The organism is Pseudomonas sp. GW822-FHT04C11, assembly GCF_058800905.1.
In genome coordinates this window covers 447,783-562,513 of sequence record NZ_JBXAMS010000002.1, presented here as the reverse complement: position 1 = coordinate 562,513, position 114,731 = coordinate 447,783, and the positions used below count along the sequence as shown (strand labels likewise).

Below are 114,731 nucleotides of genomic sequence, written 5' to 3'. Positions count from 1 at the left end.
AATGGATGAATGTGTTCGGAACTGGCGTTTTTGCTGCCCGAAGCCTGAGCGCGCTGGCGGACGTCGTTACCGTCGGGCTGGGCATCTGGCTGGTTCGTCTGGTCAGTACGCGACGGGCGGCGATGCTCGCCGGAACCATGTTGGCGTTACTGCCCATAGCGGTACGCTACAGTCAGGAAATTCGCATGTATGCGTTGCTTGCGCTGTTAATGGTTAGCGCAACGATTGCTTTCGTCTACTGGGTAAAAGGCTCAGGCAGTCATTGGCCGCTTGCCATCTATACGTTACTGATGGTCGCAGGATTTTATACTCACTATTTTGCCGCTGTGTGTATGGCGGCACACTGGGCCTGGCTTTTGGTATTGAGGTTTCAACGCGTAGCACAACAAAGACAGTTGCTAGCGCCTGCATGGTGGCTGGCCAATGGGGCGGTCGTTTTACTGTTCATGCCCTGGGTGCCGAGCCTGATGAACCAGTTAAAGTTTTCCGGCTTTAACTGGATAGCGCCGCTGGATGTTCCTACGGTGGTTTCAGCGTTCTGGCAGTTTGTGAGTTATAGCGATGGGCCAAAAGAATCAATCTGGCTGTTCTACAGTGTGCCGTTATTGATGCTGCTGGTGTCGGCGGTCATTGTCATGCGGGACACGAGTGAGAAAAGATTCAGCACGCTGCTCGTTATCTATACCTGGTTCCCGTTGGTATTGATTGCAGGGGTCTCACTGGTTCGGCCACTGTTTATATATCGTTATTTTGTGTTTGCTGCGTTGGGCTTTCCGATGATCCTGGCGATGTCACTGGATGCTCTGTGGGAGCGCGCAAAAACGTTATTTTTTGTCCTGTTGCTACTGATAGTGTCGATGGAAAGTGTCGGGTTATATAACGTTCATCAACGGGGCCATATTGTGTATGCCGAAGTCAACAAGGTCGATGCGTTGGCAGACTACATTAATGCCTTTGCTCGTCCCGATGACGGTGTCGTTGTAGTCAACAGGTTTCTTTACTATCCCTTTGCGTACTACAACAAGACTGGCGTGACACCGATGCTCTATACGCCCCTTCAAAAGGACGGTACTTCCGGACGTCCCGATGGCTATCAAACCTCGACACTGACTCAACAAAACGCAGATAAGGTCTATCTCGATAACCTTGAAACCCTGACACCGGGCTCAGGTCGGGTGTGGGTGCTGGACGGCCGTGGTGACGGGGCGCAGCAGGTCGTTATCCCTGAAAACTGGCGACTGCTCGATACCTTTATCCAAGGGGATGGGGACGTCCGATTATTTTCAGTAAGTCCCTGAATTCCGTGAGGAATCAAAAAAAACCAATCCGGGGCAGCTCCTTTGGCTAGCCTTTACCGATGACTGCAGGCCGTTTTATCGAGAGTGTTTAGCGTAAACACGGATTCACGATGAGGGTAGTCGTCCGTGGACAGGCACCTGTTTCTATCAGGTTTACGTTGTCGGGGAGAAAATATGCGCTTTAAGCGTCGTGACGATACGGGGTTTCTATCCCTGCACTCATCGGTAGAAAGCGGTGGGTGGGTGCTGGTCATGATGCTCGCGATCATTGTTCGGTTTTACTGTATCAACCTTCCTTATTTCTGGACCGATGAAGCGTTCTCGGCATTGGTGGGGGTTCAGTCGCCGGGGCGTATCTGGTTTCACCTGGGGCATGACGTTCATCCGCCGCTGTATTTTCTGGTGCTGCATGCCTGGATGGCGATTTTTGGTGAAGGGGTGTTTGCGATTCGGGCCCTGAGTGCGCTGGCGGGGGTTGCGACAGTCGCGTTGGGCATGTGGCTGATGCGATTGATCAGCACACCGAGGGTGGCCTTGTTGGCTGGGCTGTTTCTGGCCTTGTTACCGATATCCGTTCGCTATAGCCAGGAAGCCCGGATGTATACGCTGGAGGGGGTATGGCTGCTGGGCGCAACGATCGCCTTGGTCTATTGGCTTAAAAGCGCTCGCAACCGATACCTGATGAGCTATCTCGTGCTCATGACGGCCGCGTTATACACCCATTACCTGGCTGTTTTATGTTTGCTGTCTCACTGGCTATACCTCGTTGTCTTGCGTCTTCAGCGAGATAAAACGCTTCATTACCTTTCGCGGCCAACGTGGTGGGGCACGAATGTGGCCATTGTTGTTCTTTATATTCCCTGGTTGATCAGCCTGGGCAATGAACTGTTTTTAAATACGGAGAAGCTGGAGACCGGAGGGGATATTTTCTGGATCCCTGAATTGACGATCTATACGTTACCTTCAGCGGTCTGGAAGTTTTTAACGGTGAAGAGTGGACTGGAGTTTGCCAGCCCGATTTATGTACTGCTTCCGGCGCTGGTATTGGCGTCCGTGGTGTGGGTCGGGTTCAAGGAAAGAAGCCGGTTGAAACTTGAGCTGTTGCTGGTTATCTACGTGCTGTTGCCGGTGTTGATTGTTTTTCTGGTGTCATTCGGTTTTCCCATTTTTGTTGAACGGTACATGGCCTTTGCGGCACTGGGCTTGCCGATGATTGTGGCGTTGGCAATCAGCCGGATAGCACATCGCACGCGTGCCCTGGCGTGGGTGTCGGCCTTGTTGATGATCGGCGTTCAACTCATGGGGTTGAATACAATCTATCAACAACAAGATGATCTGGATGATCCACGCAATGAATCCCAGTATCCGCTCGACGATATTGTGTCGCGTATCAATGAAAATGCGATCGCAGGCGATAACATCATTGTGGATGGCGCGTACTGGTATTACAGCGTTGCTTACTACAATCGCTCCGACATTCAACCAAGGCTGTATCAGGCGCCCTGGGATAGCAGCACGGCTCACCGACCCAACGGTTATGGCGCGTCCACGTTGATTTATCAGGATCGGGATAAGGTCTTTCTCGACAACCTTGTCAGCGTATCGCCCGACATCAAGCGAGTGTGGTGGGTGACATCGACTCGCCTGGCGGATGAAGAAAACCACTTTCCAGGCAATTGGCAGTGCCTGTTCGCGCAAGGCTTGGGGGACATGGAGCTTCGACTCTATGTGACCCGCGCCTGGGCAGAGCAAATCACCACCGCCACCACCACCACCGGCGGTGGCTGTGCTACCCAGCCACCTGATAATCGCGAGTACGCCTTACACGACATTGGCCTCAAAGCTGTCAGCTCGAGCCATTTGCCACATCCGTGAATAGAACTCGCCATTCACTTCCCCGGTCAGCAACTCGCCGGGTTTGAGGAACACGTGCAATTGGGAGAACAGTTTGATCTCCGTCGCTGACATGCGCCGTACCAGGTGTTTGGCCGACAGCTGCGAGGGGTGTTCGAGGCCTGCCGCGGCGAGCATTTCGGCCAAGGCCTTGAGGGTGCTGCGATGGAAGTTGAACACGCGCTGGGCCTTGTCCGGTACCACCAATGCGCGTTGGCGCAGGGTGTCCTGAGTGGCGACGCCGGTCGGGCACTTGTTGGTGTGGCAGCTTTGCGACTGGATGCAGCCGATGGCGAACATGAAACCACGGGCCGAGTTGGCCCAGTCGGCGCCAATCGCCAGGACGCTGGCGATGTCGAAGGCGCTGACGATTTTGCCGCTGGCACCGAGTTTGATCTTGTCCCGCAGGTTCAGGCCCACCAGGGTGTTATGCACGAACAGCAGACCTTCACGCATCGGCACGCCGATGTGGTCGGTGAACTCCACTGGCGCAGCGCCAGTGCCGCCTTCCTTGCCGTCGACCACAATGAAGTCCGGCAGGATGCCGGTTTCCAGCATGGCCTTGGCAATGCCCATGAATTCCCATGGGTGGCCGAGGCAGAACTTGAAGCCCACCGGTTTGCCGCCCGACAGCTCACGCAGTTGCTTGATGAAGTGCATCATTTCGATTGGCGTGGAGAACGCGCTGTGGCGCGATGGCGACACACAGTCCTGGCCCATTCGAACGCCACGCGTGTCGGCAATTTCCTGGGTCACTTTATGCTTGGGCAGAATGCCGCCGTGGCCGGGTTTGGCGCCCTGGCTCATTTTGATTTCGATCATCCGTACCTGCGGGTCCTGAGCCTGGGCGGCAAAGCGTTCCGGGTCGAAGTGTCCGTCGGCGGTGCGGCAGCCAAAGTAGCCGCTGCCCAGTTCCCAGGTCAGGTCGCCACCGTGTTCGCGGTGGTAGGGGCTGATGCTGCCTTCGCCGGTGTCGTGTGCGAAGTTGCCGAGTTTGGCGCCCTGGTTGAGGGCGCGGATCGCGTTGGCGCTCAGCGAGCCGAAGCTCATGGCCGAGATGTTGAAGACTGAGGCCGAGTACGGTTTTGTACATTGCGGGCCACCAACGGTCACCCGGAAACTGCTCGGGTCACTCACGGGGGCCGGGCGCATCGAATGGCCGATAAACTCGAAACCCGACTGGTACACGTCGATCAGCGTGCCAAAGGGTTTGTCGGCACTTTCGTTCTTGGCCCGCGAATAGACCAACGAACGCTGGGCCCGGGAGAAGGGCAGGGCGTCGCTGTCGGATTCGAGCAGGTATTGGCGGATTTCCGGGCGAATGCCTTCGACCAGATAACGGATATTGCCCAGGATCGGGTAGTTGCGGCGTACCGCGTGAGGGCTTTGCAGCAGGTCGAAAATACCCAGCAGGCTCAGCAGCCCAGTGACGATGGAGATTGGCCAGAGCCAGTCGTATTCAAGAAACGGCAGACTGGCGAGGGTGAAGATCACACAGACGGCAAAGAAGGCGTAGCGGCTCAGGAGTGACAGGCTCATACGGTTTCCTTGGGTTCGGACTCAATCAGTTATTGGATCTACTTCGTAGCAGCTGCCGAGCCTGCGAGGCGGCGTCAGAGGCGGACCGCGTTCGGGCGAAGTCCTCGCAAATCTGCGTACGCGGTTTGCCTGAGACAATGCGTTGCATGATTTTACGACCGCTTTGCGGCCGGACGCCGCCTCGCAGGCTCGACAGCTGCTACGGGGGCGGCTCGGCACCTGTGTCAATCGCTGGCCAGCCAGCGACTACGTGTTTTGTGCCCGGAGAAATATCGAAAGCAACTCGGACCGGGATTTGATCCCCAGCTTGCTGTAAATATGTTGCTTATGGACTTTCACGGTTTCGGCAGAGATTCCCAGCTTACGGGCGATTTCCTTGCTGGGGCAACCACTGAGCACCGATCGACCGACGTCCAGCTCTCGGGCCGGTTACGCAGGCGCCAGTGTTTTATTGATCTCGAACCATGAGGTAGTCCCGAAATAGTTGGTCCGGGCTGCCGAAGGCTGCGATCTTTTCTGCGGATTCAGGCTGTGGTTTTTGACTGTCGGATCGGTAGCTCGATCCTAAAGGTGCTGCCCACCCCGACTTCGCTGCGCACGGTAATGTCGCCACGATGCTTTTTCACAATGCCATAGGACAATGACAGGCCTAATCCGGTCCCCTGGCCCACCGGTTTGGTGGTGAAGAAGGGATCAAAGATTTTCTGCAGGCATTCGGGCGCGATGCCCGATCCGGTGTCCGCCACTTCGATCCAGACTTTTTCCCCGGCAACTCCATTACTCAGGGTAATGGTCCCGCGTTCGGGGCCCATGGCCTGGGCGGCGTTGACGATCAGGTTCATGATCACCTGATTGATCTGCGAGGGCAGGCACTCGATCTCGGGAAGCGTCTGGTAGTGCTTGATCACGTCGGCCTTGTACTTGAGTTCGTTGGCGACAATGTTCAGCGTCGAATCAATACCCGTTTGCAGATTGACCGACTGCCACTCCTGGCTGGCGTCTACGCGTGAGAAATCCTTCAGGTCCCTGACGATTTGCCCGACCCGGTTGATGCCGTCCTTGGACTCCTTGATCAGCAGCGGAATATCTTCACGCAGGAAGTCCAGTTCCACGTCTTTACGCAACGTTTGGAGCCGTTCGAGAAGCTCAACGGAGCCAATGGCTTCTTCGGCCCCCTGATAGGCGTCGAGCATGCTCTGCAACTGCTTGAAGTAACCGTCCAGGGCGCCGAGGTTGGAAGAAATGAAGCCGATGGGGTTGTTGATTTCATGGGCCACACCCGCCGCCAATTGCCCCAGGGACGCGAGTTTTTCCGACTGTATCAACTGGCTTTCGAGCTGCTTGCGCTCGTCGATCTCCTGTTGCAGTTCGACGCTCGCTTGCTGGAACTGCCGGGTCCGCCGTTCTACCAGGTGCCCCAACTGATCCAGTTGCACGCTGGCGCGCTCGGTCATGTCCCATTTGCTGGTCAAGGTATTGGCCATTTGCTGGACTTCGATGTTGTCGAAGGGTTTTTTCAGGATCAGCAGCCGGTCGTGGGCCTGCAAGCGATTGAGCAGGTCATCCCAGGAGTAGTCGGAATACGCCGTACAGACCACCACCTGCAAACGCGGATCGGCTTGCCATAAATGCTCGATGGTTTCGGCGCCGTCCCAGCCCTGGGGCATGCGCATGTCGACGAACGCCAGTGCATAGGGGCGATTGTCGTGTTGGGCCTGGACCAGTTTGCTCAAGCCTTCCTGGCCAGCGTAGGCCGAATCCAGTTCGAAGCGGGTGCTCGCCGCTTTGATTTGCGTGCCGAACAGCGCCGACTCCATCTCGTCCAGTTCGCCGTGTTGTGGTAGCTCAGGTGTCAGGATCTTGCGAAAGTCGTCATGGATCGACGGTGTATCGTCGATCAGCAGGATGCGTCGATTCGATGACTGCTTCATGTTTCACCTTCGGCGATTTTCAAGGGGATTTTCAAGGTGAACAGCGCACCTTTTCCCGGACCGTCGCTGTGGGCTGTCAGGTGGCCATTCATCTCGATGGCGGCGAGGGCGCAACTGTGCAGACCAAAACCGTGACCTTCCTTGCGCGTGGTGAAGCCGTGGGCAAAGATCCGGGTCATGTTTTCGGCCGAGATGCCTTCGCCTTCGTCCTTGACGCTGACCTGCAGCGTGGCGTCGTCGACCACCTTGACCCCCAGGGTCATTTCCCGGGGGCGGTCGCTGAGGTCCGACATGGCGTATTTGGCGTTGCTGATCAGGTTGATCAGAATCAGCAACATCCGGTGTTTATCGCCCATGACCTTGGGCACTTCGGCGTAGTCCTTGACCACGGTGACGTGGTGGCGGGTCAGGGCACCCGAGTTCATGCGCAGGGCGTCTTCGAGCAGTTCGCTGACTTGCAGCGGCTCCATCAGGCTGTTGGCCCCGGCGTAGGACTGCTGGGTGGCAACGATGTCCTTGATGTGGTCAACGCTTTTGCTCAATTGCGCCAGTTCGTCGGTAATGCCCTGCTGCTCGAGGGCAATGGCTTCCACCAGTTGATTCAGGTAACCGGGCAGCAATTTGCCTTTTTCGTCTTCGGTGATGAAGTGCCCGAGATCACCCTGATGCTCGTTGATCAGCTGCATCGCCTTGCCCAGCCCCAGCGCCTTGCTGGTGCGCAGTTTGCGGGTGACCAGGTCGGCAGAGATATTCACGCTGTTGAGCACATTGCCGACGTTGTGCAGCACGTTGGTCGCGATCTCGGCCATCCCGGCCTGGCGTGCGGTGTCCAGCAGTTCGCTTTGGGTGTCCTTGAGTTCGCGGGTGCGTTCTTCGACTCGCTGTTCCAGGCTTTCATTAGCCGCTTGCAGGTCCTTGTTGACGCGGTTGATTTCCGCAAAGCTGCGCAGCAGACCATTGGCCAGAAACAGTAGCAACAGCACCAGCAGCGCCGAAAAAACCGCCATGTAGAAGTGGTAGCGTTGATCGACTGCATCGACCAGTTGTTGATCGTTGTCCAGCAGGCTGGTGATGTTGTCCAGGCGCTCGGACACGGGGACTGCCTCGATCCGTTCCAGCAGGCTGTTGACCAGGGGTTGTTCACGCAGGATCAGCGCGATGTGGTTGCTGAGAATCTCCACCGGTGTGTGGAACTCGGCAGGCAGTCGGTCTTTGTTCACCGCCAGTTTATTCAGGCCGAGCAGGATGTCGGCGGCTTTGTCGTCGGACGTGACCTGGGCGAACTCCAGGCCGCTGAGTAGCAGGTCGTAGGTGTCGGTGGCGGTGTTCTGCATTTGCAGTTTGTTGTCGTCCTCAAGGCGTGCGAACTGGTTCTGAATGTCGTCTTCGGCGGCGGGCAGGAACGCCAGTGAATTGCGCAGCACCGCATTGTGTGACTTGAACTGTTCGACCAGCCGGGTCTTTTCCTTGATCGCGTTCAGGTAAGCGTCATGGCTGGTTTGCCACTGTGTCGAGTCGTTGCGACCGTGTCTGGACTCTATCGAGTCGAACCGTTCCCACAGACGGCTCATTTCGCTCAGCGGCGAAACCAGTGGATCGTAGTTGTGGATGAGGGCGATCCGGGCCTTGAGGATCTCGGTTTCCCATTGCGCGTCCAGTTGTTTTATCTGACGGATCAGATCCCGCGATTCGGTATAGGTCGAGGTTTGATCCGAACTGGACTTCAGATACAGGAACAGCAGGATCGAGGCCAGCAAGACGGTCATGCCGGTAAGCAACAGCAAACTGAGTCGACGGGACACTTTCATAATGGTTTGCCTCCCCACTCGCCGGTCAGGGTCTTGAGGAATTTGATGATCAGGGCCTTGTCCTCATCCGAGGGAACGCGTCCCAACTGGAACTTGAACATCACATCAACGGCTTCTTCGAGGGTTTTTGCCGCGCCGTCATGAAAGTACGGCGCATTCACTGCGACGTTGCGCAGGCTGGGGACCTTGAACACGTTGCGGTCTTCTTCATCCTTGGTCACCAGATAACGCCCAAGGTCCGATTCGGTCGGGTTACCCCGCGCCTGGAAGTAGTCGCCCATGACCCCGAGCTTCTGGTACATGTTGCCGCCGATGTTTACCCCTTGGTGGCAGGCAATGCAGCCGTAGTCCTTGAAGCGTTGGTAACCGTATTTTTCGTCGAGGCTGAGAATGTCGGTGTTGCCCTGCAGGTACTGGTCGAAACGCGAATTGGTGCTGAGTAATGTGCGCTCGTAGGTGGCCAGGGCATTTTCCACATTGGCCACCGTAACCCCATTGGGGTAAGCGTTGGCAAACGCCGAGCGATAGGTCGGGTCAGTGGACAGCATTTGCACCACGTGTTCCCAGTTACTGCCCATTTCAGTGGGACTTTCCACCACTGCGTGAATCTGGTCTTCCAGGGTAGCGGCGCGACCGTTCCAGAACTCCCTGAAGTTCAGGCTGGCATTCAGCACGCTGGGGGTGTTGACGACCAGCGGCTTGCCGTCGAAACCGATGGAAAATTGCTTGTTATCGGCACCGCCCTTTTCCAGGTGATGGCAGCTGGCACAGGACAGGCTGTTGTTGACCGACAAGCGCGTTTCATTGAACAGCTGACGACCCAGCTCGACACGCTGAGGGTCTTGCACAGGCACCGGTGGCAGCGGTTTGAGGGGTTCGTCCAAAGGCTCGGCACTCGCCGTCAGGCAGAATCCGAGCATCAACGTGGTGAGCAGCGTGAGTCCATAGGGCGACATCTGATGATTCCTTTGCCGGGTGCCTGCATGTCGGGGCGTCAGTCTACGTGCGCGGTGGTGTCTGTTCGCTGTCGGTGAGCAACTGTACGAACTCCTGGGGGAGCACGGCTTTGCTGAAGAAGTAACCCTGGCCTTCCTCACACTGAAGGGCCTTGAGAAAGTCCAGCTGTTCCAGGGTTTCCACGCCTTCGGCGATGATATTGAGGTTGAGGCTCTTGCCCAGGCTGATGATGGCGCTGACCAGCGCAGCGTCGTTGTTTTTGGTGCTCAGCCCGCGTATGAATGACTGGTCGATTTTCAGTACATCGACCGGGAACCGTTGCAGGTAGCTCAGGCTGGAATAACCGGTGCCGAAATCATCGATTGCCAGGCGCACGCCCAATGCCTTGATGGCGTGCAGGGTCTGCACGGTGGCCTCGACGTTCTGCATCAGCACGCTTTCGGTGATTTCGAGCTCCAGTAGCGTTGGGTCGAGGCCGGTCAGTTCGAGGATCCGCACGATACCGTCGACAAAGTCGTGCTGACGGAAGTCGATGGCGGAGACGTTGACGGACATGCTGATCGCCGGCAATCCGGCCAGTTGCCAGGCGCGGGCCTGTTGGCAGGCCTGGGTCAATACCCATTTGCTCAGGGGAATGATCAGCCCACTGTCTTCGGCCACTCCAATGAAATCCATTGGGTACACCCAACCGTGACCGGGTTTGAGCCAGCGGATCAAGGCTTCCGCACCGACCACTTTACCCGTGCGCAGATCCAGTTTGGGTTGGTAATGCAGGACGAACTCATCGCGTTCCAGTGCCAGGCGAAGGCCGGATTCGATGCTTTGCTGTTCACGGGCGCGCTGATTCATCTCGTCAATGAAAAAGCTGAAGTCGTTAAGGCCTCTCTCCTTGACGTTATGCATCGCGGTTTCGGCTTTCTTGATCAACGGTACGGCATCGAAGCCGTCGTCCGGGTAGATGCTGATGCCCAGGCTGGCGGTCACGCTCAGGTCATGGCCGGCAATGTGCTGCTGGGTGTTGACGGCTTTCAGCAGCTTTTCGGCAATGCCTTGGGTTTGCTGGGGATGGTGGATGTCCGCGAGGATCACCACGAACTCGTCGGAACCGTAGCGAAATACCGAATCGGATTCACGCACCGTGGACGCGAGGCTCCGGCCGACCCGTTTGAGCATTTCGTCGCCCACCGGATGGCCCAGTGCGTTGTTGATGCGCTTGAAGCGGTCGAGCCCCAGAAATATCACCGCCAGTTGTTTGTCGTGTCGCCGTGAAAGGGCCAGGGACTGAGTCAGTCGATCACCGAGCAAAGTGCTGTTGGGCAGGCCGGTCAGTACATCGTATTGCAGCAGATGGGAGACTTTGAGCAGTTCCTGAACGCGGTCTTCGATGGTTCGCTCCAGGCTGAGCATTTTTATCGCGGCGTCCTGGGCCATCTGCCATTTCCAGGTCAGGGCACTGGCCATCTGACGGATTTCCAGGCTGTCGAAAGGCTTTTTCAGCACCAGCAACTGGTCGCCGAACGCCAGGCGTTCGGCCATCGCTTCCCAGGTGTAGTCAGAGAAGGCGGTGCACAAAGCTATTTGCAGGTGCGGGTCGACTTTCCAGAGTCGCTCGATGGTTTCCAGGCCGTCCCAACCCGGTGGCATGCGCATATCGGTAAACGCCAGGGCATAGGGCCTGCCTTCGGCCTGGGCACGTTTTACCAGCTCCAGTGCTTCTTCTCCCTGATAGGCCGAGTCGAGGAGAAACGTCGGGCGAACGCGTTGTTCTGTGCCGAATAACAGTTCCTCGGTGCCGGCCAGCGACTGCTCGTCCGGCAGATCGGGGCTGAGAATCTTGCGAAAGTCCTGATGGATCGAAGGCATGTCATCGATGATCAGGATGCGCCGGTTGGTGGGGGCGAGCGATGGTTTCATCCTCGGTCCTCCGGTGGATAGCACGAGTCTTCGAGCAGCGGGTTCGTTGCGCCGGGGAAGGTCGGCGGCACGATGCTGCCGGCCATCAGCAACGCCGCTGCCTGCTGGCTGCTGACGGCTTTGCTGAAGTAATAGCCCTGAGCGTTCATTGGCGAGCCGGTGGAGATCAGCGAGCTGCGCTGTTCCTGGGTCTCGACACCCTCGGCAATGATGCCGATCCCCACTTCGCGGGCGAAATTGATGATCGCGCGCAAGGTCGTGGCGCTGGCGGGATCACGGGTCGCGGTGTCGATGAAGGCCTGGGCGAGTTTGAGGTGATTGACCCGATAGGTCTTGAGGTAGTCGAACGAGGAGTACTCGGTGCCGAAGTCGTCGATGGCTATTTTCACCCCCAGCTCACGCAAGCGCGGCAGCACATCGTTGTGGGTCCATTTGGTTTGCGCCAGTGTCGCTTCGGTGACGTCGAAGCGCAGGTCCCAGGGGCAGAGGTTCCACAGGGCCGTGGTGCGCAGCACGTCGTAGATCAGGTCCGGACCGCTCTTGAGCTGGGCCAGCGAAAGCTTGATTGCAATCACCGGGGGCGCCATGCCTTCGTCGCGCCACTCACGCATTTGCCGACAGGCCCGATCCAGCAACCAGTGCCCGAGCGCGATGATTGCACCGGTTTTTTCCGCCGCGGGAAGAAACATATCGGGTTCCAGTATTCCTCGCTCTGGATGACTCCAGCGGACCTGGGCTTCCATGCCGAGGATCTTCCCGGTACTCAGGTCGACTTCGGGCAGGTAATGCAGTTCAAGCTGGTTTTGCTCGATGGCTTGTTTCAAATCGTTGGCAATCGACACCCGGTCGAGTACTTCCTGATTGATCTCCTCGGAGTGGAAGTGGTACTGGTTGCGACCTTTTTCCTTGGAGCGATACAGCGCCATGTCGGCTTGAGCCAACAGGCTTTCAGCACTCAGGCTGGTACTGGAGTAAGTGCTGATGCCGATGCTGACCGAAACCCGCACATTGTTGCCATCGAGGGTGTAAGGCAGCACCAGTTCATCGCGGACCTTGCCTGCCAGGGCCGCCGACTGCGTCGGATCGCCAGCGTCGAGCTGCACGATTGCAAATTCGTCACCACCAAGACGTGCCACGATGTCGTTTTCGCGGACGCAGGCCTTGATGCGCCGGGCGACTTCCTGCAACAGCAAATCCCCGATGGGATGGCCCAGGGTGTCGTTGATGCGTTTGAAATGATCGAGGTCCAGGTAGAACACCGCGAAGGGTGCGCCGCCCCGACGGGCGGCAGCGAATGCCTGGTGCAGACGTTCGAGGAGCGTTGTTCGATTGGCCAGCCCGGTCAGCCCGTCGGTACGTGCCAGCAGGGCGATCTTCTCTTCGGCCAGCTTGCGTTCAGTGATATCGATGATGATGCCTTCGACTTCCAGCAAGCGTCCGTCCTGGTTACGCACCGGTACGTAGCGGTTTTCGACCCAGCGCCAGTCGCCGGTGCCGGTGCGCAGACGAAACTCGATGGACGCCCCGACAGCGTCCCGGTCGAGTATCCGTGCCATGGCATTGTCGACTTTGCCTTGGTCCTCGGGATGAATCAGCTCCTGAGCCCAGTTTGCCGACGCCACCAATTGCGCGGCCACGTGACCGAACTTGGTAATGTTGTGGGAGATGTACATCAACGGGAACGAGGGTTCGCCGCGCAGCCGGTACAAAATGGTCGGGCTGTTCTGCACGATGATATTGGCGTCGGACAGCTCGCGGGTGCGCTCCTCGACCGCCTGCTCCAGCAGGTTCATCTTTAATTCGGCTTCTTCGGTCATTTGCCATTTGACGGTCAGGGTGCTGGCCATCTGCCGGATTTCGATGGCATCGAAGGGCTTCTTCAGGATCAGCAAGCGATCGCCGAGCTCCAGCCGTTCTGCGATATCGTCCCAGGAGTAGTCGGAATACGCGGTACACAGCGCGACTTGCAGTTTTGGATCGACCTGCCAGAGCCGTTCGATGGTTTCCAGTCCGTCCCAGCCGGGCGGCATACGCATGTCGATAAAGGCCATCGCATACGGAAGGTCCTTGGCCAGGGCGGCTTCGACCTTGCGCAGGGCTTCCAGGCCCTGAAAGGCGCTGTCGAGCACAAACCCCAGGTCCGCAGCCACTGCTTGCGTGCCGAACAGGGCTTCTTCGGCGCTGCTCAGCGCATCATCGTCGAGCACGTGGGGGCTGAGGATCTTGGCAAAGTCCTGATGGATAGAGGCGGTGTCGTCGACGATCAGGATCCGCCGGTTTTTTCGCGCAAACGGTGTCTTCATTGCAATGCACCGTTGCAAATAAGCCCTCGCAGCGTCGTGTTCATATGGCGTCCCTTCCTGATCGCAGTGTGCTACGGGTGCAGATCTTGGATCCTGGTACCCAGAGCATAGTCTGCGACTCTCAAGTTCGCCGCCTGCCGTGTGGCAAATCTATTGCGAACTGTGCTGAAAAACCGTCTAGCCTGTAGTTCAGGCCCAAGGAGGAGGGGGAGTTCCCTTGGGTGCTCACAAACGACTGGTCTGTTTCAGCTGAGGTAATGCCATGGATGAGCCGCTTAAACCCCGAGTGTTACTGGTTGATGACGAAGAATCGATCCTCAATAGCCTGCGTCGGCTGTTGCGCGGCCAACCCTATGAAGTGCTGCTGGCCACAAGCGGCACCCAGGCGTTGCAGATCATGGAGCAGCAACCGGTCGATCTGGTGATGACCGATGCCCGCATGCCCAACATGGACGGTGCGACCCTGTTGGCGCACATCCACGAACACTATCCCGACACCGTACGCATCCTGCTGACCGGCTATGCCGATCTCTCGATGATCATCAAGGCGATCAACGAGGGGCAGATTCACCGTTACATCAGCAAGCCCTGGAATGACGAGGAAATGCTGCTGACGTTGCGTCAGTCGCTGGCGTATCAGCTCTCCGAGCGCGAGCGGCTGCGTCTGGTGCAGTTGACGTGGGATCAGAACGAGCAGTTGAAGCTGCTCAACGTGTCCCTGGAAAAACGTGTCGCAGCGCGCACCGCGGAGTTGCAGCAGACCGCCGACATGCTCGATCTGGCCTATGAAGAGCTCAAGCACAGCTACGTCACCGGCACCGAAGTGTTTTCGCTGCTGGCCAACTTGCGTCTGCCACCGGCCAAGCAAACCAATCGGCAAATCATCGATCTGGTGCGTATCTACTGCCAGACCCATGGGCTGGATGAGGCCAGCAGCCGAGACCTGACCATGGCTGCGGCGCTTTACAACATCGGCAAGCTGAGCTGGACCGACGGCATGATGACGACGCCTTCGGACCTGCTGCATCACCCCGAACGGGAGCTGTATCGCGGTTATCCGAAACAGAGCGAATCGCTGTTGATGACCCTTGAGCCGATGAAGGATGCCGCACGCCTGATCCTGCACCATCAGGAGCGCTGGGACGGCAGCGGGTTTCCCGATCGCCTCAAGGGGGAGGCAATCCCTTTGGGTTCGCGCCTGCTGAAGCTGGCCGTGGACTTCATCGAATTGCAGTGCGGGCTGATTCTTGAGCGAAACATGAACAGTGATGAAGCGCTGCTGTTCATCCGCAAATACACCGGGCGTTTCTACGACCCGGAGCTGGTGGAAGACTTCGTTCAGGTTTGCGCTACCTACCAGCGTGATATCACCCTCGGCGATCCGACGGTCAAGGTGCTGAGCACCCGCGATCTGGCGGCCGGGATGGTGCTGGCGCGCAACCTCAATGCCGACAACGGCATGCTGCTGCTCAATGCCGGCAAGGTGCTCAATGGCCCGCTGGTGGAAAAACTCATCGCCTTCGAAGCGATGGAAGGCGCCAGGTACAGCGTATTTGTCCACGTGCCCGAGGAGCTGGAAGCGGTGATTTCTGCGTAGATACCGTTGTGAACTTCACCGGGCATCCGTAGGCGCACGGCTTGCCGGCGATGGCGATTCCACAGACGTCATCGCTGGCAAGCCATGCTCATACGGGGCCTGCGTGGCGGTGTTTTTTCGAGGTGACGCAGCACCTGCACTCATGTGATCCTTGGCTCTTTTGTCCAAGGCCATCGTTGATCCATGACGCTTTCATCCTCTGTTTCACCGTGCATTATCCGCATTGCCGCTGCCCTGCTGATCGGCCCGGACGGTCGAACCCTGCTGGTGCGCAAGCGCGGGACCCAGGCCTTCATGCAACCGGGTGGCAAGATCGAGGCCTCTGAGCAACCGATCGATGCGCTGGCCCGCGAGCTGGAAGAAGAACTGGGTTTGGTCATCGACACCGCTCAAGCGAGCTACCTGGGCAAGTTTTCCGCCCCGGCAGCCAATGAGCCGGGATTTGTGGTCGAGGCCGAGATTTTTCAGCTGGATATCCAGCAACACGTCACCCCGGCGGCAGAGATCGAAGAAGTGCTGTGGGTTGATCCGCACAATGTCGGTGATTTCATCCTGGCGCCATTGACACAGGACCTGATCCTGCCGTTTTATCGAGCCTCCCTGACGGCTCTGGCCTGACCCCCCCCACACAATGACAAGGACTGCGTCATGATTCCAACACATGATCTGTTGATTTTTGCGGCGGCCTCGCTGCTACTGGTGCTGACCCCGGGCCCGAACATGATCTATCTGATTTCCCGTTCGATCTGCCAGGGACGCAAGGCGGGCGTGACCTCGTTGCTTGGGGTTGTCGCAGGTTTTTTCGTGCATCTGTTCGCCGCGGCGGCCGGTTTGACTGCAGTGTTCATGGCGGTGCCGATGGCTTACGAGGCGCTCAAATGGGCCGGCGCCCTGTACCTGCTGTGGATGGCCTGGCAGGCAGTCAAACCGGGTGCGCGCTCGCCCTTTGAGGCGCAGCAACTACCGCCGGATTCTTCTCGAAAACTGATGCTGATGGGCTTTTTCACCAGCGCATTGAACCCGAAAATCGCGGTGTTCTATCTCTCGGTGTTCCCGCAGTTCATCAGTCCGGAACACGGTTCGGTGTTTACCCAAAGTATCGCCCTGGGGCTGACCCAGATCAGCGTGAGTTTCACGGTTAACCTGTTTATCGCACTGTTTGCTGCCGGGATTGCCTCGTGGTTCGTCAACAATCCGAGCTGGCTGGCGGTTCAGCGCTATTTCATGGGCTTCGTACTGGCCGGGCTGGCAGTGCGACTGATGTCTGAACAGCGGCGCATGGCCTGAAGCACATGGCAATCCAACGACTCGATGCCAGCCATGCACTCGCTTACCGGGCGCTGATGCTTGAGGCCTATGACCGTCACCCGCAGGCGTTCACGTCGAGTGTCCGCGAGCGCGCGGTAATGCCGTTGAGCTGGTGGGAGTCACGCTTGACCAGCCCGCTGGACGTGCTGTTCGGCGCATTTGAAGGCGAGGAACTGGTGGGCATTGTCGGCCTGGCCTTCGAGGCACGGGAAAAAGCCCGGCACAAGGCAACGCTGTTTGGCATGTATGTGTCAGACAAGGCCAGACAGCGGGGGCTCGGTTATCAGCTGGTTCAGGTGCTTTTCGACGAGGCACGGCGTCGGTCGGGCTTGAAGCTGATTCAACTGACCGTCACCGCTGGCAATGATGCCGCATTGGCGTTGTACCAGCGTTGCGGTTTCGTGCAGTTCGGGCTCGAACCGCTGGCGGTGCGGGTTGGCGAAGAGTACTTCGACAAGATCCATATGTGGCGCGAAGTCCCGGCCTGACGCCGAGTGCTTTTGTGGCGAGGGAGCTTGCCCCCGCTGGGCTGCAAAGCAGCCCCAATACCGGCCAACGCGTTCTTTCAGATACTCCGCGTTCGCTGACATTACGATGGCTTCGCCATCGAACGGGGGCAAGCCCCCTCGCCACAGGTGTGATACCTGTCAGAGAATGTCAGCGCACCGCGCTAACCCCATCCAGGGTCGAGAACGAGGTGTCTTTGGCCGTCAGCAGGAAGTCGCGCATGTACGGCGCGTCGAGCATGTCGGCGCGGATCCCGGCGTATAGCGTGGCAAACAAACCTTTCTCACCGAGCCGCTTGGCCTTTACATAACCCCGTGAGCTGTATTCATGCAGCGCCCAATGCGGCATGCCGCAGACGCCACGGCCGCTGGCCACCAACTGCATCATCATCACCGTCAGTTCCGAAGTACGGACCTGCGCCGGTTCGATATCGGCCGGCTCCAGGAAGCGGGTGAAGATGTCCAGCCGATCACGTTCCACCGGGTAGGTGATCAGGGTTTCGCTGAGCAAATCTTCAGGGACGATGTACGGCTTGTTCGCCAACCGATGCTGATTGGCCACCGCGAGCATCGCTTCGTAGGTGAACAACGGCACGTAGGTGATTCCGGCCAGCTCCAGCGGGTCGGACGTTACCACCAGGTCCAGGTCGCCACGGGCCAGGGCCGGCAGCGGGGCGAAGGAAAAGCCTGACGCCAGGTCCAGCTCGACTTCCGGCCAGGCATCGCGGAACTGGTCGATGGTCGGCATCAGCCACTGAAAGCAACTGTGGCATTCGATTGCCATGTGCAGCCGTCCGGCGGTGCCTCCGGCCAGGCGTGCGATGTCGCGCTCGGCGCCGCGCAGCAGCGGCAGGGTGGCATCGGCCAGTTGCAGCAGGCGCAGGCCGGCGCTGGTGAAACGCACCGGTTTGGTTTTGCGCACGAACAGCGGCATGCCCATGCGTTCTTCCAGCTCTTTGAACTGGTGGGACAGGGCGGACTGGGTCAGGTGCAGACGGTCGGCGGCGTCGACCAGGCTGTCGGCCTCGCGCAAGGCGTGCAGGGTCTTCAGGTGACGGATTTCGAGCACTGGGGGCTCCATGAGCAAACTTTGTGATCAACACGAAAAGGTTGAGTTTGTCTCATGTTGGGTTGGCTGTCGACAATAGGGCCATCTTTTACTTCGGAGAAACACGCCATGGCCTTGGCCCACACACTCGGTTTTCCACGCATCGGTGCCGACCGCGAGCTGAAAAAAGCCCTCGAATCCTACTGGAAGGGCGACCTCGATCAGGCCGGGTTGCAAAGCGTCGGTCGTGAACTGCGAGCCAGACACTGGCAAGTGCAGAAAGACGCCGGTATCGACCTGCTGCCGGTGGGCGACTTCGCCTGGTACGACCAGGTGCTGACGCACTCGCTGACCTTTGGCGTGATCCCCGAACGCTTCGACAGCGCCAAGGATACACAGGGCCTGCCGACCCTCGACACCTTGTTCGCAATGGCCCGTGGCGCCAGCGCAAAGTGCTGCGATGGTGAGTCGGCCAAGACGCACCATGCGCAGGAACTGACCAAGTGGTTCGACACCAACTACCACTACCTGGTCCCGGAATTCAGCGCTGACCAGCCGTTCAAATTGAGCTGGGAGCAGCTGTTCGACGAAGTCGACGAAGCCCACGCCCTCGGTCACCGCGTCAAGCCGGTGATCATCGGCCCTTTGACTTACCTCTGGCTGGGTAAAACCAAAGGCAACGACTTCGACAAGCTTGACCTGCTCGAACGCCTGCTGCCGCTGTACGGCGAAATCCTCAATCGCCTCAAGGCCCAAGGTGTGGAATGGGTGCAGATTGACGAACCGATCCTGACCCTCGACCTGCCGCAAGCCTGGAAAAACGCCTTCGAGCGCGCCTACCACATCCTTCAGTATTCGCCGCTGAAGAAACTCGTGGCCACCTACTTCAGTGGCCTGGAAGACAACCTCGGGCTGGCGGTGAGCCTGCCGGTGGACGGCCTGCACATTGACGCGGTGCGAGCGCCGGAACAACTGGGCCAGGTACTCGATCGCCTGCCGACTTACAAAGTGCTGTCGGTGGGCCTGGTCAACGGTCGTAATGTCTGGCGTTGCGAGCTGGAACAGGCGCTGGCACAACTGAAACCGGCACAAGAACGTTACGGCGACAACCTGTGGGTCAGCAGCTCGTGCTCGCTGCTGCACAGTCCGGTGGATCTGGACCGTGAAGACACACTCGACGCCGAGCTGAAGAGCTGGCTGGCGTTCGCCGTACAAAAGTGCGCTGAAATCGCCGTGCTGCGTGATGCACTCAACGATCCGCAAGCGCCGAAGGTCCAGGCTGCGCTGGCGCAGAACCGTGCCGTGCAGGCCAGCCGTGCGCAGTCGCCACGCATCCATAAAGCCGAGGTGCAGGCGCGCATCCGGGCCATTCGCGACACCGACAGTCAGCGTCACTCAGTGTTTGCCAAGCGTATCGAGTTGCAACGCGCACGCCTGAATTTGCCGGCCTTCCCGACCACCACTATCGGCTCGTTCCCGCAGACCGCATCGATCCGTCTGGCGCGCCAGTCATTCAAGCAGGGCAAGCTCTCGGCCAACGATTACACCGACGCCATGCACAGCGAAATCCGCCACGCGGTGCAAATCCAGGAACGTCTCGGCCTCGACGTGCTGGTGCACGGTGAAGCCGAGCGCAACGACATGGTCGAGTACTTTGCCGAGCAACTCGACGGCTACCTGTTCACCCGTTTCGGCTGGGTTCAGAGCTACGGTTCGCGCTGTGTGAAGCCGGCGATCATCTACGGTGACCTGAGCCGTCCGAAGGCCATGACCGTCGACTGGATCACTTACGCGCAGAGCCTGACCGACAAGGTCATGAAAGGCATGTTGACCGGGCCGGTGACGATGCTGATGTGGTCGTTCCCGCGCGAAGACGTGTCGCGTAAAGTCCAGGCGCAACAGTTGGCGCTGGCCCTGCGCGATGAAGTGGTCGACCTGGAGCAGGCCGGGATCAAAATCGTCCAGATCGACGAAGCGGCGTTCCGCGAGGGCTTGCCGCTGCGCCGGACGCAGTGGCAGGAATACCTCGACTGGGCGGTGCAAGCGTTCCGCTTGAGCGCGTCTGGCGTGCGCGATGAAACCCAGATCCATACCCACATGTGCTACAGCGAATTCAACGACGTGATCCAGTCCATCGCGGCCATGGACGCTGATGTGATCACCATCGAGACCTCGCGTTCGGACATGGAATTGCTCGAAGCCTTCAAGGCCTTTGACTACCCGAACGACATCGGCCCGGGCGTCTACGACATTCACTCGCCACGGGTGCCGGACACCACCGAGATGGTCAAGTTGATGAGTAAGGCGGTGCAGCGGATCCCGGCCGAACGGCTGTGGGTCAACCCGGACTGCGGCCTGAAAACCCGCGCCTGGCCCGAAACAGAAGCCGCGTTGGTGAATATGGTCGCCGCCGCGCGCCAGTTGCGTAATCAACTGGCCTGACAGAGACCCGTAGGAGCAAAGCTTGCTCGCGATGAACGATGACGCGGTCCTTCAGACAAACCACGTCGCCGGCATCGCGAGCAAGCTTTGCTCCTACAAATAGATTTCGACAACTGACCGTTGAGCACTCTTCATCAAACTGTCACGTAACTGTGGCAGCGCGCTTTAACAAAGTTCATCAGACTCGCTCTCTACTGGGGTTCTGCGTTTCGGTGTTTCTTCATGCGGGTACGATTTTTTTCAACGGCGGTTTTTTTGACCGCTCTGCTGTTCGGCCTACCGTCTTTGGCGGCGTCGCGCTGCGATGTCAATGTTCCGACCGAACGGGTCGATCTGGCGCAGGTCAGCCTGGCGTACCAGAGCATCGGTCGTGCGTCCGATCCTGCGTTGCTGCTGGTGATGGGCCTGGGTGGCCAGCTTATTCACTGGCCGGACGAGGTGGTGGTGGCGCTGTGCGAGCAGGGTTTCCGGGTGATTCGCTATGACAACCGCGATGTCGGGCTGTCGACCTGGCGTCAGGCTCCGGCCAACGCCAACCTGACCTTTGAGGTGCTGCGCTACAAACTCGGCTTACCCGTAGCGGCGCCGTACAGCCTGACTGATATGGCGGACGACGCGCTGGGCCTGATGGATGCGCTGCACGTCGAGCAATTCCATGTGCTGGGCGCGAGTATGGGCGGGATGATCGCCCAGCATATGGCGGCCATGGCACCGCAGCGGGTCGAGAGCCTGACGCTGATCATGACCAGTTCCGGTGCAGAAGGGCTGCCGGCGCCGAATGCGGCGCTGGTGCAATTGCTCTCACGGCGCGGTGCGCCGAACCGTGAGGTGGCGCTGGAGCAACAGGCTGATCTGCTGGCCGCGCTGGGCAGTCCGCAAGTGAGCGATGATCGCCAGGCGCTGTTGCATCAGGCCGCGGTGGCGTATGACCGGGCGTTTAATCCTGAAGGCGTGAAACGCCAGATCATGGCGATCCTCGCCGAACCGAGCCGGGTGGCGCTGCTCAACCAACTGCGGGTGCCGACGCTGGTGGTGCATGGCACTGCTGATCCGCTGTTGCCGGTGATGCATGGCATTCACCTGGCGGCGCATATCCAGGGCAGTCAGTTGAAGCTGATTCCGGGGCTGGCCCATCGTTTTCAGGAAGCGTTCAAGGCGCCGTTATTGGCGGCAGTGTTGCCGTACCTGAAAACCCATCGAGAGGACACCGCGCATTGGGCGCAGATCGATCCGGTGCAGGCACCGAACCTGTTGTAACGCTCAACGCGCCTTTGTGGCGAGGGAGCTTGCTCCCGCCGACCGGTCCGCGTTCGGGCGCAGCAGTCGCAGACTGTTTCTATCTGAAAGTACGCGGTGACGGGTTTAGGGCCGCTTCGCCCGAACGCGGACCGGCCCAGCGGGAGCAAGCTCCCTCGCCACAGGGACCGCGTCGAGGGTTTCAGCGGACGATTTTGTCCACATGAATCCCGAGTTTTTTCAGCCGATACCAGAAGCTGCGCTCCGAGATGCCGATCAGTTGCGCAGCGGCCGCTTGCACGCCATTGCTTTGTTGCAGGGCGGCAAGAATGTAGGACTTCTCGACTTCCACCAGCGCGGCGTCGAGGTCCGGCGGCACGCCAGTGCCTACGTTGAGGGGCACGCGGGCGCCGTCGACGGTGGGGCTTGAGGCAAACAGGTACGCCGGCAGATCGTCTTCCTCGATCACTGCACCCGAGGCCACGATGGTGGCGCGTTCAACGCAGTTTTGCAGTTCGCGGATGTTCCCCGGCCACGAATAATTGGCCATGGCCTGCAAGGCTTCCGGGCTGAAACCGGTGATGCGCTTGCCGGCGGTGGCGCCCAGGGTGTGAGCGAAGTGTCGGGCCAGTGGCGCGATGTCTTCGACCCGTTCACGCAGGGCGGGCAGGGGGATCGGGAACACGTTGAGGCGATAATAAAGGTCTTCGCGAAACTCTTTGTTGGCCACCGCTTCGAGCAGGTTCTTGTTGGTGGCGGCGATCACGCGCACATCGACTTTGCGCTCGCGCTGGTCGCCCACCGGCTCGATCACTCGCTCCTGCAAGGCCCGGAGGATTTTTGCCTGCAAGGCCAGCGGCATGTCGCCAACCTCATCGAGAAACAGCGTGCCCTTGTCGGCCTGCATGAAGCGCCCGACCCGGTCCGCCACGGCGCCGGTGAAGGCGCCTTTGCGATGGCCGAACATTTCACTTTCCAGCAACCCTTCGGGGATCGCCGCACAGTTCACGGCGACAAAGGGTTTGTCGGCGCGGTTGCCGTGTTTGTGGATGGCCCGGGCGACCATTTCCTTGCCGGTGCCGCTTTCGCCGGTGAGCAGGATGGTCGCATTGCTTTCGCGTACCGAATCCACTGCTTGCAGCACTCGACGGAAGGTCGGGCTGTCGCCCACCAGGCTGTCGATCTGCTGGTGTTCTTCAAGCTCGGCGCGCATGCGCTGGTTGTCTTTGAGAATGTCGCGAAATTGCAGGGCCTTGTTGACGGTGATGTCCAGCTCATCGATGTCGAACGGCTTGGCAATGTAGTCGAAGGCGCCATTGCGCATCGACTGCACGGCATTTTTCACCGTGCTGTAGGCCGTCATGACGATCACCGGCAGTTGCGGATAGCGCACTTTGACTTCCGCCAGCAACTGCGGCCCGTCCATGCCGGGCATGCGCCAGTCGCTGATCACCAGGTCGATGTCTTCCTGTTCCAGCACCTTGAGCGCGTGCAGGCCATTGCTGGCGGTGAACACCTGGATGTCGTTCTGGCTCAGGGCCGAGGCCAACAAGTCGCAAAGCTTGGGCTCGTCATCGACCACCAGAATGTTATGCGTCATCACTGTCCTCGTCGTCGCTGTCGTCTTCACCGTTGGCCGGAATGTACAGGCTGAATGTGGAGCCGGCATCTTTTTCGCTGATGCATTCGACCCGTCCGTCATGGTTTTCCATGATCGAGAAGACTTTTGCCAGCCCCAGACCGGTACCCGAAGCCTTTGTGGTGACGAACGGTGTAAAAATCCGTTCGAGCATGTCCGGTTCGATGCCCTGGCCGGTGTCGGAAACACTGATGACGGTGTATTCCTTGTCGCTGGTTATGCCCAGGGTCAGGCGACCGCCGTCGGGCATTGCGTCTATGGCATTGATCACCAGGTTCAGGCAGGCCTGTTTGAGCTGTCGTGCGTCGGCATAGATGGTCGCGCCAGGGGCGTTGTCTTCGATTCGGGCGTCGATGTTGTGAGTCGCCAGTTCCGGGGCGCAGAACCCGACCAACTCATCAAGCAGCGGTCGCACCGGTTGGGTGGAGCGCATGGGCGCGTTGGGCTTGGCAAAGTCGAGGAACTCGGTGATCAGGTCGTTGATCCGGGTGACCTCGCTGACCACGTATTCCAGATGCCGCTTGTCGGTCTCGGGCAGGTCGGCGCGACGGTGCAGTAATTGGGTCGCGGTCTTGATGATGCCCAGCGGGTTGCGGATTTCATGGGCCAGCCCCATGGCCACTTCACCCAGGGCGTGCAAGCGATCGCGGCGGCGCAGTTGCGACTCCAGGTGCTGCAACTCGCCGAGACGTTCGGTCATGTGGTTGAAGGTGCTGCTCAGTTCGGCCAGTTCGTCGCTGCCATAAACCGGCACTCGCTGACGATAATCGCCGTCGATCACCGCCCGAACGCCTTTGGAGAGCGCACGCAGGGGCTGGGTCAGGCGTTGCGAGACCAGCCAGCCGACACCCAGCGACAGCGCCGAACTGAGGATGAAAATCAGGATGAACAGATTGCTCTGGTTCACCAGCCCGACCAGGCTGTTGTGGCGCAGCAGGCCACTGAAGATCACCCCCTGAAGTTCACCGCTGTCATTGAGGATTGGCCGATAGATACCGCTGTAGTTTTTGGTGAACTGTTCGATCGGTTTTTTCGTGGTGCGCAAGATTTGCTCGATGTCTTCGGGCACCTTCATGGGGTGATCTTCGAAGCGCTGGGTCGCGAAAATTTCCGAGAAGTCTTCGTCCTTGGCCAGGTACAACCGCAGGTCAAGGGAATGCACATCGGCGACGCTGGTGAGGAAGCTGCTGTCCAGATAGTTGGCGAGGACCAACTGATAGTCGACCCCAGCCTGGGTTGTCTGGAAGGTCGAGACCAGGATGCCGGTGGACGCGCCCGTGACTTGAATGGTTTGCAGGACGGCTTTGGGCGCGGTGTTGATTTGCTGGACGATGTCGTCGGTCACGGTACTGAACAGCACTTTGTGATCGCTGGTGCGCACCAGCGCCACGACGTCGATGCCCATGGCTTCGGCAATGTCGGCGCTGAGGCGGTCCTGCCGGGCCGAAATCCGGTCGTTGATCGGGCGGATGTGGCGTAGCAACAACTGGGCGACCCGCGTGTTTTCGCGGAGGATTTCCCGGACCTCGTCTTCGACGATCTTGGTCGATTCCTGCAACCAGATGCGCACGTTGCTATCGAAGATCTGTGACAGCGTGGTGGCCGCCAGTTCCGCGGCGATCATGGTCGGGATCACGCTGACCAGCCAGAATGCCAATACCAGCTTGCGTTGCAGGCTCCAGCGGGAGATGGCGAAGGGCAGGGCTTTACGGCGTCGGACTTTGATCATCAGGTTTCGCTTATCGCAGCAGCCATGGCAGGGTCGGATTTATCCGGTCGGACAAACAGTTTCACAAGCTTCAGTAATGTATTGAGCAACCCGTTGCGGTGGTAAAAAAACAGCGTATTGCCTTCAAATTTACAGCCGAGCCGCAGCTTACTGGCATAGCCGGCCTGGCCGCACACATACAGCGGGATTTTGTGCTGAATACAATAGTCGACATTGGCCAGCCAGCTTCTGAAGTACAGGTTGTACTCACGGGTCTGTTCCAGGTCGTGGGCAAAAAACTTGTCCACCAGTCGATGTTCGTCCAGCAACACCAGGTTGAACGCCACCAGTTGCTCGCCTACCCAATACAGCACGCACGCGGCACGTTGGTCGAGGTGTTCGAGGATACTGGTGAAATACGCTGCGGACAGTCGTTCGAACTCCAGATCACTGCGCGCCAGGGTGGCTTCATACAAACGCATCATCTGTGGCAATACATCGTCGACCGAGCGTCGCCATTCGATTCGCGGGCCTTGCGCCCGAAGTTTTCGGCGCAAGTCCTTGCGGGTGGATTTGCCCAGTGTGCCGAGGTAGGCATCGAGTGAGCCGAACGCGATCGGCAATACCGCACTCGGTAAACCAGGCATGGTTTGCAGCCCGGCCTCGCGGCAGACTTCAATCCACTGCTGATCGTGGCTGGGTGCATCCTTGACCGCCAACAGGCCGATACCCGCCTGGTTGGCATCGTTACGAGCCAACGTCAGTAACTGACGCAGCAGCGTCGGACGTCGGTCTTCGGTGATGTGGCTGGCGGTGCCTGCGTGGCATTGCTCGGTCACAGGCGATCCCATGGCGTACAAGCGAATATCCAGCACGCCCGGCAACCATTGACGCAAGCGTTGCGTGATGCGTTTGCCGATGCCCTGCACCGTGGTGTCGAGCGAGTACTGCGTGGTAAATGCCGCGGCTGCGGCAATCAATGTGCTGCCTTCATAGAGTGCAAGGTAGCGCCACTGGAAGTCGGCGACTCCCGCCTGTTCAACGGCCCGGTAATAATCCCAGTCCTCCAGTTCCCCAGGGAAGCAGTCATTCCAGGCGCAGCGTTCGATGGCCTGGATGGTTGAAAAGGCATGGGCGGTAATCACGTCTTGTCCTTAAGCTACGCCAGTTGTCGATACTCTTCAGGCTTGCCAGGCTTCATGGAAAGCTGATGGACAAAGTCCGCGCTCAGGTCCACGACGCGGCGGTATTCCAGGTCAACTGTGATCATGTGATAGCAGTTGTCCAGCATGATCTTGGTGACCGGGCCGCCGAGATGGCGTTCGACGTAGTCGGCGTTCCAGCGGCTGGTGATGTCGTCTTCGATGGAGTGCAGCACCAGGGCTGGTGTCTTGATCGACGGCATGCGTTTCTTGACCACGGCATTCATCCGGTGCAATTCGCGCACGGTGACGCCTTCCATGGTCAACAGACCGGCATTGCTGCTTTCGCCGTCCTTCATCTGGCGTTCGACGATCGCCCGCAGGCGCTCGTTCTTGATGCCATAAGGTGGCTTCTCTTCGAAGCTGCAGATGTGCACGCCGAACGGAATCTTCATCAGCAAAGGCGTCAGGAACGCCAGTTTGTGGATGCTCCAGCCGTCGTAGCGCAGGGTGGTCGAATACATCAGCAGGCCGGCGACCTGTCCCGGATGCTCGGACGCGACATACATGGACATGACCGCGCCCATGGACAGACCGCCGACGAACACCTGTTCGTGCTTCTGGCGTATGCCCACGAATGTCTTGCGGACACCTTCGTACCAATCCTGCCAGCCGGTGGCTTGCAGGTCGGCGTTGTCACCGCAGTGCCCGGCCAGGGTTGGCACGTACACCGTGCAACCCGATTTGGCCAAGCCGATGGCAACCCGACGCAACTCCGTCGGGGTGCCGGTCAGGCCGTGGATCAACAACACCGCGACCTCACCACTGCCGAGAACGAAACCGGTGCTACCTTCGCCGAGATCGATCTCTGTTTCGTTCATCGTTTCATGGCCCGGTTCAGCAATTGCTCGAGCAGTTTCAGGCCCAGGTCGATTTCCGCGTAGCTGATTTCCAGCGACGGGGCCAGGGTGATCACGTTCTTGTAGTAGCCGCCCACGTCGAGGATCAGACCCAGTTTCTGACCGTCAACCACCATATCGCCCTTCATGCCTTCCTCGACCACGTAGTCCAGGGTCGCCTTGTCCGGGGTGAAGCCGTCAGTGGTGCAGATTTCGCAGCGCAGGGCCAGGCCCAGGCCGTCGACGTCGCCGATGATCGGGAAGCGTTTCTGCAGCTCTTGCAGGCCTTCGAGGAAGTACTTGCCCTTGGCCATGACCATCGAGCCGTAGTCGACTTCGTGGGTCATCTTGAACATTTCCAGACCGACCGCAGTCCCCAGCGGGTTGGACGCGAAGGTGGAGTGAGTCGAACCTGGCGGGAACACCTTAGGGTTGATCAGCTCTTCGCGAGCCCAGATACCGCCCAGTGGGTTGAGGCCGTTGGTCAGCGCCTTACCGAAGACGATCACGTCCGGCTTGACGTCGAAGTGTTCGATCGACCACAGCTTGCCGGTACGCCAGAAACCCATCTGGATTTCGTCGACGACCATAAGAATGCCGTGCTGATCCAGCACTTGCTTGAGTTCGCTGTAGAAGTTCATTGGCGGAATCACGTAGCCGCCGGTGCCCTGGATCGGCTCGACGTAAAAGGCTGCGTATTCGCTCTGGCCGACTTTAGGGTCCCACACGCCGTTGTATTCGGTTTCGAACAGACGGGCGAACTGCTGCACGCAATGGCTGCCGTATTCTTCCTTGGTCATGCCTTTCGGGCCACGGAAGTGGTACGGGAACGGGATGAAGTTGGCACGCTCACCGAAGTGACCGTAGCGGCGACGGTAGCGGTAGCTCGAAGTGATCGACGAGGCGCCGAGGGTACGACCGTGGTAGCCGCCTTCGAAGGCGAACATCAGGCTCTTGCCGTTGGTGGCGTTACGCACGACTTTCAACGAGTCTTCGATGGACTGCGAACCGCCGACGTTGAAGTGCACGCGACCGTCGAGGCCGAACTTGTTCTTGGCGTCGACCGCGATCATTTCCGACAGCTCGATCTTGCCTTTGTGCAGGTACTGGCTGGCGATTTGCGGCAGGGTGTCGATCTGTTGTTTCAGGGCGTTGTTCAGGCGCGGGTTGGCATAGCCGAAGTTGACCGCCGAGTACCACATTTGCAGGTCCAGGTAAGCCTGGTCGCTGGTGTCCCACACGTACGAGCCTTCGCAACGGCTGAAAATACGCGGTGGTTCGATGTAGTGAACGGTGTCGCCGTAGGAGCAGTACTTGGCTTCTTTTTCCAGAAGAATCTGGTCTTCTGCGGTAGCAATTCGGATATCAGACATGGTGGAAGAGTTCCTGATTGTGTAGCGAGAGTTCAGAAGAGGTTTCAAGTGCGAAGTCAGTGGCGTTGGCTGCGCTGCCGGCCGGCAGTTTGGCCAGCAAGGCCGGAAGTTCGGCGAAGCTGTCGAAGCGGGCGTAAGCGATGCCATTGCGTTCGCAATGTTCGGCCAGGCGGTCCTTGGCAAATACGAAGTCGGCGGTGGAGGCCACGCACATGTCGGACTGACCGTCACCGATCACCAGCACGCGTTTGCTGCTGGGCGTGGATTTGCATTTGCAGTTGCCGGAGGCTGCGCGGCAGGCGTCGCTCGAATACGGGAAGTCGATGCGCCAGCTGTTGTTGTCGACCTGGCGCAGGCGGTTGGCGAGGATCGGCAGGAGGCTGACGTAGTTGCGCGACAGAATCCGCGCGATACCTTGTTCGATACCGTCACTGACGACTTCGATGGAAGCGCCCAGGCCGACCACATGGTCGACAAAGTCCGGGAAGTCGGCATCGATTTCGACGCTGTCGAAGAAATCGAGCAGTTCATTGGGCGTTGCCTTGACCAGTGAAAGCTGGCGGCTGAGGCATTCACGCGAGCCGATAGCACCGCTCAGCCACTCTTCCTCGATCGCTTCCCAGCTCGGGTCGGCGAAACGTTGGAGAATGCTGTCGATTACGTCGGTCCGGGTGATGGTCCCGTCGAAATCACACACGATATGCCAATCAATCATCTGCATTACCTATTGGGGCAGGGGCGCGCTGATGCGCTTGCAACGGGGTAGAGCAGGGACTGTGCCAAGTTGTTTCAAGCCCTGTGGGCTAGGGCTCTGAGATATGCTGGGCAGGAAATATGTCCGGCTAGCTACAATTTTTGTAGGTTGCTACAAACAACATGAGTGCTTGCGCAGCAAAGTCGACCTGGGAGTTGATGCGCGCCTGTACTGATAAGGAATCGCTTTATGTTCAGGATTACCTCTGCTGTATTCACTGCCTTGCTGGGCCTTGGCGGCTTTTGCGCCACCGCGCAGGCTGCCGGGATAACCGGTGAGGTGGGTCTCGGCATGAGCAATCAGCCCTATGACCCGACGGGTAGCCGTTATGAAACCGTGCCGGTGCCTTACTTCGATCTGGACTGGGGCGATGTCAGCCTCAGCACCGACGACGGTTTGACCTGGAGCGCCTTGAAAGCCAATGGTTTCAGTGCCGGGCCGTTTATCAACTACATTCCAGGCCGTAACTCCAATGGCACGCTGCGAGGCCTGCACAATGTGTCGGCCATGGGCGAGGCCGGCGGCTTCGTTCAGTACAGCCCGGCTGATTTCTGGCGCATTTTTGCTTTCGTCGGCCATACCGTGGGCGCTAATCGCGGCCAGGGTGGTGTGCTCGGTCGGGTGGGCGGGGAAGTGGGTTATCCACTGGGGCTGGGGATCATTGGCAGTAGCGAATTGAGCGCCAGTTTTGCCGATCGCCAGCAGACCCAGACGTTCTTTGGTGTTTCCGCTAAAGACGCCCGGGATTCGGAGTTCCGTCCGTACAAGGCCAGTGGCGGCATGCAGAATGTGGCGTTGACCCAGAACTTCGAGTTCCCGCTGGCCGCAAAGTGGTCGCTGGTGACCAGTGCCACCTGGAAGCACCTGACCAATTCCGCGGCGGACAGCACTATCGTCAAACAAGAAGGCCGCGTGAACCAGGGTGAAGTTCAGGCGGCGATCAGCTACAAATTCAATTGACCTGGACTCAGACCCCCGTAGCAGCAGGCTACGCCAGCTGCTACAGGTAAATCTGGTCTGCTGTTTGCAATAGCCATGGAGAACTCAATTTCTCAGGAGTGCTTCATGGCTCGTCCCGCGTATCGTTTCCTTGCCTATTCGCTGTGGGATCTGGTCCCGATTGCGCTGGGCGTGGCTCATCTGGCGTTTGTCCTGTGGTTGGTGCTGGCCTTCCATGACCTGTCATGGTGGGCCCTTGTGCCGCTGGCGCTGGTCTATGCCGTTAGCCTGTCGTGGAGCATCAACAGTATTTCCCACAACCAGATCCACAACCCGTACTTCACCCTTGGCTGGATGAATCGGGCATTCGATCTGTTGTTGTCGGTCACCATCGGTTTCTCGCAGACCCTCTATCGCGACATCCACAATCGCCATCACCGTGGTAATTCAGACCTGCCGGATGCACACGGAAAAACCGTCGATCCGCTGTCGATCTATTTGCGCGGCAAGGATGGGCAACCTGAAAACCCTTGGTCGTACACTTTTCTCAGCTTTTTCCGCGATGATCCCAAGCCGTTCTACGAAGAAATGCAGCGCAAGCGGCCCCGCGATGCGCGCTGGGTCAAGGTCGAGATTTATGTGACGGTGGCGGCGTATGTGGCGCTGGCGTTCTATGACTGGCATGCCGTGTTGCTGTTGCTGCCGTTCTGGTATCTGGGCCAGGCGCTGTCGTCGCTCAATGGGTATTACGAGCATTTGGGCGGTAATCCGGACTTGCCGATCGCCTGGGGCGTGAGCAGCTACAGCGTGCTCTACAACCTGATCTGGATGAACAACGGTTATCACGCCGAGCACCATTACCGGCCGAAAATGCACTGGACCCAGGTCAAGGCATTCCACCGCGAAATTGCCGAGCAGCAACGTGCGGCAGGGGTGAAGGTAATCCCGGTGTCACACGGACTGGGCTTTCTGACTGCCCACCGTAAAGGCTGACCTGTAGATCCTTTTGTGGTGAAGGGGCTTACTGTGGCGAGGGGGCTTTTGTGGCGAGGGGGCTTGCCCCCGTTCGAGTGCGAAGCGCTCGCAATCCAGCTGTAGAAGTCTGCCTGATCTCCACGGTTGCAGCGTTTAGGGCCGCTTCGCGGCCCAGCGGGGGCAAGCCCCCTCACCACGGGGAAAAGCGTTGCTCTTAGGTTTCTTCGCCTTCCGCCAGCAACGCTATCCCACCCATGATCACCGCCACGCCCAGCCAGTGCAGCAGGCTGATCTGCTCGCCGAGACCAAGCCACGAGCCGAGCAACACGCCGACAAACACCAGCGAACTCAGCGGAAACGCCAACGACAGGCTGCTGCGCCGCAGGATCAACATCCAGACGAAAAACGCCCCGATGTAGCAGGCGATGGCCGTCAGCACCCCAGGGTTACCGGCCACAGCCGCCAGCCATTGAAGGTTGAAGTCCATCTGCCCCAGTTGATCGCCACCGACTTTGGTGGCGATCTGACCGCCACTTTCAAAACCGATCAGCAGCATCCAGAGCACCACGGTGCCCAGACGTCCGTGCAGCCAACCCATAGTGCTGTTCCTTTCCATCATCGATTGAGCTTCAGGCATGGGCGACACACACGAGCATCACGCCCGCCGTAATCACCACGGTGCCCAGCCAGCGCCGGCGGCTGACGGTTTCACCCAACACGACTTTACCGGCCAGTACCACACCGCAATAAGCCAGCGCCGCGGATGGAAACAACAGGCTCAGCGGCGCGCGGGACAGGGCTTCGAGCCAGACAAAGAACTCGATGGCGTAGGCGCCGATCCCGCACCAGAGCAACGGCGCGTTGAACACCTGGCCCCAGAACGCGTTCAATCGAAAGCCACCTTCGAGCTCCGGTAAACGGTCAAGGCCGAGCTTGAAACAGAGCTGGCCGATGACGTCCAGAACAATCGAAAACGCCACCAGTAACACCACGGTCAAGGTCACGGGAATAACTCCTCGAACAGGCTGATCAGCGCCTGGTTGGTTGCCGCATTTCGCAGCAGATCGTCTTCGCTCCAGCGCTCGGGGGACGGCTGGTCGGATTTGGCTTCCCAACGCTTGAGCGCGTTGCTGAAGGCTGGTTGGGCGAACTCGCCGCAGACATCGATGCCGAGGATTCGCTTGCTCGCGGCCAACATGCGCAGGGCTTGCAGCAAGTGCGTCAGCCGCATGCCACCCTGATCCCAGTTGGTCGCGGCGTCTTCACTGGCCAGCACATCCTTGTCGATGGTAATCCACACCGCTTCGGTCGGCAGGCTCTCGATCAGTTGCTGGAGAAACACCGGCCAATCGAGGTCGGCCAGGTTGCGCCAGTGCAGCAGGTTTTCCCGCTGTTGATGCCCGGCACCATCGCCGATGAAACCCCAGACCTGGGACGGCGGGTGCTGCCAGGGGAACAGCTGCAAGTCGCCACGCTTCAGCGCGCCGAGGTTGCCGCCACGCAGTTGCGGGTTATGCAGGTCATCGCTGCACGGCCCGAGGGTGACGATGCGTTTGATGTTCGGCAGCTTCAGTGCCCGGTTGACCCATGAACCGCAATGCCGACGCGGTGCGAAACGCACCCAGTCGGGATGGTTGTCGAAATGAATCAGGCTGACCGGCTCGGTAATCTCGGCGAGAAAAGCCGGGGTCAGGTGGTGGTAGTCACCGGAACCTATAAAGAAGATTTCTGGCTGCGGCCCCGTATGGCGGGGCCGTTCGCGCAGGCGTTCGGAAAAGCGACGATAGTTTTTCTCGCTGGACCACAAACGCAGTTTGGGGCCCAGATCGAGCAGGTCCAGACGCTTGGCGCGACCGCTTTCCAGCAGTCGGGCAATCGGCGCCTGGGCTGTGAGGCTGTGGTCGAGATCCAATATATTCAAAACGTGTTTTACCCATGGCAGCGCCCCTGCAAGACCAGCGTGAACAATCGCCAACGCAGGCCAGGTGGGCTTTAACGGGTAAATGCAAGGGGCGGGCCAGTGTTGGAAGGAACGCTGAGCTCCATGGTGGCGAGGGGGCTTGCCCCCGCTGGGCAGCGAAGCGGCCCCCATACGGCTGGAAGCGTATGTCTGACGAAATGTGGTTGCAGACTTTACGACTGCTGCGCCCGAGCGTGGACCGGCCGGCGGGAGCAAGCTCCCTCGCCACAGGGGGTTGTGGTCAGGCGTGAACGCGGACCCAAACAGAAACCAGCACCGTCGCCGCCATCAGCCACGCAAGCGCAGCCACCGCCAGCGAGGCCTCCAGGCGAAGGCGATCGACCATCACGTACAAGGTTGCCAGATAAACGAAGTACGGAATGATCGACCACATGCCAAACACGATGGTGGTCTTCAGATCGTCCAGCGAGCGGCCCTTGCCGACGATGTAATGGGCAATCAGGGCAAAGGTCGGAAACAGCGGCACCAGGCCTGCGATGTAATAGTTTCTGGTTTTGGCGAGGAAGGCGAGGATCACCACCACCGCGGCGCCCAGTGCAGCTTTTAACAGTAGATCCACGAAAACTCTCGCAGTGGGTTAGTGGCTCAAGCCGTATTTTTTAACTTTGTCGAACAGCGTGGTCTTGGCCATTCCCAGTTCCTGGCTGGCCTGGGTCAGGTTGCCGCCGCTGCGCTGCAAGGCATCGTTGAGCAGGTTGCGTTCGAAGGCTTCCACCGCTTCGGAGAACGCCAGGCCTTGGGCGGCGCCACCGCTGCCGGACTTCTTGAAGGCCGGCAAACCCAGGGCAAAACGCTCGGCGACGTTACGCAGTTCACGCACGTTGCCGGGCCAGTCGTGGCTCATCAGGTTCGACAGGGTCTGGTTGTCCAGCTCAGGCAGCGCACGGTCAAAGCGCAGGGACGATTGCTGCAAGAAGTGTTCGAACAATTGCAGGATGTCTTCGCGACGCTCACGCAACGGTGGCAGTTCCAGCGTCACTACGTTCAAGCGGTAATACAGGTCGCTGCGAAACTGGCCGGCGCGGCTCAAGTCGTCCAGGTCGGATTTGGTCGCCGCGATCACCCGGCAGTCGACCGCGACACTCTGGTTCGAGCCGAGCCGCTCCAGCGTGCGCTCCTGCAATACCCGCAGCAGTTTGATTTGCAGCGGCAATGGCATGCTTTCTACTTCGTCGAGGAACAACGTGCCGCCGTTGGCATGTTCGATCTTGCCGATCCGGCGTTTTCCGGCACCGGTGAACGCATTCGCTTCATGACCGAAAATCTCACTTTCGAACAGGTTCTCCGGCAGGCCACCGCAGTTCAGCGCGACGAATTGCTGCGACTGACGGCGGCTGAAGTCGTGCAGGCAACGCGCGACCAGCTCTTTGCCGGTGCCGGTCTCGCCTTCGATCAGCACGTTGGCCGACGTATCGGCGACGTTGGCGATCAACTCGCGCAGGTGCTGCATGGCGGGCGAGCGCCCGATGATCCGCCCCTCCAGGGAATCACGCTCGGCCAGTTGCCGGCGCAGTGAGGTCACTTCGCGGGCGAGGCTGCGTTGCTCCAGCGCGCGGCGTGCGACGTCGACCAGGCGTTCGGGGGAGAACGGTTTCTCCATGAAGTCGTAGGCGCCTTTTTGCATCGCGCCAACCGCCATCGAGATGTCGCCATGACCAGTGATCAGCACCACCGGCAGGCTACGGTCACGGGCCTTGAGGCGGTTCAGCAGTTCCAGTCCATCGATGCCCGGCAGGCGAATGTCGCTGATGACGATCCCGGCGAAGTTGTCGCCGACCCGCGCCAGGGCCTCTTCAGCGCTGCCAACGCCTTCGCAGGGGATATCTTCCAGAGCCAGCGCCTGCTGGCAACCGAGCAGGACATGGGGATCGTCTTCGACGATCAGCACACTAAGGTCGTTGTTCATATCGGCTCGGCAGGAACGGGGCTTACCAACGGTAAGCTGAGGACGAAAGCGGTACCACCGCTGGCCGGGTGCTCGACGCCGAGGTGACCGCCGGTGGCGGCCGCCAGGCTCGCCGACAGGGTCAGGCCAAGGCCCAGGCCCTGCTCGCCGGGTTTGGTGGTAAAGAAAGGTTCGAACAAATGCTTGCGGGCTTCGGCGTTGATACCGTGGCCGTTATCGCGGACGCGCAGGCGATATTTGCCGTCGACAACCTCGCCTTCCAGCCATAGTTCGGGCAATGGCTGCGCTTGCATGGCGTCCAGGGCGTTGCCGATCAGGTTGACCAGAATCTGTTCCAGGCGGGTCTGGTCGATCTGTACTTGCACGTCGCTGAACTCGCGGTGCAACAGCAAACGAGCGCTTTCAAGGCGTGCGCCGAGCAACTGCAAGGCGGCATCTACCGCTTTACCGAGGCTGGCCTGGCCCTGATCGTCGCCGCGCCGGGCAAAGGAGCGCAGGCTGGCGGTAATCCGGCCCATGCGGTCGATCAGATCGTTGATGGTTTTCAGGTTGGCACTGGCGATGTCCAGCTGACCGCGCTCGAGAAAGCGCACGGTATTGCCGGACAAGGTACGCAACGCGGCCAGCGGCTGGTTCAATTCGTGGGCAATGCTGGTGGACATCTGGCCGATGGCCGCGAGTTTACCGGCTTGTACCAGTTCGTCCTGAGCCCGGCGCAAGGTTTCTTCGGCCTGGCGCCGTTCGCGGATCTGGCTTTTCAGGCGCTCGTTGCTGGCCCGCAGGTCGGTAGTGCGTTCGGTAATCCTGCGTTCGAGCTGATTGTTGGCTTCTTGCAGTGCTTCGCGGGCGGCGAGGCGGGTGGCGATGACTTTGCGCCGTTCGTTCCAGGCTATCAGCAAGAACGCCACCAGCGCGAAGGCCACCGCGACCAGGATGCCCTGGTTGATCGCTTCCCGACGCAAATCCCCGAGCGGTGTGAGCAGGGTGAAATTCCACGGTGTATCGCTCAAGACGCGGGTCTGCGACAGGTAACTGATTTCCTGTTCATCCGAGACCAGCTCGGCGTTGGCCGGGAAGGTGATTTTCTCCACGCCTTCGGACAGCCGTTCGCGGGCCAGCGGTTCCAGTTCGTTGAGCGGGTACCAGTAATATTGCAGGCTGCGGGCCAGGCGTTCCTTGGTGTCGTCGCTGAGCGGGCGAACCGATTTGAGCCGCCGCGCCGGGTCGCTGGACAGAATGATGATGCCATTCTCGTCGCTGACGAAGGCTTCCAGGCGTGCACGCTGCCAGCGTTCTTCCATGGCTTCGAGGCGGACTTTGACCACTGCGACGCCGATGATCTTGCCTTGCTCTTCCAGGCCATGGGCCAGGTAGTAGCCGGGCTCGCCGTTGGTGCTGCCGATGCCGTAGAAACGACCGGGCTGACCGCGTACGGCATTCTGGAAATACGCACGGAAGGACAGGTCTTCGCCTAGGTAGCTGTCGACATCGCGCCAGTTACTGGTGGCCAGTACCCGACCGGTGGTATCCATCACGTAGATTGCCCGACTGCGGCTACGCCGGTTCAGGCCTTCGAGGTAATTGTTGACCGCTTGCCGGTGCTCGGGCGTAGGGTCGCCCAACAGCTCTGAAACACTCGATTCGAGTTCCAGCAGGCTGGGCAGGTAGGTGTATTTGCTGATCTCGCTTTCGACCGCGCGGGCGTGCAGTTCCAGCTGACGTTGACCGTTCTCGCTCAGGCTGCGAATTCCGTAGTGCTCGCTGACCCAGAAGCCGAGGTAACCCAATCCGACCATCAGCAAGATGATCAGCGGTGGCAGGAACAGTTGGCGAATCAGACGAGGTTTCACGGCAAGTGATGGCGGCGCTGCGCGATAGAGAGTGGGGTCGCATTTCATCACAGATGCCTTGGGTCAACCAGTGTGGCGGCGGGCCTGCGCTCGTTTCAGTCGAGCGCAGGACCTGTGGCGAGGGAGCTTGCTCCCGCTGGGTCGCGAAGCGGCCCTAAAACCTGCCAATGCATTTAATCTGACACACCGCACTGACTGGTTTACGACTGCTGTGCCCGAGCGCGGACCGGCCGGCGGGAGCAAGCTCCCTCGCCACAAAGGCAGGCCCGCTCCAACAGGGAGCGGTTGCCGGTTTTAGTGCTGCAGAATCTTGTCGAGGAAGTGCTGCGCGCGGTCCGAGCGGGCGTTGATGTCGCCGAAGAACTCTTCCTTCTTGCAGTCTTCGATGATTTTGCCCTGATCCATGAAGATCACCCGGTCCGCCACTTTACGGGCGAAGCCCATTTCGTGGGTGACGCACATCATGGTCATGCCTTCGTTGGCCAGTTGCACCATCACGTCGAGCACTTCATTGACCATTTCCGGGTCGAGCGCCGAGGTCGGTTCGTCGAACAGCATGACGATCGGGTCCATCGCCAGTGCACGGGCAATCGCCACACGCTGTTGCTGACCACCGGAGAGCTGGCCCGGGTGCTTGTGGGCGTGAGCCGAAAGGCCGACGCGCTCAAGCAGTTGCAGGCCCTTTTTGGTGGCTTCTTCCTTGCTGCGGCCCAACACCTTGATCTGCGCGATGGTCAGGTTTTCGGTGATGGTCAGGTGCGGGAACAGTTCGAAATGCTGGAACACCATGCCAACGCGCGAGCGCAGTTTCGGCAGGTCGGTCTTCGGGTCGGCGATGGAGGTGCCATCGACCACCACGTCGCCTTTCTGGAACGGTTCCAGGGCGTTGACGCATTTGATCAGGGTGGATTTGCCGGAGCCAGACGGTCCGCACACCACAATCACTTCGCCTTTTTTGACCTCGGTGCTGCAATCAGTCAGTACCTGGAAGTCGCCATACCACTTGTTGACATTCTTGATAGAAATCATACGGCAAACCTTTTTTGCAGACGCTTGACCAGCCGTGAGGCGGCAAAGCTGATTGTGAAGTACACGAGACCTGCGATGATCAGGAACTCATTGGCGCGGCCGATGATGTCGCCACTGGCCCGCGTAGCATTGAGGAAGTCCACCAGGCCGACCGTGTAGACCAGCGAGGTATCCTGAAACAGGATGATGCTTTGTTGCAGCAACAGCGGGGTCATCTTGCGAAACGCTTGCGGCAGGATGATCAGGCGCATCATCTGGCCGTAGCCCATGCCCAAGGCCTTGGCTGCGCCCATCTGTCCCTTGGGAATCGACTGCACGCCGGCCCGGACGATTTCGCAGAAGTACGCCGCTTCGAACATCATGAAGGCCACGATGCACGAGGTGAACGCACCGATCGGCGTGTCTTCGCCGGTGATCCAGCGCAGCACGAACGGTACCGCCAGGTAGAACCAGGTGATCACCAGCAGCAGCGGGATCGAGCGGAAGTAGTTCACGTAAGCGCCGGCAATGTTCGACAGCAGCTTGCTGTGGGACAGGCGCATCAGCGCCAGGAGAGTGCCGAGGATGATCCCGCCGACGACGCCGAGTACCGTCAGTTGCAGGGTCATGACCATGCCGTTCCACATGCCGGGGACGGCCTGTACGACGCCACTGAAATCGAGATCCATTATTTACCCCCCACGGAAATCAGGCCGGGCACCGCAACTTTCTTCTCGACCATACGCATCAGCAGCATCAGGCTCATGTTCAGGGTGAAGTAGATCAGGGTCGCCAGGGTGAAGGCTTCGAACAGGTTGGCGGAGAACTCCGCGGTCTGTTTGGTCTGTGCAAGCAGCTCCATCAGGCCGATCAAGGAGGCGACGGAGGAGTTCTTGAAGACGTTGAGAAATTCCGAGGTCAGCGGCGGAATGACGATCCGGTAGGCTTGCGGCAGCAGCACATTCCAGTAGATTTGCGGCAGCTTGAAGCCCATGGCGCGGGCGGCCGATTCCTGGCCACGCGGCAGCGCCTGGATACCGGTGCGCACTTGCTCGCACACTCGGGCGGCGGTGAACAGGCCCAGGCACACGACGACGCTCAGGTAGGCCGAGGTGGTCGGATTCAGGTCCTGCTTGTACCAGTCCTGCAGGTTTTGCGGCAACAGGTCGGGCACCAGGAAGTACCAGATGAACAGCTGAACCAGCAGCGGTACGTTACGAAAGAGTTCCACATAGCAGGTGGCGATGCCCGATACCAGGCGATTCGGCACGGTACGCATGACGCCGAGCACCGAGCCCAGCATCAAGGCGATGATCCAGGCCACGATGGCGATGGCGATGGTCCAGCCCAATCCCGTGATGAACCAGTCGAGATAGGTCTCGCTGCCCACGCCGGTGGACTTGAAGAACACGCCCCAATCCCAGTTGTAATTCATTAGGGTCTCCCCTCAGATCGATCGATGTACAAGTGCCTGCCTGGGGAAACTCCGTTCCCTCTGATCTCGACGATCAGGCACACGCGATCGGCTCGACAACCACCGGTTCGAGTGTTTCCAGAAAGTGCCAGCAGGTAGTGACAGCCTCCTGAAAGGGCGCAGGCCCTGTCAGGAGGTGGGTTAGTCAGAAATCAGGATTTCTTTTCTTCAGCCGCTTTGTCGGTCGGGTTGGAGATCAGGGCCTTGAGCTCGTCGCTCATCGGGAACATCAGGTTCAGATTTTTTGGCGGGATTGGCTGAGTGAACCACTTTCCGTAGATAGTGTTGATCTCGCCGGACTTGTAGGTCGCGACGATGGCGTCGTCTACAGCCTTCTTGAACGGCGCGTCGCCCTTGCGGACCATGCAGCCGTAGATTTCATAGGACTGAGCAGTGCCGGTCACGGCCCAGTCAGTCGGATTCTTGGCCTTGGCCATTTCACCGGCCAGCAAGGCGTCGTCCATCATGAAGGCGACAGCACGGCCCGATTCCAGCATCTGGAAGGATTCGCCGTGGTCTTTGGCGGAGATGACGTTCATGCCCATCTGCTTGTCGGCGTTCATCGACTTCAGAATGCGCTCGGACGTGGTGCCGGCGGTGGTCACGACGTTCTTGCCCTTGAGGTCGGCGAAGTCTTTGTAGGTCGAGTCTTTTTTCGACAGCAGCTTGGTGCCGATTTCGAAGATGCCAACGGAGAAGTCAACTTGTTGCTGACGCTCGGTGTTGTTGGTGGTGGAACCGCACTCGACGTCTACAGTGCCGTTTTGAACCAGTGGAATACGGGTTTGCGAGGTGACCAGGTTGTACTTGACCTTCAGGTTTGGCATGTCCAGGTCTTTCTTGATGGCTTCGACGATTTTCAGCTGAATATCGTGGGAGTAGCCGACCGGTACACCGGAAGCATCTGCAATGTAGGAAAACGGAATAGAAGCGTCGCGATGCCCCAGGGTAATGGTGCCGGACTCTTTGATCTTTTTCAGGGTGCCGGTGAGTTCGGCGGCGAAAACTGGCGTGCTGATCAGAGCGGCCGTAATGGCTGCGCCCAGGATATGGGGAACGATGCGCATCAAATTTTCCTCTACATTGTTTTTATATGGAGCCAGTTTATCGGCTCTTTTGTACTGCTGAATGCCTTGACGGCTCCTGAAGTGTTGGCACATCAGGCATTCGTCCCAAGTTGTAGAGCATGAGTCGTGCCAGTTCAAAATTTATCAATCAACTTATTGATTTTAAAGGATATTAAATATTTATAGGATTGGATTCAGGACGTGATAGTCCGGTTAACCGAATCGACTGACGGGTCGCGTTCGGAAAACCGAATGCAAAAAATCGCAGCCCGCGGCAGCGCCTACGCTGGAATGCGATCCCCTGTGAGTTGCCGCAGACCGCGATGCTGATGATCTGAATGGCAGCGGAGTTCTTCACCTTCATTGCGGGGTTTCAACGGATGAAAGTCCTCGGCATCCTTTGCCTTCTCCTGACCCTCGGCGGTTGCAGCTCCTTGCTGTTCTACCCCGATCCCGGTCTGCCGTTTACCCCGCAAAGAGCCGGGCTTGAATACCGTGACATCACCTTGACCACCGCTGACGGCGTGAAACTCAACGGTTGGTGGCTGCCGGCCAAAAAAGGCGTAGCGGTCAAGGGCACGGTACTGCACTTGCACGGCAATGGCGGAAATCTCGCCGGGCATCTTGGGGCCAGCTGGTGGCTACCGAAGCAGGGGTACCAGGTGCTGCTGGTGGACTATCGCGGCTATGGACTGTCGCAGGGTAAACCCGGCCTTCCGGCGATCTATCAGGACATCGACGCTGCATTCAAATGGCTGGACCAGGCGCCAGAAGTTCAGGGCAAACCGTTGATCGTCCTGGGTCAGAGCCTTGGCGGTGCGCTGGTCGTGCATTATCTGGCTGAACACCCCGAGCGTCAGCCCCGGCTCAAGGCGCTGGTCCTCGACAGCGTGCCGGCCAGTTACCGGGATGTCGGGCGGTTTGCACTGAGTTCGTCGTGGATGACCTGGCCGTTTCAGGTGCCGTTGTCCTGGCTGGTGCCGGACGCCGACAGCGCGATCTACGCCATGCCGCAGCTCAATCGCGTGCCAAAACTGATCTTCCACAGCATCGACGATCCGCTCGTGCCTCTTTCCAATGGCATCCGACTGTATCAAGCTGCGCCCGCGCCCAAGGTCCTGCAATTGACCCGAGGCGGGCACGTGCAGACCTTCAGCGTCCCGATCTGGCGCACTGTCATGCTGCGTTACCTCGATGACCCGCAGCACTTCAACGGTCTGCGCCGCTTGGGCGAAACGCCCAATTACCCGGCACCCCCGAATTCAGAAGTTGAACCTCCAGAGAGTCCGCAATGAGTGAAGAACGTAACGCCATCCCGCTGATCATCACCGGTATCTGCAGCATCCTCGGCACCGTCGGGGCCTTGTGGTTCTACGGTTACCTGCACTTCGCCAAACCGGAAGACGCGCTGCTGCTCAGCGACTTCACCATGCTCAAGACCATACCGGGTGAAGACTACAAAGTCTCCCTGGAGCCGGCCGCGCAAGTCGCCCAGTGCGTCGATGGCGTACTGGTGCTGTTCGACACCGAACAGAAAGGCCTGACGGGTGTGCTGGTCAACAACAAGAAAAAAGCCGTGCGTTGCATGGGGCAAGAGACTCCGCAGCTGGAGCAGTAACGGTTTAGATCGGATAGAAGAAAAAAAGCCCCGCTTCTTTGGTTGGAAGCGGGGCTTTTTCTATTGTTTGGCAGCTGATGTGTCGGGTTTTACGGTGACCTTGATCGATGTTCGATCAATGATGCCGCCGTAGTTCTGATTCAAGTTAACTTGGTAGGTTGGACCTGGTTTCATCCCATGATCCCATTCCGATATTCTCCAGTTGCCTGCCCCGTCAACGTTGGGGGGCGCGAGAGTCCAACTGAACAGTGTCGAGAGGTTAATGACCCTTACGCTGAATGACGCGTCGGGTAGTCCGCCCCCGGTGAATTGCACAACTCGGTTGACCACATCTCCATCTTTGGGCGTCGTGAAGGTCGGCTTCTTCAGGGAGGAGCACGCCGGCTGTGTTTCCCCCTTGAGGCCAACAGAAATGGCAGCATTCGACTCCACCAAGGGATCAACTGCGCACACATGTACGGTAATACCTGCTGCTTCATCCTTTAGCGTTCTACCCGCTTTCAAGGTGGCATCTTCTGTTGAGACCGTTTCGGGTGCGCTATCGACTTGTATGTCCTGAACGTATTCAGCCATCTTGGTGTAGCGCACCCCGACACCCTTGGCATAGCCCGTTGGAAACTGACTGTCGAACGGTGGAAAGAGGGTCTGACGAACTTCCAGCGCTATTTGCTTAGGCTGGTTTGGGGCTGTTGTCGGGAGATCAATCAAATAGCTGTTTCCGAGGGCGAGGCGGTAGATGCCCGACGCCTTGATGTGGGTTACCCGGGACTCATCCAACCAGCCCGCATACCAGCGCAAGTGCGTGGGATACAGAACCGACCCGCCGCCTGACACGGGATTACCGTAATCGGGGTAGAAGATGATTTTGCAGTGGTCGGGTGCCGTGATGACATTGCTGCTCAGAGGGCAGCCGGAATAGGTCGGCCCGCTGATAAACCCCAGGTTATTGCCGAACAGGCGAATCCAGAGATGCGAGCTCTCTGGCTGGTTGTAGATCGCCAGCACTCGGCCAGGTGCGTCAGCACTCCCGGTACCAATACCGCAGGAGGCTGCGATGAACAGATAGTCAAAGTCGTCGGGGTTCAGGCCTTGAGCCCTGGCGGCGGCTTCGGCTGGGCCTTTGACTGCGTCGCGAGTGTTACAGATGGCCGGTTTTGGCCCGAGGTCAGCGGTGATCATCGTGCCTTCCAGCGTCAGCTTCCTGCCTGAAACATATGAGATATACCGGCGTAAGGAGCTTTCGCTTTCTGGAGAAAGACTTTGTTTCCAGAGCTCTTCCTTGTCCATCGCAGGCATGCCGGCCCACCGACCGACCACCAGCAACACCTTTTTTGTACCCACGACCGGTCGTTGGTTGACCCCCGGAACGGGCAGGGGCTCACCGGTAAGAATGGCCTCAGGGTCGAGATGGTTGTACCCGGACTCGCCGCTTGTCGACACGCCGACGTTCGAGTCATGGGTGGACTGTGCACACCCTCCCTGGATCAGCGCCGCACACAGCAGCAAAAAAACTGTCAGCAGTCGCATGGTGTCGCTCCTTGATGCCCGTGATCCTGGCCAGGAGCTCACTTTTACTCGCGACGCTGGAGGCTGCCTACTGTCAGAAATAACAGGTGGCGACGAGTGGCAAGAGCGTGTGTATACACAAGAGCCCCGCCTGATCACCTCAGACGGGGTTCTTGCATTGCGGGCACATCAATGTTTTTGCTTGCCGTTCTGAGCCGATAAATCGTGCAGATGGCGCCGCGACAATTCGAGAAAGCGCGGTGTCGGGCCAACGTCTTCGTAGAGCGGGTCGCCTTCCTCATCGGTTGCGACCACGTGCTGACCCTTGATGTAAGGGAAACTCGCTTCGAGCTCTTCCAGGGCGGCGCCAATCAGTTCGCCCAGCAGTTCTTCGGGGTGGCGTTTGGGGTACATCTCGGTAAGCGCGGCCAACCGCGCCGCGGCTTCGACGTCCAGGTGAATGGTGTAGCCGGTCTTGGTCAAACGGCCTTTGGCGGTTTCTTCCCAATGCTGGGCTAGCTCACGGATTTTCATAATGACCTCAATAGGCACCTGCTGGTGGCAGGGGAGATGAGTGTCCGGCCGTGGCCGGTGGCAAGCCTTTGTGCGGCTTATTCTTCAGACTAGCCCCAACCTTCAGGATTTACCGTCGATTTGTCGTCTGACTTGTAAGAACCCGCTGTGGACGGCACTCTTGGAGTCGACCGCCATTCGCTGGAGAACTGCTGATGACTGATATCGATGCACGCTTGCGCGAGGATGTTCACCTGCTGGGTGAGTTGTTGGGCAACACCATTCGCGAGCAGTACGGGGATGGCTTTCTCGACAAGATCGAGCTGATCCGCAAGGGTGCCAAGGCTGACCGACGTGGCTCGACGGACGCCGAACTGCGCGCCAGCCTCAACCAGTTGACTGAAGATGAACTACTGCCAGTGGCGCGAGCGTTCAACCAGTTCCTGAACCTTGCGAACATCGCCGAGCAATATCAGTTGATTCACCGCCGCGAAGAGTCCCAACCGGCACCGTTCGAGGCGCGGGTGTTGCCCGAACTGCTCGCCCGCCTGCGGGCTGAAGGGCATGGCAGCGACGCGCTGGCGCGGCAATTGGGACGGTTGGAAATCGAGCTGGTGCTGACGGCGCACCCGACTGAAGTCGCCCGTCGGACCTTGATCCAGAAATACGACGCCATCGCCGCGCAACTGGCGGCACAGGATCACCGTGACCTGACCCGCGCCGAGCGCGAGCAGATCAAGTCGACCTTGCAGCGCCTGATCGCCGAAGCCTGGCACACCGAAGAAATTCGCCGCACCCGGCCGACCCCGGTCGATGAAGCCAAGTGGGGCTTTGCGGTGATCGAGCATTCGCTGTGGCAGGCGATTCCCAACTACCTGCGCAAGGCCGACCAGGCGCTGCATGCGGCCACCGGTCTGCGCTTGCCGCTGGAGGCGGCGCCGATTCGCTTCGCCTCGTGGATGGGCGGCGACCGTGATGGCAACCCGAACGTCACGGCGGCGGTGACCCGTGAAGTGCTGCTGTTGGCGCGCTGGATGGCGGCCGACCTTTACCTGCGCGATGTCGATCAACTGGCCGCCGAGTTGTCGATGCAGCAGGCCAGCACCGCGTTGCGGGCCAAGGCTGGGGACAGCGCCGAACCTTACCGTGCAGTGCTTAAACAACTGCGTGAACGCCTGCGCGCGACCCGTAACTGGGCGCAGGCATCCTTGACCGCAAGCACCCCGGCGCCGGCCGACGTGCTGCAAAACAACCGCGAGCTGCTGGATCCGCTGGAGCTGTGCTATCAGTCGCTGCATGAATGCGGCATGGGCGTAATCGCCGATGGTCCGTTGCTCGATTGCCTGCGTCGGGCGGTGACGTTCGGCCTGTTCCTGGTGCGACTGGACGTGCGCCAGGACTCGTCGAGGCATGCGTCGGCGATGACCGAAATCACCGACTACCTCGGGCTCGGTCGCTATGAAGACTGGGACGAGGACGCGCGCATCAGCTTCCTGATGGGCGAGCTGAACAATCGTCGGCCACTCCTGCCGGCCTATTTCAAACCTTCGGCCGACACCGCCGAAGTCCTGGCGACGTGTCGCGAAATCGCCGCGGCGCCGGCGGCGTCGCTCGGCTCGTACGTGATCTCCATGGCGGGTGCTGCTTCGGACGTGCTCGCCGTGCAGCTGCTGCTTAAAGAGTCTGGCGTGCTGCGGCCGATGCGCGTCGTGCCGCTGTTCGAAACCCTCGCCGACCTCGACAACGCTGGCCCGGTGATCGAGAAACTGTTGCTGCTGCCGGGTTACCGCTCGCGGTTGCAGGGCCCACAGGAAGTGATGATCGGTTATTCCGACTCGGCCAAGGACGCCGGCACCACGGCGGCGGCCTGGGCTCAGTACCGGGCGCAGGAACGCTTGGTGGATATCTGCCGCGAGCAACAAGTTGAACTGCTGTTGTTCCATGGTCGCGGCGGCACCGTGGGCCGTGGCGGTGGCCCGGCGCACGCGGCGATTCTGTCGCAGCCGCCGGGGTCGGTGGCCGGGCGTTTCCGTACCACCGAGCAAGGGGAAATGATTCGGTTCAAGTTCGGCTTGCCGGACATCGCCGAGCAAAACCTCAACCTGTATCTGGCGGCGGTGCTCGAAGCAACGCTGTTGCCGCCGCCACCGCCGGAACCCGCATGGCGCGGCCTGATGGACGAATTGGCGGCCGATGGCGTCAGCGCTTATCGCGCCGTGGTGCGGGAGAATCCGCAGTTCGTCGAGTATTTCCGTCAATCCACGCCCGAGCAGGAGCTGGGGCGCCTGCCGCTCGGCAGCCGTCCGGCCAAGCGTCGTGCTGGCGGGATCGAAAGCCTGCGGGCGATCCCGTGGATCTTCGGCTGGACCCAGACCCGCCTGATGCTGCCGGCCTGGCTTGGCTGGGAAGCGGCGTTGAGCAACGCCTTGGCGCGCGGTGAGGGCGAGTTGCTGGCGCAGATGCGTGAGCAGTGGCCGTTCTTTCGCACGCGCATCGACATGCTGGAGATGGTGCTGGCCAAGGCTGACGCGGACATTGCCCAGTCCTACGACGAGCGATTGGTTGCGCCGGAATTGTTACCTTTGGGTGTGCATTTACGCGACCTATTGTCGCAGGCATGTGCCGTGGTCCTTGGCCTGACCGGTCAGTCGCAGCTGCTGGCCCATAGCCCTGACACCCTGGAGTTCATCCGTTTGCGCAACACCTACCTCGATCCGCTACATCTATTGCAGGCTGAACTGTTGGCGCGCTCGCGACAGCCGGATGTGGTGCAGGGCAGCCCGGTGGAGCAGGCGTTGCTGGTGTCTGTAGCGGGGATTGCCGCCGGTTTACGCAATACCGGCTAAGGTCTTTTGCGGGGTGTCGCAGGTAATTTTACTGCGACAAACGACCGGTCCGCGGGGGCCGGTCGCGCTTGTCAGGCGACACTTTGTTATGGGGTTGCGACTTGGATCGCCTCCTCTCCAGGGCATAACAGGCACGGGTTGCTCCGACTTTCGGCGGCTTGTGTGGTCAGGGCCTGCTGTGTATCTTGATCAGCCTTTGGCCGTTTGGGCGGCCCACGACCCTATTTTTGAGATTGGCCCCACGCGGCAAATCCGATCGTTATCTAAATAAGAAATTGAGGAGCACATCGATGCGCGTCATTCTGCTGGGAGCTCCCGGGGCCGGTAAAGGTACTCAGGCTAAGTTCATCACTGAAAAATTCGCTATTCCACAGATCTCCACCGGCGACATGCTGCGTGCTGCCGTCAAGGCCGGCACCGAACTGGGCATTAAAGCCAAGAGCATCATGGACGCAGGCGGCCTGGTCTCCGACGACCTGATCATCGCATTGGTCAAGGATCGTATCGCTCAGCCCGATTGCGCCAATGGCTTTCTGTTCGACGGTTTCCCGCGCACCATTCCTCAGGCTGAAGCCCTGGTCGATGCCGGTGTAGAACTGGATCACGTGGTTGAAATCGCCGTTGATGACGAAGAAATCGTCCAGCGTATCGCCGGTCGTCGTGTACACGAAGCCAGCGGTCGCGTTTACCACACCGTCTACAACCCGCCGAAAGTCGCGGGCCAGGACGACGTCACCGGCGAAGCGCTGGTGCAGCGTAAAGACGACACTGAAGAAACCGTGCGTCATCGTCTGTCGGTCTACCATTCCCAGACCAAGCCACTGGTGGATTTCTACCAGCAACTGTCGGCTGCCCAAGGCAAGCCGAAGTACAGCCACATCGCAGGCGTCGGTTCGGTCGAAGCGATCACCGGCAAGGTGCTTGAAGCGCTGAGCTGAGAAAGCTGATTTGCTTTACCTACAACGGCCCGCTTGCGGGCCGTTGTTGTTTATACTGGCGGACTTTTTCCAACTCTCTTTACGGAAACATCGATGAGCACCTTGCTGGCCCTGGACACCGCGACTGAAGCTTGCTCCGTTGCCTTGCTGCATGACGGCAAGGTCACGAGTCATTACGAGGTGATCCCGCGCCTGCATGCGCAGAAGTTGTTGCCGATGATCCAGCAGTTGCTGGCGGATGCGGGCACCACCTTGCAAGCGGTCGATGCGATTGCCTTTGGTCGCGGCCCAGGTGCGTTCACTGGCGTGCGAATCGCGATTGGCGTGGTTCAGGGCCTGGCGTTTGCACTGGATCGTCCGGTGTTGCCGGTGTCCAACCTGGCGGTACTGGCGCAGCGCGCATTGCGCGAGCACGGTGCACATCAGGTTGCGGCGGCCATCGATGCCCGGATGGATGAAGTCTATTGGGGCTGCTACCGCGAAACCGCGGGCGAAATGCGTCTGGTGGGGGCTGAAGCGGTGTTGCCGCCAGAAGTCGCGGCATTGCCGGCAGAGGCCACGGGCGACTGGTTCGGCGCGGGCACCGGCTGGGGCTATGGCGAGCGCATCGCGGTCAACCTGATCGGCCAGGATGCTGGCATGTTGCCTCACGCCGAAGACTTGCTGACCCTGGCCCGTTTCGCCTGGGAACGCGGCGAAGGCATCCCTGCCGACGACGCACAACCGGTTTACCTGCGCGACAAAGTGGCAACCCCCAAAGCCAAGTGAATCCGAGTGCCTTTGTGGCGAGGGAGCTTGCTCCCGCTGGGGTGCGAAGCGCCCCCAAAATCCGCAGCCTCATTTCGTCAGATGTACCGCGTCGGTTAATCTGCGGGCGCTTCGCCCCCGAGCGGGAGCAAGCTCCCTCGCCACAGGGGCGCAGCCAATTGTCAGTTTCTGCCGCGCGCTTTTAAACCTTTTCCGGTTTCTGTGCTCTAGTTATCACTTGGGAGTTTGCGCACACTGGTAAGTGCCGCTAAATTGCCATCATCGATAGCGAGTTTGTACCTATGCGCATAGACGGCTTTGCCTCTCAGTCCTACCCCATCAAGCGCAAGCCACGCAAAGGCAATGTGTCGGTGGACGAGTCCCTCGAGGATATCGATGGCGAGCAGGAGTTTCCTTCTGAGGAGCAACTCGCCGCCCGCGCCGCCAAGGCCTCTGCGCAACGCCTGAGCAATCTTCCCGCTCGTCAGCAGGACATGATCTACCATCGCGCCATGAGCAAAAGCGTGGCGATGGCCCTGGCCAGCTACCTGAGCACCGCGGCTTTCGTCGATTGGGATATGGAAGTGCTGGGTCTCGACCTGCACATCTGATGCGGTTGCCTTATTACCTCGGTTGCCCGTCCTGGAGCGAAAACGCCTGGCGCGAATACCTGTATCCGCAAAACGCCCGCCCCAATGAATTTCTCGACCTGTACTCGCAGGTGTTCAACGCCGTTGAAGGCAACACCACGTTCTACGCCCGCCCTGCGCCGGCGACGGTGGAGCGCTGGGCGCAGACGATGCCGGAACATTTTCGCTTCACCGCCAAATTCCCCGGCGACATCAGCCACGGCGGCGACCTGCGCGAGCAACTGAGCGCCGCCGAAACCTTCGTGCAATTGCTCAGCCCGCTCGGTGAGCGGGTTTCACCGCTCTGGCTGCAACTGTCGGCAGCCTTTACCCCGCAACGGCTGGGCGAGCTGGCCGGGTTCATCGATGGCGTGCAGCGGCCGTTGGCCGTTGAAGTGCGGCATCGGGACTTCTTCGCCAAAGGCGATGCCGAGCGCAGGCTCAATCGGCTGTTGCTGGATCGTGGCGTGGAGCGCATTTGCCTCGATCCACGGGCGCTGTTCAGCTGCACGTCGACGGAACCCTCGGTGCTGCATGCGCAAGCGAAAAAGCCCAAGGTGCCACCGCGTCCGGCGGCTTTTACCCAATTCCCGCAGGTGCGTTTCATCGGTCATCCGCTGCTTGAGGCCAACGAAACGTTCCTGACGCCATGGGTCGAGAAAATCGCCCAATGGATCGAAGAGGGCCGCACGCCGTATATCTTCCTGCATACCGCCGACAACCTGCTGGCCGCCGCTTTGGCACAACGCTTTCATACTCGGTTGATGACGCGTTTGCCTGGCTTGCCGGCGCTGCCTGAGCTATATAGAGAACCCGCCGCCGAGCAGCTTGGGTTGCTCTGACGACGGGTTTTCCCTTCTGCAGGAGTGAGCCAATGGATGCGCAAACCCTTAAAGCTCAGGCCTTCAAGGCCTTACACGAAGGTGCCGGAGCTTTTGTGATTCCCAATCCGTGGGACGCCGGCTCGGCAAAAATGCTTGCCGGCCTGGGTTACCAGGCGCTGGCGACGACCAGTGCCGGTTATGCTTTTTCGCTGGGCCGCCCGGATGGCGCGGTCAAACTCGAAGAGACACTGGCCAACGTTCGGGCGATTGTCGGCGCGAGCGATCTGCCAGTCGCGGTGGATCTGGAAAACGGTTTTGCCGACAGCCCGCAGGAATCCGCCGAGAGCTTGCTACGCGCCGCCGCTGCCGGCGCGGTCGGTGGCTCGATCGAAGACGCTACCGGCCGTGAAGACGGCCCGATTTACTGCTTTGAACACGCCGTCGCGCGGATCGAGGCGGCCGTTGCGGCGGCACGCAGTTTGCCGTTCCCGTTCATCCTGACCGCGCGCGCCGAGAATTACCTGCACGGGAATCCGGACCTGGCCGACACCATTCGCCGTTTGCAGGCCTTTGCCGAAGCGGGCGCCGATGTGCTGTATGCGCCGGGCCTGCGCAACGCCGAAGAGATACTGGCGGTGGTCCGTGCGGTGGCGCCGAAACCGGTCAATGTGCTGATGTCCGGCGGTCTCAAGTTGAGCGTCGCGCAGCTCAGTGAAATGGGCGTCAAACGGATCAGCGTCGGCTCGGCCATGGCCCGTGCGGCCTACGGTGCGTTCTATCAGGCCGCGCAGGAAATTCAGTCGCACGGCACCTTCGATTTCGCCGACCGCGCGCTGCCGTTCGGGCAGATCAATCAGTTGTTCAAAGGCTGACCCACAGGGAGTTGTCGTGCGGTTTCTGAAAGTGCTGTTGGCGGTGATGCTGGTGATGGGCAGCTTGCTGGTGAGTGTCTGGCGCGGCTGGCTGCCGTTGCCAGCCGCCTGGAACCCTTGGGCGCCGCTGGATGTCCGGGCCACGCCGAACCTGCTGACGCGCTTCAAATTGATGAGACTGCGCGATAACCCTGAACTCTGCGACCAGGTGCTCAGCGGTGCGGGGTTGAAGTTCACCCGCCAGGCCGACAGCAACCCGGACGTCGATTGCCCGCTCAACAACACCCTGCGCGTGCAGGGCGGCGAGGTGGCGCTGAGCAGCAGCTTTCTCGCCAGTTGCCCGCTGGCAGTGGCGTTTGTGCTGTTCGAGCGGCATGCCCTGCAACCGGCTGCGCAGGCCACGTATGGGCAGGCGGTGGCGCGGGTCGATCACCTCGGCAGTTTTGCCTGCCGCAATATGTACAACCTCGAAAACGGCTCGCGCAGCCAGCACGCGACGGCCGATGCACTGGATATCGCCGGCTTTCGCCTGGCGGACGGGCGCAGTATCAGCGTGCTGCGCGATTGGCCGAAAGACAACGACGATGCGCGCTTTCTACGCAAGGTTCGCGATGGCGCGTGTGACATGTTCAGCGTGGTATTGAGCCCGGACTACAACGCAGCCCATCGCAACCATTTTCATCTGGATGTCGGGCCGTGGTGGGTGTGTCGCTGAGGCTGAAGTCGAGGATCAGGCGGCGATGCGCAGGTTTTGCAGGACGATCGGGCGGGCCCAGCCGTTATCGAAGTCGAATTGCTTCTGTTGCTCGACCAGCTCTTCATGCGGATAAGGGGTTGCCGGTTTATCCAGCAGGTCGAGTTCGAACTCGGCAATTGGCAGGTGCAACGGACGCGGTTGCGGTGTCGGACCTGGCGCAGGCAATGGCTGGCCGGCGGCCAGGACGATCGGGCGCACCCAAGCGCTTTCGAAGTCTTGTTGCTTCTGTTGCGCGAGAATTTCTTGCGGCGGGAACGGCGGGAATGGTTTGTCGGCCAGGTCCATTTCGAACTCGGCAATCGGCAGGAACAGTGGCTCAGGCGGACGGATTTCGGTGTCCTTCACGTCGCAGGCGCGCTGCGTGACGATGTGTTCGAGCAGTTCAGCGCCAACGGTCGGCTCGATCGGGCCGTCGATGGCGACAGGGGTGTAACTGCCAGGAACCGGTGCAGCATCGCCCAAATGATCGGACAGCGCCTGGGCAAAAAAATCCTGCCACAGGTGACTGACACCGCTCAGTGCTTGGGAGTTGCGCAGGCCATAATCGCCGTGGGGCGAGATGTAGCCTACTGATGTGCGTTGAATGTCTGACATTTCTCTCGGTCGACGCTCAGCTCTGGCAAAATGCTCGATAGTTTTGTTATCGGCCGTTTTTGCCGATCATTAATTTTTTGAGTGTGTTTTCTGATGAGTGAGCAACCCGCGGCCAGCCGCATCAAAGTCCAGGCCCTGGCCGAAGCGTTTCAGGCACGTGCCGAGCACTGGGCCGAGCGATTGAACTTGCCGTTGCTGCTGGACGATGCCGAGTTTGCGTTGCAAGTGGGTGAGCACGGCTTGCAGTTGCAACAGCTCGGCCCGGATGCGCCGGGACCGGTGCGGGTGGACTTCGTCGAGGGCGGCGCGGCCCATCGCCGGTTGTACGGTGGCGGCAGCGGCCAGATGATCGCCAAGGCTGTCGGCGTCGCTCAAGGCGTGCGGCCGAAGGTGCTGGATGCCACGGCGGGGCTGGGCAAGGATGGTTTTGTGCTGGCCAGTCTTGGTTGCGAAATGAGCCTGATCGAGCGTCAGCCGTTGATTGGCGCGTTGCTGGAAGATGGCCTGGCCCGCGCGGCGGAAGATTTTGAGGTGGCGCCGATTGTCGCGCGGATGACCTTGCTCAAGGGCAACTCGATCGAGTTGATGCGCAATTGGGAAGGTGAGCCGCCGCAGGTGATCTACCTCGACCCGATGTTCCCGCATCGTGAGAAAACCGCGTTGGTGAAGAAGGAAATGCGCCTGTTTCGCCCGTTGGTAGGCGATGACCCGGATGCGCCGGCACTCCTCGCGGCCGCACTTGCACTGGCCAGCCACCGGGTGGTGGTCAAACGCCCGCGCAAGGCGCCCTGCATCGAAGGGCCGAAGCCGAGCCATGCGCTGGACGGCAAGTCCAGCCGCTACGACATCTATCCCAAGAAAGCGCTCAAGCCTTAGGACCGTGTCGCCCCCATCGCGGGCAAGCCTTGCTCCTACAGAATTGTCTGACCTGTAGGAGCAAGGCTTGCCCGCGATAGCATCCGCCCAGACGCTACCTATCTATCAGGCCGAATCCGGCCGATATGCCCGCATAAACAACCCCACCACTTCCTGTATGTGAGCCTCGGCCGCGTCCCCGGTCAGGGGTTCGCCGCAGCCGTAGAGCAAGCGAAAATTTGCTGCGCCTTTGAGCATGCAGAAAAAGTGCTCGGCGGCATTCAGTGGCTTGTCGATGCTCAAGGCGCCGATCTGGTCGATCTTCGTCAGCAAGCGCTCCATGCCCTGCAACATCCGCTGCGGACCTGCCTCGAAGAAGATCAGCGAGAGTTTCGGGTCCTGACTCCCCAGCGTCATGATCAGGCGATTCAGGTTCACCGATTCATCGCTGTTGATCAGCAGATGAAAGCGTCGGGCGATGTTCAACAGCACGTTCTCGATCGGCATGCCGTCGGGCAGTTCGAAGAACAGTATGGGCAATTGCTCTTCGCATTTGGCCATCACGGCAGAGGAGAACAGCGTCTCCTTGTCGTTGAAGTGACTGTAAACGGTCAACTTTGATACTCCGGCCTCAGCCGCCACCGCGTCCATACTGGTGCTTGCGTAACCATTGCTTAGAAAAAGACGCTTCGCCGCCTCGAGGATCGCCTCGCGCTTGGCGAGATCCTTCGGGCGGCCGGGGCCGTTGGGTGCAGGAAGATTGTTGGACATTTTTCGCTTTAATACTGGACTGGTGAGTTTGCTATTAATAACATACCGGCCAGTATAAATATTCCGAGCTCCATTAGCGAAAGGTCGTTCACCATGTTCCGCTATGCCTTGCCAGTCAGCCTGGCGTTCTTGTTGTCTGCGTGCGGCCACGAAGAGCCGGCGCAAGTCACCGTGCGTCCGGCCATGGTGGTTCAGCCAGAGCCTTCCGCGCAGGCGATGGACAGCTATCCCGGCGAAGTTCGCGCGCGTTACGAGCCAGACCTGGCCTTCCGTATTGGCGGCAAAGTCAGCCGACGACTGGTCGAGGAAGGGGAGAGGGTCAAGGCCAACCAGCCGCTGGCAGAACTCGATCCCCAGGACGTACGCCTGCAACTGGAAGCGACTCGCGCGCAGGTTGCTGCCGCTGAGGCCAACCTGAACCTGGTGCGTGCCGAGCGTGATCGCTACAAGACCCTGATGGACCGTCAGATGGTCAGCCGCTCGCAGTACGACAATTCTGAAAATCTCTACCGCTCCGGCGAAGCGCGACTCAAGCAGATCAAGGCCGAATTCGATGTGGCCAGCAACCAGGCCAGCTACGCCGTGCTGCGTGCGCCACATGACGGTGTCGTGGCCAAGCGCGCCGTGGAAGTCGGGCAAGTGGTGGCCGCCGGGCAAACCGCCTTCACCCTGGCCACCGACGGCGAGCGTGAAGTGCTGATCAGCCTGCCGGAGCAAAACTTCGGCCGTTTCAAGGTGGGCCAGCCGGTCACCGTTGAACTGTGGACCCAGCAAGGCCAGCGGTTCGCCGGGAGCATTCGTGAGCTGTCGCCGGCTGCCGATCCAAAGTCGCGGACCTTTGCCGCGCGCATCACCTTTAGTGCTGGCAAGGTGCCGGCCGAGCTTGGTCAAAGCGCCCGGGTATTCATTCAACTGGCTGACGTGGTGCCGCTGTCGGTGCCGCTCTCGGCGCTCACCGCAGAAAACGGCGCGACATACGTCTGGGTCGTCGGTGCCAACAACACCCTGAAAAAGGCCCCGGTTCGTGTCGGCGCCTTCGGTGAGAAAAGCGTGCCGGTGCTTGACGGCCTCAACCCCAGCGACTGGGTGGTAGCCGCTGGCGTTCATGTGCTCCACGAGGGCCAGCAAGTACGGCCGGTGGATCGCTCCAACCGCGTGGTCAATCTGGCGGTCAAGGAGTAATCCCCGATGCGTTTCAACCTTTCCGAATGGGCGCTGCATAACCGCCAGATCGTACTGTTCCTGATGATTTTGCTGGCGGTCGTCGGCGCGTTGTCCTACACCAAGCTGGGCCAGAGCGAAGACCCGCCGTTCACCTTCAAGGCCATGGTGATCAGGACCAGTTGGCCGGGGGCGACGGCCCAGGAAGTCTCGCGGCAAGTCACCGAGCGCATTGAAAAGAAGCTGATGGAAACCGGTGAGTATGAGCGGATTGTCTCGTTCTCTCGCCCCGGTGAATCCCAGGTGACCTTCATGGCCCGGGACTCGATGCATTCGGCGCAGATCCCCGAGCTCTGGTATCAGGTGCGCAAGAAGATCAGCGACATCCGCCAGACCTTGCCGCCGGGAATCCAGGGACCGTTCTTCAACGATGAATTCGGCACTACCTTTGGCAATATCTATGCGCTGACCGGCGAGGGTTTCGATTACGCGGTGCTCAAGGATTACGCCGACCGTATCCAGATCCAGCTGCAACGGGTCAAGGATGTGGGCAAGGTCGACTTGCTCGGGCTGCAGGACGAGAAGATCTGGATCGAACTGTCCAACGTCAAACTCGCCACCCTGGGATTGCCGTTGGCCACGGTGCAGCAAGCGCTGGAAGAACAGAACGCGATGTCCAACGCCGGATTCTTCGAAACCTCCAGCGAGCGTTTGCAGCTGCGGGTGACGGGCAATTTCCAGACGGTCGAGCAGATCAGGGATTTTCCGATCCGTGTCGGCGACCGGACCTTCCGTATCGGCGATGTGGCTGATGTGCACCGTGGCTTCAACGATCCACCGGCACCGCGCATGCGCTTCATGGGCGAGGACGCAATCGGCCTGGCCGTGGCGATGAAGGATGGCGGCGACATTCTGGTGCTCGGCAAGGCGCTGGAGCTGGAGTTCGAGCGTATCCAGAAAAACCTGCCGGCCGGTATGCAACTGCGCAAGGTCTCCGACCAGCCGGCCGCGGTGAAAAGCAGCGTCGGCGAGTTCGTCCAGGTGCTGGTGGAAGCGCTGGCGATTGTCTTGCTGGTGAGCTTCTTCTCCCTCGGTGTACGCACTGGCATGGTGGTCGCCCTGGCGATTCCGCTGGTGCTGGCAATGACGTTTGCCTGCATGTATTACCTCGGAATCGGCCTGCACAAGATCTCTCTCGGCGCGTTGGTGCTGGCCTTGGGATTGCTGGTGGACGACGCGATCATCGCCGTGGAAATGATGGCGATCAAAATGGAGCAGGGCTACGACCGGCTCAAGGCTGCCAGCTTTGCCTGGACCAGCACCGCGTTCCCGATGCTCACCGGGACATTGATTACCGCGGCCGGTTTCCTGCCGATTGCCACCGCGCAATCCGGCACCGGTGAATACACCCGCTCGATCTTCCAGGTGGTGACCATCGCGTTGCTGGCCTCGTGGGTCGCCGCCGTGATGTTTGTGCCCTATCTGGGTGAAAAACTCCTGCCGGACCTGGCGAAAATTCACGCTGCCAAACACGGTGCCGGTCAGCCGGACCCTTACGGCACACCGTTCTATCAACGCGTTCGGCGTCTGGTGGAGTGGTGCGTGCGCCGCCGCAAAACCGTGATCGCGTTGACCATCCTGCTGTTCGTGGCTTCGGTGCTGTTGTTCCGTTTTGTGCCGCAACAGTTCTTCCCGGCTTCCGGGCGCCTGGAACTGATGGTTGATCTGAAACTGGCCGAAGGCGCCTCGTTGAGCAACACCAACGAGGAGGTCAAGCGCCTGGAAGCGATGCTCAAGGAGCGCGCGGGCATCGACAACTATGTCGCCTATGTAGGCACCGGTTCGCCGCGTTTTTACCTGCCGCTGGACCAGCAATTGCCGGCAGCGAGCTTCGCGCAATTTGTGGTCCTGGCAAAAACCATCGAGGAGCGCGAAAGCCTGCGCACCTGGCTGATCGAAACCCTGAACGAACAATTCCCGGCCTTGCGCTCGCGGGTCACGCGCCTGGAAAACGGTCCGCCAGTGGGGTATCCGGTGCAGTTCCGGGTTACCGGTGAACACATTGAAGAAGTCCGCGCGCTGGCACGTAAAGTCGCGGCCAAGGTGCGTGAGAACCCGCATGTGGTCAACGTGCACCTGGACTGGGAAGAGCCGAGCAAAGTGGTGTACCTGAACGTCGATCAGGACCGCGCGCGAGCCTTGGGCGTGAGCACGGCAAACCTGTCGAGGTTCTTGCAAAGCTCACTGACCGGTTCCAGCGTCAGCCAGTACCGTGAAGACAACGAGTTGATCGAGATCCTCTTGCGCGGCACCTTGCACGAACGCACCGAACTGTCGCGGCTGTCGAGCCTGGCGGTGCCGACCGACAACGGCAAAAGTGTCGCGCTGTCGCAGGTGGCGACCCTGGAATACGGCTTCGAAGAAGGCATTATCTGGCACCGCAACCGCTTGCCAAACGTGACGATTCGCGCCGACATCTATGACAAGGAGCAACCGGCAACCCTGGTTAAGCAGATCCTTCCGACACTCGAGCCGATTCGCGCGCAATTGCCTGACGGTTATTTGCTGGACGTCGGCGGCACGGTAGAAGACTCGACCCGTGGCCAGGATTCGGTGAATGCCGGTGTGCCGTTGTTCATCGTGGTTGTACTGACCTTGCTGATGCTGCAACTGCGCAGCTTCTCACGCACGGCGATGGTGTTTCTGACAGCGCCGTTGGGATTGATCGGTGTCACCTTGTTCCTGATGGTGTTCCGTCAGCCGTTCGGTTTCGTGGCCATGCTCGGGACCATCGCGCTGTCGGGGATGATCATGCGTAACTCGGTGATCCTGGTCGACCAGATCGAACAGGACATCCTCGCCGGGCTCAAACCCTGGCAAGCGATCATCGAAGCCACGGTGCGGCGCTTCCGGCCTATCGTGCTGACTGCACTGGCCGCCGTGCTGGCGATGATTCCGTTGTCACGCAGCGTGTTCTTCGGCCCGATGGCGGTAGCGATCATGGGCGGCTTGATCGTCGCGACGGCGCTGACCTTGCTGTTCCTGCCGGCGCTGTATGCGGCGTGGTTCAGGGTCAAGAAAGAACCGGTTTGACACAGGAACCGTAGGAGCAAAGCTTGCTCGCGATGGCATCAACGCGGTCATCAGGTCGACCGCGTCGCCTGCATCGCGAGCAAGCATTGCTCCTACAGATATCTCAGTTTTGGCTGATATTGAGACATGGGCGTCGTTATGTTGTACTCATAACTCAGTTTCTCGAGTTTTTGAGACAGCGATGATAAAAAGCCCTCCAGCCATAGACCCGAGTCTTTTCGACGCACTCGGCCAATCGCCTCACAAGGAAAAGCTGGTCGACTATCTGGCACTGCTCAAGCCGCTGGATGATCAGGGGCGTTACTTGCCGTTCGATGATCTGCGTTTTCGCTGGCCGCCCGGTCTTGATCCGACCTTATGCTGGGCCTTGGTGAAAAAGGCCCGCGTGGCGCAATACGTGCGTTTGTTGCCGCTGGGCGAGCCGAGCCAATGGGGCCAGTTCGTCCTGACACCGCTGGCACAGAAAACCCTCTCGACGGTTGATCGTCAGGCCACGACCGCCGCGCTGGAATACATGACTCATCATATCGGTGAGACGGCGCATTTCAGTTACCTGCTCAATGACCTGATCGAAGACGAAGCCATCAGCAGCAGCCAGCTCGAGGGCGCCGCGACCACCACGCTGGTGGCCAAGGACATGCTCAAGCGCAATCGCCTGCCGCGTACCCCGGACGAGCGAATGGTTATCGGCAACTACAAAATGATGATCTTCGCCTGGGAAAAACGTCACGAGCCATTGAGTGTCGAACTGATCCGGCAACTGCATCGTGTCGGCGTCGAAGGCATTGATGACGCGCTGTATTCGCCGGGACTTTTTCGCAGCAATGATCAAGTGGTGGTGCAGGATGGCGAAGGCAATACCGTTCATACACCGCCGCCATCCACGGGCATCAGCGCTCGGCTCGATGGATTGGCGAGCTGGATCAACCAGCCCCACGACGACCCTCTACGCGTTGATTATGTGCACCCGATGATCAAGGCCATCGCCCTGCATTTTGCCCTGGGCTACGAGCATCCGTTTCGCGATGGCAATGGCCGGGTGGCGCGGGCGTTGTTTTACTGGTTCATGTTCAAGAATGACTTCTCGGCATTTCGCTACATCGCGATCAGCATTCTGCTGCGCAATGCGCCGGTGAAGTACGGTCGGTCTTATGTGCATACCGAGAGCGACGCGCTGGACCTGACGTACTTCATCGATTACCAGTGTTCGGTGATTTTGCGGGCCGTGACCGGGTTCACGGCGGCTTATCAAAAAAGCCTGGTTGATGCCGAAGGTTTTGATCGCTGGCTGGAGGAATCCGGGCTTTTCGAGCAGTTGACCGAGAAGCAGCGCACGCTGTTTCAGATTGCCAAGAGCGGCAGGGCCAAGGAGTTTACCGCGGTCAATGTGAAGGACAACCTGAACTGCTCCTACAACACGGCGGCCACGACCTTGAATGGTTTGGTTGAGTTGAAGCTGTTCGAGAAGAAAAAGATGGGCCGTGAGTGGGTGTTCTTTTTGCGCGAGTCATCACACATCAAAACAGACTGGTCGTAGGCTGCGATCCAAACATCAAAAGATCGCAGCCTGGCGCTGCTCCTACGCGGTGGTGCTGTTAAGTCTCTGGCTGATCAATGTTATCCAGCGCGCGGTTTACCGCCAGTTCCGCCAGGGCGACCATCTGCTGAATCGCCAGTGCGCTGTTGCGTTTGGGGCCGTCGAGTTCAAACGCCAGGTCGCTGGCCATGACATTGGCCGAGGCCAGGGTTTCGCAGGCGTGGGCCAGCAGGGTTTCGCTGTCGACTTCCGGGGCGATGACGAAGATGCAGCTGGGCCGGCGGTCGGTCAGCAACTTCTTGGTTTCAGGTAACAGCAGGTAATGATCGAGCGCCCGGTGGGCGGCGGCGTGGAGTTCTTTCGAGTCGAGGGACGCATAGGGGGAGACGCTTTCGGCGTCGGCTTCGGGGGGATTGGGTGTGGGCTTGAACATGGTGAATCTCCTGATGAACATAGGAGCCGACACCATCGCTACCAAACGATTTGGGTGGCGGCCATACGCAGGTTGGTAGACCGGTCACCAGGATCCCGGCGCACCCGAAGGCGCCCTGCGCATAGCCACCATTTAGTAGAGACCGAAAAATGGCTCTACGAGAGGTGACACTATGCGCCTGATGAAGAACGGGCTACCAAACCCGATCGCTGATTTTCAGCGACCCGGAGACGATAGAGCCCAGTGCCCAAGCGCACAAGCCGGCGGATTCTGGCGTAGGTGTAGGGCGCAACGCAAGACGCTGTGGCTTGTGACGAACGCAGTCGCCATGCAATTAAACACCACCAAACTGATGTGGGGGCGGGCAAGCCCTAATCCCCATAGTCAAGCCGTTACGCGACCCTGTAGCAGCTGGCGAAGCCTGCGTTCGAGTGCGAAGCGCTCACAAAATGGCAAACTTCGTCCTTTCAGGGACACCGCATATCGCCTATTTGCGACCGCTTCGTCCGGATGCGGCCCAGACCTAACGCAGGCTGCGCCAGCTGCTACAGGGAATGTGCCGAGGCTGACATTCTTTGACTTACAGGCATTAAGGCAAGCCCGCTTGTATTGATCGTTCCCGCGCGTGGGAACGATCAGCGGGGGGAGGGTTACAGCGCGCCGAAGACTTTCTTCGCCAGGCTGGTCGCGGCTTCCGCCGGGTTGGCGCGGATGCCTTCTTCTTTCTGGGCGATCATCTTGAACAGGCCGTCCAGGGCTTTTTCCGTCACGTAGCCTTCAACGTTGGCACTCTTGGCATCGAGCACGCCGAAGGTTGCCGCCTGGCTGGCGAACGAGTTGTACTGCTTGGCCAGGCCCACCTGGTCAGTGGCTTGTTTGACGATCGGCAGGAACTTGGCGCGGATTTGTTCGCGGCTGGTCTTGTCCAGGTATTGGGTGGCCGAATCCTTGCCGCCGGTGAGGATGCCCTTGGCATCGGTCACGGTCATCTTTTTCACCGCATCCACCAGCAGCGCCTGGGCCTGCGGCATGGCCGCTTCCGCCGCCTTGTTCATGCTGGTTTCCAGTTGATCGACCTGGTCCCCCATGCCGAACTGTTTCATCTTGCTGGCGACCTTGCCCAGTTTGCCCGGCAGTTCGATCTTCACTTCAGGGTTGTTGCTGAAACCGCCCGGTTTGCCGAGCGTGGTGACGGCCGCTACGGCCCCTTGGGCCAGGGCGTCCTTGAGACCGCCCGAGGCTTCTCCCTGGGAAAGACTGCCCAGCGACAGGGCCAGCGCGTTGGCGGAGATCAGCAGGCCAGCACAGAGGCCGGCGAAGCGAAAGGTAGAGCGGAGCATGGCAGTTTCCTTGTTCGATAAAAGCAATTAACGGACCGCGGACGGCTTTAAATCATTTAGTCGGTTTGCAGCGCAGGTGCGGGTTGATCCGCCGCATCTTCGCTGCGATGCAGCGCCACTTGACGGATCGACAAGCGAATCTCCGCCGGCAACACGCGTTTGGCCGCGCCTTCAGCCAGTTCGCCGAGCAGTTCGTGGTGGCTCAGCTTGCCGGCTTCGTCGCGCTTGAGCACGTCGAGGTTCAGCAGGGTCTGGATGAAGTGGCGGAACAGGCTCTTGTCGAAGAACTCCGGGGCGTTCAGGCCGTGCAGGATCGACAGGCGCTGGGCCATGACCGTGCACAGGTCTTCCAGTTCTTCGGCGCTGAGGGTGTTCTGGCCGCTGTTGAGCAGCAGGGAAACGGTCATGTAGAAGCGCTGCAAGGTCTGCGCGATGCTCTTGGACAGCAAGGTCAGCAACACGAAATGCCGGGAGCTTGGCGCCGGGCGCAAGTACACGTTGTTCTCGAAACGCAGCAGGCCCTGTTCGACAAAGGCTTCGAGCCATTGGTCGATCACCGCATCCAGTTCGTCCAGCGACCAGCGAATGAACAGCTCCGATTGCAGGTACGGATACAGCGCGCGCGCGTAGCGCAGGACTTGTTCGCGGCTCATGCGCGAGGCGCTCTGGAAGAAGCTCGCAAGCAACGCCGGCAGGGCGAAAATGTGCAGCACGTTGTTGCGGTAGTAGGTCATCAGGACGGCGTTTTGCTCGTCCAGGTAAAGAATCTTGCCCAGCGCATCGCTTTGCTCAGAGAGCAGGTCCATGTCCTTGACGTGTTCGATCAACGCCCGGCCGTCACCTTCCGGCAGCGTGGTGTGTGGCGAGTAAGGCACTTTGCGCAGCAAGGCCAGGTACAAATCGAGCACCCGCGCCATGGCGCGATCGTCCAGCGCCAGACGGCTGGTGGAGAGCAGGGCCAGCGCCACCAGGTTCACCGGATTGATCGCGGCCGCTTCGTTCAAGTGCCGCGCCACGCGCTCGCCGAGGCGGTTGGTGGTTTCGTTGAGCCAGGCTGGCCTGAACTGTGGGCCAAGCTCCTGGGTGCGCCAATCCGGTTGCTCGCTGTCGAGGAACTCCGCCAGTTTGATCGGCTCGCCGAAGTTCACCGCCACCTGGCCGAAGCGCTGCTTGAGCGCGCCGATGACTCTGAAAATGTCGAAGATCGACTCTTTCTTCTTGCTTGCGCCACGCAGTTCGCCGAGGTAGGTCCGGCCTTCGAGTACCCGCTCGTAACCGATGTATACCGGGATGAAAACGATCGGCATGCGCGACGAACGCAGGAAGCTGCGCAGGGTGATCGCCAGCATCCCGGTTTTCGGTTGCAGCATGCGCCCGGTGCGCGAACGGCCGCCCTCGACGAAGTACTCCACCGGGAAGCCTTTGGTGAACAGCGTGTGCAGGTATTCGTTGAACACCGAGGTGTAGAGCGGATTGCCCTTGAAGGTGCGGCGCATGAAGAACGCCCCGCCGCGCCGCAGCAGGCTGCCGATCACCGGCATGTTGAGGTTGATCCCGGCGGCGACGTGCGGCGGCGTCAGGCCGTTGCGAAACAGCAGGTAGGAGAGCAGCAGGTAATCGATGTGGCTGCGATGGCACGGCACGTAGATCACTTCGTGACCTTGGGCGACTTTCTGCACGCCTTCGATGTGGTTGACCTTGATCCCGTCGTAGATCTTGTTCCAGAACCAGCTCAGCACCACTTCCAGAAAACGGATCGCGGTGTAGGTGTAGTCCGAGGCAATTTCGTTGCCGTAACGCAGAGCCTGCGCCTTGGCTTTCTCGGGTGAAATGTTTTCACGCTCGGCTTCGTCGAGGATCGCCTGTTTGACCAGTGGCTGATTCAGCAGGCCTTTGACCAGGTTGCGACGGTGGGAAATGTCTGGGCCGATGACCGCGGCTTTGAGGTTGCGAAAGTGCACCCGCAAAATGCGTTGGGCCATGCGCACGGTGCGTTCATGGCCCTTGTTGTGCTCGATCAACTCGCGCAGGTGGATCGGCGCGGAGAATTGCACGCGGGTCTTGCGCCCCAGGATCATAATGCTCAGCAGTCGGCGCAGACGTCCGGTCACCGCCCAGCTATCAGCGAAGAGCAGTTTCCACGGGCTCGATTCGCTGTCCGGCGACTGGCCCCAGAACACGCTGACCGGGATGATCTGCGCGTCTTCGGCGCCATTCTGGCTCAAGGCGCTGACCAGCCGGGTCAGGGTGGGCGGTGCGCCGCGCTTGTCCTGGCGGCCGAGCCAGTCGGGCTCAGGCGTCAGGTAGAAAAACGCTGCAGGCTCCAGCAGATTGCCCACTGATGTCGGCAGCACCGGACGCGGCAGTCCGGCCTTGCTGCATTCGGTATCGACCACGGCAAGATCAGTCAGCGAAGGATTTTGCAGGACGTAGAACACCGGACGACTGCGGTCGAGGTTGAGGGTGAAGGACGACTGATTGATCGTCTCCGAGCGAACCCAGAGGTACAACAGTCGGCGCAAGGCGCCAAACACCAGACGGCGGAACGGGGAGCGGGTCATACGGCTTCTGCTTTAGTTGAAAAAACCGAGCAAGCGCTCGGGGCCGGTAGTGTGCCGTATTCGTCGAAAATCGGCAAAAAAGCGCCGAAGTAATCTTGAGTTGAGAGTTTTTACCACTGTCATATACTCGGCCAGTCGTTTGCCACTATCGGCGCTGTTTCTTACAGTCAACCGAGCGCTGGCAAACGTTCACAAGGCGTGTTCATGAGCACGCCGACCAATAATAAAAATAGGGGGATTGATTGATGGCAACGCGCGAGACCGGCAACGTGAAGTGGTTCAACGACGCCAAGGGCTACGGCTTCATTCAGCGTGAGGACGGGGCAGACGTGTTCGTGCATTACCGCGCGATCCGTGGCGAAGGCCACCGCTCGTTGGCCGAAGGCCAGCAGGTTGAATACGCCGTGGTCGATGGGCAGAAAGGTTTGCAGGCTGAGGATGTAGTCGGCCTGTAACCCACGGACTGCGAAATCACCATCATTCCCTGTGGCGAGCGGGCTTGCCCGCGTTGGGTCGCGAAGCGGCCCCAAATTCAGCAAACGCAGTGTTTCAGGAAGTACGCGTTCGCTGGTTTTACGGCTGCTGCGCAGTCGAACGGGGGCAAGCCCCCTCGCCACACGGCTGTCTAGCAGGGTTAAGCGGTTTTCCAGGTGATCTCTTCTTCACCGTCGACGCTGATCCGAATCCAGCGATCCGCCGTCTCTTCACCTTCTTCCTCGACCCAGGTCCCTGGCGCGCAGCGCACTTCGACATTCAGTGCGGCAAAGGCGGCGCGGGCGCAGGCGATGTCGTCGTCCCACGGCGTCTGGTCGCTTTCCAGGTACAGGCTGTTCCACTTGCCCACGGCTTTTGGCAGCCAGGTCACAGGCACGTTGCCGGCCTTGCACTTGTAGGTCTGACCTTTCTGAACCCAGTCGGTGCAAGGACCCAGCGCCGCGCCGAGCCAGGTGGCAATAGCCTTGTAGTCGACGTCGGCGTCTTTCAGGTAAATCTCGATATCGGGTTGGCGCATGGATGTTCCTCACTGCGGGTTTCGAAAAATCCATTCGCGGATTTAGCCGGTCTCAAGCCACTGCTCAAGACCAAAAGTTTAAGGGTTGCTCTGAAATAATTACTGCAGAACGAAGTAATCGTAGCGCATCGACACACTGACCTCGAACGGCTCGGCCTGTTCGATGACGGCCGCCCGGCGTTCGGCACTCGCGCGCCAGCCGTGAGGCGTCATGGCCAGCAGGTTGGCGCGGTCCTGGCCGCTGACCAGGTTCAGTTTGAATTCGAGGATTTCGCTGTGTTGCAGCGTCATGCCTTCCGGCACCAGGGCCAGGTGCTTGTCATCAGTGTATTCGCGCACTTCGTCATACAGACGCTCACGCAGTTCCATCAAATGGCCGCTGGTCGGCCCGACTTTCATCAAGCCGCCACCCGGGCTGAGCAGGCGTTTGGCTTCCTGCCAGTCGAGCGGGCTGAACACGCTGGCAAGGAACTGGCAGCTGGCATCGGCCAACGGCACCCGGGCCATGCTGGCGATCAACCAGGTCAGCTGCGGGTTACGTTTGCAGGCACGCTTGACCGCTTCGCGGGAGATATCCAGCGCGTAGCCGTCGGCATTTGGCAGCGCGTCGGCGATTTGCGCGGTGTAGTAACCCTCGCCACAACCGATGTCCAGCCAGCGCTGTGGCGCACGTTCAGCGGCCAGCTCGGCGAGACGCTTGGCCACTGGCGCGTAATGCCCAGCGTTCAAGAAGTCGCGACGGGCTTCAACCATCGCCTGGTTGTCGCCTGGGTCACGGCTGTTCTTGTGCTGCACCGGCAGCAGGTTCAGGTAACCCTGGCGGGCGCGGTCGAAGCGATGCCCGGCCGGGCACGCGACGCCGTTGTCGACCGCGTTCAGCGGCGCACTGCAGATAGGACAGGCAAGCATCAGGCGAGCAACTTGATCAGGGTCTGGTAGTAGATTTCAGTCAGCAGATCGAGGTCGCTGGCCAGCACGCGCTCGTTGACCTGGTGAATCGTCGCGTTGACCGGGCCAAGCTCGACCACTTGCGTACCCATGGTGGCGATGAAGCGCCCGTCCGAAGTACCACCGCTGGTGGACGCCTTGGTGTCGCGACCGGTGATGGTCTTGATGCTTGCCGACACCGCATCGAGCAGGGCACCCGGCTCGGTGAGGAACGGCAGGCCGGACAGCGCCCAATCGATGTGCCAGTCCAGGCCATGTTTGTCGAGGATATCGGCCACCCGCTGTTGCAGGCCTTCGACGGTCGACTCGGTGGAGAAACGGAAGTTGAACACCGCCACCAGATCACCGGGAATGACGTTGGTCGCGCCGGTGCCGGAGTTGACGTTGGAAATCTGGAAACTGGTCGGCGGGAAGAAATCGTTGCCGTGGTCCCAGTGCTCGGCGGCCAGTTCGGCCAGGGCCGGGGCGGCGAGGTGGATCGGGTTCTTCGCCAGGTGCGGGTAGGCCACGTGACCTTGCACACCGCGCACGGTGAGCTTGGCGCCAAGGGAGCCGCGACGGCCGTTCTTGACCACGTCACCGACCAGCGTGGTGCTCGACGGTTCGCCGACGATGCACCAGTCCAGACGCTCTTTGCGCGCTGCGAGGCGTTCGACCACTGCTTTAGTGCCGTGATGCGCCGGGCCTTCTTCGTCGCTGGTGATCAGGAAGGCGACCTTGCCCTTGTGGTCCGGGTAGTCGGCGACAAAACGTTCGGCCGCCACGGTCATGGAGGCCAGGCTGCCTTTCATGTCCGCCGCGCCACGGCCGCAGAGCATGCCGTGTTCGTCGATCACCGCGTCGAACGGATCGATTTGCCAGGCCTGCACCGGACCGGTCGGCACCACGTCGGTGTGACCGGCGAAGCACAGCACTGGGCCTTCGTGTTTGCCGTGGGTGGCCCAGAAGTTATCCACATCCTCGATGCGCATCGGCTCAAGCGCAAAACCGGCATCGCCCAGGCGCTGCATCATCTGCTTCTGGCAATCGGCGTCGACCGGCGTCACGGACGGACGACGGATCAGGTCGATGGCGAGTTGGAGGGTCGGCGAAAGGTCGGCGTGGGCCGTCATGTGAGAACTCCGGAAGCTTATTGTGTAGGAGCAAAGCTTGCTCGCGATGAACGATTATGAGGACTTTCTGTTACACCGAGTCGCGTAATCGCGAGCAAGCTTTGCTCCTACAGGAATTGGGGCTGGCCCCACAAAATGGCAGATATCTTAAAGCAAAACGGCGGCCAGAGGCCGCCGTTTAGTGGTTTGCGCAGATTTAAGCGGCAGGTGCCGGCTCGGTTTCTGGCGCAGGTTTTGGCAGCGAAGACAGGAAGGCCATGATCAGCGCAGCCAGATACGGCAGCGACTGCACCAGCAACATGGTCACCCAGAAGCGCATGTCGTTGCTCGGGATGCCCTGCACCAGGTAAATCCCCAGTGCCGCGCCCCACAACAGCAGCATGATGAACAGCTCTTCGCGCGCTTCCGAAATCGCTACCCAGAAGCCGTGGTTATCGGCATTTTTCGGGGTACGGAAAAACGGAATGCTGCTGGTGAAGAAACCGTACAGCACCGCTTTGGCGATGGTGTGCGACAACGCCAGACCGGCCAATGCCGCGCAGAATGCATCCTTCAGGTTGACCCCGACCGCACGGCGGTAGAGGAAAATGATCTTGCCCACCTTGAACACAAACAGCGCCAGGGGCGGGATTGCGAAGATCAGCAGCGGTGGATCGACCCGTTGCGGCACGATGATCATCGCCGCCGACCAGAGCAGGGCGCCGACGGTGAAGAAGATGTTCATGCCATCCGCGACCCACGGCAACCAGCCCGCGAGGAAGTGGTAACGCTGGCCACGGGTCAGTTCGGTGTCCTTGCCACGCAACAGGCTGGCGGTGTGCCGCTTGATGATCTGAATCGCTCCGTAGGCCCAGCGGAAACGCTGTTTCTTGAAGTCGATAAAGGTATCGGGCATCAGGCCCTTGCCGTAACTGTTGTGGTAGTACGCCGCCGACAGGCCTTTTTCGAACACCCGCAGACCCAATTCGGCGTCTTCGCAGATGCACCAGTCAGCCCAGCCGAGCTCTTCGAGCACCGAGCGACGGGTCATGGTCATGGTGCCGTGCTGGATGATCGCGTCACGGTCGTTACGGGTCACCATGCCGATGTGGAAGAAGCCTTTGTATTCCGCGTAGCAGAGCTTCTTGAAGGTGCTTTCGTTCTGGTCGCGATAATCCTGTGGCGACTGCACCACGGCGATTTTCGGATCGGCGAAGTGCGGCACCATGTGCTTGAGCCAGTTCGGGTCGACGCAGTAGTCCGAGTCGATCACCGCGATGACTTCGGCATCCTTGGCAGTGTGCGGGATCAGGTAGTTCAGCGCGCCGCCCTTGAAACCGGCCAATGGCGAGACGTGGAAGAACTTGAAGCGCGGGCCCAGGGTTTCGCAATAGGCCTGCACCGGTTCCCAGACGGCCGGGTCCTTGGTGTTGTTGTCGATGATCAGGACTTCGAAGTCCGGATAGTCGAGGTTGGCCAGGGCGTTGAGGGTCTGTTTGACCATCTCCGGCGGCTCGTTGTAGCACGGCACATGGATCGAGACTTTCGGACGGTAGTCCGAGTCGCCCACCACCGGCAGGAATTCACGCCGACGTTTGTGGGTCCAGACGGTCTCGGCCAGTTCGTGGGCTTCGGTCAGCAATACGATAAATACCCCGAGCGCACCGAGGGCGAGCAGGAAGCCCACCGTCAGGCTGAACCAGGTGCTGTATTGCTGGCTGTAGTCGTAACCGATCCACACCAGTGCCGAACCGCCGAGGAACGCGGTGAAGGTCAGGAAGGTCCGACCGCGCTGGCGCAGGGCCGAGCCGTCGATCATCAGCAGGGTCAGGGACAACAACGCCAGGACCACGGAGCCGACCGCCAGTACTCGCCATTGCGGAATCGCTACGACCGGGCCTTCGAAGTTGAATTTCTGCTGACGCGCAGCGTTGAACACGCCCCAATAGGCGCCTACCGAACCTTCGTCGCTGGCTTTCCATGGCTGGTCAAACGCTTCGATCACGAAGTAGTTGAAGCCCTGGCGGTTGAGCTTGTTCACCAGCGTACGCAGGTAAATCGCCTGATCCGCCGGGGTCGCATCAGCACCACCGCGCATGCGGCCATTGCTCGGCCAGCCCACTTCGGACAGCAGCAGCGGTTTTTTCGGGAAGAGTTTTTTCAGGTCGCGGGCACGATCCAGAACAAACTGGCCGGCCTGGTCCACCGGGATGAATTCCCAATACGGCAGGATGTGAGCCGCGATCAGGTCGACGTGCTTGGCCAGCATCGGGTTTTCTTCCCAGACGTGCCACTGCTCGGACGTGGTCACCGGGACCTTTACCGCTGCGCGCACGCGATCGAGGATCACGCTCAATTGCTCGGCGGTGATTTCCTTACGGAAGATCGCTTCGTTACCGACCACCACGCGCACGACGCTGCGCGAACTGTTGGCCAGTTCGATGGCGCGCTGGATCTCGCGCTCGTTACGCTCAAGATCGGGGCTGATCCAGATCCCGAGCGTCACGCGCAGGCCGAATTCTTCCGCCAGTTTCGGGATGTCCTCCAGCGTACCGTCGACGGAGTAGGTCCGAATGTTGTCGGTCAGCTTGCTCATGATCTCCAGGTCGCGACGCATTTCATCGTCGGACGGGAACTGGTTTTTCTGTGGGAACTGGCCTTGCTGGAACGGCGAGTAAGAAAAACCGGAGATCTGCTCAGGCCAGTTGGGGGTCGTGACGGGGCGGTTGATCAGCGCCCAGAAACCGGTGAACAGCGCGGCAATCGCCAGCACTACCACCAGATTGAGTCCAAATTTACGCGATGACATAGCTATATCGGGTTCCAAAAGGTGTGGAACGAGGGGACGGTTGGCACGCGCCAATCGGCGCGCATCCTACACTGGCGTTCAACTGAGCGTACAGCAGACAGAAAAAAGCCGGACATTGGGCAAGCCATCTTCGCTTAAGTTCTTTTGTGTGACAAAAAATGTACATATGCCGGCACAAATAAAGCACGACCTGCTGCCGTTTATAGCGCAAAGATGTTCTTGGCACGTATCGGCCCTATAATGCGCGCCGGTTTTTAGGGTAGTGGTCATGAGTACAGAAGATCCGCGGTTTGCTGGCATTGCCCGCTTGTATGGCATCGAAGGCCTGGCGCGTTTGCGCGCGGCCCATGTGGCGATTGTTGGCGTCGGTGGCGTCGGTTCCTGGGCGGCGGAAGCCATGGCCCGTTGCGGTGTCGGCGAAATCTCGCTGTTCGACCTCGATGACGTGTGCGTCAGCAACGTCAATCGCCAGTTGCATGCACTGGACAGTACTGTCGGCAAACCCAAGGTCGAGGTGATGGCCGAGCGCCTGCGCGGGATCAACCCGGAGTGCACCGTGCACGCGGTGGCGGATTTCGTCACCCGCGAAACCATGGCCGAGTACATCACGCCAAATATCGACTGCGTGATCGACTGCATCGACAGCGTCAACGCCAAGGCTGCGCTGATCGCCTGGTGCAAACGTCGCAAGATCCAGATCATCACCACGGGCGGTGCGGGCGGGCAGATCGATCCGACGCTGATCCAGGTGTGTGACCTGAACCGTACCTTCAATGACCCGCTGGCCTCGAAAGTGCGCTCCACGTTGCGTCGCGATTATGGTTTCTCGCGCACTGTGACCCGTCACTACAGCGTGCCGTGCGTGTTCTCCACCGAGCAACTGCGCTATCCGAAACCCGATGGCAGCATTTGCTTGCAGAAGAGCTTTGTCGGCGATGGGGTGAAACTCGACTGCGCAGGTGGTTTTGGCGCGGTGATGATGGTGACCGCGACCTTTGGCATGGTCGCCGCGACCAAGGCTGTGGATAAGATTGTGGCGGGTGTGCGGCGCCCGGCAGACAAGATCAAACCGGCGCAATAATCCTGCTGTTGTGGCGAGGGAGCTTGCTCCCGCTGGGTCGCGAAGCGACCCAAAAATCGAGCGCCGCAGGTTGTCAGACACACCGTATTCATCGATTTACGACTGCTGCGCCCGAACGCGGACCAGCCGACGGGAGCAAGCTCCCTCGCCACTGGTGTCAGGCGGCCAACTCATTCATCCGCTGCAACACCGCATTGAGGCCATTGCTGCGCGACGACGACAGTTGTCGCGATAACCCCAGTTGATTGAACCAATCGGGCAAATCCACCTGTTGCAACTCGGCGGCAGTCAAGCCGTTGACCCGCGCCAGCAGCAACGCCACCAACCCGCGAATCAATCGTGCATCGCTGCTGGCAGCAAACTGCCAATGGCCGTCCTGCAACGCGCCAACCAACCACACCTGACTTTCGCAGCCGTGTACGCGATTGGCCTCGGTCTTGTCTGCATCGCTCAACGGCGGAAGCCGTTCGCCCCATTGCATCAGCAAGCGAGCGCGTTGTTCCCAGCCGGCAGCGGCCTGAAAGGTTTCCAGTGCCGTAATGGCATCCGCTGGCAGGCTCATCGCAACAACTCCAGCGCTTGATCAAGGGCTTCGAAAAAGCGCTCAAGGTCTTCCGAGTCGTTGTACAGCGCCAACGAAACCCGAATCGCTCCCGCCAGTTCAAAGCTTTTCAGCAACGGCATCGCGCAGTGGTGTCCGGCGCGTACGGCGATGCCCTGTTCGGTGAGCAGATGCGCCAAATCGGCGTTGTGCACGCCTTCGACGACAAAACTGGCCAGCGCCAGTTGTGGTTTGCCCAACAGGCGAATGCCATTGCGCGCCTGCAAGCCCTTCAACAGGTAATCATGCAGCGCGGCTTCGTGGGCGCACACGGCGTCCTGGTCGAGACCGGCGAGATAGTCGAGGGTCGCGCCCAGGCCAATCACGCTGGCAATCGGCGGTGTGCCGGCTTCAAAGCCCAGCGGGGCTGGGCGGAAGCGTGCGTCGTGGTAGTTGGCGTCCAGCACCATCTCGCCGCCGAACTGCCATGGGCGCAACTGCTGCAAGGCTTCGTTGCGGCCATACAGCACGCCGAGACCGTCCGGGCCATAGAGTTTGTGGCTGGAAAAAACGTAAAAGTCGCAACCCAGTGCCTGCACGTCATGGCGGCCATGGACCACGCCTTGGGCGCCATCGACCACGGTCAAGGCGTTCTGCGCCTTGGCCAGCGCCAGTAACGGCGCTAACGGCTGCCATGCGCCGAGCACGTTGGACAACTGGCTGACCGCCAGCAATCGCGTGCGCGGGCCGATCAACCGGGCGGCGGCGTCGAGATCGATCAGACCGTCCGCATCCAGTGGCAACACCAGCAGTTTCAGCTCGCGACGGTGCGCCAATTGCTGCCATGGCAACAGGTTGGCGTGGTGTTCCAGGGCGCTGATGACAACTTCATCGCCCGGATTGAAAAGGTGTTCCAGGCCGTAGGCCAGGAGGTTCAGCGCAGAGGTTGCGCCGTGGGTAAAGATGATTTGCCCGCTGTTGCCGGCATTGAGCCAATGCGCGACTTTGCTGCGGCTGCCTTCGAACGCCTGCGTGGCATGGGCGCCGGGCAGGTGTTGCGCACGATGAACGTTGGCCGCGCCGTTGGCGTAGTAGTGCGCCAGCGCATCGAGCAGGGCTTGGGGTTTCTGGGTGGTGGCGGCGTTGTCCAGATAGGTCTGGTCTTGCCGTTGCAGAGCGGCGATGGCCGGAAAATCGGCGCGCCAGGGAGAAGGAATCATCATGCCATCGGGCCCTGATAAACATGGGCGGGTGTACGCCTGGCCCTGTAGGAGCAGAGCTTGCTCGCGATGGGGCCCTTGAGGCCGCCAAAAGCATCGCGAGCAAGCTTTGCTCCTACAGGGGGTGTTTGACGCTCTGCTTAGTTGTGAGCGTGCAGCGCTTCGTTCAGTTCGATGGCCGATTTGTGGGTTTTGCATTCCACGGCACCGGTCTCCGAATTGCGGCGGAACAACAGGTCAGGCTGGCCGGCCAGTTCGCGGGCCTTGAGCACTTTGACCAGTTTGTTGTTCTCGTCCAGCAGTGCCACTTTGGTGCCAGCGGTCACGTACAGGCCCGACTCAACAGTGTTGCGGTCGCCCAATGGAATGCCGATACCGGCGTTGGCGCCGATCAGGCAGCCTTCGCCGACCTTGATCACGATGTTGCCGCCGCCCGACAGGGTGCCCATGGTCGAGCAACCGCCGCCCAGGTCCGAACCCTTGCCGACGAACACGCCCGCAGAGACGCGGCCTTCGATCATGCCAGGGCCTTCGGTGCCGGCGTTGAAGTTGACGAAACCTTCGTGCATCACGGTGGTGCCTTCGCCCACGTAGGCACCCAGACGAATACGTGCCGCGTCAGCGATACGCACGCCAGCCGGTACGACGTAATCGGTCATTTTCGGGAACTTGTCGACCGAGAACACTTCCAGCAGCTCGCCACGCAGACGGGCTTCCAGTTGATGCTCGGCCAGTTCGTTCAGGTCGATTGCGCCCTGGCTGGTCCAGGCCACGTTCGGCAGCAACGGGAAGATCCCGGCCAGGTTCAGGCCGTGTGGCTTGACCAGGCGATGGGACAGCAGGTGCAGCTTGAGGTAGGCCTCAGGGGTGGAGCTCAGTTGTGCGTCTTCGGCCAGCAGGGTGGCGACCAGCGGCTTGTGGCTTTCGGCCAGGCGGGTCAGCAACGCCGCTTGAGCTGCGTCGGCACCTTTCAGGGCTTCAGCCAGTTGCGCGGCCTGGGCGGTAGTGAAAGCGATAGCCTGATTGCCTTCGGTGTAGCCCAGAATCGGCGCGACAGCGGCGACCAGCTCAGCCGATGGCTTGAGTACCGGAGCTGCGTAAAACACTTCCAGCCATGCACCTTGACGGTTTTGAGTGCCGACACCAAAGGCCAGGCTGAACAGGGTAGTGGACATGTTTATACCTCTAACAAAATTGAACGGGCTGGCTTACTTGAGCGCTGCCGCGTAAATGTCTGGCTTGAAGCCAATCAGGGTTCGGTCACCGAGATCGAGCACCGGGCGCTTGATCATCGAAGGTTGTGCGAGCATCAATTCGATAGCTTTCGCCTGGTCGAGATCGGCTTTACGTTCGTCGTCGAGTTTGCGAAAGGTCGTGCCTGCACGGTTGAGCACCACTTGCCAGCCGTGCTCGTTGCACCACTGGGTCAGGTGTTCACGGTCGATTCCGGCCGTTTTGTAATCATGAAAGTCAAAATGCACAGCGTTTTCATCGAGCCAGGTGCGCGCCTTTTTCATGGTGTCGCAGGCTTTGATGCCGAAAAGGTGCAACGTTTTGCTTGAAGCGGTCAAGGAATTGCCCCCCTTTGGAGGTGCTGGAAATAAAAGATCAAGGATTATGCCATGAGCGAGCGGGTTCGGCGTCGGCCATGACCGGGCTTTGTCGCATTGCCGATGGCAGCTGTCAGCGGGCAGCTTAAGCGACCAATATGGCACTTCAACGGCGATTGATCGGGAACTCTGGTCGGATTTCATGCAGGAGCTGCCTGCGGCAACTCCTGCGGGCGATGTAACTGTTATCGACGGCGCAGAATGAAGTCGCGAATCCGTTCTGCCGCTTCAACGCATTCCGCCAAAGGCGCGACCAATGCCAGGCGTACCCGGCCAGCCCCCGGATTGAAACCGTCAACCTCTCGGGACAGGTACGAACCCGGCACCACCGTCACGTGTTCTTCGACAAACAGGTCACGGCAGAACGCGGCATCATCGCCTTCGACGTTCGGCCACAGGTAGAAACCGCCGTCCGGGCGCTGTACGTCCATCACCGGGCTGAGGATTTCCAGTACCGCATCGTACTTCTCGCGGTACAGCGCACGGTTGGCCCGCACATGCACTTCGTCATTCCACGCGGCAACGCTGGCGAGTTGGGTCTGAACCGGCATGGCGCAGCCATGGTAGGTGCGATACAGCAGGAAGCCCTTGAGAATCTCGGCATCGCCGGCGACGAAACCCGAGCGCAGGCCCGGCAGGTTGGAACGCTTGGACAGGCTGTGGAACACCACGCAGCGTTTGAAATCCTTGCGACCCAGTTCCACGCAGGCGCTGAGCAGGCCTGGCGGTGGGGTCTGTTCGTTGAAGTAAAGCTCGCTGTAGCACTCGTCGGCAGCGATCACGAAGTCGTGTTCATCGGCCAGGGCGATCAGTTTTTTCAGGGTTTCGACCGGGATCAGCGCACCCGTCGGGTTGCCTGGCGAGCACAGGAAGAGGATCTGGCAGCGCTTCCAGATATCGTCCGATACCGCATCGAAGTCCGGGTTGAAGCCGTTTTCATCCAGGCACGGCAGGTAATGTGGCTTGGCACCTGCGAGGAACGCTGCGCCTTCATAGATCTGGTAGAACGGGTTCGGACTGACGATCAGTGCGTCGTCGCCGCGATTGACCACGGTCTGGGTGAAGGCGAACAGCGCTTCGCGAGTGCCGTTGACCGGCAGCACGTTGCGCGCCGGATCGATCCAGCCACTCGGTACGCCAAAGCGCCGCTCGCACCAGCCGGCAATGGCTTCCCGCAGGGCCGGGGTGCCAAGCGTGGTCGGGTACACCGCCATCTGATCCAGATTGCTCGCCAGCGCTTCAGCGACAAAGCTTGGCGAACGGTGCTTCGGTTCGCCGATGGACAACGCAATCGGGCGCTTGTCCGGGTTTGGCGTCACCGCACCGAGCAGGGCGCGCAGTTTCTCGAACGGGTAAGGCTGGAGCTGGTTCAGAGCGTTGTTCATCGGTGCGGGGTCTCACTCAAAAGCAGTTAAATCATGGCGCGCATTCAGATGCTGATGCGCGACAGTTCGATAGAGGGTTCGGGGCTGACGCTCAGTTGTTCGACGATCGCATCCTGCAAGCGACTGCACAGTTGCGGGTCGGACAACGGGTGATTGCTCGCGTCGGTGATGAAGAACACGTCTTCGACCCGCTCGCCGAGGGTGGCAATCTTGGCATTCTGCAGCGACAGGTCGAATTCGAGAAAGATTGTTCCGATCCGTGCCAACAGGCCCGGACGGTCGGGGGCGCTGAGTTCCAGCACCGTCACCTGACGCTGGGCGTCGTTGTGGATCGTCACTTGCGGTGCGAACGCAAAATGCTTGAGCTGACGCGGCACCCGACGCTGGATGATGGTCGGGTAGTTGTCCGGATTGCGCAGGGCCTCGGTCAGGCCGTCGCGGATCTGCTTGACCCGCGCCGGGTTGTCGCCAATCGAGTCGCCGTCAGTGTCGAGCACGATATAGGTGTCGAGGGTGAACTGGCTGGTCGAGGTGATCACCCGGGCGTCGTGAATGTTCAGGTTGAGCTGGTCCATCGCCGCCACGGTCACGGCGAAGAAGTCGTGCTGGTCCGGCGCATAGATGAAGATCTGCGTGCCGCCCTCGAACTCGCGCTGGGTGGTTTCCTTGATCAGTACCAGTGGCCCGCCGTCGGCTGGCTGCTGGAGGATCGCCTCAGTGTGCCAGGCCACGTCGCCAGCGGTGTGACGCAGGAAATAATCGTCGCCCAGTTGCGACCAGAGCTGTTCGACATCATCCGGGTCAGTGCCGCCGCGTACCAGAATATCCAGGGCGGCGCGTTGGGTCTGGCGGATCTGTTCTTCGCGATCGACCGGGTTTTCCAGGCCACGGCGCAAGGCGCGCTTGGTTTCGGTGTAGAGCTGGCGCAACAGACTGGCGCGCCAGGAGTTCCACAGCGTCGGGTTGGTGGCGTTGATGTCCGAAACGGTCAGCACGTACAGGTAGTCGAGGCGGGTTTCGTCGCCGACGATCTGCGCGAAGTCGTGGATCACTTGCGGGTCGGACAGGTCTTTGCGCTGGGCGGTGGTCGACATCACCAGGTGGTTTTGCACCAGCCAGACAATCAGTCGGCTGTCCCACAGGGGCAGTTGATGGCGTTGGCAAAACGCTTCGGCGTCGACCGCCCCGATATCCGAGTGATCGCCATGCCGGCCCTTGCCGATGTCGTGGTACAGCCCGGCAAGATAGATCAGCTCCGGCTTGGGCAGCTTGCCCATGAGCTTGCTGGCCAGCGGGAATTTCTCGGACACCTGGGTGTACTGCAGCTTACGCAGGTGTTTGATCAGGTTCAGGGTGTGGGCGTCGACCGTATAAATATGGAACAGGTCGTGCTGCATCTGCCCGACGATAAAACCGAACTCTGGCAGGTAGCGCCCGAGAATGCCGTAACGGTTCATCCGTCGCAGGTTACGGTGGATACCGATCTTGCATTTGAACAGTTCGATGAACAGGCTGGTATTGCGAATGTCGTTGCGGAAGTCGTCATCGATCAGGTGCCGGTGTTCGCGCAGCAGACGAATGGTGTCAGCCCGCACGCCCTTGATTTCCGGCTGTTGGGCCATCAGCACGAAAATTTCCAGCATGGCAAACGGTGTGCGTCTGAACACGTTGGTGTTGATCGCCTCGATGTAGCCGTCATGCAACTGGAAGCGCGAGTTGATCGGTTGCGGCGGCGCTTCATCTTCCGGCGCGAGGATGACTTCCTCGAAATGCTGGATGATCAGGTCGCTGAGCTGGGCAATGCTCATCACCACCCGGTAGTACTGCTGCATGAAGTTTTCGATGGCGTGCTTGGCGTCATCGCCTTCAAAGCCCAGCAGCCCGGCGATCGAGCGCTGGTGATCGAACAGCAGGCGGTCTTCGGCGCGGCCAGCGAGCATGTGCAGGGCGTAGCGGACCTTCCACAAAAACTCCTGGGATGAGGCCAGCAGGGCGTTTTCGCTTTCGACCAGGAAGCCTTCGCCCGCCAGTGCGCGCAGGTTCAGCGTGCCGTATTGGCGGCGTGCCACCCACAGAATCGTCTGAATATCCCGTAGGCCGCCAGGCGAGCCTTTGACGTTGGGTTCCAGGTTGTATTCGGTGTCGTTGTATTTGTGGTGACGGGCCTTCTGTTCAGCACGTTTGGCCAGGAAAAAATCCTTGGCCGGCCACATGTGCTCAGTGCTGGTGACATCGAGCATGCGCTGGCGCAAGTGCTCGGGGCCGGCAATGGTGCGGCTCTCCATCAGGTTGGTGATGATGGTCAGGTCGGCGCGGGCTTGTTCGGCGCATTCGTCCACCGAGCGTACGCTCTGGCCAACTTCCAGGCCGATGTCCCATAGCAGCGTCAGAAAACGCTCGATGGAGTCGCGGAAAACTTCGTGATCGGCGTTGTCCAGCAGAATCAGCAAATCGATGTCGGAGTAGGGGTGCAGTTCGCCGCGACCGTAGCCGCCGACCGCGACCAGCGCGATGTCGGCGTCTTCACTCCAATTGAACTGCTCCCAGGCCTGTTGCAGGATGTTGTCGACGAACCAGGCGCGATCTTCTATCAGCCGGCGAATATCCCGTCCGCTGCGAAATCGCGCGTCGAGCACCTCTTGTGCCTGGCGGATGGCCTTCTTGAAGGCCGCGATCGGGCTTGCCTTCAGGGCCAGTTCGGCCTGGAACTGGCCGCGGTCGAAGAGTTCGGGATCCACCTGCGGCATCGATTGGCTTTCCTTCTATAGGCTGGGTGCAGAACTTGTCGGATCAGGCCGAAACGCGAGGGATGGTGTCATCGCTGCGCAGGGTGAAGATCTCGTAGCCGGTTTCGGTCACCAGCAGGGTGTGTTCCCACTGGGCCGACAGCTTGCGATCCTTGGTGATCGCGGTCCAGCCATCGCCGAGGACCTTGGTGTCGGCACGGCCCTGATTGATCATCGGCTCGATGGTGAAGGTCATGCCGGCTTTCAGTTCCATGCCGGTACCGGCGCGGCCGTAATGCAGGATTTGCGGTTCTTCGTGGAACACCTTGCCGATGCCATGGCCGCAGAACTCGCGAACCACCGAGAAGCCGTTCTTTTCAGCGTGCTTCTGGATGACTTCGCCGATATCGCCGAGGCGGCAGCCGGGCTTGACCAGTTCGATGGCCTTGTACATGCATTCCTGGGTGACCTGCGACAGGCGCTCGGCCCAGACCGGCACGGTGCCGACGTGGAACATGCGGCTGGTGTCGCCGTGATAGCCATCCTTGATCACGGTGACGTCGATGTTCAGCGTGTCGCCGTCTTTCAGCGGCTTCTCGTTCGGGATGCCGTGGCAGACCACGTGGTTGATCGAGGTGCAGATCGACTTCGGAAAGCCTTTGTAGTTGAGCGGGGCAGGGATGGCTTTCTGCTCGTTGACGATGTAGTCGTGGCAGATGCGGTCCAGCTCTTCGGTCGTGACGCCCGGCTTGACGTATTCGGCAATCATTTCCAGCACATCGGCGGCAAGCTTGCCGGCGATCCGCATTTTTGCGATGTCCTCTGGGGTTTTGAGGGTGACGGTCATACAGGTTCTCTCTACGCTCAGTGGCGCTTTCTATACGGAATGGGCCTGCGTGATGCTGCTCGCAGCCCTGAAAAACACGATTCTAACAGACGATCACGGCGAATCCGCGCCTCTGTGCATCGCTTCTCTCTATAGAATGGCGCATTCTGGGGGGATTCCAAGGGCCGTAACCAAAGCACTGATCAGGTTTTAAGAATCCGGGTTTCGTTTTCGCCCTCCTTGTGATATAAAATGCGCCGCTTTCCGGGTATACCCCGAAAAGCTTAAATCCACACACGTGTCGACACGATGACCTGGGTGCCTTCAGCTGATGCTGCTGGTTGGTCATTGGGATACGTGGAGGCCAAACCCGACTTATTAAGGAACTATCATGTCCCAAGTCAACATGCGCGATATGCTGAAGGCCGGTGTGCACTTCGGTCACCAGACCCGTTACTGGAACCCGAAAATGGGTAAGTACATTTTCGGCGCGCGTAACAAGATCCACATCATCAACCTTGAAAAAACCCTGCCAATGTTCAACGAAGCTCTGACTTTCGTAGAGCGTCTGGCCCAGGGCAAAAACAAGATTCTGTTCGTCGGCACCAAGCGTTCCGCTGGCAAGATCGTTGCTGAAGAAGCAGCACGTTGCGGTTCGCCGTACGTCGATCACCGCTGGTTGGGCGGCATGCTGACCAACTTCAAAACCATCCGTGCTTCCATCAAGCGTCTGCGTGACCTTGAAGTGCAAGCCGAAGACGGTACTTTCGCCAAGCTGACCAAGAAAGAGGCGCTGATGCGCACTCGCGACCTGGAAAAGCTCGATCGTTCCCTGGGTGGTATCAAGGACATGGGCGGTCTGCCTGACGCACTGTTCGTTATCGACGTTGATCACGAGCGCATCGCGATCACCGAAGCCAACAAGCTGGGCATCCCGGTTATCGGCGTAGTCGATACCAACAGCAGCCCGGAAGGCGTTGACTACATCATCCCAGGCAACGATGACGCAATCCGCGCTATCCAGCTGTACATGGGTTCGATGGCTGACGCTGTAATCCGCGGTCGCAACCACGTTGCTGGCGGCACCGAGCAGTTCGTTGAAGAAGCTCCGGTAGCAGCAGCTGAGTAATTGACGCCTTGGCGTTGACTCAGTAAGCAAAAAGGGGGCTTGGCCCCCTTTTTGCCACCTCGAAAACCATTTGTTGGCGCCTGTTTTCAGGATGCCGCTACTGCATCTGTAATGTGCAGCAGCTAACAAGGGTGGTTCGGGAAGAATTGAACGCCCGTTCGATCGGGTGGAATGGTTGATAACCTATCCAAGAGGAATTTTGAAATGGCAGAGATTACTGCAGCGTTGGTCAAAGAACTGCGCGAGCGTACTGGCGAAGGCATGATGGACTGCAAGAAAGCCTTGACCAAGGCTGGCGGCGACATCGAAAAAGCCATTGATGACATGCGTGCTTCGGGCGCCATCAAGGCTGCCAAAAAAGCAGGCAACGTTGCTGCTGAAGGCGCGATCGCTCTGAAAGAAGACGGTAAATCCGCAGTCCTGCTGGAAGTGAACTCGCAGACTGACTTCCTGGCTCTGCAGGACGACTTCAAGGTATTTGTTGCTGCTAGCGTTGAAAAAGCGTTCGCCGACAAGATGACTACCGTTGAGCCTCTGATCGAAGCTCAAGAAGCTGCTCGCCTGGTATTGGTCGGCAAGGTTGGCGAAAACGTCAACATCCGTCGCCTGACTCGCGTTGAAGGTGATGTTGTTGGTGGTTACCTGCACGGCAACAAGATCGGTGTAGCTGTTGTTCTGAAGGGCGGCGACGTTGAGCTGGCCAAAGACATCGCTATGCACGTAGCGGCTACCAACCCTGAATTCCTGCTGCCGTCGGAAGTTTCCGCTGAAGCGATCGAGCGCGAGAAAGGCGTGTTCCTGACCCTCAACGCTGACAAAATCGCCGGCAAGCCAGAAAACATCGTTGAAAACATGGTCAAAGGCCGTATCAGCAAGTTCCTGGCTGAAGCGAGCCTGGTTGAGCAGGCGTTCGTCAAGAACCCTGAAATCAAGGTTGGCGAACTGGCCAAGAAAGCCGGTGCTGAAATCGTTTCTTTCACTTACTTCAAAGTAGGCGAAGGCATCGAGAAGCCAGTCGACAACTTCGCTGAAGAAGTTGCTGCTCAACTGGCTGCTGCCAAGCAGTAAGACGGTTTTTTAACTGTCGCCCTGAAGAGGCTGCCCGCTTACGCGCGCAGCCTCTTTTCAGATGGGGAAGCCAATTTATTTGGTTTTCCGTCGGAACTGGCTTACAAAGCCGTGTTCCGATGGCGCTGTGACAGCGTCACGTTAGAGTAAACGCAGGCTGCAAACAGCCCGCAAAGAATTTTTTAAAATACGCCGCAGGAGAGATTCGCAATGGCTCAGCAGGGCAGTGGTTATCAGGCTCGCTATAAACGCATTCTACTCAAGCTTAGCGGCGAGGCCTTGATGGGCTCCGAAGAGTTCGGGATCGACCCCAAGGTTCTGGATCGCATGGCACTGGAAGTCGGCCAACTGGTCGGTATCGGTGTTCAGGTCGGTCTGGTGATTGGTGGTGGTAATCTGTTCCGCGGCGCGGCACTGAGTGCGGCCGGCATGGATCGGGTGACTGGCGACCACATGGGCATGCTTGCCACTGTGATGAACGCCCTGGCCATGCGTGATGCGCTGGAACGTGCGAATATCTCGGCCATCGTGATGTCGGCTATTTCGATGGTAGGCGTGACCGATCACTACGATCGCCGCAAAGCCATGCGTCACCTGAACTCCAAGGAAGTGGTCATTTTCGCTGCCGGTACCGGCAACCCGTTCTTCACCACCGACTCGGCAGCCTGTTTGCGTGCGATCGAGATCGATGCTGACGTTGTGTTGAAGGCGACCAAGGTTGATGGTGTGTACACCGCTGACCCATTCAAAGACCCGCATGCCGAGAAGTTCGATCATCTGACCTACGATGAAGTACTGGATCGCAAGCTGGGTGTGATGGATCTGACGGCTATTTGCCTGTGCCGCGACCACAAGATGCCGCTGCGCGTATTTAATATGAACAAGCCCGGCGCCCTGCTGAACATCGTACATGGCGGCGCTGAAGGAACCCTGATCGAGGAAGGCGAGCAATGATCAACGAAATCAAGAAAGACGCTCAAGAGCGCATGACCAAATCCCTGGAGTCCCTGGCCCACGCTTTTGGTCAGATTCGTACAGGCAAGGCGCACCCAAGCATCCTGGGCAGCGTGATGGTGCCTTACTACGGTTCGGATACTCCTTTGAGCAGTGTGGCCAACGTCACCGTGAAGGACTCCCGGACCCTGCAAGTCGTGGCTTTCGAGCGCAACATGCTCGCCGCGGTCGACAAGGCGATCCAGAGTGCTGGCCTGAACCTCAACCCGACGAACCTGGGTGAGTTGCTGCTGATCTCCATGCCGGCCTTGACCGAGGAAACCCGCAAGGGCTTCACCAAGCAGGCGCGCAGCGCAGCCGAAGATGCTCGTGTCGCGGTGCGTAATATTCGCCGTGATGCACTGGGCGACCTGAAGAAGCTGGTCAAGGATAAGGAAATCAGCGAAGACGAAGAGCGTCGCGCGAGTGCCGATATCGACAAGTTGATCAAAGACTTCGAGGCTCAGATCAATAAGCTCACTGAAGACAAAGAAAAGGACCTGATGGCCGTATAAGGGGTCAGGACGCCTTCATGGAAAAGACCAAGCAGCCAGTGCTGTCCTCGGTGCCGCGCCACGTCGCGATCATCATGGATGGTAATAATCGCTGGGCAAAAAAACGTTTCTTGCCCGGTGTTGCCGGGCACAAGGCTGGCGTCGACGCTGTGCGCGCGGTTATTGAGGTGTGCGCTGAGGCCGGGGTTGAAGTACTGACCCTGTTCGCCTTCTCCAGTGAAAACTGGCAGCGTCCGGCCGATGAAGTCAGCGCCTTGATGGATTTGTTTTTCAAGGCGTTGCGTCGCGAGGCCAAGCGCCTCAACGACAACAACATCACGTTGCGTATTATCGGCGATCGTTCGCGCTTTCATCCCGAGCTTCAGGCCGCCATGCGTGAGGCGGAGGCAATGACCGTCGGCGCCAATCGTTTTGTCCTGCAGATCGCGGCCAACTACGGCGGCCAATGGGATATCGCCCAGGCAGCCCAACGTCTGGCGCGAGAGGTTCAGGCCGGGCATTTACGTCCGGACGACATTACTCCGCAATTGCTGCAGACCTGTCTGGCTACCGGTGATCTGCCGTTGCCGGATTTGTGCATTCGTACCGGTGGCGAGCATCGCATCAGCAACTTCCTGCTGTGGCAATTGGCGTACTCCGAGCTGTATTTCTCCGACCTGTTCTGGCCGGACTTCAAACACGAAGCCATGCGTAACGCATTGGCCGATTTCGCTTCTCGCCAGCGTCGCTTCGGTAAAACGAGTGAGCAGGTCGAGGCTGGAGCCCGGGTTTAATGCTTAAACAACGAATCATCACTGCGCTGATCCTGCTGCCGATCGCCCTGTGCGGATTTTTTCTGCTCGAGGGCTCCGGTTTTGCGCTGTTTATCGGCCTGGTCGTGACTCTTGGTGCCTGGGAATGGGCGCGTCTGGCAGGTTTCACTGCTCAACCGATGCGTGTCGCTTATGCCGCGGTGGTCGCGGCGATGCTGTTTGTCATGCACGTGTTGCCGGGGCTTTCGCCCTGGGTGCTGGGGGCTGCCGTGCTTTGGTGGGCGGTGGCAACCTACCTGGTGCTGACCTACCCCAAGACCAGTGAGCATTGGGCCAGTGCGGCCTGCAAGCTGGTTATCGGCCTGCTGATCCTGTTGCCGGCCTGGCAAGGTTTGATCCTGATCAAGCAAGAGCCGCTGGGTAACTGGTTGATCATGGCGGTGATGGTATTGGTCTGGGGTGCAGATATTGGCGCTTACTTTTCCGGTCGGGCATTCGGCAAGCGCAAGCTTGCTCCGCAGGTCAGTCCTGGCAAGAGCTGGGAAGGCGTGTACGGCGGCTTGCTGCTGAGTCTGGTGATCACCGCCATTGTTGGTCTGGTGCGTGACTGGACGGTCGGCGAGATGCTGAAAGGGTTGATCGGCGCGGCGATTATCGTGTTTATCTCGGTGGTCGGCGATTTGACCGAAAGTATGTTCAAGCGCCAGTCGGGTATCAAGGACAGCAGTAATCTGCTGCCGGGTCATGGCGGCATTCTGGATCGTATCGACAGTCTCACTGCGGCGATTCCGGTGTTTGCGGTATTGCTGTGGATGGCAGCATCGTGAGCCGCCCACAACAGATCACTGTCCTGGGGGCGACCGGTTCTATTGGCCTGAGCACCCTTGATGTCATCGCGCGTCATCCTGAGCGCTATCAAGTCTTTGCCTTGAGCGGCTTCTCTCGCCTGAGTGAGCTGTTGGCTTTGTGCGTCCGCCATGTGCCGCGCTTTGCTGTTGTGCCGGAGTCCGTGGCTGCCCGGCGTCTGCAAGACGATTTGCGGGCTGCGGGCCTTTCTACGCGCGTGCTGGTGGGGGAGGAGGGTCTGTGTCAGGTCGCTTCCGACGCTGAAGTCGATGCGGTGATGGCGGCGATTGTCGGTGCGGCGGGGTTGCGTCCGACGCTGGCGGCGGTGGAGGCGGGCAAGAAGATTCTGCTGGCCAACAAGGAAGCGCTGGTGATGTCCGGCGCCCTGTTCATGCAGGCCGTGCACAAGAGCGGGTCGGTGCTGCTGCCGATCGACAGCGAGCACAATGCGATCTTTCAGTGCATGCCCGCAGATTTTTCTCGTGGGCTCGGCGCTGTAGGCGTTCGACGGATTTTACTGACAGCTTCTGGCGGTCCGTTCCGGCAGACATCCATGGTTGAGTTGGCGCATGTTACGCCAGAGCAGGCATGTGCCCATCCCAATTGGTCGATGGGGCGCAAGATTTCGGTCGATTCGGCCAGCATGATGAACAAAGGCCTGGAGCTGATCGAGGCCTGTTGGCTGTTTGATGCCAAGCCGTCACAGGTTGAGGTGGTGATTCATCCGCAAAGCGTGATTCATTCGCTGGTCGACTATGTTGATGGTTCGGTATTGGCGCAGTTGGGCAATCCGGATATGCGGACGCCCATCGCTAATGCACTGGCATGGCCTGAGCGCATCGATTCCGGGGTTGCGCCGCTGGACCTGTTTGCAATCGCGCGTCTGGACTTCCAGGCGCCTGACGAAGAACGTTTCCCGTGCTTGCGTCTGGCGCGACAGGCGGCAGAGGCCGGGAACAGTGTTCCGGCCATGCTGAACGCCGCGAATGAGGTGGCTGTTGCAGCCTTTCTCGATGGACGTGTCCGTTACCTGGAGATCGCGAGTATCATCGAAGAGGTGTTAAACCTCGAACCTGTGGTTTCGGTCGATGATCTCGATGCGGTTTTCACTGCGGACGCGAAAGCACGTGTCCTGGCCGAGCGTTGGTTGAGTCGTCACGGGCGATAGGTGTTGCGGCGGGTTTGCCCACGGCAGCACTGAATAGGATTGCGGAGAAAGTAGATGAGCGCGCTCTATATGATTGTCGGCACCCTGGTGGCTTTGGGCGTGCTGGTCACCTTCCATGAATTTGGCCATTTCTGGGTCGCGCGTCGCTGTGGCGTCAAGGTTCTGCGTTTCTCCGTGGGCTTCGGCCTGCCATTGCTGCGCTGGCATGACCGGCGCGGCACCGAGTTCGTGATCGCTGCCATCCCTTTGGGTGGTTACGTGAAGATGCTTGATGAGCGTGAAGGCGAAGTGCCGGCCGAGCAGCTTGATCAGGCCTTTAATCGCAAATCCGTTCGTCAGCGTATCGCCATCGTAGCTGCCGGGCCTATCGCCAACTTTTTGTTGGCACTGGCGTTTTTCTGGGTGCTGGCGATGCTTGGCACCGAGCAGGTGCGTCCTGTCATCGGTGCCGTTGAAGTCGGCAGCATGGCCGCCAAGGCCGGTTTGAGTCCAGGACAGGAAATCGTCGCCATCGATGGTGAGCCGACTTCGGGTTGGGCAGCGGTGAATCTGCAACTGGTCCGGCGTCTTGGTGAAAGTGGTTCGTTGCAATTGCTGGTGCGCGAACAGGGCTCTACCGCCGATTCGCCGCGCGAGCTGGTCCTGGATCACTGGCTCAAGGGGGCTGATGAGCCGGACCCGATTCGTTCGTTGGGTATCCGTCCTTGGCGTCCGGCATTGCCGCCTGTGTTGGCAGAGTTGGACCCTAAGGGCCCGGCGCAGGCAGCAGGCCTGAAGACCGGTGACCGTCTGCTGGCGCTCGATGGCCAGGCGCTGACCGATTGGCAGCAAGTGGTCGATTGGGTGCGTGTGCGTCCTGATACCAAAATTGTGCTGCATATCGAGCGTGACGGTGCTCAAATCGACGTCCCGGTTACCTTGGCAACTCGCGACAAGGCGAAAGTAGCCAGTGGATATCTGGGTGCCGGGGTGAAGGCTATCGATTGGCCACCAGAGATGATTCGCGAGGTCAGCTACGGTCCCGTGGCTGCGATTGGCGAAGGTGCTCGACGCACCTGGACCATGAGTGTGCTGACCCTTGATTCACTAAAGAAAATGTTGTTCGGCGAGCTCTCGGTAAAAAACTTGAGTGGACCGATAACCATTGCTAAAGTGGCGGGCGCTTCTGCCCAGTCGGGTGTCGCTGATTTCCTGAATTTCCTGGCTTATCTGAGTATTAGCTTGGGTGTTCTGAATTTGCTGCCCATTCCTGTACTGGATGGGGGGCATCTGTTGTTTTATCTGATCGAGTGGGCGCGTGGTCGTCCCTTGTCGGATCGGGTGCAGAGTTGGGGGATACAGATCGGTATCAGTTTGGTGATCGGGGTGATGTTGCTTGCTCTGGTCAACGATCTGGGTCGACTGTAACGCTTCGCTGAATTGCGAATCTGCCGCATTTTGCGGCAGTTTGTTTATTGCCAGTTGGAATAAGAAAGGACTTCATGAAACGTCTGCTGCTAACTGCGGTTCTCACCGTATTGATGATCGCCGAAGTTCACGCCGAGTCCTTCACTATCTCCGATATTCGTATCAATGGCCTCCAGCGGGTATCCGCGGGTAGCGTCTTTGGTGCCTTGCCGTTGAACGTCGGTGAACAGGCGGATGATCGTCGCCTGGTGGAATCCACTCGTGCGCTGTTCAAAACCGGTTTCTTTCAAGATATCCAGCTGGGCCGCGATGGCAATGTCCTGGTCATTACTGTAGTCGAGCGCCCGTCGGTCGCCAGTATCGAGATCGAAGGCAACAAGGCGATCTCCACTGAAGACCTGATGAAAGGCCTTAAACAATCCGGTCTGGCCGAAGGCGAGATCTTCCAGCGTGCGACGCTTGAAGGCGTGCGTAACGAGCTGCAGCGCCAGTACGTCGCTCAAGGTCGCTACTCGGCCACCGTTGACACTGAAGTTGTTCCTCAGCCGCGCAACCGCGTTGGCTTGAAGGTCAATATCAACGAAGGCACTGTCGCGGCTATCCAGCACATCAACGTGGTGGGTAACACGGTTTTTCCTGACGAAGACCTGATCGACCTGTTCGAACTCAAGACCAGCAACTGGTTGTCGTTCTTCAAGAACGATGACAAGTATGCTCGTGAGAAACTTTCCGGTGACCTGGAACGTCTGCGTTCCTACTACCTGGACCGTGGCTATATCAACATGGATATCGCTTCGACCCAGGTGTCGATCACTCCGGACAAAAAGCACGTCTATATCACCGTCAACATCAACGAAGGTCAGAAGTACAACGTTCGTGACGTGAAGCTCAGCGGAGACCTGAAGGTCCCTGAAGACCAGGTCAAGGCGCTGCTGCTGGTGCAAAAAGGTCAGGTGTTCTCGCGCAAGCTGATGACCACGACTTCCGAGTTGATCACCCGTCGCCTGGGTAACGAGGGCTACACCTTCGCCAACGTCAACGGCGTACCGACTCCGCATGACGACGATCACACCGTTGATATCACCTTTGTGGTCGATCCGGGCAAGCGTGCCTACGTAAACCGTATCAACTTCCGCGGCAACACCAAGTCGGAAGACGAAGTGCTCCGTCGTGAAATGCGTCAGATGGAAGGTGGCTGGGCTTCGACCTACCTGATCGACCAGTCCAAGACCCGTCTGGAACGTCTGGGCTTCTTCAAGGAGGTCAACGTCGAGACTCCGGCTGTACCGGGTGTCGATGACCAGGTTGACGTGAACTACGCCGTTGAAGAGCAACCTTCCGGTTCGATTACTGCCAGCGTTGGTTTTGCTCAGAGCGCCGGTTTGATCCTGGGTGGTTCGATTACCCAGAACAACTTCCTGGGTACCGGTAACAAGGTCAGCATCGGCTTGACCCGTAGCCAATACCAGAGCCGTTATAACTTCGGTTATGTCGACCCGTACTGGACAGCCGATGGCGTGAGCCTGGGTTACAACGCTTTCTATCGCACCACTGACTACAAAAACCTCGACGTCAACGTATCGAGCTATGCGGTAGACAGCTTGGGCGCAGGTGTCAACGTCGGTTATCCGATCAGCGAGACTTCGCGTCTGACCTTTGGTCTGACGGCGCAGCAAGACAAGATCAAGACCGGTCAGTACACCGTTGACGAGATTTTCAACTTTGTTAACACGCAAGGCGACCAGTACCTGAACTTCAAGGCTTCGGCCGGTTGGTCTGAATCGACCCTGAACAAAGGCGTGCTGGCGACCCGCGGTCACTCGCAAAGCCTGACACTGGAAGCCACTACCCCGGGCAGCGATCTGTCATTCTTCAAGCTCGACTACCGTGGTCAGTTGTTCCAGCCATTGTCTGAGAACTACACCATGCGCCTGCACACCGAGCTGGGTTACGGTGATGGTTATGGTTCTACGAGCGGGCTGCCGTTCTACGAGAACTATTATGCTGGTGGTTTCAACTCGGTACGCGGTTTCAAGGACAGTACATTGGGGCCTCGTAGTACGCCGAGTCGGGGTGCTGGGACAACCGGGAATCAGGGCACACTCGCCGACCCGGACCAGGATCCGCTGCCATTTGGTGGTAACGTCCTGATTCAAGGTGGTGTAGAAGTTCTCTTCCCATTGCCTTTCGTCAAGGACCAGCGATCCCTGCGTACCTCTGTGTTCTGGGACGTCGGTAACGTGTTCGACTCCAAGTGCGACCAGGTCAAGAATACCAATGGCACTCCTTCCAATACGCAGTGCAACGACATCAGCCTGAGCAATATGGCCAGTTCGGTGGGTGTAGGTGTGACATGGGTTACCGCCCTTGGTCCGTTGAGCTTTGCCTTGGCAATGCCGGTCAAGAAGCCGGACAGCAATGCGGAGACTCAGGTGTTCCAATTCTCCCTCGGTCAGACTTTCTAATAGCCTGATCCAAGATAACGACAATGGATTTTGTAGGAGTGCATCGTGCGTAAGTTGACTCAATTGGTTCTCCTGGCAACTGTCCTGGTAGCAACCCCGGCATTTGCCGAAATGAAAATCGCGGTACTGAACTATCAAATGGCTCTGCTGGAATCTGACGCGGCGAAGAAGTACGCCGTGGATGCCGAGAAGAAGTTCGGGCCACAGCTGACCAAGCTGAAAACCCTGGAAAGCAGTGCCAAAGGCATTCAGGATCGTCTGGTAAGTGGTGGCGACAAGATGGCCCAGGGCGAGCGTGAGCGTCTTGAGCTTGAATTCAAGCAAAAGGCCCGTGACTTCCAGTTCCAGTCCAAAGAGCTGAACGAAGCCAAAGCCGTTGCTGACCGTGAAATGCTGAAGCAGCTCAAGCCGAAACTGGACAGCGCTGTGGAAGAAGTCATCAAGAAAGGTGCTTTTGACCTGGTCTTCGAGCGTGGCGCAGTGATTGATGTCAAGCCTCAGTACGACATCACTCGCCAGGTTATCGAGCGCATGAATCAGCTGAAGTAATCCATGACAGCGACTATAAAGCTCGGTCAATTGGCCGAGTTCCTCGGGGCCACTCTCCGTGGCTCCGCGGAGAAAGAAATCACTGGGCTAGCCACCTTGCAGGAGGCTGGCCCAGCTCAGTTGAGCTTTCTGGCAAACCCCCAATACCGTAAATATCTGGCTGGCAGCCAGGCCGCAGCCGTGTTGCTGAAGGCCGCTGACGCAGAAGGTTTTGCCGGTGATGCGCTGGTTGTGCCTGATCCGTATGCGGCGTATGCCCGGGTTTCCCATCTGTTCGACCCCAAGCCCAAGGCTGCTGCCGGTATCCATCCGACAGCGGTGGTGGCAGCGGACGCAGTGGTTGATCCGGCTGCGAGCATTGGCGCGTTTGCCGTGATCGAAAGTGCTGCGCGAATTGCCGCCGGCGTGACGGTCGGTGCCCACTGCTTCATCGGTGCGCGCAGCGAGATCGGTGAGGGCGGCTGGTTGGCCCCGCGTGTGACGCTGTACCACGACGTACGCATCGGCAAGCGCGTGGTGATTCAGTCCGGTGCCGTGCTCGGTGGTGAAGGCTTTGGTTTTGCCAACGAAAAAGGCATCTGGCAGAAGATCGCCCAGGTGGGTGGGGTATTGATCGGTGACGATGTGGAGATTGGCGTGAATACCGCCATCGACCGCGGTGCGTTGGCTGACACCATCATCGGCAATGGCGTGAAGCTCGATAACCAGATTCAGATCGCCCACAACGTGCAAGTCGGTGATCACACCGCCATGGCGGCGTGCGTGGGGATTTCCGGCAGCACCAAAATCGGCAAGCACTGCATGCTGGCAGGTGGTGTGGGGCTGGTCGGACACATTGATATTTGCGACAACGTATTCCTGACCGGGATGACCATGGTGACTCACTCGATTACCGAGCCGGGTTCCTATTCCTCCGGGACAGCTATGCAACCGGCTGCCGAGTGGCGCAAAAGCGCCGCACGTATCCGTCAACTCGATGATATCGCGCGACGTCTGCGACAGCTGGAAAAGCGTGTTGGGGACGTGACCCCTGACGGCAATGCTTCATCAGATGGCTGATACCATTTCCATATCAAGTGTGCACAGCCGTTAGACTGCCTCCTTGATTTGCTAGAGGAGTGTGCGTCAGTCGCGCGCTCCCAATCTTTACATAGGCTTCCCCCCGAAATGATGGACATCAACGAGATTCGCGAATACCTGCCTCACCGTTACCCGTTCCTGTTGGTGGACCGGGTAGTGGAGCTGGATGTTGAGGGCAAGCGCATTCGCGCCTACAAGAATGTCAGCATCAACGAGCCGTTCTTCAATGGTCACTTCCCGGCGCATCCAATCATGCCAGGCGTATTGATCATTGAAGCGATGGCTCAGGCTGCCGGGATCCTTGGTTTCAAAATGCTCGACGTCAAGCCGGCCGATGGCACGCTTTACTACTTCGTCGGCTCCGACAAGCTGCGTTTCCGCCAGCCGGTTCTGCCGGGTGATCAGTTGATTCTTGAAGCCAAGTTCATCAGTTGCAAGCGTCAGATCTGGAAGTTCGAATGCCAGGCTTCGGTCGATGGCAAGCCAGTCTGCTCTGCTGAAATCATCTGTGCGGAACGCAAGCTATGAGTTTGATTGACCCTCGCGCAATCATCGATCCGACGGCCATTCTGGCCGACGACGTCGAGGTCGGCCCATGGTCGATCGTCGGCGCTGGTGTGGAAATCGGCGAGGGAACAGTGATTGGCCCGCACGTGATTCTCAAAGGGCCGACGCGTATTGGTAAGCACAACCGCATTTACCAGTTTTCCTCGGTAGGTGAGGACACGCCCGATTTGAAGTACAAGGGTGAAGAAACCCGCCTGGTGATCGGTGACCACAATGTGATCCGTGAAGGCGTGACGATTCACCGTGGCACCGTTCAGGATCGTTCCGAAACGACCCTGGGCGACCACAACCTGATCATGGCCTATGCCCACATTGGTCATGACAGCGTTATCGGCAATAACTGCATCCTGGTCAACAACACCGCGTTGGCTGGTCATGTGCATGTCGATGACTGGGCGATCCTGTCAGGCTTTACCCTGGTTCATCAGTATTGCCATATTGGCGCCCACAGCTTTTCCGGTATGGGCACAGCCATTGGCAAGGATGTTCCAGCCTATGTCACGGTGTTCGGCAACCCTGCCGAAGCCCGCAGCATGAACTTCGAAGGCATGCGTCGCCGTGGTTTCAGCGAAGAGGCGATCCACGCATTACGCCGTGCCTACAAAGTGGTTTATCGCCAGGGTTTGACAGTCGAACAAGCGCTTGCCGAGTTGGCCGAGCCGTCGGAAGAGTTTCCGGAAGTCGCGATATTCCGTGACTCCATTCAGTCTTCGACTCGCGGCATCACCCGTTAATCATGGCCAGTCTGCGTGTTGCACTGGTGGCGGGCGAAGCCTCCGGCGATATTCTGGGCGCAGGTCTGATGCGGGCGCTCAAGGCACAGCATCCTGCGGTTGAGTTCATCGGTGTCGGCGGTCCGCTGATGCAGGCTGAAGGTCTGACGTCTTACTTCCCGATGGAGCGTCTGGCGGTCATGGGCCTGGTCGAGGTGCTCGGCCGCTTGCGTGAGCTGTTGGCTCGTCGCAAAAAACTGATCGCGACCCTCATCGCCGAAAAGCCAGATGTTTTCATCGGCATCGACGCTCCGGATTTCACCCTTAACATCGAACTCAAACTGCGTCAGGCCGGGATCAAGACCGTGCATTACGTCAGCCCATCGGTTTGGGCATGGCGTCAAAAGCGCGTGCTGAAGATTCGCGAAGGCTGCGATCTGATGCTCACGCTGTTCCCGTTTGAAGCCAAATTCTACGAAGAGAAAGGCGTGCCGGTGCGGTTTGTCGGTCACTCCCTGGCCGATGCGATTCCTCTTGAGGCTGACCGCTCGGCTGCGCGCGCCGAACTGGGATTGCCAGAAGACGCCCCGTTGGTTGCGCTGATGCCAGGCAGTCGGGGTGGGGAGGTTGGGCGCCTGGGGGCCTTGTTCCTCGACACCGCCGAGCGTTTGCGGGCCATGCGGCCGGGTGTGCGGTTCGTCATGCCGTGCGCCAGCCCCGAGCGCCGTGTGCAGCTCGAAGAACTGTTGGCGGGCCGCGATTTGCCGGTGACCTTGCTCGATGGCCGTTCCCATCAGGCGCTGGCCGCTTGCGACGCGGTGCTGATTGCTTCGGGAACCGCCACGCTGGAAGCGCTGTTGTACAAGCGGCCGATGGTCGTGGCGTACCGCTTGGCGCCGCTGACGTTCTGGATTCTCAAGCGCATGGTGAAAAGCCCTTACATCTCCTTGCCGAATTTGCTGGCCCAGCGTCTGCTGGTGCCCGAATTGCTGCAAGACGATGCGACCCCCGAGGCATTGGCGCTGACGCTGTCGCCATTGATCGATGGTGGTGAAGAGCAAACCACCGGTTTTGACCAGATTCACCGGACCTTGCGTCGCGACGCCTCGAACCAGGCCGCAGATGCCGTCCTCAATCTGATCGGCAAATCTCAGTGAGTAACGTAAAGATGCAAATGGGTCTGGATTTTACCCTCGTCGCAGACGTCGAAGATCTGGTCGCCGGTGTCGATGAGGTGGGTCGTGGCCCGCTTTGCGGCGCTGTGGTGACGGCGGCGGTGATCCTCGATCCGAACCGGCCGATTCTCGGGCTCAATGACTCGAAAAAACTCACCGAAGCACGCCGTGAAAAGCTCTACGACGAAATCTGCGAGAAAGCCCTGAGCTGGTGCATCGCACGTGCCGAAGTCGAAGAAATCGATGAGCTGAATATTCTGCACGCCACCATGCTGGCCATGCAGCGTGCCGTCGAAGGTCTGCACATCACGCCGAAGCTGGCGATGATCGACGGCAACCGCTGCCCGAAGCTGGCCATGCCGGCTGAAGCGGTGGTCAAAGGCGATAGCAAGGTTCCGGCCATCGCAGCGGCATCGATTCTGGCGAAAGTCAGCCGTGATCGCGAAATGGCGGCATTCGAATTGGTTTACCCGGGTTATGGTATCGGCGGCCACAAAGGCTACCCGACGCCCGTTCATCTGGAAGCCTTGGCCCGACTGGGGCCGACACCAATTCACCGGCGTTCGTTCGCGCCGGTGCGCCTTGCTTATGAGGCCCGCGAGGGTTTGATCGAGAGCTAGTCACAAGGCTGATGTTTTTGCCAAGGCCCGGTACAATCCGGGCCTTGTTGTCTTCACGTTTTCAGACAGGATCACTATGCCGGCTTCATTCGTTCACCTACGCCTGCACACTGAATACTCCCTGGTCGACGGTCTGGTGCGGATCAAACCGCTGGTCAAGACCCTGGTCGGCATGAACATGCCTGCCGTGGCGGTCACCGACCAGAACAACATGTGTTCCCTGGTCAAGTTCTACAAAAACGCCATGGGCGCCGGGATCAAGCCGATCTGTGGCGCCGACCTGTGGCTGTCGAACAAGGATCCTGACAATCCGCTGAGCCGGATCAGCTTCCTGGCGATGAACGCCGTTGGCTACCGCAACCTCACCGAGTTGATTTCGCGTGGCTTTATCGATGGCCAGCGCAATGGCCAGGTCATCATCGAGCGCGAGTGGGTGGCCGAGGCCAACGAAGGCTTGATCATGTTGTCGGCGGCCAAGGAGGGCGAGATTGGTATCGCCTTGCTCGGTGGCAATCCTGATGAGGCCGAGACTCTGGCCCGTGAGTGGATGGCCGTATTCCCGGATCGCTTCTATCTGGAAATCCAGCGCACCAATCGCCCCAACGACGAAGAACAGTTGCACGCCGCCGTGGCCCTGGCTGACAAGATCGGCGCACCGCTGGTGGCCACCAACGACGTGCGCTTCATCAAGCAGGAAGACTTCGCCGCTCACGAAACCCGCGTATGCATCGGTGAAGGGCGGGCGCTCGACGATCCGCGCCGCTCGAAGAACTACAGTGACCAGCAATACCTCAAAAGCGCCGAGGAAATGGCCGAGTTGTTCAGCGACTTGCCCGAAGCGCTGGAAAACACCGTCGAGATTGCCAAGCGCTGCAACATCGATGTGAAGCTCGGCAAGCACTTCCTGCCCAACTTCCCGATTCCCGATGGCATGACCATCGACGAGTATTTCCGCAAAGTCTCCTTTGACGGCCTGGAAGAGCGCTTGAGCGTTCTGCTGCCCAAGGACACCACCGAAGATTACGAGGCCAAGCGTCAGGTCTATGTCGACCGGTTGAATTTCGAGCTGGATATCATCATCCAGATGGGCTTCCCCGGTTACTTCCTGATCGTTATGGACTTTATCCAGTGGGCCAAGAACAACGGCGTACCGGTAGGTCCTGGCCGTGGGTCGGGTGCCGGGTCGCTGGTGGCCTATGTGCAGAAGATCACCGACCTCGACCCGCTGGAATATGACCTGCTGTTCGAACGTTTCCTGAACCCGGAACGGGTATCCATGCCCGACTTCGACGTCGACTTCTGCATGGACGGTCGTGACCGGGTGATCGACTACGTGGCCGAGAAATACGGCCGCAACGCGGTAAGCCAGATCATCACCTTCGGTTCCATGGCCGCCAAGGCTGTGGTCCGTGACGTGGCGCGGGTGCAGGGCAAGTCCTACGGTTTGGCGGATCGTCTGTCGAAGATGATCCCCTTCGAAGTCGGCATGACCCTGGAAAAAGCCTACGAGCAGGAAGAAATCCTCCGCGACTTCATCAAGGTCGATGAAGAGGCCGCGGAAATCTGGGAGATGGCGCGCAAGCTTGAAGGCGTTGTGCGTAACGTCGGCAAGCACGCCGGTGGTGTGGTGATCGCACCGACCAAGCTGACCGACTTCTCGCCGATCTATTGCGACGAAGAAGGTGGTGGCCTGGTAACCCAGTTCGACAAGGATGATGTCGAGGCGGCCGGTCTGGTGAAGTTCGACTTCCTGGGTCTGCGAACCCTGACCATCATCGATTGGGCGCTGAAAACCATCAACCGCGACCGCGCCAAGGTCAATGAGCCGCCGCTGGATATTGCGTTTATCCCGCTGGACGACAAGCCGACCTATACGCTGCTGCAAAAAGCTGAAACCACCGCAGTGTTCCAGCTCGAGTCGCGCGGCATGAAGGAGCTGATCAAAAAGCTCAAGCCCGACTGCCTGGAAGACTTGATCGCACTCGTGGCGTTGTTCCGTCCCGGTCCGTTGCAATCGGGCATGGTGGATGACTTCATCAACCGTAAGCACGGTCGCGCCGAACTGGCGTACCCGCACTCGGATTACCAGTACGAAGGCCTCAAACCGGTATTGGCGCCGACCTACGGCATCATCCTGTATCAGGAACAGGTGATGCAGATTGCTCAGGTCATGGCCGGGTACACCCTCGGTGGTGCGGACATGCTGCGCCGGGCCATGGGTAAGAAAAAACCCGAAGAAATGGCCAAGCAGCGTGGCGGCTTCATTGAAGGTTGCGCGACCAATAATATCGATGCCGACCTTGCCGGTAACATTTTCGACCTGGTGGAGAAATTCGCCGGTTACGGCTTCAACAAATCCCACTCCGCCGCCTACGGCCTGGTGTCGTACCAGACTGCCTGGCTGAAAGCCCACTACCCGGCGCCGTTCATGGCCGCGGTACTCTCGGCGGATATGCACAACACCGACAAGGTCGTGACCTTGATCGAAGAAGTGCGGACCATGAAGCTGCGTCTCGACGCGCCGGACGTGAACACTTCGGAGTTCAAGTTCACGGTGAACGACGAAGGCCGGATCATTTACGGTCTGGGGGCGATCAAGGGGGTTGGTGAGGGGCCGGTTGAAGCGATTACCGAAGCGCGTCAGGAAGGGCCGTTCAAGGATCTGTTCGATTTCTGCGCTCGTGTCGACCTCAAGCGCATTAACAAGCGGACCCTCGACGGGTTGATCCGCAGCGGTGCGCTGGACCGGCTCGGCCCGTATTTCCACGACGAACCGAAAGCCTATCAGGCCAACATCGACCGCAATCGCGCAGTCTTGCTGACGGCCATGGAGGAAGCGATCAAGGCAGCCGAGCAGACCGCACGGACCCACGACAGTGGCCACGCGGACCTGTTTGGCGGCCTGTTTGTCGAAGCAGATGCCGACGTCTACGCCAATCACCGCAAAGCCAAGGAACTGACGCTCAAGGAACGCCTGAAGGGGGAGAAAGATACCCTGGGGCTGTACCTGACCGGTCACCCGATTGACGAATACGAAGGTGAAATCCGCCGCTTTGCCCGTCAACGCATCATCGATTTGAAACCGGCGCGTGATACACAGACGGTCGCGGGCATGATCATCGCCTTGCGGGTAATGAAGAACAAGAAGGGCGACAAGATGGGGTTCATCACCCTCGACGACCGCTCGGGGCGGATCGAAGCGTCGCTGTTTGCCGAGGCGTTCCATTCCGCGCAGTCGCTGTTGCAGACTGACGCGATGGTGGTGGTCGAAGGCGAAGTCAGCAATGACGACTTCTCCGGTGGCCTGCGCTTGCGGGTCAAGCGGGTGATGAGCATGGAGGACGCACGCACCAACCTGGCCGAAAGCCTGCGCTTGAAGGTCCAGACCCAAGACCTCAAAGGCGATCAGCTACGCTGGCTGGGTGAGTTGTTCAAGCGTCATCGTGGTGCGTGTCCGATTACCATGGAGTACACCAGTCCTGACGCCAAGGCCTTGTTGCAGTTCAGCGAGACCTGGCGAATCGATCCGGCGGATGCCTTGATTCAAGCCCTGCGTGACCAGTTCGGGCGAGACAACGTCTTCCTCCAATACCGTTGACGGTCAGGTGCCATTCTTTACCTTTGAAAGCTTGGCCTTGACCTTGACCCAATTTTTAATCTCGACCTGAACGCGCCTGTCCCTTAAGGTAAGGCGCGAATAGACAACCGGCCGGCCCAAGCTCTCTTGGACGTCGACCCAAGACGGACGCCTATGAACCCGAATTTTCTTGATTTCGAACAGCCGATCGCCGACCTGCAAGCCAAGATCGAAGAGTTGCGCTTGGTCGGTAATGACAATTCGCTGAATATCGGCGATGAAATCTCCCGCTTGCAGGACAAGAGCAGCACGCTCACCGAAGACATCTTCGGCAAGTTGACCAGCTGGCAGATCGCGCGTCTGGCGCGTCACCCACGTCGCCCGTACACCCTGGACTACATTGAACACATTTTCACCGAGTTCGATGAATTGCACGGTGACCGTCACTTCTCCGACGACGCTGCGATTGTCGGCGGTGTTGCCCGTCTGGACGACCAGCCGGTGATGATCATCGGCCACCAGAAAGGCCGTGAAGTGCGCGAGAAGGTTCGCCGCAACTTCGGCATGCCGCGTCCTGAGGGCTACCGCAAGGCCTGCCGCCTGATGGAAATGGCTGAGCGTTTCAAAATGCCGATCCTGACCTTCATCGACACCCCGGGTGCATACCCTGGCATCGACGCTGAAGAGCGCAACCAGAGCGAAGCGATTGCCTGGAACCTGCGTGTCATGGCGCGCCTGAAGACCCCAATCATCGCCACCGTGATCGGTGAGGGTGGTTCCGGCGGTGCACTGGCGATCGGCGTTTGCGACCAGCTGAACATGCTGCAGTACTCGACCTACGCGGTGATCTCGCCGGAAGGTTGTGCCTCGATTCTGTGGAAAACTGCCGAGAAGGCACCGGATGCTGCTGAAGCCATGGGCATCACCGCCGAGCGCCTGAAAGGCCTGGGTATCGTTGATAAAGTGATCAGCGAGCCACTGGGTGGGGCGCACCGTGATCCGGCCGCTGCTGCTGCCTCGATCCGTGCGGAACTGAGCTCGCAACTGGCGATGCTGAAGAAGTTCGACAACGACGCGCTGCTGGCCCGCCGTTATGAGCGCCTGATGAGCTACGGTCTCTGATCGAGCACAGCTCTCTGTAGGAGCGAGTCTTGTTGTGGTGAGGGGGCTTGCCCCCGTTGGACTACGAAGTAGTCCCAAATACAGTCGATGCGATCGAACGAATCGACCTTTTTGCGACGGCTACGCCGCCGAACGGGGGCAAGCCCCCTCACCACAAGTTCATCGCGAGCAAGCTTTGCTCCTGCAGGTTTGGGGATGTTCATGAGCCTTTCAGCTGCACTTCTCAAACGCCTGGCTCCCTGGCACACCGCGCCGACCTGGCGTGTCGCTTTCTCCGGTGGTCTCGACTCCACCGTTCTGCTGCACCTTCTTGCGCAGCTCGCAAAAAAACACTCCCTGCCTGAACTCAAAGCCATTCACATCCATCACGGTCTCCAGGCTGCGGCTGATGCGTGGCCGGGACATTGTCAGTCGGTGTGTGACGCCCTGGGGGTGCCATTGGAGGTTATTCACGTTCAGGTTCAGCCTGGGGCGAGCCTGGAGCGCGCGGCGCGCGAGGCGCGGTATGGCGCCTTTGTCGAGGCGACTCAAACCAATGAGCTGCTACTCACGGCGCAGCACCAGAACGATCAGGCGGAAACCCTCTTGTTCCGCCTGTTGCGCGGGGCAGGGGTGAGAGGTTTGTCGGCGATCCCGTCACAGCGTCCTTTGGGCCGTGGTTTTTTGCTGCGACCGTTGCTTGAGGTGTCGCGGGCTGAACTCGAAGCCTATGCCGTCGAGCATCGGTTGAGCTGGATCGAGGATCCGTCGAACGCCGATCAACAGTTTTCTCGTAATTACCTTCGCCAGCAGATTTTTCCAGCGCTCACTCAGCGTTGGCCACAGGCCGTGGCCACCATCGCCCGCAGCGCCGCGCATTTGAGTGAAGCGCAGGGTTTGCTCGATGATTTGGCCGAGATGGATCTGGCGCCCGCCGCAACGGTCAGCGAATTCGATTGGCTGGGCGTGCCGTCGTTGGAAATGGCTGCGCTTGAAACGCTTTCCGCCGCCCGCCAGCGCAATGCTCTCAGCCACTGGCTGGCGCCGTTGACGCGGATGCCGGACAGCGACCATTGGTCGGGTTGGGAAAATTTGCGCGATGCAGCGACGGATGCACGGCCGATCTGGCGCCTGGTGGACGGTGAGTTGCATCGTGCGAACGGGCGAATCTGGTGGTTGTCCGGCCATTGGCTGAACCGCCCCGAGCCGGCTCCGCTTTGGCCTGATCCGTCGCTGGCACTGCTGCTGCCGAACAACGGCCGGTTGACCTTCAGCGGGACCATTCCTGCCGGCGTATTAAGCGTGCGCTACCGGCAGGGCGGTGAAATCATGCATTTGCCGGGGCGCGGGCATCGCGACCTCAAGCGTTTGCTCAATGAAAGCGGCCTGCCGCTGTTTGCCCGTGGCAGATTGCCGCTGCTCTTCTGCAATGAACAATTGCTCGCGGTGGCAAACCTGCGTGGGCTCGACGGTAGTGCGGGGGGAAACGGTCTTTTGCGGTGGCAGCCAGCGATCAACGATCAAGGTTTGAGCTGAAAGGGGCTTTCCGGTAGACTACGCTCCCTTCTTGATACAACTTCTGTGGATTCAGCTGAATTGCAGGAGTTGCCGATTACCAAGCAGTCTTTGCTGGGCGATTCCAAAAAATGTGTAGCGAGCAACGTACCGGTGATTCTTCTTCCGGTCTGTCCCAACGCGGCGGTTTTTTTGAAAGATGCACTGTAATTAATGCAGGTGATCGGGGGCTTCGGCCTTCCTTCGCTTTCCCCGGCGGCTCGGACCGCTTTAACGCAGACTTCTAGGGTTTTTCATGACGCGCTACATATTCGTCACGGGCGGTGTTGTTTCTTCATTGGGGAAAGGCATTGCATCGGCTTCATTGGCGGCCATCCTGGAGGCGCGGGGACTTAAGGTCACCATGCTCAAGCTGGACCCGTACATCAACGTTGACCCGGGCACCATGAGCCCGTTCCAGCACGGTGAAGTGTTCGTCACTCACGACGGCGCCGAGACCGACCTGGACCTGGGCCACTACGAGCGGTTCATCCGCACGACCATGACCCAGAACAACAACTTCACCACCGGCCGTGTCTACGAGCACGTCCTGCGCAAAGAGCGCCGTGGTGATTACCTGGGCGCAACCATCCAGGTGATTCCGCACATCACCGACGAAATCAAGCGCCGCATCATCAAGGGTGCAGGCGATGCCGACGTGGCGATGGTCGAGATCGGTGGCACCGTGGGTGACATCGAATCCCAGCCGTTCCTCGAAGCCATCCGTCAATTGCGTTTCGAAGTCGGCGCCAAGCGCGCGATGCTGATGCACCTGACACTGGTGCCGTACATCGCCACTGCCGGCGAAACCAAAACCAAGCCAACTCAGCACTCGGTCAAGGAACTGCGTTCCATCGGCCTGCAGCCAGACGTGCTGGTGTGCCGTTCCGACCACCCGATCGATATCTCTTCGCGTCGCAAGATCGCGCAGTTCACCAACGTTGAAGAACGTGCGGTCATCGCGCTGGAAGACGCCGACACCATCTACAAGATCCCGGGCATCCTGCATTCCCAGGGCCTGGATGATTTCGTCGTCGAGCGTTTCGGGCTGCAATGTGGCGGCGCCGATCTGTCCGAGTGGGAAGCCGTGGTCGATGCCAAGCTCAACCCTGAGCACGAAGTCACCATCGCCATGGTCGGCAAGTACATGGAACTGCTGGACGCCTACAAGTCGCTGATCGAAGCGATGAGTCATGCCGGCATCAGCAACCGTACCAAGGTCAACCTGCGTTACATCGACTCCGAAGACATCGAGAACCAGGGCACCGCGCTGCTGGAAGGCGCTGATGCGATTCTGGTGCCAGGCGGCTTCGGTTTGCGTGGCGTGGAAGGCAAGATCACCGCCGTTCAATACGCTCGCGAAAACAAGGTTCCATATCTGGGTATCTGCCTGGGCATGCAAGTCGCCGTGATCGAGTTCGCCCGTAACGTGCTGGGCTGGAAAGACGCCAACTCCACCGAATTCGATCGCACCAGCGGTCACCCGGTCGTGGGTCTGATCACCGAGTGGGAAGATGCCACCGGTGCCGTTGAAACCCGTTCCGAATCGTCCGATCTGGGCGGCACCATGCGTCTGGGTGCTCAGGAATGCCTGCTGGAAGCCGGCTCCCTGGTTCACGATTGCTACGCCAAGGACGTGATCGTCGAGCGTCATCGTCATCGCTATGAAGTGAACAACAAGCTGCTGCCGCAACTGATCGAAGCCGGTCTGAAAATCTCCGGTCGTTCCGGTGACGGTGCGCTGGTTGAAGTGGTTGAAGCGCCGAACCACCCATGGTTCGTTGCTTGCCAGTTCCACCCGGAGTTCACCTCGACTCCGCGCGACGGCCACCCGTTGTTCAGCGGTTTCGTCAAAGCAGCTTTGGCTCAACACCAGAAGAAGGCTTGAACCTGATGGCTCAGAAGATCATCCGCGTAGGCAACATCGAAATCGCCAACGACAAACCGATGGTGCTGTTCGGTGGCATGAACGTGCTGGAAAGCCGTGACATGGCGATGCAGGTCTGTGAAGAGTACGTAAAGGTCACCGAGAAACTCGGTATCCCTTACGTGTTCAAGGCCAGCTTCGACAAGGCCAATCGTTCGTCGGTAACCTCCTATCGGGGCCCCGGCCTCGAGGAAGGCATGCGGATTTTCCAGGACATCAAGCAAGCCTTTGGCGTGCCGATCATCACCGATGTCCATGAACCTGAGCAGGCTGCAGTTGTCGCTGAAGTCTGCGAGATCATCCAGTTGCCGGCCTTCCTGTCGCGCCAGACCGATCTGGTCGTCGCGATGGCCAAGACCGGCGCTGTGATCAACATCAAGAAAGCCCAGTTCCTCGCCCCTCAGGAAATGAAACACATCCTGAGCAAATGCGAAGAGGCCGGTAACGATCAGTTGATCCTCTGCGAGCGTGGTTCGAGCTTCGGCTATAACAACCTGGTCGTGGACATGCTCGGCTTCGGCATCATGAAACAGTTCGAATACCCGGTGTTCTTCGACGTGACCCACGCGCTGCAAATGCCGGGTGGTCGCTCGGATTCTGCCGGCGGACGCCGCGCCCAGGTCACCGACCTGGCCAAGGCAGGCATGAGCCAGTCGCTGGCCGGCCTGTTTCTGGAAGCGCATCCGGATCCGGACAACGCCAAATGCGACGGCCCTTGCGCCTTGCGTCTGGACAAACTGGAGCCATTCCTGGCTCAGCTCAAGGCTCTGGACGAACTGGTGAAGAGTTTTCCGACGGTAGAAACCGCGTAATCCTCAATTCTCCGGTAAAGTACCGCACGATTCATTGAACGCTCAGGCCCTCGGGCTTGAGCCTTATCGTCCGCAAGTCTGCCCGCTGCCAATCACTTGCCGACGGTAAAAGATTTCCTACAGCTGCGTCGTTTTCGTCAACTTTGGAGTGTTTACAACAATGGCAAAAATCGTCGACATCAAAGGTCGTGAAGTTCTCGACTCCCGTGGCAATCCCACCGTCGAAGCGGACGTGCTTCTCGATAACGGCATCATCGGCAGCGCTTGCGCGCCGTCCGGTGCTTCCACCGGTTCGCGCGAAGCGCTCGAGCTGCGTGATGGCGACAAGAGCCGTTACCTGGGCAAGGGTGTACTGAAAGCTGTAGCCAACATCAATGGCCCGATCCGCACCGCGCTGCTGGGTAAAGACCCGGTTGACCAGAAAGCCCTCGACCGCATCATGATCGAGCTGGACGGTACCGAGAACAAGGGCAGCCTGGGCGCCAACGCAATCCTCGCCGTGTCGCTGGCTGCTGCCAAGGCTGCGGCTCACGACCAGGACCTGCCGCTGTACGCACACATCGCCAACCTGAACGGTACTCCGGGTGTTTACTCGATGCCGGTTCCGATGATGAACATCATCAACGGTGGCGAGCACGCCGATAACAACGTCGACATCCAGGAATTCATGGTTCAGCCAGTGGGCGCCAAGACTTTCTCGGAAGGTCTGCGCATGGGCACCGAGATTTTCCATCACCTCAAAGCTGTGCTGAAGGCTCGTGGCCTGAGCACTGCGGTCGGTGACGAAGGTGGTTTCGCACCGAACCTGGCGTCCAACGAAGATGCACTGAAAGTGATCTCCGAAGCCGTGGCCAACGCTGGCTACAAACTGGGCACCGACGTGACCCTGGCTCTGGACTGCGCGGCCAGCGAATTCTACGAAGACGGCAAGTACAACCTGTCCGGCGAAGGCCAGGTGTTCACCGCTGAAGGTTTTGCCGACTACCTCAAAGGCCTGACCGAACGTTACCCGATCATCTCCATTGAAGATGGCCTGGACGAGTCCGACTGGGCTGGCTGGAAAATCCTCACCGACAAAATCGGCGAAAAAACCCAGCTGGTGGGCGACGACCTGTTCGTGACCAACACCAAGATCCTGAAAGAAGGCATCGACAAGAAGATCGCCAACTCGATCCTGATCAAGTTCAACCAGATCGGCACCCTGACCGAAACCCTGGAAGCGATCCAGATGGCCAAGGCCGCTGGTTACACTGCCGTGATCTCGCACCGCTCCGGCGAAACCGAAGATTCGACCATTGCCGACCTGGCTGTGGGCACTTCGGCTGGCCAGATCAAAACCGGTTCGCTGTGCCGTTCCGACCGCGTTTCCAAGTACAACCAACTGCTGCGCATCGAAGAGCAATTGGGCGGCAAAGCCAAGTACAACGGTCGTGGCGAATTCCGCGGCTAAGCTTGGGTAGTTAAAAAGACACCGGATTGTGTCGAAAAAATCGCAGCAGCGGGATTTTTGCCACTAATCTGATGCCTTAGAGTACGAGCCTGGTTCTTCCAGGCTTCGTACTATCAGAAGCTTTAAAGTTGGCATGGCTGTCTTTTTTCACTGGATACCTGATATTCGATGCGCAGTCCTTACTGGTTGTTTCTTGTCTTGCTCTTGCTGCTGGCTGGTCTGCAATATCGCCTGTGGGTGGGTAATGGCAGTCTGGCGCAAGTGGCCGAGTTGACTCAGCAAATTGCTGATCAGCATGCTGAGAACGAATCGTTGCTGGAGCGCAATCGGGTCATGGACGCCGAGGTCAGTGAGTTGAAAAAAGGCATGGAGACCGTTGAAGAGCGGGCTCGCCATGAGTTGGGCATGGTCAAGGACGGTGAAACCCTTTACCAGTTGGCTCAATGATGAATACGTTACCGGCCTTCTGGGCCGTGATTCCTGCCGCGGGCGTCGGTGCCCGTATGGCCGCGGACCGTCCCAAGCAATATCTGCAACTGGGCGGGCGCACTATTCTCGAACACAGCCTTGGCTGTTTCCTCGATCATCCAGCCTTGAAAGGCCTGGTGGTCAGTCTTGCCGTTGATGACCCTTATTGGCCGACCCTGGCGTGTGCTGCCGATCCGCGTATCCAGCGGGTGGACGGTGGCGAAGAACGCTCGGGTTCGGTGCTGAACGCGTTGCTGCATTTGCATGCGCAAGGCGCTGCAGATGAAGACTGGGTGTTGGTCCATGATGCTGCGCGGCCGAACCTGACCCGTGATGATCTCGACAAGTTATTGTCGGAGTTGGCTGACGATCCTGTCGGCGGGTTACTGGCTGTGCCTGCGCGTGACACGCTCAAGCGTGTGGACAAGCATGGTCGGGTCCTTGAAACGGTTGATCGCAGTTTGATCTGGCAGGCGTATACGCCGCAGATGTTTCGTTTGGGGGCTTTGCATCGGGCGTTGGCGGACAGTCTGGTGGCTGATGTGGCCATTACCGATGAGGCCTCTGCGATGGAGTGGTCGGGTCAGGCGCCACGCTTGATCGAGGGGCGGGCGGATAATCTCAAGGTTACTCGGCCTGAAGACCTTGAATGGCTGCGTTTGCGTTGGGCTAATCGCCGCTGATTCCTCCGTCGTTCCGCTCAACTGATGTGGGGGGGCCGGGCTTGCCCGCGATGGCGGCCGGACAGCCGACCCATCTCTTGCAGATGTACATAGATCTCCTGTAGGAGCCGAGCTTGCTTGCGATGGCGGCCGGACAGCCGACCTATCTCTAAGCAGGTGTACATATCCATTTCTGCGGTAACGGCCGCTTGGGGTTTCGCCCTTACGGCGAGTCCCTTTTTCAAGCGCCAAAAAGGAACCAAAAGGCTTCGCCCCAAGCGTACGGCACCTCGCCTAGGCTCGGCGTTCCCTCACTCCGGTATTCATCAGGGGGCATCGCCTACGGTCTGCTTCGCGACGACCTCCTCTCGATGTGTCCGGCTGCGCCGTACGGCGCTGCGCGCCCACCCCCTGATGAACACCTGCGCTCGGCCTCCCGATAGGGGCGGGTGGATCAAGATCAACAGCGGCAGGCGAGCTAACGCTCGGCCTGTTGAGTGGTGGAGGGGCGTGCCGTTGGTTATCTTTGGTACTGCTGCGGTCTTTTGATCAAACCTGGTATTCCGGCCGTTTGGCCAACCCTTCCTTTAGATACTCCACCAGTTTGCGCACTTTCGGCGATAGATGCCGTTGCTGCGGATACAGTGCCCAGACGGCGGTGTTCGGTGGTTGATGGGCATCCAGCAACGACACCAGTGCGCCATTGTTCAGGTGCTCCAGCACGTAATAGTCCGGCAGCTGACACAACCCGACACCTTGTAGTGCTGCGTCCAGCACCGCTTGCCCGCTGTTACAGCGCCAATTGCCTTGTACTCGCTGGGAAAATTCTCTGCCGTCCTGTTCCAGTTGCCAGATATCCGAGCTGCCGATCAGGCAGTTGTGTCGACTCAGCTCGGACAAACTATGCGGTCGGCCATACCGTTCCAGATAGGACGGTGATGCGCACAAGTACATACGTCGTGGCGCCAGGCGCGTGGCCACTAGCCGTGAGTCTTGCAGGCGGCCGAGCCGGATTGCCAGGTCCAGGCCCTCGTGCACCAGGTCGAGCGGGCGGTTGCTCAGCTCGATATCGACCCGCAATTGTGGGTAAAGCCCCATGAAGCTGGTCACCAGCGGAACGATGAAACGTTCGCCGTACGCCACTGCACAGGTCATGCGCAGCATGCCTTTGGGTTCGCTGGTCAGGTCGCCGACGGCGCGCAAGGCTTCTTCGCGTCCGTCTTGCAAGCGTTGGCAGTGTTGCAGGAAAGTCTGCCCGGCTTCGGTCAGCGTCACCCGACGGGTACTGCGGTAAAGCAGGCGGGTTTGCAGGCGCTCTTCAAGGCGTACGATTTGTCGACTGATGTGCGAGGACGAAACCCCGAGGCGTTCGGCGGCAGCCGTGAACTGGTTGCATTCGGCGACGGCGACGAATTCATCGATACCTTCCCAGCGGTTCTCGGACATGAGGATTATCCCTGTGCAGCAATAATGTTTTGCTTTCGGCTGGATTATTAATCGTCTGGTGGTGTTTTACACTCGTTGTCTCGTTTTTATTCGCTGGAGAGACAGGATGATCAAGTCGCGCGCTGCCGTTGCCTTCGAGGCCAAGAAACCCCTTGAGATCGTTGAAGTCGATGTCGCCATGCCCAAGGCGGGTGAAGTCCTGTTGCGTGTGGTCGCCTCCGGTGTTTGCCATACCGACGCCTACACCCTGTCGGGCGCTGACCCGGAAGGCATCTTCCCGTCGATCCTCGGCCACGAAGGTGGCGCGATTGTCGAAGCTATCGGCGAAGGCGTGACTTCGGTCGCGGTCGGCGATCACGTGATTCCGCTGTACACCCCGGAATGCGGCCAGTGCAAATTCTGCAAGTCGGGCAAGACCAACCTCTGCCAGGCCATTCGTGCGACTCAGGGCAAAGGCCTGATGCCGGACGGCACTACGCGTTTCTCCTACAAAGGCCAGCCGATTTTCCACTACATGGGTACTTCGACCTTTTCCGAATACACCGTGTTGCCGGAAATCTCCGTCGCGAAGATTCCTAAAGAAGCACCACTGGAAAAAGTCTGCCTGCTGGGCTGCGGCGTCACCACCGGTATCGGCGCGGTCATCAACACTGCCAAGGTCAAGCCGGGCGACACCGTGGCCATCTTCGGCCTGGGCGGCATTGGTCTGTCAGCGGTCATCGGTGCGGTCAAGGCCAAGGCTGGGCGAATCATTGCCATCGACATCAACCCGGCCAAGTTCGAAATCGCCAAGCAGTTGGGCGCTACCGACTGTGTGAACCCGAAAGATTTCGACCGTCCGATTCAGGACGTGATCGTCGACATGACTGACGGCGGCGTCGACTTCTCCTTCGAGTGCATCGGCAATGTACAACTGATGCGTGCGGCACTGGAGTGCTGCCATAAAGGTTGGGGTGAGTCGGTGATCATCGGCGTTGCCGGTGCTGGCCAGGAGATCTCCACTCGTCCGTTCCAACTGGTGACCGGTCGCGTCTGGCGCGGTTCGGCATTTGGCGGCGTGCGCGGTCGCACCGAGTTGCCAAGCTACGTGGAAATGGCCCAGAGCGGCGAAATCCCATTGGACACGTTCATCACCCACACCATGGGCCTGGAAGACATCAACAAGGCATTCGACTTGATGCATGAAGGCAAAAGCATCCGCTCTGTCATCCATTTCTGAGGTCGGTCATGAGTCTGGAAAATCTCTCATGCCAGAAGAGTTTCGGTGGCTGGCATAAACGCTACAAGCATCATTCCGAAGTGCTGGGCTGCGACATGGTGTTTGCCGTGTACTTGCCGCCGCAAGCGGAGCAGGGCGGTAAGCTGCCGGTGTTGTACTGGTTGTCGGGATTGACCTGCACCGACGAAAACTTCATGCACAAGGCCGGCGCGATGCGCATGGCGGCCGAGCTGGGGTTGATCATCGTCGCGCCGGACACTAGTCCGCGAGGTGCCGATGTTCCGGGCGACCCGGATGGCGCATGGGATTTCGGCCTCGGTGCCGGGTTCTATCTGAACGCCACGCAGGAACCCTGGGCCAAGCACTATCGGATGCACGACTATGTGGTGCAGGAATTGCCTGCGTTGGTCGAAGCGCATTTTCCGGCCTCGGACAAACGTGGCGTCAGCGGCCACTCCATGGGCGGGCACGGCGCACTGGTCTGTGCCTTGCGCAACCCTGGGCGGTATCAGTCGGTGTCGGCCTTCGCGCCTATCAACAATCCAATGGATTGCCCTTGGGGTCAGAAGGCGTTTTCGCGCTACTTGGGCGAAGAGCGTTCGAAGTGGCGCGAATGGGATGCCTGCGTGCTGATCAGCGAGGCCAGCGAAAAACTCCCGCTGCTGGTGGATCAGGGTGATCGGGATGACTTCCTCGCCACTCAGCTCAAACCCGAAGCACTGCAGCAGGCGGCGAAACTGGCCGGCCATCCGCTGACCTTGCGTCTGCAACCGGGCTACGACCACAGCTATTTCTTTATCGCCAGCTTTATTGATGAACACTTGCGACATCACGCACACGCTCTAGGCGCCTAAAGCAGGTAGAATCACGCCCTGACTAAATCGGGGCGTTTTTTTATGCGTATTGGCCACGGCTATGATGTGCACCGTTTCGCTGAAGGCGATTTCATCACTCTGGGCGGCGTGCGAATTGCACACGGTTTCGGGCTGCTTGCCCATTCCGACGGCGACGTCTTGCTGCATTCATTGAGCGATGCCTTGCTCGGCGCAGCGGCGCTGGGCGATATCGGTAAACACTTTCCAGACACCGACCCGCAATTCAAAGGTGCTGACAGCCGCGTACTGTTGCGTCACGTTGTCGCGCTGATCCACGCCAAGGGCTGGAAGGTCGGTAATGTCGATAACACCATCGTTGCCCAGGCGCCGAAAATGGCCCCGCATATCGAATCGATGCGTGCGCTGATCGCCGCGGATCTTCAAGTTGAGTTGGATCAAGTGAACGTGAAAGCTACCACCACCGAAAAGCTCGGCTTTGTCGGTCGCGAAGAAGGCATCGCCGTGCACTCCGTTGCCTTGTTGCTGCGCGCATGAATGAACTGCAATTGCTCGGCCCGCGCGCTTACGGTGAAGCCCTCGGCACTGCCGTATTGAAAGCCATCGCGGAAGATTTTCAGGTCGATGAAGTCCTCGATATCCCGCTGACCGGCGAAGGCGAACACCTGTGGATCTGGGTGGAAAAACGCGGCTTGAACACTGAAGAGGCGGCCCGGCGGATTGCCAAGGCTGCCGGCGTGCCGTTGCGCACCGTCAGTTATGCCGGCTTGAAAGATCGCCAGGCACTGACCCGCCAGTGGTTCAGCGTGCAATTGCCGGGCAAGGCCGATCCTGACTTGTCCGCGGCAGAAAACGACACACTGAAAATCCTCAAGACCGCACGCCATAAACGCAAGCTGCAGCGCGGTGCGCATTCGGCCAATGGCTTTACCTTGCGCTTGACCCAGTTTGCTGGCGACAAGGACGCGATTGACGCGCGTCTGCAATTGATCGCCAAACAAGGCATTCCCAACTACTTCGGCGCGCAGCGTTTCGGCCACAATGGCGGCAACGTGGTGGATGCCCGTGACTGGGCGGCACGTAAAGCCTTGCCGGAGCAGCGCAACGTGCGTTCACGCCTGCTCTCTACCGCACGCAGCTTTCTGTTCAATCAGGTATTGGCGGCGCGAGTTGCCGACGGCAGCTGGCAGCGCGCCCAGGTCGGTGACCTGCTGGCGTTCACCGACAGCCGCAGCTTCTTCCCGGCAGGTGAGGCCGAATGCAGCGATCCGCGCCTGGCAATCCTCGACCTGCACCCGACCGGGCCGCTGTGGGGCGAGGGCGAGTCCCCCGCGACTGGTGCGACTCATGAACTGGAGCAGCGGGTCGCGGCAGGTGAAGCGGATCTGCGCGATTGGTTGATAAACGCTGGAATGAGCCATGAACGTCGCATCCTGCGGCTGCCCATTGGCGGGTTGACGTGGCATTATCCCTCGCTGGACATTCTGCAACTGGAATTCGTCCTTCCGGCCGGATGCTTCGCCACCGTATTGGTGCGTGAACTCGTCGATCTGGTGCCGGTGGGGCAGACGGACAGCTCATGCGTATTCTGATTTCTAACGACGATGGGGTAACAGCGCCCGGTCTTGCCGCGCTTCATGCTGCGCTGGCGGATTACACCGAGTGCGTGGTTATTGCCCCTGACCAGGACAAAAGCGGCGCCAGCAGTTCGCTGACGCTTGACCGTCCGTTGCACCCGCAAACCCTGGCCAATGGCTTTATCAGCCTTAATGGCACGCCGACCGACTGCGTGCACCTGGGCCTCAACGGTTTGCTGGAGCGCGAGCCGGATATGGTGGTTTCCGGGATCAACATGGGAGCCAACCTGGGCGACGATGTGCTGTATTCCGGCACGGTTGCGGCGGCGCTCGAAGGGCGTTTCCTCACGCTGCCGTCGTTTGCCTTTTCGCTGGTATCGCGGCAAGTGGAAAACCTGCCGACGGCGGCCTACTTTGCGCGCAAGCTGGTGGAGGCTTATGCCGACCTTGATTTGCCACCGCGCACGGTGCTGAACGTGAACATTCCGAATCTGCCTCTGGAACATATTCGAGGTATCCAGCTGACTCGCCTGGGTCACCGTGCCCGCGCTGCCGCGCCGATTCAAGTGGTCGATCCGCGTGGCAAATCCGGCTATTGGATTGCCGCGGCCGGCGATGTGGAAGATGGCGGGCCTGGTACGGATTTCCATGCGGTAATGCAGGGTTATGTCTCGATCACCCCGCTGCAACTCGATCGTACCTTCAATGATGCCTTCAAAAGTCTTGATGGCTGGCTGGAGGGGCTGCGCTGATGGCTCGTGAGCAAGACGATATCCTGCGTCGTGGTATCGGGATGACCTCCCAGCGCACGCGCGAACGGCTGATCCAGCGCTTATATGAGGAAGGCCTGTCCAACGCCCAGGTGTTGGAGGTCATTCGGCGGACACCGCGTCATCTGTTTGTCGATGAAGCCCTGGCGCACCGTGCCTACGAAGACACGGCATTACCGATTGGCCATAACCAGACCATTTCTCAGCCTTATATGGTGGCTCGCATGAGCGAGCTGCTGCTGGAGGCCGGTCCTCTGGATAAAGTGCTGGAGATCGGCACCGGGTCCGGTTACCAGACAGCGGTGTTGTCGCAATTGGTCGAGCGGGTGTTTTCCGTCGAGCGCATCAAGGTCCTGCAGGATCGTGCCAAGGAGCGCCTGGTCGAGTTGAACACGCGCAACGTGGTATTTCGGTGGGGCGACGGTTGGGAAGGCTGGCCAGCGCTGGCACCGTACAACGGCATTATCGTCACTGCGGTGGCGACCGATGTACCTCAGGCGTTGCTCGATCAATTAGCGCCGGGTGGGCGGCTGGTGATTCCGGTTGGTTCAGGGGAGGTTCAGCAATTGATGTTGATCATCCGTGAAGAACAAGGCTTTTCCAGGCGTGTTTTGGGGGGGGTGCGCTTTGTACCGTTGCTCCATGGGCCACTGGCTTAAGCATTTATTTAACGACGCTGAATTCTATTTGATTACCTTGGTCTTACAGCGGCATTGATCGGTTAAACGCGATTGAACAGCGATAAGCAAACGTGCGCGCGTGTCGATTTTGTTTTGCCGACGGTAAAGCCCGGACGGCCAGTTATACTTGCGACATTTCATGCCTGAATACGGCGATTTTTATTTTCAACCACCACAAAGGGAGCGGCGGGTGAGTCTCACAGTCATTGCGCAGCGTATCGGTACAACAAGCTTTCAGCGCCTGGTGACTGGCCTTGTCTTGAGTTCCTTGTTGGTCGGTTGCTCCAGCACGCGTTCAGGCGATGTGCGAGTGGTCGATCGTAATAATGCGGCGGCCCAACGCCCCGCAGTAACCACCGGCCAATACGTGGTCCGTCGCGGCGATACCCTGTTCTCGATCGCGTTTCGCTACGGCTGGGACTACAAGGCCCTGGCGGCACGCAACAACATTCCTACGCCTTACACAATCCATCCAGGTCAGACGATTCGCTTCGACGGACGTTCCGGTTCAACGCCGACAGAGGTGGTGACCCCGTCCGGAACAACCGCTTCTCCTTCGAGCAAATTTACCGTAACCCGGGGTCCAGCCTCGGGTGCGACCACCGCGAAACAGACGGCTGCGCCGTCCGTCGCAAACAAGCCGACACCTGCGCCATTGCCGCCTGCAGGGCCCGCGCCGACAGGCTGGGGATGGCCATCCAACGGCATTTTGATTGGAAAATTCTCTTCAAACGGTAGTTTGAATAAAGGAATTGATATCGCCGGGGATTTGGGACAGCCTGTTTTAGCTGCGTCTGATGGGACCGTGGTTTATGCCGGGAGTGGCTTGCGGGGCTACGGCGAATTGGTCATCATCAAACACAGCGATACCTACGTCAGTGCCTACGGTCACAACCGCAGGCTGTTGGTTCGGGAGGGGCAGCAGGTCAAAGTCGGACAGACAATTGCCGAAATGGGGTCCACGGGTACAGACCGGGTGAAACTGCATTTTGAGATTCGCCGACAAGGTAAACCTGTAGATCCGCTGCAATTCCTGCCACGTCGTTGATTTGTTACCAGCCTGTTCCGTCACGTAGAGGGAACAGGCTCCAGCGTTGCCAAGGATAAAGGCGTCGCTTGAGCTTGAGGTCGAACTCACCAAAGGACTATAACAATGGCTCTCAGTAAAGAAGTGCCGGAGTTTGACATCGACGATGAGGTTCTCCTGATGGAGACCGACGTCGCATCGGATGAGATGTCGAATGAAGGATCAGCTACGCCTTCAGTTCGCTCCAAATCCAGGCACTCCGCAACACTCAAGCAGCATAAGTACATCGACTACACCCGAGCGCTCGATGCTACCCAGTTGTACCTCAACGAAATCGGCTTTTCCCCCTTGTTGTCACCGGAAGAAGAAGTTCATTTTGCGCGACTGTCGCAAAGTGGCGATCCGGCTGGGCGCAAACGCATGATTGAAAGCAACCTGCGACTGGTGGTGAAAATCGCCCGACGCTATGTCAATCGTGGACTGTCGCTGCTCGACCTGATCGAGGAGGGCAACCTCGGCCTGATCCGGGCAGTGGAAAAGTTCGACCCAGAGCGCGGCTTCCGTTTTTCGACCTACGCGACCTGGTGGATACGCCAGACCATCGAGCGTGCAATCATGAATCAGACCCGGACCATCCGGCTGCCGATTCATGTGGTGAAAGAGCTCAACGTCTACCTTCGTGCGGCACGGGAGCTGACGCAAAAGCTCGATCATGAACCCTCACCCGAAGAAATCGCCAACCTGCTGGAAAAACCGGTAGGAGAGGTCAAGCGCATGCTGGGCCTGAACGAGCGGGTTTCTTCGGTCGACGTCTCGCTGGGTCCGGATTCGGATAAAACCCTGCTGGACACCCTTACGGATGACCGCCCTACCGATCCTTGTGAGCTGCTTCAGGATGATGACCTGTCGCAGAGCATCGATCAGTGGCTCTCGGAGCTGACGGACAAACAGCGCGAAGTGGTGATCCGCCGCTTCGGCCTGCGCGGCCACGAGAGCAGTACGCTGGAAGACGTAGGCCTGGAGATTGGCCTGACCCGTGAGCGGGTCAGACAGATTCAGGTTGAAGGTCTGAAACGTCTGCGTGAAATCCTTGAGAAGAATGGCCTGTCGAGTGAGTCGCTGTTCCAGTAGCAGGAGCGCGTTCACCTGATAACAATAAGCCCCGTCTGTTTCGGGGCTTTTTGTTATTCGCCGATTGGTAGGCTGTTTAAGCTTCGTAAGAGCTATTCGGACGCTTTCGCA

At 59.3% G+C, this 114,731-nt stretch carries 98 protein-coding genes and 1 pseudogene (1 of these 99 only partly in view); 56 read left to right on the top strand and 43 right to left on the bottom strand.

Going from position 1 to position 114,731, the window contains the following annotated elements; translation table 11 throughout:
* A protein-coding gene (locus tag AC1RJ3_RS05415) for a glycosyltransferase family 39 protein (protein ID WP_493077809.1) crosses the window boundary here: on the top strand, positions 1-1,298 show its 3' portion. 142 nt of this gene lie to the left of the window's left edge; 1,298 of the gene's 1,440 nt are visible here — the last part of the coding sequence; its start codon lies off the left edge, out of view; it ends in the stop codon at positions 1,296-1,298.
* 174 nt (positions 1,299-1,472) lie between these two features.
* Entirely contained in the window at positions 1,473-3,173 is a 1,701-nt protein-coding gene (locus AC1RJ3_RS05410) for a glycosyltransferase family 39 protein (protein ID WP_493077806.1), read from the top strand.
* On the opposite strand, the gene AC1RJ3_RS05405 is transcribed toward AC1RJ3_RS05410, so the two are convergent.
* The 7 genes and pseudogenes from AC1RJ3_RS05405 to AC1RJ3_RS05375 form a co-directional block, all read right to left on the bottom strand.
* Positions 3,120-4,730 carry an FMN-binding glutamate synthase family protein gene (locus AC1RJ3_RS05405; protein WP_493077804.1) on the bottom strand — a complete coding sequence of 537 codons (1,611 nt, stop codon included), beginning with the start codon at positions 4,728-4,730 and terminating at the stop codon, positions 3,120-3,122. The genes AC1RJ3_RS05410 and AC1RJ3_RS05405 overlap by 54 nt on opposite strands.
* A gap of 246 nt (positions 4,731-4,976) precedes the next feature.
* A pseudogene (locus tag AC1RJ3_RS05400) lies at positions 4,977-5,156 on the bottom strand (response regulator transcription factor); the annotation flags it as partial.
* A 98-nt stretch (positions 5,157-5,254) separates the two neighbouring features.
* Entirely contained in the window at positions 5,255-6,661 is a 1,407-nt protein-coding gene (locus tag AC1RJ3_RS05395) for an ATP-binding protein (RefSeq protein ID WP_054595855.1), read from the bottom strand.
* The gene (locus tag AC1RJ3_RS05390; protein ID WP_493077801.1) at positions 6,658-8,469 is read right to left on the bottom strand and encodes a DAHL domain-containing protein; all 1,812 of its coding nucleotides are present in this window, start codon (positions 8,467-8,469) and stop codon (positions 6,658-6,660) included. The genes AC1RJ3_RS05395 and AC1RJ3_RS05390 overlap by 4 nt, the downstream gene beginning before the upstream one ends.
* Positions 8,466-9,425 carry a cytochrome-c peroxidase gene (locus tag AC1RJ3_RS05385; RefSeq protein ID WP_493077799.1) on the bottom strand — a complete coding sequence of 320 codons (960 nt, stop codon included), beginning with the start codon at positions 9,423-9,425 and terminating at the stop codon, positions 8,466-8,468. The genes AC1RJ3_RS05390 and AC1RJ3_RS05385 overlap by 4 nt, the downstream gene beginning before the upstream one ends.
* 43 nt (positions 9,426-9,468) lie before the next feature.
* Complete coding sequence (locus AC1RJ3_RS05380; RefSeq protein WP_493077797.1) at positions 9,469-11,340, bottom strand: putative bifunctional diguanylate cyclase/phosphodiesterase; 1,872 nt, start codon at positions 11,338-11,340, stop codon at positions 9,469-9,471.
* Positions 11,337-13,643 (bottom strand): GGDEF/EAL domain-containing response regulator, encoded by a 2,307-nt coding sequence (locus AC1RJ3_RS05375; RefSeq protein WP_493077795.1) that lies wholly within the window; start codon positions 13,641-13,643, stop codon positions 11,337-11,339. The genes AC1RJ3_RS05380 and AC1RJ3_RS05375 overlap by 4 nt, the downstream gene beginning before the upstream one ends.
* Before the next feature lie 262 nt (positions 13,644-13,905).
* On the opposite strand from AC1RJ3_RS05375, the gene nosR reads away from it, so the two are divergent.
* The 4 genes from nosR to AC1RJ3_RS05355 all read left to right on the top strand — a co-directional run bounded on the left by nosR (position 13,906) and on the right by AC1RJ3_RS05355 (position 17,036).
* Positions 13,906-15,240 carry a response regulator c-di-GMP phosphodiesterase, NosR family gene (gene nosR / locus AC1RJ3_RS05370; protein ID WP_103320041.1) on the top strand — a complete coding sequence of 445 codons (1,335 nt, stop codon included), beginning with the start codon at positions 13,906-13,908 and terminating at the stop codon, positions 15,238-15,240.
* A 183-nt stretch (positions 15,241-15,423) separates the two neighbouring features.
* Positions 15,424-15,858, top strand: coding sequence for an NUDIX hydrolase (locus AC1RJ3_RS05365; RefSeq protein ID WP_493077792.1), 435 nt, complete (start codon positions 15,424-15,426; stop codon positions 15,856-15,858).
* A gap of 30 nt (positions 15,859-15,888) precedes the next feature.
* Complete coding sequence (locus AC1RJ3_RS05360; protein WP_145015184.1) at positions 15,889-16,527, top strand: LysE family translocator; 639 nt, start codon at positions 15,889-15,891, stop codon at positions 16,525-16,527.
* Between the two features lie 5 nt (positions 16,528-16,532).
* Positions 16,533-17,036, top strand: coding sequence for a GNAT family N-acetyltransferase (locus tag AC1RJ3_RS05355; protein ID WP_493077790.1), 504 nt, complete (start codon positions 16,533-16,535; stop codon positions 17,034-17,036).
* A 169-nt stretch (positions 17,037-17,205) separates the two neighbouring features.
* Here AC1RJ3_RS05355 and metR read toward each other — a convergent pair whose 3' ends face one another.
* Positions 17,206-18,123 carry a transcriptional regulator MetR gene (gene metR / locus AC1RJ3_RS05350; protein ID WP_054595864.1) on the bottom strand — a complete coding sequence of 306 codons (918 nt, stop codon included), beginning with the start codon at positions 18,121-18,123 and terminating at the stop codon, positions 17,206-17,208.
* Positions 18,124-18,231: 108 nt separating this feature from the next.
* Between metR and metE the strand changes: the two genes are divergently transcribed.
* A complete protein-coding gene (gene metE, locus AC1RJ3_RS05345; RefSeq protein ID WP_493077787.1) occupies positions 18,232-20,544 on the top strand; it encodes a 5-methyltetrahydropteroyltriglutamate--homocysteine S-methyltransferase in 2,313 nt (770 codons plus the stop codon).
* Between the two features lie 222 nt (positions 20,545-20,766).
* On the top strand, positions 20,767-21,801 hold the full coding sequence (locus AC1RJ3_RS05340) for an alpha/beta fold hydrolase (protein WP_054595866.1): 1,035 nt from the start codon (positions 20,767-20,769) through the stop codon (positions 21,799-21,801).
* A gap of 181 nt (positions 21,802-21,982) precedes the next feature.
* Here the strand turns inward: AC1RJ3_RS05340 and AC1RJ3_RS05335 are convergent, their stop codons facing one another.
* Genes AC1RJ3_RS05335 through AC1RJ3_RS05310 form a run of 6 tightly spaced genes read right to left on the bottom strand, consistent with a single transcriptional unit; the run spans position 21,983 to position 29,256 of the window.
* On the bottom strand, positions 21,983-23,380 hold the full coding sequence (locus AC1RJ3_RS05335; protein ID WP_493077784.1) for a sigma-54-dependent transcriptional regulator: 1,398 nt from the start codon (positions 23,378-23,380) through the stop codon (positions 21,983-21,985).
* Positions 23,370-25,148: a sensor histidine kinase gene (locus AC1RJ3_RS05330; protein ID WP_493077782.1), complete on the bottom strand. Its 1,779-nt coding sequence runs from the start codon at positions 25,146-25,148 to the stop codon at positions 23,370-23,372. The genes AC1RJ3_RS05335 and AC1RJ3_RS05330 overlap by 11 nt, the downstream gene beginning before the upstream one ends.
* A complete protein-coding gene (locus tag AC1RJ3_RS05325) occupies positions 25,148-26,272 on the bottom strand; it encodes a GNAT family N-acetyltransferase (RefSeq protein WP_493077780.1) in 1,125 nt (374 codons plus the stop codon). Before AC1RJ3_RS05325 ends, AC1RJ3_RS05330 begins: the two co-directional genes overlap by 1 nt.
* A gap of 14 nt (positions 26,273-26,286) precedes the next feature.
* On the bottom strand, positions 26,287-27,150 hold the full coding sequence (locus AC1RJ3_RS05320; RefSeq protein WP_493077778.1) for an alpha/beta hydrolase: 864 nt from the start codon (positions 27,148-27,150) through the stop codon (positions 26,287-26,289).
* Positions 27,147-28,541 carry an aspartate aminotransferase family protein gene (locus AC1RJ3_RS05315; RefSeq protein ID WP_493077776.1) on the bottom strand — a complete coding sequence of 465 codons (1,395 nt, stop codon included), beginning with the start codon at positions 28,539-28,541 and terminating at the stop codon, positions 27,147-27,149. The genes AC1RJ3_RS05320 and AC1RJ3_RS05315 overlap by 4 nt, the downstream gene beginning before the upstream one ends.
* Entirely contained in the window at positions 28,534-29,256 is a 723-nt protein-coding gene (locus AC1RJ3_RS05310) for an MtnX-like HAD-IB family phosphatase (protein WP_493077774.1), read from the bottom strand. Before AC1RJ3_RS05310 ends, AC1RJ3_RS05315 begins: the two co-directional genes overlap by 8 nt.
* A gap of 228 nt (positions 29,257-29,484) precedes the next feature.
* On the opposite strand from AC1RJ3_RS05310, the gene AC1RJ3_RS05305 reads away from it, so the two are divergent.
* Both AC1RJ3_RS05305 and AC1RJ3_RS05300 read left to right on the top strand, forming a co-directional pair.
* Entirely contained in the window at positions 29,485-30,255 is a 771-nt protein-coding gene (locus AC1RJ3_RS05305) for a MipA/OmpV family protein (RefSeq protein WP_493077772.1), read from the top strand.
* A 105-nt stretch (positions 30,256-30,360) separates the two neighbouring features.
* Positions 30,361-31,227, top strand: coding sequence for a fatty acid desaturase family protein (locus AC1RJ3_RS05300; RefSeq protein WP_103315547.1), 867 nt, complete (start codon positions 30,361-30,363; stop codon positions 31,225-31,227).
* 196 nt (positions 31,228-31,423) lie between these two features.
* Here the strand turns inward: AC1RJ3_RS05300 and AC1RJ3_RS05295 are convergent, their stop codons facing one another.
* From AC1RJ3_RS05295 to AC1RJ3_RS05250, 10 genes are all read right to left on the bottom strand, one after another.
* Entirely contained in the window at positions 31,424-31,828 is a 405-nt protein-coding gene (locus AC1RJ3_RS05295; protein WP_371919121.1) for a DMT family transporter, read from the bottom strand.
* Positions 31,829-31,838: 10 nt separating this feature from the next.
* Positions 31,839-32,213, bottom strand: a complete 375-nt coding sequence (locus AC1RJ3_RS05290) for a DMT family transporter (protein ID WP_477766519.1) — start codon at positions 32,211-32,213, stop codon at positions 31,839-31,841.
* Complete coding sequence (locus AC1RJ3_RS05285) at positions 32,210-33,130, bottom strand: arginase family protein (protein WP_103315545.1); 921 nt, start codon at positions 33,128-33,130, stop codon at positions 32,210-32,212. Before AC1RJ3_RS05285 ends, AC1RJ3_RS05290 begins: the two co-directional genes overlap by 4 nt.
* A gap of 280 nt (positions 33,131-33,410) precedes the next feature.
* On the bottom strand, positions 33,411-33,740 hold the full coding sequence (locus tag AC1RJ3_RS05280) for a GlpM family protein (RefSeq protein ID WP_173859969.1): 330 nt from the start codon (positions 33,738-33,740) through the stop codon (positions 33,411-33,413).
* A gap of 27 nt (positions 33,741-33,767) precedes the next feature.
* Positions 33,768-35,096 carry a two-component response regulator AauR gene (aauR, locus tag AC1RJ3_RS05275; RefSeq protein ID WP_493077769.1) on the bottom strand — a complete coding sequence of 443 codons (1,329 nt, stop codon included), beginning with the start codon at positions 35,094-35,096 and terminating at the stop codon, positions 33,768-33,770.
* Complete coding sequence (gene aauS, locus AC1RJ3_RS05270; RefSeq protein ID WP_216741070.1) at positions 35,093-36,994, bottom strand: two-component sensor histidine kinase AauS; 1,902 nt, start codon at positions 36,992-36,994, stop codon at positions 35,093-35,095. Before aauS ends, aauR begins: the two co-directional genes overlap by 4 nt.
* 246 nt (positions 36,995-37,240) lie before the next feature.
* Positions 37,241-37,975, bottom strand: coding sequence for an amino acid ABC transporter ATP-binding protein (locus AC1RJ3_RS05265; RefSeq protein ID WP_054595876.1), 735 nt, complete (start codon positions 37,973-37,975; stop codon positions 37,241-37,243).
* Positions 37,972-38,643 (bottom strand): amino acid ABC transporter permease, encoded by a 672-nt coding sequence (locus tag AC1RJ3_RS05260; protein ID WP_054595877.1) that lies wholly within the window; start codon positions 38,641-38,643, stop codon positions 37,972-37,974. The genes AC1RJ3_RS05265 and AC1RJ3_RS05260 overlap by 4 nt, the downstream gene beginning before the upstream one ends.
* Entirely contained in the window at positions 38,643-39,389 is a 747-nt protein-coding gene (locus tag AC1RJ3_RS05255) for an amino acid ABC transporter permease (protein ID WP_054595878.1), read from the bottom strand. The genes AC1RJ3_RS05260 and AC1RJ3_RS05255 overlap by 1 nt, the downstream gene beginning before the upstream one ends.
* A gap of 191 nt (positions 39,390-39,580) precedes the next feature.
* Positions 39,581-40,495: a glutamate/aspartate ABC transporter substrate-binding protein gene (locus tag AC1RJ3_RS05250; protein WP_493077766.1), complete on the bottom strand. Its 915-nt coding sequence runs from the start codon at positions 40,493-40,495 to the stop codon at positions 39,581-39,583.
* A gap of 380 nt (positions 40,496-40,875) precedes the next feature.
* Here AC1RJ3_RS05250 and AC1RJ3_RS05245 point away from each other — a divergent pair, with 380 nt between their 5' ends.
* Positions 40,876-41,790, top strand: a complete 915-nt coding sequence (locus tag AC1RJ3_RS05245) for an alpha/beta hydrolase (RefSeq protein WP_493077857.1) — start codon at positions 40,876-40,878, stop codon at positions 41,788-41,790.
* Positions 41,787-42,113: a PA3694 family proteiin gene (locus AC1RJ3_RS05240; protein WP_054595880.1), complete on the top strand. Its 327-nt coding sequence runs from the start codon at positions 41,787-41,789 to the stop codon at positions 42,111-42,113. Before AC1RJ3_RS05245 ends, AC1RJ3_RS05240 begins: the two co-directional genes overlap by 4 nt.
* A 60-nt stretch (positions 42,114-42,173) precedes the next feature.
* Here AC1RJ3_RS05240 and AC1RJ3_RS05235 read toward each other — a convergent pair whose 3' ends face one another.
* Both AC1RJ3_RS05235 and AC1RJ3_RS05230 read right to left on the bottom strand, forming a co-directional pair.
* Positions 42,174-43,640, bottom strand: a complete 1,467-nt coding sequence (locus tag AC1RJ3_RS05235) for a hypothetical protein (protein ID WP_493077763.1) — start codon at positions 43,638-43,640, stop codon at positions 42,174-42,176.
* Positions 43,641-43,808: 168 nt separating this feature from the next.
* A complete protein-coding gene (locus AC1RJ3_RS05230; RefSeq protein ID WP_054595881.1) occupies positions 43,809-44,153 on the bottom strand; it encodes a hypothetical protein in 345 nt (114 codons plus the stop codon).
* A 194-nt stretch (positions 44,154-44,347) separates the two neighbouring features.
* On the opposite strand from AC1RJ3_RS05230, the gene ppc reads away from it, so the two are divergent.
* The 7 genes from ppc to AC1RJ3_RS05195 all read left to right on the top strand — a co-directional run bounded on the left by ppc (position 44,348) and on the right by AC1RJ3_RS05195 (position 51,703).
* Entirely contained in the window at positions 44,348-46,978 is a 2,631-nt protein-coding gene (ppc, locus tag AC1RJ3_RS05225) for a phosphoenolpyruvate carboxylase (protein WP_054595882.1), read from the top strand.
* 290 nt (positions 46,979-47,268) lie between these two features.
* Complete coding sequence (gene adk, locus AC1RJ3_RS05220) at positions 47,269-47,916, top strand: adenylate kinase (RefSeq protein WP_054595883.1); 648 nt, start codon at positions 47,269-47,271, stop codon at positions 47,914-47,916.
* A 93-nt stretch (positions 47,917-48,009) separates the two neighbouring features.
* Positions 48,010-48,684 carry a tRNA (adenosine(37)-N6)-threonylcarbamoyltransferase complex dimerization subunit type 1 TsaB gene (gene tsaB / locus AC1RJ3_RS05215; protein WP_054595884.1) on the top strand — a complete coding sequence of 225 codons (675 nt, stop codon included), beginning with the start codon at positions 48,010-48,012 and terminating at the stop codon, positions 48,682-48,684.
* A 281-nt stretch (positions 48,685-48,965) separates the two neighbouring features.
* A complete protein-coding gene (locus tag AC1RJ3_RS05210) occupies positions 48,966-49,274 on the top strand; it encodes a hypothetical protein (protein ID WP_103315536.1) in 309 nt (102 codons plus the stop codon).
* Entirely contained in the window at positions 49,274-50,134 is an 861-nt protein-coding gene (locus AC1RJ3_RS05205; protein ID WP_493077759.1) for a DUF72 domain-containing protein, read from the top strand. Before AC1RJ3_RS05210 ends, AC1RJ3_RS05205 begins: the two co-directional genes overlap by 1 nt.
* A 32-nt stretch (positions 50,135-50,166) precedes the next feature.
* Positions 50,167-50,988, top strand: coding sequence for an isocitrate lyase/PEP mutase family protein (locus AC1RJ3_RS05200; RefSeq protein ID WP_493077757.1), 822 nt, complete (start codon positions 50,167-50,169; stop codon positions 50,986-50,988).
* Positions 50,989-51,004: 16 nt separating this feature from the next.
* A complete protein-coding gene (locus AC1RJ3_RS05195) occupies positions 51,005-51,703 on the top strand; it encodes an extensin-like domain-containing protein (RefSeq protein ID WP_493077755.1) in 699 nt (232 codons plus the stop codon).
* A 15-nt stretch (positions 51,704-51,718) separates the two neighbouring features.
* Here AC1RJ3_RS05195 and AC1RJ3_RS05190 read toward each other — a convergent pair whose 3' ends face one another.
* Positions 51,719-52,339 (bottom strand): energy transducer TonB, encoded by a 621-nt coding sequence (locus AC1RJ3_RS05190; RefSeq protein WP_103315532.1) that lies wholly within the window; start codon positions 52,337-52,339, stop codon positions 51,719-51,721.
* Positions 52,340-52,432: 93 nt separating this feature from the next.
* On the opposite strand from AC1RJ3_RS05190, the gene AC1RJ3_RS05185 reads away from it, so the two are divergent.
* Positions 52,433-53,215, top strand: coding sequence for a class I SAM-dependent methyltransferase (locus AC1RJ3_RS05185; RefSeq protein ID WP_103315531.1), 783 nt, complete (start codon positions 52,433-52,435; stop codon positions 53,213-53,215).
* Positions 53,216-53,320: 105 nt separating this feature from the next.
* Here AC1RJ3_RS05185 and AC1RJ3_RS05180 read toward each other — a convergent pair whose 3' ends face one another.
* The gene (locus AC1RJ3_RS05180; RefSeq protein WP_103315530.1) at positions 53,321-53,965 is read right to left on the bottom strand and encodes a TetR/AcrR family transcriptional regulator; all 645 of its coding nucleotides are present in this window, start codon (positions 53,963-53,965) and stop codon (positions 53,321-53,323) included.
* Between the two features lie 93 nt (positions 53,966-54,058).
* Between AC1RJ3_RS05180 and AC1RJ3_RS05175 the strand changes: the two genes are divergently transcribed.
* From AC1RJ3_RS05175 to AC1RJ3_RS05165, 3 genes are all read left to right on the top strand, one after another.
* Positions 54,059-55,147 (top strand): efflux RND transporter periplasmic adaptor subunit, encoded by a 1,089-nt coding sequence (locus AC1RJ3_RS05175; RefSeq protein WP_054595892.1) that lies wholly within the window; start codon positions 54,059-54,061, stop codon positions 55,145-55,147.
* A 6-nt stretch (positions 55,148-55,153) separates the two neighbouring features.
* Positions 55,154-58,219, top strand: a complete 3,066-nt coding sequence (locus tag AC1RJ3_RS05170; protein WP_493077752.1) for an efflux RND transporter permease subunit — start codon at positions 55,154-55,156, stop codon at positions 58,217-58,219.
* A 181-nt stretch (positions 58,220-58,400) separates the two neighbouring features.
* Complete coding sequence (locus AC1RJ3_RS05165) at positions 58,401-59,756, top strand: Fic family protein (protein ID WP_493077750.1); 1,356 nt, start codon at positions 58,401-58,403, stop codon at positions 59,754-59,756.
* A gap of 58 nt (positions 59,757-59,814) precedes the next feature.
* On the opposite strand, the gene AC1RJ3_RS05160 is transcribed toward AC1RJ3_RS05165, so the two are convergent.
* The 3 genes from AC1RJ3_RS05160 to plsB form a co-directional block, all read right to left on the bottom strand.
* A complete protein-coding gene (locus tag AC1RJ3_RS05160; protein WP_103315527.1) occupies positions 59,815-60,189 on the bottom strand; it encodes a DUF6124 family protein in 375 nt (124 codons plus the stop codon).
* Between the two features lie 650 nt (positions 60,190-60,839).
* Positions 60,840-61,529 (bottom strand): DUF4197 domain-containing protein, encoded by a 690-nt coding sequence (locus tag AC1RJ3_RS05155; protein ID WP_493077748.1) that lies wholly within the window; start codon positions 61,527-61,529, stop codon positions 60,840-60,842.
* 56 nt (positions 61,530-61,585) lie between these two features.
* Entirely contained in the window at positions 61,586-64,090 is a 2,505-nt protein-coding gene (gene plsB / locus AC1RJ3_RS05150; protein WP_493077746.1) for a glycerol-3-phosphate 1-O-acyltransferase PlsB, read from the bottom strand.
* Positions 64,091-64,335: 245 nt separating this feature from the next.
* On the opposite strand from plsB, the gene AC1RJ3_RS05145 reads away from it, so the two are divergent.
* Positions 64,336-64,545: a cold shock domain-containing protein gene (locus AC1RJ3_RS05145; protein WP_054595898.1), complete on the top strand. Its 210-nt coding sequence runs from the start codon at positions 64,336-64,338 to the stop codon at positions 64,543-64,545.
* A gap of 179 nt (positions 64,546-64,724) precedes the next feature.
* Here the strand turns inward: AC1RJ3_RS05145 and AC1RJ3_RS05140 are convergent, their stop codons facing one another.
* The 4 genes from AC1RJ3_RS05140 to AC1RJ3_RS05125 form a co-directional block, all read right to left on the bottom strand.
* Positions 64,725-65,102 carry a hypothetical protein gene (locus AC1RJ3_RS05140; RefSeq protein WP_054595899.1) on the bottom strand — a complete coding sequence of 126 codons (378 nt, stop codon included), beginning with the start codon at positions 65,100-65,102 and terminating at the stop codon, positions 64,725-64,727.
* A gap of 99 nt (positions 65,103-65,201) precedes the next feature.
* Positions 65,202-66,011 (bottom strand): putative RNA methyltransferase, encoded by an 810-nt coding sequence (locus AC1RJ3_RS05135; RefSeq protein WP_347929076.1) that lies wholly within the window; start codon positions 66,009-66,011, stop codon positions 65,202-65,204.
* A complete protein-coding gene (dapE, locus tag AC1RJ3_RS05130; protein WP_477771728.1) occupies positions 66,011-67,162 on the bottom strand; it encodes a succinyl-diaminopimelate desuccinylase in 1,152 nt (383 codons plus the stop codon). Before dapE ends, AC1RJ3_RS05135 begins: the two co-directional genes overlap by 1 nt.
* A gap of 196 nt (positions 67,163-67,358) precedes the next feature.
* A complete protein-coding gene (locus tag AC1RJ3_RS05125; protein ID WP_054595901.1) occupies positions 67,359-69,950 on the bottom strand; it encodes a glycosyltransferase in 2,592 nt (863 codons plus the stop codon).
* A 268-nt stretch (positions 69,951-70,218) separates the two neighbouring features.
* On the opposite strand from AC1RJ3_RS05125, the gene tcdA reads away from it, so the two are divergent.
* Positions 70,219-71,031, top strand: a complete 813-nt coding sequence (gene tcdA / locus AC1RJ3_RS05120) for a tRNA cyclic N6-threonylcarbamoyladenosine(37) synthase TcdA (RefSeq protein ID WP_347929079.1) — start codon at positions 70,219-70,221, stop codon at positions 71,029-71,031.
* Positions 71,032-71,188: 157 nt separating this feature from the next.
* On the opposite strand, the gene AC1RJ3_RS05115 is transcribed toward tcdA, so the two are convergent.
* The 7 genes from AC1RJ3_RS05115 to map form a co-directional block, all read right to left on the bottom strand.
* Positions 71,189-71,593 carry a SufE family protein gene (locus tag AC1RJ3_RS05115; protein WP_493077742.1) on the bottom strand — a complete coding sequence of 135 codons (405 nt, stop codon included), beginning with the start codon at positions 71,591-71,593 and terminating at the stop codon, positions 71,189-71,191.
* Complete coding sequence (locus AC1RJ3_RS05110; RefSeq protein ID WP_493077740.1) at positions 71,590-72,795, bottom strand: aminotransferase class V-fold PLP-dependent enzyme; 1,206 nt, start codon at positions 72,793-72,795, stop codon at positions 71,590-71,592. Before AC1RJ3_RS05110 ends, AC1RJ3_RS05115 begins: the two co-directional genes overlap by 4 nt.
* A 137-nt stretch (positions 72,796-72,932) precedes the next feature.
* Positions 72,933-73,967: a 2,3,4,5-tetrahydropyridine-2,6-dicarboxylate N-succinyltransferase gene (gene dapD, locus AC1RJ3_RS05105; protein ID WP_493077738.1), complete on the bottom strand. Its 1,035-nt coding sequence runs from the start codon at positions 73,965-73,967 to the stop codon at positions 72,933-72,935.
* 33 nt (positions 73,968-74,000) lie between these two features.
* Positions 74,001-74,309: an arsenate reductase gene (locus AC1RJ3_RS05100; RefSeq protein ID WP_237142995.1), complete on the bottom strand. Its 309-nt coding sequence runs from the start codon at positions 74,307-74,309 to the stop codon at positions 74,001-74,003.
* Between the two features lie 278 nt (positions 74,310-74,587).
* Positions 74,588-75,787 carry a succinyldiaminopimelate transaminase gene (gene dapC / locus AC1RJ3_RS05095; RefSeq protein WP_493077736.1) on the bottom strand — a complete coding sequence of 400 codons (1,200 nt, stop codon included), beginning with the start codon at positions 75,785-75,787 and terminating at the stop codon, positions 74,588-74,590.
* A 44-nt stretch (positions 75,788-75,831) separates the two neighbouring features.
* Positions 75,832-78,534, bottom strand: a complete 2,703-nt coding sequence (locus AC1RJ3_RS05090; RefSeq protein ID WP_054595908.1) for a [protein-PII] uridylyltransferase — start codon at positions 78,532-78,534, stop codon at positions 75,832-75,834.
* Between the two features lie 43 nt (positions 78,535-78,577).
* Positions 78,578-79,360 (bottom strand): type I methionyl aminopeptidase, encoded by a 783-nt coding sequence (gene map / locus AC1RJ3_RS05085; protein WP_054595909.1) that lies wholly within the window; start codon positions 79,358-79,360, stop codon positions 78,578-78,580.
* 370 nt (positions 79,361-79,730) lie between these two features.
* Here map and rpsB point away from each other — a divergent pair, with 370 nt between their 5' ends.
* From rpsB to ispD, 23 genes are all read left to right on the top strand, one after another.
* Positions 79,731-80,468 carry a 30S ribosomal protein S2 gene (rpsB, locus tag AC1RJ3_RS05080; protein WP_003219330.1) on the top strand — a complete coding sequence of 246 codons (738 nt, stop codon included), beginning with the start codon at positions 79,731-79,733 and terminating at the stop codon, positions 80,466-80,468.
* Between the two features lie 204 nt (positions 80,469-80,672).
* Positions 80,673-81,536, top strand: a complete 864-nt coding sequence (gene tsf, locus AC1RJ3_RS05075; RefSeq protein ID WP_054595910.1) for a translation elongation factor Ts — start codon at positions 80,673-80,675, stop codon at positions 81,534-81,536.
* A 210-nt stretch (positions 81,537-81,746) separates the two neighbouring features.
* Positions 81,747-82,490 (top strand): UMP kinase, encoded by a 744-nt coding sequence (pyrH, locus tag AC1RJ3_RS05070; RefSeq protein ID WP_011059526.1) that lies wholly within the window; start codon positions 81,747-81,749, stop codon positions 82,488-82,490.
* A complete protein-coding gene (gene frr, locus AC1RJ3_RS05065; RefSeq protein ID WP_019692087.1) occupies positions 82,487-83,044 on the top strand; it encodes a ribosome recycling factor in 558 nt (185 codons plus the stop codon). The genes pyrH and frr overlap by 4 nt, the downstream gene beginning before the upstream one ends.
* Positions 83,045-83,061: 17 nt before the next feature.
* Positions 83,062-83,817, top strand: a complete 756-nt coding sequence (gene uppS / locus AC1RJ3_RS05060; protein ID WP_054595911.1) for a polyprenyl diphosphate synthase — start codon at positions 83,062-83,064, stop codon at positions 83,815-83,817.
* The gene (locus AC1RJ3_RS05055; RefSeq protein ID WP_103315516.1) at positions 83,817-84,623 is read left to right on the top strand and encodes a phosphatidate cytidylyltransferase; all 807 of its coding nucleotides are present in this window, start codon (positions 83,817-83,819) and stop codon (positions 84,621-84,623) included. Before uppS ends, AC1RJ3_RS05055 begins: the two co-directional genes overlap by 1 nt.
* Positions 84,620-85,810 carry a 1-deoxy-D-xylulose-5-phosphate reductoisomerase gene (gene ispC / locus AC1RJ3_RS05050; RefSeq protein WP_493077732.1) on the top strand — a complete coding sequence of 397 codons (1,191 nt, stop codon included), beginning with the start codon at positions 84,620-84,622 and terminating at the stop codon, positions 85,808-85,810. The genes AC1RJ3_RS05055 and ispC overlap by 4 nt, the downstream gene beginning before the upstream one ends.
* 54 nt (positions 85,811-85,864) lie before the next feature.
* Positions 85,865-87,217, top strand: coding sequence for a sigma E protease regulator RseP (gene rseP / locus AC1RJ3_RS05045; protein ID WP_054595914.1), 1,353 nt, complete (start codon positions 85,865-85,867; stop codon positions 87,215-87,217).
* Between the two features lie 74 nt (positions 87,218-87,291).
* Positions 87,292-89,682: an outer membrane protein assembly factor BamA gene (gene bamA / locus AC1RJ3_RS05040; protein WP_493077730.1), complete on the top strand. Its 2,391-nt coding sequence runs from the start codon at positions 87,292-87,294 to the stop codon at positions 89,680-89,682.
* 45 nt (positions 89,683-89,727) lie between these two features.
* Positions 89,728-90,231: an OmpH/Skp family outer membrane protein gene (locus AC1RJ3_RS05035; protein ID WP_019692093.1), complete on the top strand. Its 504-nt coding sequence runs from the start codon at positions 89,728-89,730 to the stop codon at positions 90,229-90,231.
* A gap of 3 nt (positions 90,232-90,234) precedes the next feature.
* On the top strand, positions 90,235-91,290 hold the full coding sequence (gene lpxD / locus AC1RJ3_RS05030) for a UDP-3-O-(3-hydroxymyristoyl)glucosamine N-acyltransferase (RefSeq protein ID WP_493077728.1): 1,056 nt from the start codon (positions 90,235-90,237) through the stop codon (positions 91,288-91,290).
* A 108-nt stretch (positions 91,291-91,398) separates the two neighbouring features.
* On the top strand, positions 91,399-91,839 hold the full coding sequence (gene fabZ, locus AC1RJ3_RS05025) for a 3-hydroxyacyl-ACP dehydratase FabZ (RefSeq protein ID WP_007978374.1): 441 nt from the start codon (positions 91,399-91,401) through the stop codon (positions 91,837-91,839).
* Entirely contained in the window at positions 91,836-92,612 is a 777-nt protein-coding gene (gene lpxA, locus AC1RJ3_RS05020; protein ID WP_103315513.1) for an acyl-ACP--UDP-N-acetylglucosamine O-acyltransferase, read from the top strand. Before fabZ ends, lpxA begins: the two co-directional genes overlap by 4 nt.
* On the top strand, positions 92,612-93,748 hold the full coding sequence (gene lpxB / locus AC1RJ3_RS05015; RefSeq protein WP_347929998.1) for a lipid-A-disaccharide synthase: 1,137 nt from the start codon (positions 92,612-92,614) through the stop codon (positions 93,746-93,748). The genes lpxA and lpxB overlap by 1 nt, the downstream gene beginning before the upstream one ends.
* A gap of 11 nt (positions 93,749-93,759) precedes the next feature.
* A complete protein-coding gene (rnhB, locus tag AC1RJ3_RS05010; RefSeq protein WP_347929999.1) occupies positions 93,760-94,386 on the top strand; it encodes a ribonuclease HII in 627 nt (208 codons plus the stop codon).
* Between the two features lie 76 nt (positions 94,387-94,462).
* Complete coding sequence (dnaE, locus tag AC1RJ3_RS05005; RefSeq protein ID WP_493077725.1) at positions 94,463-97,984, top strand: DNA polymerase III subunit alpha; 3,522 nt, start codon at positions 94,463-94,465, stop codon at positions 97,982-97,984.
* Positions 97,985-98,137: 153 nt separating this feature from the next.
* The gene (locus AC1RJ3_RS05000; RefSeq protein WP_019692099.1) at positions 98,138-99,085 is read left to right on the top strand and encodes an acetyl-CoA carboxylase carboxyltransferase subunit alpha; all 948 of its coding nucleotides are present in this window, start codon (positions 98,138-98,140) and stop codon (positions 99,083-99,085) included.
* A 201-nt stretch (positions 99,086-99,286) separates the two neighbouring features.
* Entirely contained in the window at positions 99,287-100,600 is a 1,314-nt protein-coding gene (tilS, locus tag AC1RJ3_RS04995; protein WP_493077723.1) for a tRNA lysidine(34) synthetase TilS, read from the top strand.
* 274 nt (positions 100,601-100,874) lie between these two features.
* Complete coding sequence (gene pyrG, locus AC1RJ3_RS04990; protein WP_054595921.1) at positions 100,875-102,506, top strand: CTP synthase; 1,632 nt, start codon at positions 100,875-100,877, stop codon at positions 102,504-102,506.
* A 5-nt stretch (positions 102,507-102,511) separates the two neighbouring features.
* On the top strand, positions 102,512-103,357 hold the full coding sequence (kdsA, locus tag AC1RJ3_RS04985) for a 3-deoxy-8-phosphooctulonate synthase (protein WP_054595922.1): 846 nt from the start codon (positions 102,512-102,514) through the stop codon (positions 103,355-103,357).
* A gap of 160 nt (positions 103,358-103,517) precedes the next feature.
* Positions 103,518-104,807 (top strand): phosphopyruvate hydratase, encoded by a 1,290-nt coding sequence (eno, locus tag AC1RJ3_RS04980; RefSeq protein WP_019692103.1) that lies wholly within the window; start codon positions 103,518-103,520, stop codon positions 104,805-104,807.
* 168 nt (positions 104,808-104,975) lie between these two features.
* The gene (gene ftsB, locus AC1RJ3_RS04975) at positions 104,976-105,254 is read left to right on the top strand and encodes a cell division protein FtsB (RefSeq protein WP_019692104.1); all 279 of its coding nucleotides are present in this window, start codon (positions 104,976-104,978) and stop codon (positions 105,252-105,254) included.
* On the top strand, positions 105,251-105,958 hold the full coding sequence (ispD, locus tag AC1RJ3_RS04970; RefSeq protein ID WP_054595923.1) for a 2-C-methyl-D-erythritol 4-phosphate cytidylyltransferase: 708 nt from the start codon (positions 105,251-105,253) through the stop codon (positions 105,956-105,958). The genes ftsB and ispD overlap by 4 nt, the downstream gene beginning before the upstream one ends.
* 528 nt (positions 105,959-106,486) lie before the next feature.
* On the opposite strand, the gene AC1RJ3_RS04965 is transcribed toward ispD, so the two are convergent.
* Positions 106,487-107,383 carry a LysR substrate-binding domain-containing protein gene (locus tag AC1RJ3_RS04965; RefSeq protein ID WP_493077719.1) on the bottom strand — a complete coding sequence of 299 codons (897 nt, stop codon included), beginning with the start codon at positions 107,381-107,383 and terminating at the stop codon, positions 106,487-106,489.
* Positions 107,384-107,489: 106 nt separating this feature from the next.
* Here AC1RJ3_RS04965 and AC1RJ3_RS04960 point away from each other — a divergent pair, with 106 nt between their 5' ends.
* From AC1RJ3_RS04960 to rpoS, 8 genes are all read left to right on the top strand, one after another.
* A complete protein-coding gene (locus AC1RJ3_RS04960) occupies positions 107,490-108,602 on the top strand; it encodes an S-(hydroxymethyl)glutathione dehydrogenase/class III alcohol dehydrogenase (RefSeq protein ID WP_054595925.1) in 1,113 nt (370 codons plus the stop codon).
* 8 nt (positions 108,603-108,610) lie between these two features.
* Positions 108,611-109,456 carry an S-formylglutathione hydrolase gene (gene fghA / locus AC1RJ3_RS04955; protein ID WP_019692108.1) on the top strand — a complete coding sequence of 282 codons (846 nt, stop codon included), beginning with the start codon at positions 108,611-108,613 and terminating at the stop codon, positions 109,454-109,456.
* Between the two features lie 42 nt (positions 109,457-109,498).
* Positions 109,499-109,972: a 2-C-methyl-D-erythritol 2,4-cyclodiphosphate synthase gene (ispF, locus tag AC1RJ3_RS04950; RefSeq protein ID WP_054595926.1), complete on the top strand. Its 474-nt coding sequence runs from the start codon at positions 109,499-109,501 to the stop codon at positions 109,970-109,972.
* Complete coding sequence (truD, locus tag AC1RJ3_RS04945; protein ID WP_054595927.1) at positions 109,969-111,027, top strand: tRNA pseudouridine(13) synthase TruD; 1,059 nt, start codon at positions 109,969-109,971, stop codon at positions 111,025-111,027. Before ispF ends, truD begins: the two co-directional genes overlap by 4 nt.
* Positions 111,015-111,764, top strand: coding sequence for a 5'/3'-nucleotidase SurE (gene surE, locus AC1RJ3_RS04940; RefSeq protein ID WP_054595928.1), 750 nt, complete (start codon positions 111,015-111,017; stop codon positions 111,762-111,764). Before truD ends, surE begins: the two co-directional genes overlap by 13 nt.
* A 41-nt stretch (positions 111,765-111,805) precedes the next feature.
* Complete coding sequence (locus AC1RJ3_RS04935) at positions 111,806-112,441, top strand: protein-L-isoaspartate(D-aspartate) O-methyltransferase (protein WP_173859967.1); 636 nt, start codon at positions 111,806-111,808, stop codon at positions 112,439-112,441.
* A 211-nt stretch (positions 112,442-112,652) separates the two neighbouring features.
* Positions 112,653-113,510, top strand: coding sequence for a peptidoglycan DD-metalloendopeptidase family protein (locus AC1RJ3_RS04930; RefSeq protein WP_054595930.1), 858 nt, complete (start codon positions 112,653-112,655; stop codon positions 113,508-113,510).
* A 105-nt stretch (positions 113,511-113,615) separates the two neighbouring features.
* Positions 113,616-114,620 (top strand): RNA polymerase sigma factor RpoS, encoded by a 1,005-nt coding sequence (gene rpoS / locus AC1RJ3_RS04925; RefSeq protein WP_054595931.1) that lies wholly within the window; start codon positions 113,616-113,618, stop codon positions 114,618-114,620.
* The last annotated feature ends 111 nt before the right edge of the window (positions 114,621-114,731 follow it).

What these genes read in the sequence shown, in the direction of transcription:
- AC1RJ3_RS05410 (WP_493077806.1), top strand. Translation starts at nt 1,473, where the DNA reads ATGCGCTTTAAGCGTCGTGACGATACGGGGTTTCTATCCCTGCACTCA.
- AC1RJ3_RS05405 (WP_493077804.1), bottom strand. Translation starts at nt 4,730, where the DNA reads ATGAGCCTGTCACTCCTGAGCCGCTACGCCTTCTTTGCCGTCTGTGTG.
- AC1RJ3_RS05395 (WP_054595855.1), bottom strand. Translation starts at nt 6,661, where the DNA reads ATGAAGCAGTCATCGAATCGACGCATCCTGCTGATCGACGATACACCG.
- AC1RJ3_RS05390 (WP_493077801.1), bottom strand. Translation starts at nt 8,469, where the DNA reads ATGAAAGTGTCCCGTCGACTCAGTTTGCTGTTGCTTACCGGCATGACC.
- AC1RJ3_RS05385 (WP_493077799.1), bottom strand. Translation starts at nt 9,425, where the DNA reads ATGTCGCCCTATGGACTCACGCTGCTCACCACGTTGATGCTCGGATTC.
- AC1RJ3_RS05380 (WP_493077797.1), bottom strand. Translation starts at nt 11,340, where the DNA reads ATGAAACCATCGCTCGCCCCCACCAACCGGCGCATCCTGATCATCGAT.
- AC1RJ3_RS05375 (WP_493077795.1), bottom strand. Translation starts at nt 13,643, where the DNA reads ATGAAGACACCGTTTGCGCGAAAAAACCGGCGGATCCTGATCGTCGAC.
- nosR (WP_103320041.1), top strand. Translation starts at nt 13,906, where the DNA reads ATGGATGAGCCGCTTAAACCCCGAGTGTTACTGGTTGATGACGAAGAA.
- AC1RJ3_RS05365 (WP_493077792.1), top strand. Translation starts at nt 15,424, where the DNA reads ATGACGCTTTCATCCTCTGTTTCACCGTGCATTATCCGCATTGCCGCT.
- AC1RJ3_RS05360 (WP_145015184.1), top strand. Translation starts at nt 15,889, where the DNA reads ATGATTCCAACACATGATCTGTTGATTTTTGCGGCGGCCTCGCTGCTA.
- AC1RJ3_RS05355 (WP_493077790.1), top strand. Translation starts at nt 16,533, where the DNA reads ATGGCAATCCAACGACTCGATGCCAGCCATGCACTCGCTTACCGGGCG.
- metE (WP_493077787.1), top strand. Translation starts at nt 18,232, where the DNA reads ATGGCCTTGGCCCACACACTCGGTTTTCCACGCATCGGTGCCGACCGC.
- AC1RJ3_RS05340 (WP_054595866.1), top strand. Translation starts at nt 20,767, where the DNA reads ATGCGGGTACGATTTTTTTCAACGGCGGTTTTTTTGACCGCTCTGCTG.
- AC1RJ3_RS05335 (WP_493077784.1), bottom strand. Translation starts at nt 23,380, where the DNA reads ATGACGCATAACATTCTGGTGGTCGATGACGAGCCCAAGCTTTGCGAC.
- AC1RJ3_RS05330 (WP_493077782.1), bottom strand. Translation starts at nt 25,148, where the DNA reads ATGATCAAAGTCCGACGCCGTAAAGCCCTGCCCTTCGCCATCTCCCGC.
- AC1RJ3_RS05320 (WP_493077778.1), bottom strand. Translation starts at nt 27,150, where the DNA reads ATGAACGAAACAGAGATCGATCTCGGCGAAGGTAGCACCGGTTTCGTT.
- AC1RJ3_RS05315 (WP_493077776.1), bottom strand. Translation starts at nt 28,541, where the DNA reads ATGTCTGATATCCGAATTGCTACCGCAGAAGACCAGATTCTTCTGGAA.
- AC1RJ3_RS05310 (WP_493077774.1), bottom strand. Translation starts at nt 29,256, where the DNA reads ATGATTGATTGGCATATCGTGTGTGATTTCGACGGGACCATCACCCGG.
- AC1RJ3_RS05305 (WP_493077772.1), top strand. Translation starts at nt 29,485, where the DNA reads ATGTTCAGGATTACCTCTGCTGTATTCACTGCCTTGCTGGGCCTTGGC.
- AC1RJ3_RS05300 (WP_103315547.1), top strand. Translation starts at nt 30,361, where the DNA reads ATGGCTCGTCCCGCGTATCGTTTCCTTGCCTATTCGCTGTGGGATCTG.
- AC1RJ3_RS05295 (WP_371919121.1), bottom strand. Translation starts at nt 31,828, where the DNA reads ATGATGGAAAGGAACAGCACTATGGGTTGGCTGCACGGACGTCTGGGC.
- aauR (WP_493077769.1), bottom strand. Translation starts at nt 35,096, where the DNA reads ATGAACAACGACCTTAGTGTGCTGATCGTCGAAGACGATCCCCATGTC.
- aauS (WP_216741070.1), bottom strand. Translation starts at nt 36,994, where the DNA reads ATGAAATGCGACCCCACTCTCTATCGCGCAGCGCCGCCATCACTTGCC.
- AC1RJ3_RS05265 (WP_054595876.1), bottom strand. Translation starts at nt 37,975, where the DNA reads ATGATTTCTATCAAGAATGTCAACAAGTGGTATGGCGACTTCCAGGTA.
- AC1RJ3_RS05260 (WP_054595877.1), bottom strand. Translation starts at nt 38,643, where the DNA reads ATGGATCTCGATTTCAGTGGCGTCGTACAGGCCGTCCCCGGCATGTGG.
- AC1RJ3_RS05255 (WP_054595878.1), bottom strand. Translation starts at nt 39,389, where the DNA reads ATGAATTACAACTGGGATTGGGGCGTGTTCTTCAAGTCCACCGGCGTG.
- AC1RJ3_RS05250 (WP_493077766.1), bottom strand. Translation starts at nt 40,495, where the DNA reads ATGCGCATCGTTCCCCATATCCTGGGCGCAGCCATTACGGCCGCTCTG.
- AC1RJ3_RS05245 (WP_493077857.1), top strand. Translation starts at nt 40,876, where the DNA reads ATGAAAGTCCTCGGCATCCTTTGCCTTCTCCTGACCCTCGGCGGTTGC.
- AC1RJ3_RS05240 (WP_054595880.1), top strand. Translation starts at nt 41,787, where the DNA reads ATGAGTGAAGAACGTAACGCCATCCCGCTGATCATCACCGGTATCTGC.
- AC1RJ3_RS05235 (WP_493077763.1), bottom strand. Translation starts at nt 43,640, where the DNA reads ATGCGACTGCTGACAGTTTTTTTGCTGCTGTGTGCGGCGCTGATCCAG.
- AC1RJ3_RS05230 (WP_054595881.1), bottom strand. Translation starts at nt 44,153, where the DNA reads ATGAAAATCCGTGAGCTAGCCCAGCATTGGGAAGAAACCGCCAAAGGC.
- ppc (WP_054595882.1), top strand. Translation starts at nt 44,348, where the DNA reads ATGACTGATATCGATGCACGCTTGCGCGAGGATGTTCACCTGCTGGGT.
- adk (WP_054595883.1), top strand. Translation starts at nt 47,269, where the DNA reads ATGCGCGTCATTCTGCTGGGAGCTCCCGGGGCCGGTAAAGGTACTCAG.
- tsaB (WP_054595884.1), top strand. Translation starts at nt 48,010, where the DNA reads ATGAGCACCTTGCTGGCCCTGGACACCGCGACTGAAGCTTGCTCCGTT.
- AC1RJ3_RS05210 (WP_103315536.1), top strand. Translation starts at nt 48,966, where the DNA reads ATGCGCATAGACGGCTTTGCCTCTCAGTCCTACCCCATCAAGCGCAAG.
- AC1RJ3_RS05205 (WP_493077759.1), top strand. Translation starts at nt 49,274, where the DNA reads ATGCGGTTGCCTTATTACCTCGGTTGCCCGTCCTGGAGCGAAAACGCC.
- AC1RJ3_RS05200 (WP_493077757.1), top strand. Translation starts at nt 50,167, where the DNA reads ATGGATGCGCAAACCCTTAAAGCTCAGGCCTTCAAGGCCTTACACGAA.
- AC1RJ3_RS05190 (WP_103315532.1), bottom strand. Translation starts at nt 52,339, where the DNA reads ATGTCAGACATTCAACGCACATCAGTAGGCTACATCTCGCCCCACGGC.
- AC1RJ3_RS05185 (WP_103315531.1), top strand. Translation starts at nt 52,433, where the DNA reads ATGAGTGAGCAACCCGCGGCCAGCCGCATCAAAGTCCAGGCCCTGGCC.
- AC1RJ3_RS05180 (WP_103315530.1), bottom strand. Translation starts at nt 53,965, where the DNA reads ATGTCCAACAATCTTCCTGCACCCAACGGCCCCGGCCGCCCGAAGGAT.
- AC1RJ3_RS05175 (WP_054595892.1), top strand. Translation starts at nt 54,059, where the DNA reads ATGTTCCGCTATGCCTTGCCAGTCAGCCTGGCGTTCTTGTTGTCTGCG.
- AC1RJ3_RS05170 (WP_493077752.1), top strand. Translation starts at nt 55,154, where the DNA reads ATGCGTTTCAACCTTTCCGAATGGGCGCTGCATAACCGCCAGATCGTA.
- AC1RJ3_RS05165 (WP_493077750.1), top strand. Translation starts at nt 58,401, where the DNA reads ATGATAAAAAGCCCTCCAGCCATAGACCCGAGTCTTTTCGACGCACTC.
- AC1RJ3_RS05160 (WP_103315527.1), bottom strand. Translation starts at nt 60,189, where the DNA reads ATGTTCAAGCCCACACCCAATCCCCCCGAAGCCGACGCCGAAAGCGTC.
- AC1RJ3_RS05155 (WP_493077748.1), bottom strand. Translation starts at nt 61,529, where the DNA reads ATGCTCCGCTCTACCTTTCGCTTCGCCGGCCTCTGTGCTGGCCTGCTG.
- plsB (WP_493077746.1), bottom strand. Translation starts at nt 64,090, where the DNA reads ATGACCCGCTCCCCGTTCCGCCGTCTGGTGTTTGGCGCCTTGCGCCGA.
- AC1RJ3_RS05145 (WP_054595898.1), top strand. Translation starts at nt 64,336, where the DNA reads ATGGCAACGCGCGAGACCGGCAACGTGAAGTGGTTCAACGACGCCAAG.
- AC1RJ3_RS05140 (WP_054595899.1), bottom strand. Translation starts at nt 65,102, where the DNA reads ATGCGCCAACCCGATATCGAGATTTACCTGAAAGACGCCGACGTCGAC.
- AC1RJ3_RS05135 (WP_347929076.1), bottom strand. Translation starts at nt 66,011, where the DNA reads ATGCTTGCCTGTCCTATCTGCAGTGCGCCGCTGAACGCGGTCGACAAC.
- dapE (WP_477771728.1), bottom strand. Translation starts at nt 67,162, where the DNA reads ATGACGGCCCACGCCGACCTTTCGCCGACCCTCCAACTCGCCATCGAC.
- AC1RJ3_RS05125 (WP_054595901.1), bottom strand. Translation starts at nt 69,950, where the DNA reads ATGTCATCGCGTAAATTTGGACTCAATCTGGTGGTAGTGCTGGCGATT.
- tcdA (WP_347929079.1), top strand. Translation starts at nt 70,219, where the DNA reads ATGAGTACAGAAGATCCGCGGTTTGCTGGCATTGCCCGCTTGTATGGC.
- AC1RJ3_RS05115 (WP_493077742.1), bottom strand. Translation starts at nt 71,593, where the DNA reads ATGAGCCTGCCAGCGGATGCCATTACGGCACTGGAAACCTTTCAGGCC.
- AC1RJ3_RS05110 (WP_493077740.1), bottom strand. Translation starts at nt 72,795, where the DNA reads ATGATGATTCCTTCTCCCTGGCGCGCCGATTTTCCGGCCATCGCCGCT.
- dapD (WP_493077738.1), bottom strand. Translation starts at nt 73,967, where the DNA reads ATGTCCACTACCCTGTTCAGCCTGGCCTTTGGTGTCGGCACTCAAAAC.
- AC1RJ3_RS05100 (WP_237142995.1), bottom strand. Translation starts at nt 74,309, where the DNA reads ATGAAAAAGGCGCGCACCTGGCTCGATGAAAACGCTGTGCATTTTGAC.
- dapC (WP_493077736.1), bottom strand. Translation starts at nt 75,787, where the DNA reads ATGAACAACGCTCTGAACCAGCTCCAGCCTTACCCGTTCGAGAAACTG.
- AC1RJ3_RS05090 (WP_054595908.1), bottom strand. Translation starts at nt 78,534, where the DNA reads ATGCCGCAGGTGGATCCCGAACTCTTCGACCGCGGCCAGTTCCAGGCC.
- map (WP_054595909.1), bottom strand. Translation starts at nt 79,360, where the DNA reads ATGACCGTCACCCTCAAAACCCCAGAGGACATCGCAAAAATGCGGATC.
- rpsB (WP_003219330.1), top strand. Translation starts at nt 79,731, where the DNA reads ATGTCCCAAGTCAACATGCGCGATATGCTGAAGGCCGGTGTGCACTTC.
- tsf (WP_054595910.1), top strand. Translation starts at nt 80,673, where the DNA reads ATGGCAGAGATTACTGCAGCGTTGGTCAAAGAACTGCGCGAGCGTACT.
- pyrH (WP_011059526.1), top strand. Translation starts at nt 81,747, where the DNA reads ATGGCTCAGCAGGGCAGTGGTTATCAGGCTCGCTATAAACGCATTCTA.
- frr (WP_019692087.1), top strand. Translation starts at nt 82,487, where the DNA reads ATGATCAACGAAATCAAGAAAGACGCTCAAGAGCGCATGACCAAATCC.
- uppS (WP_054595911.1), top strand. Translation starts at nt 83,062, where the DNA reads ATGGAAAAGACCAAGCAGCCAGTGCTGTCCTCGGTGCCGCGCCACGTC.
- AC1RJ3_RS05055 (WP_103315516.1), top strand. Translation starts at nt 83,817, where the DNA reads ATGCTTAAACAACGAATCATCACTGCGCTGATCCTGCTGCCGATCGCC.
- rseP (WP_054595914.1), top strand. Translation starts at nt 85,865, where the DNA reads ATGAGCGCGCTCTATATGATTGTCGGCACCCTGGTGGCTTTGGGCGTG.
- bamA (WP_493077730.1), top strand. Translation starts at nt 87,292, where the DNA reads ATGAAACGTCTGCTGCTAACTGCGGTTCTCACCGTATTGATGATCGCC.
- lpxD (WP_493077728.1), top strand. Translation starts at nt 90,235, where the DNA reads ATGACAGCGACTATAAAGCTCGGTCAATTGGCCGAGTTCCTCGGGGCC.
- fabZ (WP_007978374.1), top strand. Translation starts at nt 91,399, where the DNA reads ATGATGGACATCAACGAGATTCGCGAATACCTGCCTCACCGTTACCCG.
- lpxA (WP_103315513.1), top strand. Translation starts at nt 91,836, where the DNA reads ATGAGTTTGATTGACCCTCGCGCAATCATCGATCCGACGGCCATTCTG.
- rnhB (WP_347929999.1), top strand. Translation starts at nt 93,760, where the DNA reads ATGCAAATGGGTCTGGATTTTACCCTCGTCGCAGACGTCGAAGATCTG.
- dnaE (WP_493077725.1), top strand. Translation starts at nt 94,463, where the DNA reads ATGCCGGCTTCATTCGTTCACCTACGCCTGCACACTGAATACTCCCTG.
- AC1RJ3_RS05000 (WP_019692099.1), top strand. Translation starts at nt 98,138, where the DNA reads ATGAACCCGAATTTTCTTGATTTCGAACAGCCGATCGCCGACCTGCAA.
- tilS (WP_493077723.1), top strand. Translation starts at nt 99,287, where the DNA reads ATGAGCCTTTCAGCTGCACTTCTCAAACGCCTGGCTCCCTGGCACACC.
- pyrG (WP_054595921.1), top strand. Translation starts at nt 100,875, where the DNA reads ATGACGCGCTACATATTCGTCACGGGCGGTGTTGTTTCTTCATTGGGG.
- kdsA (WP_054595922.1), top strand. Translation starts at nt 102,512, where the DNA reads ATGGCTCAGAAGATCATCCGCGTAGGCAACATCGAAATCGCCAACGAC.
- eno (WP_019692103.1), top strand. Translation starts at nt 103,518, where the DNA reads ATGGCAAAAATCGTCGACATCAAAGGTCGTGAAGTTCTCGACTCCCGT.
- ftsB (WP_019692104.1), top strand. Translation starts at nt 104,976, where the DNA reads ATGCGCAGTCCTTACTGGTTGTTTCTTGTCTTGCTCTTGCTGCTGGCT.
- ispD (WP_054595923.1), top strand. Translation starts at nt 105,251, where the DNA reads ATGATGAATACGTTACCGGCCTTCTGGGCCGTGATTCCTGCCGCGGGC.
- AC1RJ3_RS04965 (WP_493077719.1), bottom strand. Translation starts at nt 107,383, where the DNA reads ATGTCCGAGAACCGCTGGGAAGGTATCGATGAATTCGTCGCCGTCGCC.
- AC1RJ3_RS04960 (WP_054595925.1), top strand. Translation starts at nt 107,490, where the DNA reads ATGATCAAGTCGCGCGCTGCCGTTGCCTTCGAGGCCAAGAAACCCCTT.
- fghA (WP_019692108.1), top strand. Translation starts at nt 108,611, where the DNA reads ATGAGTCTGGAAAATCTCTCATGCCAGAAGAGTTTCGGTGGCTGGCAT.
- ispF (WP_054595926.1), top strand. Translation starts at nt 109,499, where the DNA reads ATGCGTATTGGCCACGGCTATGATGTGCACCGTTTCGCTGAAGGCGAT.
- truD (WP_054595927.1), top strand. Translation starts at nt 109,969, where the DNA reads ATGAATGAACTGCAATTGCTCGGCCCGCGCGCTTACGGTGAAGCCCTC.
- surE (WP_054595928.1), top strand. Translation starts at nt 111,015, where the DNA reads ATGCGTATTCTGATTTCTAACGACGATGGGGTAACAGCGCCCGGTCTT.
- AC1RJ3_RS04935 (WP_173859967.1), top strand. Translation starts at nt 111,806, where the DNA reads ATGACCTCCCAGCGCACGCGCGAACGGCTGATCCAGCGCTTATATGAG.
- rpoS (WP_054595931.1), top strand. Translation starts at nt 113,616, where the DNA reads ATGGCTCTCAGTAAAGAAGTGCCGGAGTTTGACATCGACGATGAGGTT.